The following is a 112,006-nucleotide window of genomic DNA, read 5'->3' as shown; positions in this document are numbered from 1 at the left end:
GCTCGCCCTCGGCCACCGACCGGCTCATCCGGGGCAGCATCGCGGTGATCACCGAGACCGCGATGACCCCGTAGGGGAGCTGGAAGAGCTGGAAGGCGTTGGCGTAGGCGGTGGGCCCACCGCCGGGGGCCTCGTCACCCGCCCCGGAGGCCAGGTTGGTGGTGACCAGGAAGCCGAACTGGGTGATGGCGATGTAGAGGAAGGTCCAGGACGCGGCCCGGCCCATCTCGCCGAGCCTGGCCTCGCGCAGGCCGAAGCGCGGCCGGAAGCGGAACCCCACCCGGTGCAGGGAGATCATCAGTACCAGGCACTGGGCCGCGATGCCCGCGGTGGTGCCCAGGCCGAGCAGGGCCAGGTCGGCGTCGGTCACCCGGTCGACGTCCGCGCCCGCCTCGCCGGCCGTCACGTAGTACAGGACCAGGACGCCGATCATCACGATGTTGTTCAGCACCGGCGCCCACATCGGCGCGGCGAAGCGGTCCCGGGTGTTCAGGATCGCCCCGGCGAGCGCGCCGATGCCGACGAAGGCGACCTGCGGCAGGACGAACTGGGCCAGGATGACCGCGACCTCGATCTTCCTCTCGCTCCAGCCGTCGTCGGTGTAGAGGCCGATCAACGGCCGGGCGAGCAGCACCGCCCCCACGGTGAGCAGCACCAGCGCGATCGTGCCCAGCGTCATCAGCCGCTGCTCGTAGGCCCGGCCGCCGTCGGGGTCCTCCTTCTGCCGCCGGACGATCATCGGGACCACGACGCTGCTGAGGACCCCGCCCAGCAGGAAGTCGAACAGGATGAACGGGATCGCGTTGGCGATGGTGTAGGCGTCGCCCATGTGGGCGCTGCTGAGGGCGGCCACCAGCACCGCCGTGCGGACGAAGCCGGTGACGCGGGAGACCATCGTCCCCGCGGCCATGATGGCGCTGGCCCGCAGGAGCCTGCTCATGCGCGTCCTTCCGTTCTCCGGCCGATTGCTGGTTCCACTGCTTCAGACTCCGGGGTCAGGACTCGTTCCCGGCAGGGACGGCCGTCTGCCGGGCCGGCGCGGCCGCCGCGACGCGGCGCGCCCCCCGGCGGCGCAGGACGCGCATGACCACGGCGGCCAGCATCACCACGAGGGCAGCCCCCACGATGACCAGGGCGAACCCGGTGTAACCCGTGGTGCGCACGACCAGCTTGACCTTCTGGCCGTACTTGCGGCCGTCGTCGGTGGTGAGCTGGACCGTTATCGTGGTCTGGCCGCTGCCCTCGGAGGTCATCGGGATCCTGATGGTCTCGATCTGGTCGCTGAGGATGGTCATCTCGTCCTCGTAGGGCTCGATCTTCAGCAGCTTGGGCGCCTGCGAGGTGACCCTGACTCTGACCTTGACCCCCTTTTCGCTCTTCACCTCGTTGCGGACGCTGATCGGCACCTCGCCGTCGTTACCGGCCAGCGTGCGGAGCTGGGACAGCTCGCTGCCGGTGATCCAGACCTTGGCGATGTGGGCGTCGATCGTCTCCTGGACCCTTTCGACGTACGGCTTGGCGTTCTCGGTCCTGTCCCGCCAGGACGAGGAGGACAACCGCAGCAGCGCCATGTCGAAGGCGTCGAAGTCCTCGTCGACGGTGACGGCCGCGGTCAGGTCCGCGCGGGAGCCGACCCGCCTGACGCTGCCCATGTACTGCTTGCCGAGCTCCTCGCGCCGGTCCTGCTCGGCGTAGGCGAGTTCGCCGCGGGCCGTGGCGGCCTTGGCGGGCCGTACCTCGTCGAGCGGGGTGGGATCCAGCCACGGCAGGCGCGCGGCCGTCTCCAGCAGTCCCGACACGTAGGCCGGATCGGGGGACCAGCGCCGGGGCGGGGCGACGACCACGGTCCTGGGCCCGGTGACCGGCTCGGCGCTGATCATCGCCGTCTCGGCGATGAACCGCTGCCGGTTGAGCTGGGCGGCGCCGGGGGCGGAGGTCGCCGCGCCGAGGGCCTCGCTCAGCACGGCGTCGGCTACCAGCGCCTTGACCGGGCCGCTCACGCTGTGCAGGGTCGCCACGGCGTCGGGGGTCGTCACCGGGACGGCGGCGGTGGCCGTGCCGGCGGAGGTGGTGGCGGTGTCAGGGGACAGCCGGGCGGGCAGGTTCGCCGCGTCCAGCAGCACGGTGTTCACCCCGGCGGAGGCGAGGAGGTCCAGGCCGTCGTAGTCGATCATCCCGCCGACCGGCCAGCCCACGCTGGTCGGGACGTCGCGGCCCAGGATCTCCTTGGCGACCCTTCCGGCGGTGGTCACGCCCGTCCCGGTGACGTCGTCCAGGCCGTTGTGGGCCAGGGCGGCCACGTCGGGGTCGGCGTACGGGGTGGCCACGACGGGCACCTCGGCCAGCGCGGAGCGGAGGTCGTCGAGCCACTGCGCCGTGGCCGGGTCGCCGGGACGGCTGCGGGCCTTGCCCTCGGACTTCGACCAGTGCGTCCGGCCCATGGCCCGCGCGTCGTCGAGCAGGGCGGGGTCGACCATCCAGGTGAGGCCATCGAAGGAGGAGGTGTCCTGGGCGAGCTTGAGCAGGTTGCCCAGGCGCTTGCCGGAGGCCAGGGAGGCGGGCAGGCCCTCGTCGAGGAAGGTGCCGTCGTCGGCCCGGCGCGGCTGGTCGATGAGGGGCAGCACCACCGACAGCCGGGTGCGCGGAACCTTGAGGCCGGGCGGCATGTAGGTGATGAAGGTGCGCTGGACGGCGACCTGCCGGCCCAGGGAGTCGATCACCTCGATCATCAGCGGGTAGACGCCGAACCGGGAGATGCCCAGCGCCCCCGGGGTGAAGGTGTACTCCCAGGGGACCTTGCCCCCGGCCGGGATCGGCTGGGGAAGATAGCGCTCCGTCTGCCAGGCGCCCGGCTGGAAGCCCTGCCCGGTCAGATAGACGGCCATCTGGGCACGCTGGGCGAACGGCTGCGAGGAGTAGTACATCCGGGTGCGCAGGCCGTTCAGCGTCTCGGTGCCGGAGTTGACCACGGACCCGGAGACCTTGATCTCGGCGGCCGGCTCGCGGGCCACCTCCGGGCCGATCGACTCGATCACGACGTGCGTGCTCTGTCTGCTCTGCCGCTCCGCGGTGCCCGTCGCGGCGCCGGCCGCGTTCGTCTGGGCGCTCGCCGAACTCGGAAGAGCCACGGCCGCGGGGAAGAGCAGCGTGGCGGTGAGAACGGCGAGTGCCGCGGCCTTACGGATCACCGGGCGGCCATGGGTCGGAAACGGCGCACGCCCGTAATGCTATGGCCTATCCGGCGAGCTGGACGGTCACTGCCTCATTCCTGGACCGGGGCGGTGAGAGGTCGGCGGCCTTCCCGGAGACGAGTTGCAGCAGGTCGGAGGCGCGGATGAGCAGCGCGGTGTGACGTTCGCCCGTCGGGGTGTGGACGAGTCCGGTGGCCTGGCCGAGCCGTTCGTCCACCAGCACGGTCAGCCCGTCGGGCAGCAGCAGCGGGCAGACCAGTCCGGCGGCGTAGTCGGTGGCGGAGTTGACGGTGAAGGCGGAGGCGGGGCGGACCCGGCGGGCGCCCAGGGCGGCGCCGATCCCCCCGGGCCGGGGCGGGTTGTCGACCGACGAGACGACGGCCACCGGTTCGCGGCCGATCCTCGTGGTCACTTCGAAGACGGAGACGCCCACGCAGGTCGCGGGGTCCGCGGAGAGCACCTCTGGCAGTTCGTCGGCACACGTCAGTGCGCGTGGAAGGCGTACGATCTCATGATGGATCTGGTGCGCGAGGAGCCAGCGGTGGATCGCGAGGGCGTCCTTCATGTATGTCCTCCTTGCCTCGTCGCGCGGCTCCGTCCGGCCCTTGACCGACCGTAGCCTGGTGATCGCTGCATGGCGTATCCCCAGCAGGGAACGTATCCCTAACCGAAGGACCTACCCGGTTTGTCCCTTTCAAATCTGACTGAGAGCCAGCGGCACGGCATGAGCGAGCTGTTCCGGAAGATCGCCCCGGTGGTCGACGAGCTCGGTGAGCTCTTCGCCGGCCGGGGGTACGAGATCGCCCTTGTGGGGGGTTCCGTCCGAGATGTCCTTCTCGGCAGGATCGGCAACGACCTCGACCTGACCACGGACGCGCGTCCCGAGACGGTCCTGGAGCTCATCCGTGACTGGGCCGACTCCATCTGGACGATCGGCATCGACTTCGGCACGGTCGGCGCGCGCAAGGGCAACTGGCTGCTGGAGATCACCACGTATCGGAGCGAGTCCTACGACCCCCGCTCGCGCAAGCCCGAGGTGATCTACGGCGACACGCTGGAGGGCGACCTCGCCCGGCGCGACTTCGCGGTCAACGCGATGGCGCTGCGGCTGCCAGGCCGTGAGTTCGTCGACCCGCACGGCGGCCTGGACGACCTGCACGCCAAGGTGCTGCGCACCCCCGGCCCGCCGGAGCGGTCCTTCGACGACGACCCGCTGCGGATGCTGCGCGCCGCCCGCTTCGCCAGTCAGCTCGGCTTCACCGTGGACCCGGCGACCTTCGCCGCGATGACCTCGATGGCCGACCGGATCGAGATCGTCTCCGCCGAGCGGATCCGCGAGGAGCTGGACAAGCTGATCTGCGGCGCCCATCCCCGCGAGGGCCTGGGGCACCTCGTCCAGTCGGGGCTCGCCGCGCACGTCCTTCCGGAGTTGCCCGGTCTCCGCCTGGAGATCGACGAGCACCACCGGCACAAGGACGTCTACGAGCACACGCTGATCGTGCTGGAGCAGGCCATCGACCTGGAGGAGGGCGGTCCCGACCGCATCCTGCGCTGGGCCGCGCTCATGCACGATGTGGGCAAGCCCAAGACCCGCCGCCACGAGCCCGGGGGCCGGGTCTCCTTCCACCACCACGAGGTGGTCGGCGCGAAGATCACCAAGAAGCGGATGACGGAGCTGCGCTTCCCCAAGGACGTGGTGGCCGACGTCTCCCGCCTGGTCGAGCTGCACCTGCGCTTCCACGGCTACGGCGGCGGCGAGTGGACCGACTCGGCCGTGCGCCGTTACGTGCGCGACGCGGGGCACCTGCTCGACCGCCTGCACAAGCTGACCCGCGCCGACTGCACCACCCGCAACCGGCGCAAGGCCCAGGCCCTGTCGCGCACCTACGACCAGCTGGAGGAGCGCATCGCCCGGCTGGCCGAGGAGGAGGAGCTCGGCAAGATCCGCCCGGAGCTCGACGGCAACGAGATCCAGGAGATCCTCGGCGTCCCTCCGGGCCCGGTGATCGGCCGCGCCTACAAGTTCCTGCTCGACATGCGCATGGACGAGGGCGTCATCGGCAAGGAGGCCGCCACCGAGGCCCTGCGCGCCTGGGCGAGGGAGAGCGGCATCCTCTCCTGACCCCCTTCCCCGCCGGAGCCCGGCGCGTAGGGTGGCGGCGTGGATGTGCTGAGTCTTGATCGCGACCACGTGTGGCATCCCTACGCCGCGGTTCCCCCCGCGGTGCCGGTGCACCGGGTGGTGCGGGCCGAGGGGGTACGGCTGACGCTCGCCGACGGGCGGGAGCTGGTCGACGGGATGTCGTCGTGGTGGGCGGCGATCCACGGCTACAACCACCCGCGCCTCAACCAGGCGGTCAGGGACCAGCTCGGGGACATGGCGCACGTCATGTTCGGCGGCCTGACCCACGAGCCCGCCGTACGGCTGGCGCACCGGCTCGCGGACATGACCGGCCTGCCGAAGGTGTTCCTGGCCGACTCCGGCTCGGTGGCCGTCGAGGTCGCGATCAAGATGGCCTTCCAGTTCACCGGGAGGAGCCGCCTGCTGACGGTCAGGGGCGGCTACCACGGCGACACCTTCGGGGCGATGGCCGTGTGCGACCCGGTCAACGGCATGCACCACCTGTTCTCCGGGGCGCTGCCGCAGCACGTCTTCGCCCCCCGGCCGCCCGCGGAGTACGACGCGGGCTATCTCGCCGGGCTGGCGGAGACGGTCGCCCGGCACGCCCACGAGCTGGCGGCGATCATCGTGGAGCCGGTCGTCCAGGGCGCGGGCGGCATGCACTTCTACCACCCGGCCTATCTGCGCGGGCTCCGGGAGCTGGCCGACGAGCACGGCGTCCTGCTGATCGCCGACGAGATCGCCACCGGCTTCGGCCGTACCGGAGAGCTGTTCGGCTGCGACCACGCCGGGATCCGGCCCGACATCATGTGCCTGGGCAAGGCGCTGACCGGCGGCTATCTCTCCCTGGCCGCGACGCTGTGCACCGAGCGGGTGGCCGAGGGCATCGGGGTGCTGATGCACGGGCCGACGTTCATGGGCAACCCGCTGGCCACGGCGGTCGCGGGGGCCTCGCTCGACCTGCTGGCCGAGCGGCCCTGGCGCGAGGAGGTCGCCTCGATCGGGAAGGGGCTGACCGAGGGCCTGGCCGGGGTCGCGGGCCTCCCCGGAGTGAAGGACGTGCGCGTGCTGGGGGCGATCGGGGTGATCGAGACCGCTGCTCCCGTCGATGTCTCGAAAATTCAGGACATCGTGATGCGGCACGGCGTCTGGCTCCGGCCGTTCGGCCACCTGATCTACACCATGCCGCCCTACGCGATCGGTGACGACCTGGAGCGGATCACCACCGCTATGACGGCTGCGGCGCGGGCACTCGGCGCGGCGTGACGACGCGGTAGAGGATCGCGCCCGCGATGTATCCGGCGGTGATGAGGCCGAGCACGAGCAGCGACCTGCCGTTCGGCGGCAGCAGCAGCGCCGCCAGGGCGGCGGCCAGTACGTAGCTGCCGTTGAAGAGCATGTCGTAGATCGAGAAGGCGCGGCCCAGGTAGGCGTCCTCGACGTCCCGCTGGACCGCCGTGTCCGCGCAGATCTTGATGCTCTGCCCGGCGATGCCGAGGATGAAGCCGCCGACGGCGAAGCCCCACTGCTGGAACGGCGCGCACAGCGCGAACGTCAGGACCCCGGCGGTGACCAGCATGATGGGGACCCACCGCTCGATGCCCAGCCGCTCGGTGGCCCACGGCGTGACGAGCACGGCCAGGAAGTAGCCCACCCCCGACGTGGCGACCACCACGGTCACCGCGTTCAGCGCCTCCTCGGCGTTCTCGGCGAAGTAGTAGCGCGAGAGCATCACCAGCATCGCCGTGCACATGCCGTACATGAACCGGTGGGTCGCCATCGCGCCCATCGCCGCGGCGGCGGCCCGGTGGTGGACGATGTGCCGCGCGCCGTCGGCCAGGCCGCTCAGCACGTGGCGTACGGCCTCGCGGGCCTGGGGCAGGTTCGGGTCGTAGGCCGGGCCGAGCAGCTCACGGCGCATCGTCCTGGCGATCAGCGCGCTGACGCCGAAGATGAGACCGGAGACGACCATCAGCACGGCGATGCCGTGGTCGTCGGCCCCGAAGATCTTCCTGAGCAGGAAGCCGGCGCCCACGCCGACGAAGGTCAGCACGGTGCCCGAGGTGGGGGTGACCGCGTTGGCCACCATCAGCCGGTCGGACGGGACGACGTGCGGGAGGGAGGCGCCGAGCGCGGCGAGGAAGAAGCGGTTCACACCGAGCACGCACAGCGCGGTGACGTAGAAGAGCCATTCGGGCGCGTCGAAGGCGAGCAGGGCGGCGGCGGCCAGCAGGAGCGCGCCCCGGATCAGCGGTGCGACGACCAGGATCTGCCGCCGGGACCAGCGGTCGATGAACACGCCCGCGAACGGCCCGAGGACGGAGTACGGCAGGAGCAGCACCGCCAGGCCCGAGGCGATCTGGGCGGCGCTGGTGCTGCGCTCCGGGCTGAAGAACGCCAGCCCGGCCACCGCGAACTGGAAGATCCCGTCGGAGAACTGCGAGACCAGGCGGGTGCTGTACAGCCGCCGGAAGTCCCGCCCCCGCAGGACCACGCGCAGATCGGATACGAATGACACCCGATCAGCCTACGGTGGCCACCCCCATGGGACATCGGGAACATCCCTGAGTTTTCGCAGGACGCGCAGGCATATCGACGTCATGTGACATATGCACACCTTTCGCCATGTATCGCTGATCAGGTGTAATAACCCTGCATGATCACGTACCCTCGATCGAGTGACATCTGATGAACGCGTTGTGCTTGTCGACCCGACGGGAAACGCGATCGGTACGGCGCCCAAGTCCGAGGTGCACGGCCTCGACACCCCGTTGCACCTGGCCTTCTCCAGCTACGTGTTCGACGAGCACGGAAGGGTGCTGCTCACCAGGCGGGCCCTGCACAAGCTCACCTGGCCCGGAGTGTGGACCAACACCTGCTGCGGCCATCCCCTGCCCGGCGAGCCCCTCCCGGAGGCGGTGACCCGCCGCCTGTCCTACGAGCTGGGTCTGCGGGTCTCCCGGATCGACCTCCTGCTGCCCCGCTTCTCCTACCGGGCGGTCATGGACAACGGCATCGTCGAGCGCGAGCTCTGCCCGGTCTACCGGGCCGTCGTCTCGGGTGAAGCCGCGCCCAACCCCGAAGAGGTCGACGACGTGCGCTGGATGCCGTGGAAGGAGTTCGCCGACGACGTGCTCTGCAACGACATGCCGATCTCCCCGTGGTGCCGCGAGCAGGTGCCCTACCTCGACAACCTGGGTCCCGACCCGCTCGTCTGGCCGGCCGCCGACCCCGCGGACCTCCCCGCCGCCGCCCGCTGACCGGCGGTCCTGTCCCCGCGGGCGAGACCCGCGGAAAACGGGAGAGCCCCCCGCCCCGGGCAGGGGCGGAGGGCTCGGTGCGGAAAGGGCGGGCGTCAGCGCTCGACCTCGCCGCGGATGAACTTCTCCACGTACTCGCGGGCCTCCTCGTCGGAGTACTGCTCCGGCGGGGACTTCATGAAGTAGGAGGAGGCCGACAGGATCGGGCCGGCGATGCCGCGGTCAAGGGCGATCTTGGCGGCGCGGACGGCGTCGATGATGATGCCGGCGGAGTTGGGGGAGTCCCAAACCTCCAGCTTGTACTCCAGGTTCAGCGGGGTGTCGCCGAAGGAGCGGCCCTCCAGGCGGACGTAGGCCCACTTGCGGTCGTCCAGCCACGGCACGTGGTCCGACGGGCCGATGTGCACGTCGGCCTTGCCCATCTCGTGCGGGATCTGCGAGGTGACCGACTGGGTCTTGGAGATCTTCTTGGACTGCAGGCGCTTGCGCTCCAGCATGTTCATGAAGTCCATGTTCCCGCCGAAGTTGAGCTGGTAGGTGCGCAGCAGCTCCACCCCGCGGTCCTCGAACAGCTTGGCCATCACGCGGTGGGTGATGGTCGCGCCGACCTGGGACTTGATGTCGTCACCGACGATCGGCACCCCGGCCTCGGTGAACTTCTCCGCCCAGACCGGGTCGGAGGCGATGAACACCGGCAGCGCGTTGACGAAGGCGACCTTGGCGTCGATGGCGCACTGGGCGTAGAAGCGGTCGGCCTCCTCCGAACCCACCGGCAGGTAGGAGACCAGCACGTCGACCTTGTTGTCCTTGAGGACCTGGACGACGTCGACCGGCGCCTCGTCGGACTCCTCGACCATCTCGCGGTAGTACTCACCGAGACCGTCGAAGGTGTGGCCACGCTGCACGGTGACGCCCAGCGGCGGCACATCGCAGATCTTGATGGTGTTGTTCTCCGAGGCCACGATCGCCTCGGACAGGTCGCGTCCGACCTTCTTGGCGTCGACGTCGAACGCCGCGACGAACTCGACGTCCCCGACGTGGTAGTCGCCGAACTTGACGTGCATCAGGCCCGGCACCCGGGTACCGGGGTCGGCGTCCCTGTAGTAATGCACGCCCTGCACGAGCGACGAGGCACAGTTGCCCACACCGACAATGGCTACGCGCACCGAACCCATGGCACTCGCTCCCCTTGTTCTGATCGGTCAGTTGTCCTCCGGAGCAGTCGATCGCTCCGGAGCATCGGTACCGGACGCGGACGTCCGGGGTGTTTCTTCTCGCGTGGCCTGCTGCCCGCCGCTCTCTCCGGCCTTCTCCTCGGTCCCGCGCTCCTCTGACCCCCGCCGTTCCGTGGCGATCAGCTCGTTGAGCCAGCGCACCTCCCGCTCGACCGACTCCAGGCCGTGGCGCTGGAGTTCGAGCGTGTAGCTGTCCAGACGTTCCCTGGTGCGGGCGAGGGCGGTGCGGACGGCGTCGAGGCGTTCTTCCAGGCGGCTGCGGCGGCCTTCCAGGATGCGCAGGCGGACCTCGGCCTCCGTGTGCCGGAAGAAGGCGAAGTGGATGCCGAAGCTCTCGTCCTCCCAGGCGGAGGGACCCGCCTGGGTGAGGAGCTCCTGCAGTCGTTCCTTCCCTTCGGCGGTCAGCCTGTAGACGATCTTCGACCGGCGGCCGGTGAGGGGAGCGGCGCTCTCGGGAGCGGGCTCCTCCTCGGTGATCAAGCCGTCGGTCAGCAGCTGGCGCAGACAGGGATAGAGCGAGCCGTAGGAGAAGGCCCGGAACATTCCGAGGAGAGCATTGAGTCGTTTGCGCAGCTCATAGCCGTGTAACGGAGTCTCGTGCAGCGACCCGAGCACGGCGAGCTCCAGCACGCCACCACGTCCACCGGCCACTGGAACCACCACCTCTCGTGTCGATGTATCGAGCCGATACATCTGGAGGATACGTCGACTCAACATATCTCGGCAATCAACGACTTTCCCAAGAGGTTGGGAGCAAACGCTAAAAAGCCGTAGTCTGGCGCGTATGTGGTCACATGGAGCGGTAGTGAGCTGTGGTTCACACGCGCCCATGACCCTTGGCGAATACGGGGAATTCCACGTCTGTATGGGAGAGGTCTGCCAAGGTTGCTCCCAGAGCAACCTGACGGTCTCGCTCGTCCGTGGGAATGGAGATCCCCCTGAAGAGGTCGGCTACTAGTGAGCCAAGGCGCTGAGATCTCCCGGGATCGGAAGGTAATCTCACCCGCCTGCACGCCGTTGTAGACACCGATGACCGAACGAGGACGCGTGAGTTACAGCAACAGCTATGACCCGGAGCCGAGCGGACGCCAGCAACGTCCGGACGGATCGGCTCGCCAGGGGCGGCGCCGTCGCTCGAACCCAGGAGCCGCTCCCCGTACCGTCCCCTCCCCCCCGCCGGGCCAAACCGGCGGTGTGGGCAGGAGCGTCCCGCAGCCGCCCCAGGGGCGGCCGGTCCAGGGGTCCGACCCGCGTCACGGCGGTCCCGTCCCTCCGCAGGGCGGCCCGGCGGGCATGGCTCACCCGCCCCGGCCGGGGCAGGTTCCGGCGCCCAGGCAGGGTACGGCCCCCGGCCGGCAGGTCCCGGGGCGGCCCGATCAGAGGCAGCCGGATCAGGGGCAGCCCGGTCACGGTCAGCAGGGCCCGGCACAGCCCGGCCGGCAGCAGGGTCCCGGTAGACAGGGCCCGGATGGCACGCGTCAGCGGGACACCGGTCCGAGCGGCCGCCGTCAGGAGGCCGCCTTCGAGAGCACCCAGGCCATGCTCGCCGCGGGCGCGGGAGACGGCCGTCCCCCGTCCGGCGCAGGTGACGCCGGAGGCAGGGGCGGACGCGGCGGCCGGGGTGGCCGGGGTGGCCGCGGCGGAGGCGGAGGCGGGCGCGGCGGCGAGGGCGACGGTCCCAAGAGCCCGGACCGCGGTCCCGGGCGTCAGGGCTGGAAGCGCTTCGTCCCCAGCTGGAAGATCGTCATGGCGAGCCTCGTGGTCCTCGCCGCGGGCGTCTTCGGCATGGTCGCGGTGGCCTACGCCAACACCCCCGTCCCCCAGGACACCCAGGACACGGTGAACGACCGGGGAAGCATCATCTACTACGGCGACGGCAAGACCGTGCTCGCACGGCTGGGCGTCAAGCGCACCCCGGTGACCATCGACAAGATCCCCAAGCACGTCCAGGACGCGGTGATCGCGGCGGAGAACCGCAGCTTCCGCGAGGACGGCGGCGTCGACTTCTCCGGCATGGTCCGCTCGGTGTGGAGCACCGTCAGCGGCGCCCAGGTGCAGGGCGCCTCGACCATCACCCAGCAGTACGTCCGCAACTACTACAAGGGCATCACCAAGGAGGTCTCGATCCAGCGGAAGATCAAGGAGATCTTCGTCGCGGTCAAGGTCAGCCGCGAGCTGGACAAGAGCGAGATCCTCACCCGCTACCTCAACACCATCTACTTCGGCCGGGGCGCCTACGGCATCCAGGCCGCGGCCAGGACCTTCTTCGGCAAGGACGTCTGGGAGCTGTCCGCTCCCGAGGCCGCCTACCTCGCCGGCCGCATCCAGAACCCGAGCAGGTTCGACGTCCTGGAGAAGGAGAAGAACTTCGCGGCCACCAAGGAGCGCTACGGGTACGTGCTCGGCGGCATGGCGCTGATGGACCCGGGCGCCTACGGCAAGTACAAGGACACCCCGTTCGAGAAGCTGAAGTTCGCGCCGGTCAAGGTCCCCGAGATCAACCAGGGCCTGCGGGGCTACATGCTCAACATCGTCCTGCGCGAGCTCGAGAGGTACGGCATCACGGAGGAGGCCCTGGAGACCGACGGGCTCCGGGTCGTCACCACCTTCGACAAGAAGATGATGGAGACCGCCAGGGACGTGGTGAACGCCAAGACCGCGGGCCTGGACCCGACCATCCACGCCACGATGGCCACGGTGGACCCCAAGAACGGCCGGGTGCTCGCCTTCTACAGCGGTGACGACTTCACCAAGGACTTCAACAACCGCGCCTTCGACGCCACCAAGCAGGCGGCGTCGGCGTTCAAGCCGTACGTCCTGGCGGCCTGGCTGGAGGCCGGTCACTCCCTGGAGAGCTACGTCGACGGCAAGAGCCCCATCAAGATGCCGGGCACCACGGAGATCAGGAACTCGGGCAACCAGAGCTTCGGCGCCATCAACATGGTCAAGGCCATGGCCAGCTCGGTGAACACGGCCTTCGTCCAGATGGGCGACGCCGTCGGCCTCGAGGAGGTGGCCAGGATCGCCAAGGAGGCCGGGGTCGGCGAGCAGGCCAAGGGCAACCCCAGCTACGGCGGCAAGAACGGCGTGGACTACGCCGTCGACGAGCAGAAGTACCAGGTCACCATCGGCAGCGCCTCGGTCACCGCGGTCGAGCAGGCCGCCGGTTACTCGATCTTCGCCAACGAGGGCAAGCACGTGCCCTGGCACACCGTCAAGGAAGTGAAGAAGGTCGGCGAGGGCGTCTTCATCGAGGAGCAGCGCCCGCAGAGGCAGGTCATCAGCCCCGAGTCCGCGGCCGACGCGACCTACGCCATGCAGGCCGTGGTCAAGAGCGGCACCGGTGGCGCGGCGAACCTGGGGTCGCGCCCGGTGGCCGGCAAGACCGGTACCAACAACGGCTACAAGGACGCCTGGTTCGTCGGTTACACCCCGCAGCTCGTCACCGCGGTCGGCATGTCCAAGGACGTGCCGTACACCATGGACGGCAAGCGCAGGCTCAAGGTGGACAAGTACGGCCTGCCGAACCGGAAGATCAAGACTGTCCTCTGGAAGGAGGAGGAGATGCCCTCCTTCATCGGAGGAGGCGGCACCCCCACCCAGATCTGGCACGACTACATGGCCGCGGTGACCGCGAAGTACGAGATCGAGCAGTTCCCGCCGAAGGCCGGCGTCGGCAGCCCGAACAACCTGGCCACCCCCAAGCCGACGCCCAAGCCCACACCCACCGACCCGTTCGGCAACGACAACGGCGGCGACTTCGACTGGCCGCCGGACGGCAACGACAACGGCAACGGGAACGGCAACGGCAACGAGTGGGACACCCCCGAGGGCCGCGAGTGCGTGCCGTGGGACGGCTCGTGCGACACGCAGGGCAACAATGTGGGCACCGGGCAGGATGACGGCTCCGGTACCGCTCCGGGAGCGGCGGTCATGCCGAGCCCCGCACCGAGTGGCCGCCGGCCCTGATGAAGAGCATCGACTCGGTCCGGGACCCGCTGCCCGGGTTCGGCGCCCGCGCGATCCCCTACGTGCCCCTGGCCCTGTTCGCAGGGCTGGGGGCGGTCCTCGCCTACCTGTGGAAGTGGCCCTGCCGCTTCAACGCCGCCTGGAACGACGGCACGCTGCAGTTCACGAACTTCTGCTACACGGACATCTACCCGCTGTGGTGGAACGAGCGGCTCAACGAGGGGCAGGTCCCCTACTTCGACTATCCGGTCGAGTATCCCGTCGGCATCGGCGGGATCATGGAGTTCTTCCGGCGCATCATCCCGGGTGACCCGGGCAGCACGCAGGCCGGGACCACGTTCTACGACCTGACCGTCATCCTCATGGCGATCTGCCTGGTCGTCGGCGTGCTCATGATGGCCGCGCTGGCCGGTCCGGCCCGCCGCTGGGACGCGCTGTGGTACGCCCTGGCCCCGGCCCTGATCCTCACCGCCTACATCAACTGGGACCTGGCCGCCAACGCGCTCGCGCTGGGCGCGCTGCTCGCCTGGTCCAAACGGCGGCAGTGGCTGGCCGGCGTGCTGCTGGGCCTGGCGATCGCCACGAAGTTCTATCCGCTGATGTTCCTGGGCCCGCTGTTCCTGCTGACCTGGCGGACGGGCCGGTGGAAGCCGTTCCTGCAGACCCTCGGCGGGGTGGTGGGCGCCTGGCTGGCCGTCAACCTCCCGATCATGATCCTCGCCTTCGACGGCTGGAAGCGGTTCTACGTCTTCAGCCAGGAGCGCCCGGCCGACTGGGGCTCGCTCTGGTACTTCTTCAACCAGAAGGGCTGGCCGCTGCTGGGCGACCCCGACCGGCTCGACACGCTGGGCGTGCTGTCGCTGGGCGCGTTCTGCCTGGCGATAGCCGTGCTGACGCTGACGGTGAGGGAGCGGCCGCGCCTGGCGCAGCTGTGCTTCCTGACGCTGGCCGCCTTCATGCTGACCAACAAGGTCTGGTCGCCGCAGTACGTCCTGTGGCTGATCCCCTTCGCGGTGCTGGCCCGCCCCAACTGGAAGCCGATCGCGCTGTGGATGGTGGCCGAGTGCTGGTACTTCTTCGCGATCTGGCTCTATCTGGTGGGCCTGCAGGAGGGTAAGGCCCACCTGGGGATCGCGGGCGACACGTACTTCACGGCGGTGTGGGGCCGCGCGATCACCATCCTGATCATGATGGCGTTCGTGGTCCGGGACATCCTGAAACCGGAGCACGACGTCATCAGGAAGGACGGGAGCGACGACACGGCCGGCGGCGTCTTCGACGGCGCCCCCGACCGGTTCCGGATCGCGCTCGGCTGATCCCGGGTACGCGCACAGCATGACCGCCCCCGCCGTGCCGCCACGCGCCGCCGTACCCGGACCCGAGCGGGAACGCGCCGCCGCGGCCGGGGCGCTGGTGCTGTGGGCGACGTCCCGGCTGGGGATCCTCGTCGCCGCCGTGCTGGTGGGGATGAGAGCGACGTTGCATGGAGTGAACGTTGATCCTTTCCTGGAGCGCTGGACGCACTGGGACGCCGAGCTGCTCGGCGTCATCGCCGAGCACGGGTACGACGGCGTCCCGGGCGGCGACCCGGATCCGGGGCTGCCGGCGTTCTTCCCCGGCATGCCGCTGGTGCTGCGCGCGGTGAACCTGATCACAGGAGACTGGACGATCGCGGGTCTGGTCATCTCCTTCGTGGCGGGCGCGGTCGCGGTGGTCGCGCTGGCGCGGCTGGCCGAGTTCGAGGGACCGCCCGGGGCCGGGTGGCGGGCGGTGCTGGCCCTGCTCCTGTGGCCGATGGCGGTGTTCCTGTTCGCCGGGTACAGCGAGTCGCTGTTCCTGGCCTTCGCCATCCCGGCCTGGCTGGCCGCCCGCAAGGGGAACTGGACACTGGCCGCGGCGCTGGCCGCAGGCGCCTCCTGCGTGCGCATCACCGGCCTGTTCCTGGCGCTCGCGCTGATCGTGGAGTTCGTCGCCCAGCACCGGCCGGTACGGCAGGCGCCCTGGCTGGCGCTGCCGTTCCTGCCGCTGCTGGCCTACTCGGCCTACCAGTACGGCAGGACGGGCGACTGGCTGGCGTGGAAGCACGCGCAGGAGGCCGGGTGGGGCCGGACGATGGTCTGGCCGTGGGAGTCGTTCGTCACGACCTGGGACGCGGCGATGGGGACGGGGCAGTACGCCTGGGCGTTCCGGCTGGAGATCGCCGGGGCGGTCGTCGGGGTGACGCTCGTGCTGGTCCTGCTCTGTCTGCGGCGGTGGAGCGAGTTCGTCTATGTCGGGCTTCAGGTGGGGGCGCTGATCTGCTCGGCCTACTATCTGTCGATCCCGCGCTCGGCCCTGCTGTGGTGGCCGCTCTTCCTGCTCATGGCCCGCCTGAGCACCCCGGGACCGCGCTGGAGGACGGCCGTCATCGCCGGATACGCGATGGTGCTGGGCCCGCTGATGGCGCTCAACATCGTGGTCTTCACCGAGGGCGCCTGGGTGGGCTGAGCCGGGCGCCCGGTACGGCCGAGCTCCTTACCCCGTTCGGGATGGAAATAATCCAGGGAAGTTATCCACAGGCTGGGGATTGTCCACCGGGTCTGTGGATCAGGGCCTGTGGATCACAGGCTCTTCCTGAGGAAGGCGATGTCGTCGGCCTGCCCGGCCGACGGGGTCTCCACCACGATCGGCGCCCCCGCCTTGCGGCACACCTCGAGGATGAGGGCGGTGTCGATCTGGCCCGAGCCGAGGTTCGCGTGCCGGTCGGCGCCGGAGTCGAACGCGTCGCGCGAGTCGTTGCAGTGGATCAGGTCGATCCGCCCGGTGATCGCCATGACCCGCTCGACCACGTCGGCCAGTTCCTCCCCGCCCGCGTGGGCGTGGCAGGTGTCCAGGCAGAAGCCCACGTCGAAGCCGTCGAGCGCGTCCCACAGCCGGGCGATGCGCTCCAGCTTCCTGGCCATCGCGTTGCCGCCGCCCGCGGTGTTCTCGATGAGCACCGGGACCTCGTGCTCCTCCATGCGCTCGAACACCTTGCGCCAGTTGTCGAAGCCCTTCTGGGGGTCGTCGCCGGCGTTGACGTGGCCGCCGTGGACGATCAGCCCCCTGGCGCCCAGCTCGGCCGCCGCGGCCAGGTGCGCGCCCAGCAGCTTGCGGCTGGGGATGCGGATTCGGTTGTTGGAGGTGGCCACGTTGATCACGTAGGGCGCGTGGACGTAGACCTCCACGTCGGAGTCCTTGATGTCCCGGGTCCGCTCGCCGATGACCGGGCCCTTCCATCCCTGGGGATCGCCGAGGAAGAACTGCACCACTTCGGCGTCGCGCGCCCGGGCGTGGGCCAGCGGATCGTCCTGGTCGACATGGGCTCCGATGCGTGGCATGTGTCCGAGCGTAGTCGTTTTCCCGCTCACGCTCGGGGTCGTTTCCCGTCCGCGCCCGGGACCGCTTTCCCGCTCACGCTCGAGGTCGTTTCGCGGCACCGTCTCAGGGCAGTCGCAGGACGCGCCCCACCGCCCGCCCCCGCGGGCCGTTCCCCCAAGGAGTCGTTCGATGGCTTACTACCGCAGAGGGATCAGTCTGCTCGGTCTCATCTACATTCTGGTCGGCCTCTACGTGGCCTGGGTGCATGACTACATCACCCCGGCGCTCCTCAAGGACATCGCCGAGGCTCTCCTCGCGGTCCTGCTGTGGTTCCTCGTCCTGCTCGGTGTGGATCTGCACCTGGGCTGAGACCGTCGTCCGGCCCTGTCGATCACGGCCGATCGCGGTCGATCCCGTGGGCCGGTCCCGTGGCCCGTCGGCGTCTGCTACGGCATGAACCCGCCGTGGTAGACGCCGAAGGCCGCGCCCACGAACGAGGCCACGATGCCCACGACGTTGAGCGACCGCTCCGGCGTGGTCGCCGAGATGTACTGGGAGTAGAGGCCGCCGAAGAAACCGATCGCTCCCGCCCACGACGCGATGACGTGCGCGGCGGGGGAGAGCCCGGCGACGAAGGCGACCAGCCCGAGGCCGAGTGTGGCGACGCTCAGGATGTTCTGCACGGTGTGCCGCTCGCCGTCGGTGTTCAGGGTGAGTTTCGAGCCCGACGGGCCGGCGGGACGGATGACGTGCGACATGGATCACACCCCCTATTCCTCGATAGTGGGGTTCCCCCGGGGCGTCCGCCCAACCATTGACAGGCTGGTAGGCTGGCGTGGCTGCGTCGCATGGGCGTGTTATAAGCCGCCCTCCACCCGAGCGCCGAAATGGGCGTCGGAGGTGAAGACGTCAGCGTCCTCCTGTCACGGCACGGTGTCGTGACCGCAACAGTCCAGAGGAGGTTGGAAGCCAGCATGCGTCGTTACGAAGTGATGGTCATCCTCGACCCTTCGCTCGATGAGCGCACGGTGGCCCCTTCCCTCGACCAGTTCCTCACGGTCGTCCGCAATGACGGCGGCACCGTGGAGAAGGTCGACGTGTGGGGTCGTCGCCGGCTGTCCTACGACATCGCCAAGAAGCCCGAGGGCATCTACGCCGTCATCGACCTGACCGCGGAGCCCGCCACGGTCAAGGAGCTCGACCGGCAGATGAACCTCAACGAGGGCATCCTGCGCACCAAGGTCCTGCGTCCGGACGCTCACTAAACACCCGGCATTTTGTCGGGCGTCAGCCGTACTCTGAGCCGAGAACCAGCGAAGGCCGCAGGAAGGGCAACGCAGCCATGGCAGCAGGCGACACCACGATCACCATCGTCGGCAACCTCGTCGACGATCCGGAGCTGCGCTTCACCCCCGCGGGTCAAGCGGTGGCCCGGTTCCGCATCGCATCCACTCCGAGGTTCCTGGACAAGCAGACCAACGAGTGGAAGGACGGCGAAGGCCTGTTCCTGACCTGCAACGTGTGGCGGCAGGCGGCGGAGAACGTCGCCGAGAGCCTGCAGCGCGGCATGCGGGTCATCGTTCAGGGACGGCTGCGCCAGCGGTCCTACGAGACCAAGGAAGGCGAGAAGCGCACGGTCTACGAGGTCGAGGTCGACGAGGTCGGCCCGTCTCTGCGCAACGCCACCGCCAAGGTCAACAAGACCGCCCGTCAGGGTGGCGGCGGCGGTGGCGGCTTCGGCGGCCCGGCCAACGACCCCTGGGCCTCCGCCAGCCCCGCCCCCCAGGGCGGCGGTTACAGCGGTGGTGGCGGCGGCGGTGGCTACGGCGGCTCGCAGCAGGGCGGCGGCTACGGCGGCCCCCAGCAGGGCGGCGGCGGTGGCGGCTTCGGCGGCGGCGACTTCAGCGACGAACCGCCTTTCTGATCGTCTGAGCGGTCCTGCGGGACCGCCCGGGATCGCACCCAATCCAGTCCAGTATCCGAGCGACCATTCCCGCCGTACGGCGGGGCTCTGAAAGGAGCACCACGATGGCCAAGCCGGCACTGCGCAAGCCTAAGAAGAAGGTTTGCCTGTTCTGCCACGACAAGATCTCCTACGTCGACTACAAGGACACCGCGCTGCTGCGGAAGTTCATCTCCGACCGCGGCAAGATCCGCGCGCGCCGGGTGACGGGCAACTGCACCCAGCACCAGCGCGATGTGGCGACCGCTATCAAGAACGCTCGTGAGATGGCGCTCCTGCCGTACATGAGCACCGCGCGCTAAGGAGGTCCGGACAGATGAAGCTCATTCTCACCAGTGAGGTCACCGGCCTCGGCGCCCCCGGCGACATCGTCGAGGTCAAGAACGGCTACGGCCGCAACTACCTGCTCCCCCGCGGGTTCGCGATCCTGTGGACGCGCGGCGGCGAGAAGCAGATCGCCTCGATCAAGAAGGCGCGCGACGCCCGCGAGATCCGCGACCTGGGCACCGCCCAGGAGGTCGCCGGCCAGCTCAAGTCCCTGAAGGTGATCCTGAAGACGAAGGCCGGCGAGTCCGGCCGCCTCTTCGGCTCCGTCACCACGGGCGACGTCGCCGAGGCCGTCAAGGCCGCCGGCGGCCCGCAGCTGGACCGCCGTCGCATCGAGATCGCCTCCGCGATCAAGAGCCTCGGCTCCCACCGGGTCACCGTGAAGCTGCACCCGGAGGTCTCCGCCGCCCTCGACATCGAGGTCGTCGCGGCCTGACCGCCGACACGGCGAGGGTCCTTCCCGGTTCCGGGAGGGACCCTCGTTGCTTTTTCCGCATCATGCCCGGCTTCTCCGGGGGTGTACCCGGTCCCGCGGAGGTTACGGCGCGGCCGGGGAGTAGGCGGTGGATGGTCATATCCCTAAACGTGACCGTAAATACATAGAATTCAGGAGCACGTGCTCTTCCTGGAGGTCTGTCATGGCTCGTCACTCACTGCTGCTCGCGCTCGGCGCCCTCGCCACGGCCGCGGTCGCCTGCGCGCCGGCGTCGGAGCCGGCGACCCAGGCGAGCCCTTCCACGCCGGCGGGCTCCTCGGCCCCCGCCGCCTGCGCCAAGGACACGCTCGCGCTGAAGACCGCGGGCAAGCTGACCATCGGCACCGACAAGCCCGCCTACGAGCCCTGGTTCAAGAACGACGACCCCGCCAACGGTGAGGGCTTCGAGAGCGCCGTCGCCTACGCCGTCGCCACCGAGCTGGGCTTCACCAAGGACGAGGTGGTCTGGCAGACGGTCCCGTTCGACGCCGCGTTCGCCCCGGGCGCCAAGAAGTTCGACTTCGACGTCAACCAGGTCTCCATCACCGGCGACCGGGCCAAGGTCGTCGACTTCAGCCAGGGCTACTACACGGTCAAGCAGGCCGTCGTCGCGGTCGAGGGCTCGGAGTTCGCCTCGGCGAAGGACCTGGCCGGGCTGAAGGAGGCCAGGATCGGCGTGCAGGTCGGCACCACCAGCCTGGACGCGGTCAAGGAGGTCATCCAGCCCACCGCCGAGCCCAAGGTCTACAGCCAGCAGGTCGACGCGGTGAACGCGCTGAAGAACAAGCAGGTGGACGCCATCGTGGTGGACCTGCCGACCGCCTTCTACGTCACCGCGGCGCAGGTCGAGAACTCCAAGATCGTCGGCCAGTTCAACGCCTCCGGCGGCACGCCGGAGGAGTTCGGCATGGTCTTCGAGAAGGGCAGCCGGCTGGTCTCCTGCGTCGACGAGGCCCTCGGCAAGCTGAAGTCCTCCGGGAAGCTCGCCGAGATCGAGAGCCAGTGGCTCGGCTCGGCCGCCGGCGCGCCGGAGCTGAAGTGACCCACGGCACTCCCGCTCACCGGCGTGCCGGAGCCGAGGCGACCCGCCCCGGGCGCCTCGGGCGCGGGGCGGGCACGGATGGCTGAGCCGTCGTCCGGACCGGCCGCCGGGGCGGAGAACGCGCGGGAGACCGGGGCCGCCGGGGCGGAGAACGCGCGGGAGACCGGGGCCTCCGGGGCGGAGAACGCGCCGGCGACCTGGGTCAAGAGCGAGCGGCAGCTTCAGCGTGAGCGGTCGCGGCGGATCCGGGCCGTGCGGTCGAGCACGATCGCCACGGTCTCCACGATCGTCTTCCTCGGCGTGGTGGCCGCGGTGGTCACCCGTTCACCCGGCTGGCCCCGGGTCCGCGAGACCTTCTTCAGCGCCGAGGCCTTCGCCCGATCGTGGCCCGACGTGGTCGACGGGTTCTGGACGAACGTGCAGATCTTCCTGATCGCCGAGCCGCTCATCCTGATCGTCGGCCTGCTCGTCGCCCTCGCCCGCAACCTCCGCGCGCCGGTCTTCTTCCCGCTGCGGGCCCTGGCGGTGGCCTACACCGACGTGTTCCGCGGGGTGCCCACGCTCCTGGTGATCCTGCTGGTCGGCTTCGGCGTCCCCGCGCTCAACCTGCAGGGCACGCCGACGAACGAGATCACGCTGGGCGTCATCGCCCTCACCCTCGCCTACGGCGCGTACGTCGCCGAGGTGTTCCGCGCGGGCATCGACTCGGTGCACCCCAGCCAGTGGGCCGCGGCCCGCTCCCTCGGGCTGAACCACGGCAGGACCATGCGCTACGTGGTGCTGCCGCAGGCCTGGCGCCGGGTCGTCCCGCCGCTGCTCAACGACTTCGTCTCCCTGCAGAAGGACACCGCGCTGGTCTCGACGATCGGGGTGATCGAGTCGCTGCGCCAGGCGCAGATCTACGCGGCGAGCAAGTTCAACTACACGCCCTATCTGGTGTCGGCGCTGCTGTTCATCGCGCTCACCATCCCGATGGCCCGCTTCACCGACTATCTGGCGGCCCGTTCCCAGCGGCGGCGCGGCCAGTGAGCGGGGGCGACCGTTGAAAGAGGGTCCGAGTGAGAGCGACCGCACGGAGAAGCCGGGAGAGCCCGTGAGCCTGCTGCGCATCGAAGGCCTCTGGAAGACCTACCACGACCACGCCGTGCTGCGCGGGATCGACCTGGAGGTCGCGCCCCACGAGGTGGTCTGCCTGATCGGGGCCTCCGGCTCGGGCAAGTCCACCCTGCTGCGCTGCGTGAACCTGCTGGAGACCGTCGACGACGGCACGATCCACCTGGACGGCGTGGAGATCACCGACGTCCGCGCCGACCCCGACGACGTGCGCAGGCGCATGGGCATCGTGTTCCAGGCCTTCAACCTGTTCCCGCACATGACCGTGCTGGACAACATCACGCTGGCCCCCCGCAAGGTGCACGGGGTCGGCCGGGCCGAGGCCGAGGAGCGGGCCCGCGAGCTGCTGGGCCGGTTCGGCCTGGCGGACAAGGCCGGCGCCTACCCCGACCGGCTCTCCGGCGGCCAGCAGCAGCGGGTGGCCATCATCCGGGCCATGGCCACCCGCCCGCGCCTGATGCTGCTGGACGAGGTCACCTCGGCGCTGGACCCGGAGCTGGTCGCGGAGGTGCTCGGCGTCATCAGGGAGCTCAAGGAGAGCGGGATGACGATGATCCTGACCACTCACGAGATGGGCTTCTGCCGGGAGATCGCCGACACCGTCTGCTTCCTCGACGAAGGCGTGCTCCTGGAGCGCGGGACCCCCGGGCAGATCTTCACCGATCCCCGGGAGTCCCGGACCCGCGAGTTCCTCAAGAGCGTGCTCGACGCCCGGAGGGCCTGACCCGGTGACCCGTGTTCAGCGGCTCACCGGGACGCCACCCAGGTGAAGGCCGCGGCCCTGCCGACGGCGCTGACGCCGCCCGGGGCGGTCACCTGCACGTACGCCGTTCCGGCGGTGCGCGCGGGGAGGACCGCCTTCAGCCGCGTGTCCGACACGCGGGTGAACGAGGCCGGCAGGCCGCCGGCGGTCACCCGGGAGGCGGCGGTGAAGCCGCTCCCGTCGATCAGGACCGTGGTTCGGCTCCTGGCTGGCCCGCGGCTGACCGACAGGCGGGTCACGACCGGCCGCGGCGCGGTGTAGGTGAACACGCCGCTCTGGGTGATCGGGCTGGTGCCCGCCGGGGTGGTGACCTGCACGCCGACCTTGCCCTGGAAGGCCCTGGCGGGGAAGGTGGCGCTCAGCCGGGTGTCGGAGACGACGGTGAACGGCGCCGGCACGCCGCCGACGGTCACCTGTGTCGCCCAGGTGAAGCCCTGTCCGCTGACGAGCACGGTGTGCGGGATGTGGGCCTGGCCTTCGGTGACGGACAGGCCGGTCACGGCGGGAACCTGCGCGGCGATGTAGCGGAAGTCGGTCTCCGCGTGCGCGTCGCTGTGGCCGCCGGGCGTGAAGACGTGCACGTTCACCCAGGTGTTGTGGGGCTGGGCGGGGAAGACCGCGCGGATCTGGGAGTCCGACAGGACGGTGAACGCCGCCTCCTGGACACCGATGGTGACCCTCGTGGTGCCGCGGAAGTGGGAGCCGTTGATCAGCACCGTCGTGGGCGCCTGGGCCGGTCCGCTGGAGGCTGACAGATCGGCGACCACGGGCTTGGGCGGGTTGACGTAGGTCAGCCGGCCGGCGGGCACCACCGCGCTGGTGCCGTACGGGGTGGTGACCGTGACGTCGACCCCTCCGGTCTGGGTCCGGGCGGGGACGGTGAACTCCATCGATGTCGCCGACAGCACCCGCGCGGGGACGGTGACCGCGCCGATCCGCACCGTTTCGGCGCCGGTCAGCGCCGTGCCGGTGAGGGTGACGGTGGTGCCGCCGACGGTCAGGGCGGTCGCGGGGGAGAGCGAGGTCACGGCCGGCGGCGGGTGGTAGGTGAACCGGGACGCCGGCGTCGCCGGGCTGACACCCGCCGGGTTGGTCACCGTCACGTCGACGGCGCCGCCCTGGTCGAACCGGGGAGTGGTGACGACGAGGTGGGTGACGCCGTCGGCCTGGACGGTGTGGAACGGCGCGTTGACCTGGCCGAAGCGGACCGTGCTCGCGCTGGCCAGGTTGGCGCCCCTGACGGTGAGGGTGGAGCCGCCGGCGGCCAGGTCCGACCGGAGCGACAGGGAGGTGACGGCCGGCGCGGACACCCGCACCGGCACCTGGCGCAGCGCCTGGAGGAACTCGTCGGCCGCCAGGGCCTTGGGGGCGTCGGCCAGGGGCTGGCTCAGGCGCTCCCGCAGGCCCCACGACCCCCACTTGGACATGTGCTCGGTGGTGAGGAACAGCGCGATGGCGCCCCCGCCGAGCTCGCGCCACTGGTCCAGGTACCGGGCGTACAGGTCGCGCATGCGCCGGTGCCGGTTGGCGGCGCCGAACAGCGCGGTCAGGGCGTCGTCGTTCTCCGCGCCCAGGATGCCGGCCAGGTGCTGACCGGCCTCGTAGGCCACCAGGGACAGGCCGTACTGGTCGGCCAGCGCCTTGTGACGGAGGATCTGGTCGCGCGCTCCCACGTCGATCGAGCGCTGGCAGGCCTGGAGCAGGCGGTCGACGCCGCCCTCCTTGACGTACGGGGCGACGGTGGGGTGCCCGGGGAAATAGGAACGGGAATCGCCGGGGATCCACTGGTCGCCGCAGTCGAAGTACGGTGCGACGGCGATCGCGTCCACGTGCTCGTGGGCGTTCCGGTAGGAGAGGACGTCGTGGGCCACGCCGACGTTGCCGGACTGGACTCCCGCCACGCGCACCAGGCGGGTACCGGCCTCGGCGCCGAACTCCTCGTTCCAGATCTGGAAGATCTCAACTGATCGCAGTGCCTGGTAGCGCTGGCCGGCCACCCACGGCTCCGTGGCCAGGCCGAGCTCCTGGCCCTTGCCGCGGACCCAGGGAGTCTGCTGGAAGGCGTAGGCGCTGTTCCACAGCTCGTTGGAGTACTCGATGTAGGCCTTGCGCCCCGGCGCCAGCTTGTCCCGCACGGCCCGGGCGAAGGACCGGACGAACTCGTCGTCCGCCTGGTGCGGCATGTTGAACCACGGGTCCGCGCCGATGCGGTTGGCCAGATCGATCATGAGATCGACCGCCACGCCGCGCGTCTGCGTCGACGACTCGGGGGTGGGGTAACTCTCCCAGGTGGTGTACGGCGAGGCGTTGGTGCCCATCCAGTCCATGAAGCGCAGCGTCTTCATGCCCTTCAGGCTGTCGAGGAACTGCGGGTGGAACACCTGCGCCTCGCCGGTCGCCTCGAACCCCGGCATCCAGACGCGGATGTTGCGGACATAGTCGTCCGGGTCGGTCCGGGTGACGCGCAGGAAGCGCCCGCCGGCGCCGGGGGTGTAGTCCGTGCGCCCGGCGGTCTGCGGGTTGTACTCGAAGCGGTTGGCGGTGCGGTTGGTGATCGTGCCGCCGCCGAAGAACGTCACGTCGCCATCGCCCTCCCAGGTGACGACGTACGTGCCGATCGGGTAGTCACCGCTGGTGAAGATGGCGGCGTCGACGTACTGGCCCGGTTCCATGCTGCGCACCCAGCCGTGCTCGTCCAGTTGCAGCGCCGGTCCCTGACCCCAGCCTGCGCCCGTCCGCTGGCTGATCCACGGGCGGGAGGTCCGGAAGGCGTCGACGAAGGGCCACTCGGGGGTCCAGTCGCGCACCGGCGCGATGTTCACGCCCAGCGCGGTCTCGGCCGCGGCCTCCGCCGCCGGGGTGGCGGCGGCTGCCGGTCCCGCCTGGATGTGCAGTGACGCGGTGCTCCCCAGCACCAGGGAGATCACCAGAGCCGTCACGCGGCTCCGGCGGGTGCCGGCTCTCACAGGCCGTGCCGACCTCACGGCCATGACTCATCATGCATGTTCTGCATCTCCTGCCGAAGGTGAGCTTCCGAGTTCGGAGCGTGAGAGGAACTTCGGTGGGAGACGGCGGGATTTGAGATGAATCACATCGCTTTTGGGTAACGGACGGCCGGGCTCACCCGGGTGGGCCCACCGGCCGGGCCGGATCCCGTCAGCGGCGGTGCCGCCCCCGCAGGCCCGCCGGGGGTTCGAGCGGCGGCTGGCCGCCCGCCAGGACGCTGTTGCGCCTGCCGTACAGCAGATAGACCAGCACGCCGAAGGCCATCCAGGCGATGAAGTACAGCCAGGTGATGACCTGGAGGTTCACCATGAGCCACAGGCTCGCCAGGATCGAGGCGATCGGCACGAAGGGGGACAGCGGGGTCCGGAAGCCCCGCGGCAGGTCGGGCATCGTCCGGCGCATCCGGATCACTCCGGCGGCCACCGCGACGAAGGCGAACAGGGTGCCGATGACGACCAGCGACTCCAGCGTGAGCACCGGCACGAACTCGGCCAGCAGGATCGCCGTGCCGCCGATCACCAGGGTGGCCCTGGTCGGGCTGTGGTAGCTGCGGTTGATCTTCGCCAGCGGGCGGGGGAACAGCCCGTCGCGGGCCATGGAGAAGATCACTCGGGTCAGGCCGACGAGCAGCACCAGGACGACCGTGGTGAGGCCGAGGACCGCGCCGATGTTGATGATGTGCACCATGAAGCCCTCGCCCGCCTGGCGGAAGGCGCTGGCGAGCGGGGCGTCGGCGTTGATCTCGTCGTAGGGGGTCATGCCGACCATCACCACCGCGACCGCGATGTAGATGACCGTGGTGGCCACCAGGCTGCGGATGATGCCCCGCGGCATCGACCGGGGCGCGTCCTCGGCCTCCTCGGCGGCGGTGGCCACGACGTCGAAGCCGATGTAGGCGAAGGTGATCGTGGCGGCGGCGGCGAAGATGCCGAACCAGCCGAACGCCGTGCTCTGGCCGAAGACCAGGCCGAGCAGCGGGGAGTCCAGGGTGCCTCCGGACGTCTTGAGCGGAGCGGACGGGGCCGGGATGGCCGCGAGGTTGGCCTGGTCGAAGTGGGCGGCGCCGACGACGATGACCGCGCCGATGGCCAGCAGCTTCGCGATCACGATGATCCACAGGGTCCGGAGGCCGACCCGGGCGCCGAGCGCCACCACTCCCGTCAGCAGGACGAGGATGAGCAGGGTGAAAAGGTCGAAGCCCTCCGTCTGGCCGACGATCCCGGAGAGCGGTTCGGGGAGCCGTACGCCGAAGTCGCCCAGCATCTGGGCCGCGTAGAGGGACCACACCCGGGCGACCACCGCGGCGGCCAGGAGCAGCTCCATCACCAGCGCCCAGCCGACGATCCAGGCCCAGACCTCGCCGAAGATGACGTAGGTGAAGGTGTAGGCGCTGCCCGAGGCCGGCATCGCGGAGGACAGCTCCGCGATGCAGAAGGCCACGAGCAGGCTCGTGATCCCGGCGATCATGAAGGAGAGGATCACGCCCGGCCCGGCCATGGTGGCCGCCTGCCGGCCGGCGAGGCTGAAGATGCCCGCCCCGATCATGACACCGATGCCGAGGACGACGAGGTCGGCCTGGCCGTAGGCCTTGGGCAGCCCGTGGCGCGCGCCGGTCCAGCGCCCGGTCGCCTCACTGGGATGCAGACGGCGCGTGATGGACGGAGAGTGACCCTCGGGCACGATGCGGCCAATCGTGAATAGGCAACACCTTCGTTGCCGGACCCGACTCACAGTGCCTCAGGGGGTCACGATGGAACAAGAGGTAAGCGATTACGTGGTGGACACCACCAGGTCACGCGCCGATCACCAACCACTTGCCGCCGTTCGCGCGCAGCCCCAGAGTGACCATGCGCGCCGCCATCCAAACGCCGAGCGCCACCCAGAGCATGACCAGGCCTCCACCGAGGGTGACCACAAGTAACACCGCGGGCAGGAACGCCAGCGTCGTCCACACCCCGGCCCAGGCGAGATACACCTGGTCCCCGGCTCCGATCAGCACTCCGTCGAGGACGAACACCACTCCCGCGATCGGTTGCAGGAGCGCCACCACCCACAACGTGGCCGACAGCTCCCCGGCGACGGTCGCGTCCGCGTCGAACAGGGCGGGCAGGAACGGCCCGGTCACGACCACCAGGAGACCCAGGACCACACCCGAGCCGACGCCCCACACGACCATCCTGCGGGTCGCGGCCCGCGCGCCCGCCGCGTCGCCGGCGCCCAGGGCGTGACCGGTGATGGCCTGCCCGGCGATGGCGATCGCGTCCAGCGCGAAGGCCAGCAGCGTCCAGATCCGCGAGACGATCGTGTGGGCCTCGATCTGCTGGTTCCCCATCCGGGTGGCCACGGCCGTCGCGATGATCAGTACGGCCTGCAGGCACGCCGTGCGGACGACCAGGGCGACCCCCGCCGACCCCGCGGCCCTGATCCCGGTCAGGTCCGGCCGGAACGGGGCCCGGTGGCGGGCGAACATCATCGTCAGATAGACCCCGGCGGCGAGGGTCTGGGCCATGACGGTGCCCCAGGCCGAACCGGCGATCCCCCAGCCCAGCCAGAGTACGAACGCCACGTTGAGCACGGCGTTGACCACGAACGCCCCCACGGAGACCAGCAGCGGCGTCACGGTGTCCTGCATGCCGCGCAGCACCCCCGTGCCGGCCAGCACCAGCAACATCGACGGCACGCCCAGCAGACTGATCCGCAGGTAGGTCACCGCCTGCCGGGCCAGCTCGCCCTCGGCGCCGACGAGCTGGACGAGGTACGGCGCCAGCGGCCACACCACCACGATGACCGCCAGCCCGACGCCGGCCGCCAGCCAGAGGCCGTCCATCCCCTGGCGGACCGCGCGCCGTGCGTCTCCCGCGCCGATCTGCCGGGCCACGGCCGCGGTGGTCCCGTAGGCGAGGAACACGCACAGGCCCACCAGGGCGCTCAGCACCGTGCTCGCCACCCCCAGCGCGCCCAGCGCGGGCGCGGGCAGATGACTGACGATGACGGTGTCCGTCAGCAGGAACAGCGGTTCGGCGATCAGGGCTCCGAAGGCCGGTACGGCCAGCCGGAGGATCTGCCGGTCGCGAGCACGGGGAGTAAGAGGCACACGTTAATTCTGCTTCTTACCGTTTCGGAAGCTCTCTTCGGGAGTGCGGACGACCGGGAACGAGGACGCAGGGCCGGGGACGAGGGCCGGGAGGGCGCAAGGTACCGGACCGGGGAGACGCGCTCCCGCGCTATGCCGAACCGGTCTCGGCGTGTCGCCCGACTTTCTTTCCTCCACAGGCGGTGGATGAAGTTTCCCCTGCTGAGAAGGGTGTCCCGTCCTGTGGATAACTATTATCCACAGGACTGTCCACAACGTGTCCACCCCTCCTGCGGGGAACTCCACACGTTATCCACAGGATTGTCGACAGGCTGCGTTGCTGCCGCTCCGAAGAGCGGCGAAACTGTCATACCGGTCGGCTACAAATGGGGGTGGCAGGACCGCGAAGGAAGGGGGTGCGCGGTGAGCATTGCGGAGCCACCGGTCTTCGAGTCGGGATTCGAGCGCACGCCGCCGAACAACATCGAGGCCGAGCAGTCCGTGCTCGGCGGCATGCTGCTGTCCAAGGACGCCATCGCCGACGTCGTCGAGATCGTGCGCTCCGACGACTTCTACCGCCCCGCCCACCAGCTGGTCTTCGAGATCATCACCGAGCTCTACGGCCGCGGCGACCCCGCCGACGCCGTCACCGTCTTCAGCGAGCTGCAAAAGCGCGGCGAGGTCGCCAGGGTCGGCGGCGCCGCCTACCTCCACACGCTGACCGCCGTCGTGCCCACCGCCGCCAACGCGGGCTACTACGCGCGCATCGTCCGCGAGCAGGCCATCCTGCGCCGCCTCATCGAGGCCGGCACCCGCATCGTCTCCTACGGCTACGGCGGGCAGGACGAGGAGGTCGACGACCTCGTCGACCGGGCCCAGGCCGAGATCTACAAGGTCACCGAGCGCCGCACCTCCGAGGACTACGTCCCGCTGTCCGAGATCATGCCGGGCGCCCTCGACGAGCTGGAGGCCATCGGCGGCCGGAGCGGCCAGATGGTCGGCGTCCCCACCGGCTTCCAGGACCTCGACGCCCTCACCAACGGCCTCCACCCCGGCCAGATGATCGTCGTCGCCGCCCGTCCGGCGATTGGTAAATCGACCCTTGGACTGGATTTCGCCAGGTCTGCGGCGATCAAGCACGGTATGACCACTGTTGTGTTCTCGCTGGAGATGTCCAGGAACGAGATCACGATGCGTCTGCTGTCGGCCGAGGCCAGGGTGGCGCTGCACGCCATGCGGTCGGGTTCGATGACCGACGACGACTGGGCCAAGCTCGCCCGGCGGATGGGCGAGGTGGCCGAGGCGCCGCTCTACATCGACGACTCGCCGAACATGTCGATGATGGAGATCCGGGCCAAGTGCCGGCGTCTGAAGCAACGGCACGACCTGCGCTTCGTCATCATCGACTACCTCCAGCTGATGTCGTCGCCCAAGAAGACCGAGAGCCGCCAGAACGAGGTCTCCGAGATCTCCCGTGCGATCAAGCTGCTCGCCAAGGAGCTGGAGGTCCCGGTCATCGCGATCTCCCAGCTGAACCGTGGTCCCGAGCAGCGGACGGACAAGAGACCCATGGTCAGCGACCTTCGCGAATCCGGCTGTCTCACCGCCGACACACGGGTCCTCCGCGCCGACACGGGGGCGGAGGTCTCCCTGGGGGAACTGCTGGAGAGCGGAGAGCGAGATGTGCCCGTGTGGTCTCTCGATGAGAGACTGCGCCTCATCCCCCGGACCATGACGCATGTGTTCCCGAGCGGCATCAAAGAAGTCTTCCGGCTGAAGTTGAAGTCCGGCCGTGAGATCAGCGCGACGGCCAATCACCCGTTCATGACCTATGACGGCTGGCGTCCGCTGGGCGAGCTTCACGAAGGGGCCCGGCTGGCGGTTCCGCGTCACGTTCCGGCGCCGGAACGGCTGGAGGATCTGCCCGAGGACGAGGTCGTCCTGCTGGCACACATGATCGGTGACGGTTCCTGCCTGGAGAGGCAGCCGATCCGCTATGCGAGCAAGGACGAAGCCTGCCTTGAGGCGATGACGGAGGCGGCCGGGCACTTCGGCGTCACGGCGGTTCGCGACGAATACGAGGCCGCGAGGGTGACGACCCTGCGGCCGCCTGCGCCGTACCGCCTGGCCCATGGCAAGCGGAACCCCGTCGCGGCGTGGATGGACTCCCTGGGGCCCTTCGGCATGCGGAGCCATGAGAAGTCCGTCCCCGAGAGGATCTTCTCGCTGCCGAAGATCCGGATCGGCCTGTTCCTGAAGCACCTCTGGGCCACGGACGGCTGCGTCTGGTGGGATGAGGAACACGGCCGGGCGCGGATCCACTACGCGTCGACCAGTCGGCGGCTGATCGACGATGTGGCCCGGCTCCTGCTGCGCTTCAACGTGATGACCCGGATCAAGGAGGTTCGCAAGGGAGACCACCGTCCGGGCTACCAACTGCTCATCTACGGTGCGGAGAACCAGCTCCGGTTCCTCGACGAGATCGGGGTACACGGTGAGCGGTCGGTCCAGGCGGAGCGCTGCGCGTCGGAACTGCGCCTGCTCAAGGGAAACACCAACGTGGACACCGTTCCGCGCGAGGTGTGGGAGAGGGTGCGCACGACCCTCTCGGAGAAGGGCATGGCCCACCGGGGGTTCTCGGCGGAGCCGGGCACTCAGTTCTGCGGGAGCACGCTGTGGCAGCGCCCTCCCGGCCGTGAGCGGCTGGGACGGGTCGCGGCGATCCTGGATGACGCTGAGCTGGAGATGCTGGCTACCAACGATGTCTTCTGGGACGAGGTCGTCTCCATCGAGAGCCGGGGAGAACAGCCCGTCTACGACGCCACCGTTCTCGGCACCCACAACTTCGTGGCCAACGGGATAAGCGTCCACAACTCGATCGAGCAGGACGCGGACATGGTCATCCTGCTCCACCGGGAGGACGCCTACGAGCGTGAGTCTCCCCGGGCCGGAGAGGCCGACCTGATCGTGGCCAAGCACCGTAACGGGCCCACCGCCACGGTGACCGTGGCCTTCCAGGGTCACTACAGCCGCTTCGTCGACATGGCCACCCACTGAGCCGCCGGGCCGGTGGGCCGTGACAAGGGCGCCCGCCGTACGGGATGAGATCCCCGTACGGCGGGCGCCGTCGTTTCAGGGAGTCTGCGTGGCCCTCGCGCGCGGACGCCATGAAGCGTTCAGGGGGTGCGGTCGACCGCGGGGGACGCCGGTCGTGCCCGCCGTCCGGTTGTACGGGGAGGCGGCCGCGGGGGGTTCAACCGGTGAATCCGTATGTTTACTCACTCGGAAGACACGGCGTCCCCGACGTGGCCCGGCCCGTCCGGACATGGAGATCCCGGGGTCAGACCTCGAAGGTGATGAGGGTCCGGCCGTCGTTCGCGATGACCTCGAAGCGGTCGATGTCGGCGGCCGGGAGCGCGGTCCCGCCGTGTATGTAGAGCGGTTCGGGATAGGTGGGCACCCCGTAGCCCTTGTCCGGCACGGACCAGCCGGCGATGACCTTCCGCTCGCCCGTCCCGGAGACGGCGATCAGCTCGCACTCCAGCGGGCCCTTGATGCCCTTGAGCTCCATCGCGGCGTGGGTGCCCCACTCCTTGGTCTCCAGCACCAGGCCGCCGGAGACGCCGGGGGCGCCCCGGCCCGCGACGGGCGTGCCCCGGTGATAGAACTCCTCGGCGGGGCCCTGCTCGGAGTCGTGGCCGGGGTGCGTGATCGGGGCGGTCACCCGGTCGCCGCCGATCGCGGCGCCCGCCACGATCCCGCCGGAGACCAGGGCCACGGCGGCGGCCGCGGCCATCACGAGCGTGCCCCGGCGGGTGCGGCGGTCGGCGATCCTCTCCCGCCGGACCATGTCGATGACCGTGGCGGGGACCGCGTCGGCGCGGGTGTCGCGGTCGTCGCCGACGGGCTCGACCCCGTCGAGCATCGCGGCCATCCCGGACAGTTCGGCCAGCTCCGCCGTACAGGAGGGGCAGCCGGCGAGGTGCGCGGCGAAGGCGCGCCTGTCGGGTTCCTCCAGCAGTCCCAGGGCGTAGGCGCCCACGTCGGTGTGCTCGACCTGCGGGCTCACGGCGTCACGCCCCTCTCCTCCATCGCGACGCGCAAGGCGCGCAGAGCGTAGTAGACGCGGGACTTGACGGTGCCCACGGGGATGCCGAGGACCTCGGCGGCCTCGTTCACCGACCGGTCCTTCAGGATCGTCTCGCTCAGGATCTCGCGGTGCGCGGGGGACAGGGAGCTGAGGGCGTCCGACACGACCACCTGGCGCAGGAGGTTCTCCATCTGGTCCGGCATCGGCACACTCTCCAGGACCCCCTCGTCGGCTTCGTGGGGGCGTGCGTCCTTGCGGCGTCGGTCGTCGATCACGATACGTCGCGCGACGGTCGCCAGCCAGGGCATCAGGGAGGGAGCGCCGGGATCGAGCCGGTCCGCGCCGCGCCAGGCCCGGATCATGGTCTCCTGGACCACGTCCTCGGCCCACTGCAGGTCCCCCCACGTGAGCCGGGAGACGAAGGCGAGCAGCGGCCGGTGGTACTCGCGGTACAGCGCGGAGACGATCCGTTCGCCGTCCGGTTCGTCGGCCGGCCACAGGCGGCGCAGCCAGTTCTGCCGCCCCCTGGAACCGTGGTGGGAAGCGCTCGACATGGGTTCCGCTCCGAGGGGGTCGGACGGAGGAGGGGGACAGGTGCTCTGCCGCATCATGGCCTGCGTCCTTCGATCCGCGACAACGCCCGGTGGCCCCGGGCCGGTGACCGGAGGGGTCGCCGGTGTGGGGGGCCGCCGGGCGATTCCGCCGTCGGCAGGCAGTACGGAGCCGGACCCGCGCGCGGTTCAATCGGACGGGAAATCCACAGGTCCCCGGCCGGTCCGTGAGGCGTCCGGGGACGGCCGTTCACGGGGTCCGGCGAGGTCTCTCAGATGATCGGCCGCGCGGCGGTCACAGGACCGGCCGCGTGTGGGTGGCGAGACGGCCGCCGTCGAGGACGTGCAGGGAGAACTGGGGCGGCATGTCGAGGTCGACCGGGATCCGCCGGGCCGTCTCCATGGGGGTGAGCGCGGTGTTGACGACGCCGGGGGCGACCAGCAGAGGGCGTCCGGCGAACCAGGTGCTCGCCGGGGTGTGGGCGTGCCCGGCCAGTACGGCGACGACCTGGGGATGGCGCTCCAGCACCGCCTCCAGCCGCTCGGGTTCGCGCAGGCCGATCCCGTCGACGTAGGGGATGCCCAGGGCGGCGGCGGGGTGGTGCATGCCGACGAGGGCGGGGACGCCGGGCGCGGCGGAGAGCACCGTGTCGAGCCAGGCGAGCGTCTCGTCCTCCAGGAGGCCCTCGGGCCGGCCGGGGATGCTGGAGTCGCACAGCGCGATGGTGAGCCCGTCGAGGTGCAGGACCTGGTTGATCGGGCCGTCGCCCTCGGTCCCGAGCATGATCTTGCGGAAGGCGGCGCGGTCGTCGTGGTTGCCGGGGCACACGATCGTCGGACGGCCGCAGTCCAGCAGTTCCCTGGCGATCTCGTACTCCTCGGCCGCGCCGTGGTCGGCGATGTCCCCGGTGACGATGACGGCGTCCAGCGGGCCGGGCATCCGGTCCAGGTGCCGCATGACGGCGCGGGTCCGCTCGGCGCTGCGGGGGGCGTCGTCGATGTGGATGTCGCTCACGTGCGCCAGTGTCAGCATGCCCTCAGGGTGCCACGGCGCCCCGCGCGGCGTCATGGGCTGGTAGGGATTGCCCCAGGTCACCGCATAAAGTCTGCAAGTCATTCTTAAGTCGCGTATGGCACATTTGTCGCACCTGTACGGCGTAACTGCGGGGGGAAGATGTTCGGGATCGTTCGGCCGTGCCGCCACGGCATGTGCGGCAGCCATTTCGCGGCGTGGATGGCCCACCTGTGCGGCCTCTGCCTGGCGCTGCGCGACGAGCACGGCCACGCGGCCCGCCTGGTGACCAACTACGACGGGCTGCTGGTCTCGGTGCTGACCGAGGCGCAGTCCCCCGCGCGCTCCTCCCGCCGCAAGGCCGCCCCGTGCGCGCTGCGCGGGTTCTCCGGCGCGGAGGTGGTCGGCGCCCGGGCCGAGGGGGTACGGCTGGCGGCGGCGACCTCGCTGATCCTGGCCTCGGGCAAGGTCCGCGACCACATCGCCGACGGCGACGGGATCTACGCGCGGCGGCCGGTCGCCGCGGTCGCGGGCCGGGTGGCCGCCCGCTGGGAGTCGGCCGGAGCCCGTACGGCCGCCGCCGTCGGGTTCGACCCCGCCGCGCTGACGGACGCGGTGGAGCGGCAGACCCGCCTGGAGACCGAGCGGGGCCTGACCCTCCTGGAGCTGACCGGGCCGACCGAGGACGCCGTCGCCGCGGCGTTCGCGCACACCGCGATCCTCGCGGGCAAGCCGCACAACGCCGAGCTCCTGGCCGAGGCCGGGCGCTGCTTCGGCCGGATCGCCCACCTGGTGGACGCGGTGGAGGACCTCGCCGAGGACCGCGCCACCGGCGCCTACAACCCGCTGCTCGCCACCGGGACGGACCTGGCCGAGGCCCGCCGTCTCTGCGACGACGCGCTGCTCGGCCTGCGCCTGGCCGTGGCCGACCTCGACCTGGAGGAGCGCGGCCTGGTGAAGGCGCTGGTGGTCAAGGAGGTCCGCCGCTCGGTGGACCGGGTCTTCGGCCAGGGGGCTTCCGCGGACCGGTGCCGTTCCCGGGAGGGCGCGGGTCCGGTCGCCCAGGGGATTCCCACCAGGAGCCCGCACGACCCCGGCCCGGTCGTCCCCCGCGACCCCCGTCTGCAGCCGGAGCCCGGCTGCGGGCCCCGGCTCTGCTTCGCCCTCAGCTTCATGGCCTGCACCTGCGGGCTCTACCGGCCGCCGTGGGACGAGGACCGCTACAAGTCCTGCGGGGAGCGCCTGGACTGCGGCGGCTGCGACATCTGCGGGCAGTGCTGCGACGCCTGCCGGGGCTGTTGCGAGGCGTGCTCGTGCTGCGGTGACGGCTGCGGCTGCGACTGCAACTGCTGACCCGGCCCGTCCATCGGCCCGGAGCCCCAGAGCCCCAGAGCCCCGTGGCCGGGCCCCGGGCCGCGTCCCCCGTCAGGGCTGCAGGACCAGACGCCCGCGCAGGCCGCCCGCGGCCAGCCGCTCGTGGGCGGCCGCGGCCTCGGCGAGGGGCAGGGTGGCGGCCACCCGGGGGGTGAGCCGGCCCTCCTCGACCAGCCGGGACAGCTCGGCGAGCCGCGTCCCGTCCGCGCGGACCCAGACGTTGACCACCCGGATGCCCCGCAGGGGGAGGGGCGCCGCGCCGCCGATCACGGCCACGAACGAGCCGCCGCCGCGCACCGCGGCCAGCGTCGGCAGACCGAGGACGGCCGCGTCGATCGCCCCGTCCACCCCGCCGGGCACGAGCGCCCGCACGGCCTCGGCCGGCTCGGCCCCGCGGGGGACGAAGAACTCGGCGCCCAGCTTCCTGACCAGCTCCTCGTCCTGCGGGCCCGCCACGGCGACCACCCGCAGTCCCCTGGCCGCGGCCAGTTCGACGGCGTAGCCGCCCACGCCGCCCGCGGCGCCGGTCACCAGCAGCGTCTGCCCCTCCCGCAGATCGGCCAGGTCCAGGGCCTGGGCGGCGGTCAGGCCGTTCAGCGGGATCGTCGCGGCCTCGGCCGGGGTGGCGCTGGAGGGAGCGGGGGCGACCGCGTCGGCGTCGAGGACGATCTGCTCGGCGTAGCCGGCCAGTGAGACGTCGAGCCGGTCGCTGATCCCGATCACCCGGTCGCCCGGCGCGAAGGCGTCCACCCCCGGTCCCGTCTCCTCCACCACCCCGGCCACGTCCCAGCCGATGCCCTGGACCTCGCGGGCGGTCATCAGCCCGAACTGGACCAGCGCGCCCGCACGCGTGGCGAGGTCCACCGGGTTGACGCCCGCGGCCTCGACCCGGATCCGGACCCGGCCGGGACCGGCCTGGGGGACCGGGACGTCGATGATCTCCAGAGTCTCGGGGCCGCCGAACGAACGGACCACTACGGCGCGCATCTCTACCTCCTGATAACGGTGCAAACAGTGCGGTGGGATGCAACGAACTTACGAAGAGCTACTCTCTGAGGGGAAGTACGCACTCCAAGGTGCGTACCGTACGCCGAGGAGCGTTATGACCACGCAGACGGCGGCGCAGCGGCGGCAGGAGGCCCGCGCCGAATACGACGCCTTCCTGGCGGCCTGCCCGGCCAGGAACCTGCTCGTCACCATCAGCGACAAGTGGGTCAGCCTGCTGCTGACCGCCCTCGCCGACGGGCCCAGGCGCTACAGCGACCTGTCCCGGGTCGTCGCCGGGGTCAGCCAGAAGATGCTCACGCAGACCCTGCGCTCGATGGAGCGCGACGGTCTGGTCTCCCGCACGGTGACCGCGTCCGTCCCCGTCCGCGTCGACTACGCGCTCACCGACCTGGGCGGGGATCTGCTCCCGCTGATGCGCGCCATCAAGGACTGGGCCGAGTCGCACATCGAACAGGTCGAGGCCGCCCGTGCGGCCTACGACGCACGGGCGGCGGAGTCCTGACGGGCGGCCCGGCGCGGGAGCGGATCCCCGCCCCGCGCCGGCTCTCCCCCGTCATCGGCGCCGTCACTGCCAGCGGAACAGCCGGGCGGCCAGAGCGCCGGTGACGGCCAGGGTCGCCGCCATCACCACCAGGTTCAGCGTCTGCGGCGCCTGCCCCGCCCAGGTGTCGCGCAGGGCCTGGCCGAAGGGCGCCATCGGCAGGAAGTCGCCGATCTGCCGGACCAGGTCGGGCATCAGCTCCCGGGGGATCCACATGCCCGCCATGAACATCAGCGGGAACATCAGGATCGAGCCGATACCCGGCGCGGACTTGGCGGTGGGGGCCAGCGCGGCGATCAGCAGGCCCACCCCGAACAGCGAGGCGGTGCCGAGCAGGAACACGGCGGCGAAGGCCGGCGGGTTCCCGGGGAAGGGGGTGCCGTGGACGAGGTGGCCCAGCCCGATCAGCAGGGCCGTGGCGACCACCGCGACCACGAGGTTGTTGACCAGCTGGGCGGCCAGCAGCCGGAGCGGGCTGACCGGGGTGGTGGACATCCGGCGCAGCACGCCGGTCTCGCGGTAGGCCGCCAGCGTGCCGGGCAGCACGGTGAACGCCATCGTCACCACCGCCAGGATCGTCATCATCGCGGGGAGATGGTTGTCGATCACTCGCTGACCGCCCATCTCCGGGCTGACCTCCCGCATGTCCGGGATCATGCCCAGGACGAGCAGGAGCCCGAGCGGGAGCATGATCGCGAAGATCAGTGAGCCGGGCTCGCGGAGGAACAGCTTGGCCTCGACCAGGATCATCTTGTTCATCGGGCGTCTCCGTTAGTGATCTTCTTGCCGGTGAGGGCGAGGAACGCGTCGTCGAGGGTGGCCTGCTCGACCCGGAGGTCGGCGGGGACGACTCCGGCCGAGGCCAGGGCGGCGGTGACCGCGAGCAGCAGGTTGCCGTCGCCGGTGACCGTGACCCGGTCGCCGTCGCGGTGCACCCCGGTCACCTCGGGCAGGGCCTTCAGCACGGCGTCGTCGAGCGGGCCGGAGGGCCGGAACCTGACGGTCTGCTGGTGCTCGATCCGGGAGATCAGCCCGGCCGGGCTGTCGATGGCGACCACCCTCCCGGAGTCGATCAACGCGATCCGGTCGCAGAGCCGTTCGGCCTCCTCCATGAAGTGGGTGACCAGCACGATCGTCACGCCGTCCGCCCTGATCTGCTCGATGAGCTCCCAGGTGTCCCGGCGGGCCTGCGGGTCCAGTCCGGTGGTCAGCTCGTCGAGGATGGCCACGCGGGGGTTGCCGACCAGGGCCAGCGCGATGGACAGCCGCTGCTGCTGGCCGCCGGAGAGCTTGCCGTACCGGGTGTCGCGCTTGTCGGCGAGCCCGACCCGCTCGATCAGCGCCGTCGGGTCGACGGACACCTCGTAGAAGGAGGCGTACAGGTCCAGGGCCTCCCAGACCTTGAGCCGCTCGGGCAGCGCGGAGCTCTGCAGCTGCACGCCGAGCTTCTCCTTGAGCGCGTCCCCGGTCAGGCCGCCGAGCACCTTCACGCTGCCGGAGTCGGGGGTGCGCAGGCCGGCGACGCACTCGACGGTGGTCGTCTTGCCGGCGCCGTTGGGGCCGAGAACGCCGAAGATCTCGCCCTCTTCGACGGTGAACGACACGCCGTCCACCACGAACCGGTCGTTGTACCGCTTGCGGAGGTTGTCTACCTCGATCACCTTCATGGCAACGACGTTAGAAATCACGGGGATCGGGCGGAATCGGGCTGGCTACCGAGGGGGGTCGGCCTGGGCGCCGGGCGGGGGTGGGGATAACTCCACCCCCGTACGGCGCGCGGCCCCACTGGGCAACACCCCGGTTGATCGCCGAGACTCATGGCATGAGGCGATACGCGGCAGCCACCGGCCGGTCCCTGGCTCTGGGGCTGCTGGCCCTGACGGACGCGGTCCTGACGGTTACGGTCGCACTGATGATCATGCTCTCGTTCACGCTGGGGCTCGTCGTCCTCTTCCCGCCGGGGGCCAGGATGCTCCGGCGGCGCACGGCGCTGGCCAGGAGGCTGAGCGGCAGGTGGCTCGGGCGCGAGATCGGGCCGTCCTACCTGCCGCCCCCGCCCCCGGTCCGGCGCCAGCCCGACGGCTGGTACCGCCATGAACGCCAGCTCTACAAGACGCCCCGCGTGCCCGAGTGGAACAACCGCTGGAAGTGGATGTTCAGCGATCCGGCCACCTGGCGGGACCTGCTCTGGGCCACGCTCAACCCGCTGCTGGGCGCCGCCCTGCTGCTGCCCGTGATCATCGGCTGGTACGCCGCGGACACGGCGCGGCAGGGGCATCCGGTGGCGCTGCTCCTGGGGGTGGCGGCCGTCGCCGCGATCGCCGCGACCCCCTGGCTGCTGCGCTTCTACGGCTGGTGGACCGAGTTCCTGCTCGGCCCCACGGCCAAGTCGATGCTGGCGAGCCGGATCCACAAGCTCGACCAGGCCCGCCTGGAGACGGCCGACTCGCAGGCGGCCGAGCTGCGCCGGATCGAGCGCGACCTGCACGACGGGGCCCAGGCGCGGCTGGTCGCCATCGGCATGACGCTCGGCGCCGTCGAGGCGCTGGTGCACACCGACCCCGCGGCGGCCAAGGCGCTGCTGGCCAAGGCCCGCGAGGCCTCCTCCACGGCGCTTACCGAGCTGCGCGACCTGGTCCGGGGCATCCACCCGCCGGTGCTGTCCGAGCGCGGCCTGGGCGACGCCGTACGGGCCCTGGCACTGGACAGCCCGCTGAAGGTCAAGGTCACCGTGGACCTGAAGACGCGGCCGGAGTCGCCCGTCGAGTCGGCGGCCTACTTCTCGATCAGCGAGCTGCTGACCAACGCGGCCCGGCACGGAGGCGCGGACCGCGTCTGGATCGACATCAGCAGCCATCGGAAGAACCTGCGGATCACCGTCACCGACGACGGCTCCGGCGGGGCGGACCCGGAGCGGGGCAGCGGGCTGCGCGGCATCGAGCGGCGGCTGGCCGCCTTCGACGGGGTGCTGGCGATCAGCAGTCCGCCGGGCGGTCCGACGATCGTCACCATCGACCTGCCGCACGCGCTGGTCTGGGAGGAGAGCTCCGGCACGAAGGCGCAGATGCCCAAGTGGAAATGGGCGATCGTCGGGCTCGGCTGGGGCTTCGCCTGGCTCCCGCTCTTCCCGCAGGGAATCGTCACGGCGATCATGAAGATCATCGAGCACGATGAAAAGAGCTGGTTCTACGCCCTCTACCTGCCCGAGCCGCTGCAGTGGCCAGTGATCATTTTCAACATCGCCCTCGGCGCCGCCATGTACGGCGCGGCCGTACTGATCCCGATCCAGCACTCCCGCCAGCGGTGGATGGCCGAGGCCACCCCGCATCGCCTATGGTTGCACCGGTGATCCCCCGCACCGTCCAGCCGGGCCGATGAGCGCCCGCGTCGTCATCGCCGAAGACCTCCACCTGCTCAGGGAGGGCCTGGTCCATCTGCTCCGGGCCCACGGTTTCGAGGTCGTGGCCGCCGTCGAGTCCGGGCCCGAGCTGCTGAAGGCGCTGACCGGGGAGCGGCCCGACGTGGCCGTGGTGGACGTCCGGCTCCCGCCCACCTTCACCGACGAGGGCCTGCAGGCCGCGCTGGCCGCCCGCCGGGCGATCCCGGGACTGCCCGTCCTGGTGCTCTCCCAGCACGTCGAGCAGCTCTACGCCCGCGAGCTGCTCGCCGACGGGTCCGGCGCGATCGGCTATCTCCTCAAGGACCGGGTGTTCAACGCCGAGCAGTTCGTCGACGCCGTGCGCCGGGTCGCCGCCGGAGGGACCGCGATGGACCCCGAGGTGATCGCCAAGCTGCTGGTCAGCACCGCCCGGCACGAGCCTCTGGCCGCGCTGACGCCGCGCGAGCGGGAGGTCCTGGAGCTGATGGCGGAGGGCCGCTCCAACGCGGCCATCTCCCAGCGGCTCTTCCTCAGCGAGAGCGCGGTCGGCAAGCACACCGCCAGCATCTTCGGCAAGCTCGGCCTGGCCCCCTCCGACGACGACAACCGCCGCGTCCTGGCGGTCCTGGCCTACCTCAACGCCGCCCGGTCCTGAACCGTCACGTCCTGAACCGGCCGGTGATCTCGCGGAGCCGGTCGGCGGTGTCCGTCAGCTGCCGGACGGACGCGGTGACGGCGTCGGTGGCGGTGGCCATGCGCTCGGTGGAGGCCATGTTGGCCCCGGCGAAGGAGCCGACCTCGTCGAGCGCCGCCCGCAGCGTCGTGGTGCCGCCGGCGATCCGCTCGAACGCCCCGCGCGCGTGCTCGTCGACGACCTGCACGGCCTCGGCGCTGGTCTGCTGGATCTCGCTCAGCACCTCCGCGATCGACTGGGCGGCCTTGCTGCTCTCCTCGGCGAGCGTGCGGACCTCCCCGGCGACCACGGCGAAGCCGGAGCCGTGGACCCCGGCGCGGGCGGCCTCGATGGAGGCGTTGAGGGCCAGCAGGTTCGTCTGCCCGGCGATGCGGGAGATGGTCGCGACGATGTCGCCGATCCTGGCCGACTTCCCGTCGAGGTCGCGCATCACGCCCGCGAGCTGCTGCACGGTGCCGATGCCCTCGTCGACGAGGCCTGAGGTCTGCCGCGCGGCCCGCTGGGCCTCGTCGACGAGGTCGACCTGGCGCTGGGCGTTGCCGACGACCTCTCCCGCCGCGGCGCGCACGCCGTCGGAGACGCCGGACAGCTCGCGCGAGGCGGTGTCGAGAGCGCCGGCCGAGGAGCGCACCTGCCCGATCGAGTCGTTGAGGGTGGTCACCATGGCGGAGAAGGCCTGGCCGAGCCGGTCGTCCTGCGACTTCGGCGCGGCGTCTACGGCCAGGTCGCCCTCGGCCATGCGCTGCGACACGCCCGCCATGGTGTGCAGATAGGCCACCATGCGCTCGAACGAGGCCGCGACCTCGGCGATCTCGTCGTCGGAGGTCGTCTCGACACGCTGGTCCAGATCACCGCGGGCGATGCCGTCGGCGGCGACCGACAGGCTCCGCAGCCCGGTGGAGATGCGCCGGGCCAGGATCCTCCGTACGGCCAGGGCGACCGCGACGGCCAGGGACAGCAGCACACCCAGGACGGAGAAGCCGATGACGACGTCGAGCCGGGCCTCGTCACGGCTCTCGGCGGAGTCCTGCGCGTCCAGGGCCCGCAGCGTCTTCAGGCCCTCCTTGAGGCCGTCCCACAGCTCGTCGCCGGCGCCGGTGTCGAACGTGGCCCGGGCGGCGCCGATGTCACCCGCGTCGGCCAGCTCGACCAGGGGGCCGGTGACGCGGACGTAATCGTTCCAGTCCTGCTCGTAGCCGGCCAGCGCGGCGAGGTGCTCCCCGTCCAGCGCCAGCTTCCTGAGATCGGCGAACAGGGACTTCATCTCGGCGTCCTCTTCGGCCATGGCCTCGACCGTCGGGACGCGCTCCTCGTCGTCCGCGGGGAGCGCGAGGTACTCCCACTGCTCCTTGCGGTACTTGTTCATCAGCCCGTCGATCTCGCCGGTCAGCTCCGAGGCGGGCATGCCGGTCTCGGCGAAGTGGCTCACCACATCCGACGACCGCCACAGGTACCACGCCGAGGTGACCGCGGGCAGCAGCAACAGGACCGTGACGACGGCGAAGCCGAAGTGCAGGGCCTTTCCGATGGTCATCCGCGTCAGTTTCCGGCGCATGGTGTTCATCCCTGGGTTCACCGTCGAAACATCGGCGGGATCGCCGCGGAGTTGAGGGATGCGGAGAGGTGATATTTTCCCGGCGGCCGGGCGATCTGTCCGTGAGGGGCGCGCACGAGCCTTATGTCGGTGCCACCGGTTACGGTTCTGGTGGAATGCGGCTTCCTCCTCCAGAAGGGATCTCAGGTGAAGTTCCGGGTCAACCGCGATGTCCTGGCCGAGGCCGTGGCCTGGTCCGCTCGTGTGCTGCCGAGCCGTCCGACCGTCCCGGTGCTCTCCGGCCTGCTCCTGGAAGCGGGCGAGGATCTCGTGCTGTCGGCCTTCGACTACGACGTCTCCGCCCGCGCGTCCGTGGAGGCCGACGTGGAGGAGCCCGGACGGGTGCTGATCCCGGGCCGGATCCTCGCGGAGATCACGCGGAGCCTGCCCGACGAGCCGGTGGAGGTCGTCACGACCGGAGCCGAGGCGGTTCTGACCTGCGGAAGCGCCGAGTTCGGCCTGCTGACCATGCCGGTCGAGGACTTCCCGACGCTGCCCGAGATGCCGCCCGTGATCGGCGCGGTCGGCGGCGGGGTCTTCGCCGCGGCGGTCGGCCAGGTCGCCCCGGCGGCCAGCCGCGACGAGGCGCTGCCCATGCTGACCGCCGTCAGGATGGACGTCTCCGGCGACCGCGTGACCATGGCGGCGACCGACCGTTACCGCATCGCCTCCCGCGACTTCGAGTGGCGTCCCGCGCAGCCCGACGTCACGGCCGCGGCCATGGTCCCGGCCCGGGTGCTGGTCGAGGTGGCCCGGTCGCTGCGCGGCGGCGAGGTGTCGATGGCGCTGGGCGAGGGCATCGCCGGTTTCGAGAGCGTCGGCAGGAGCACCACGGTCCGCCTGCTCGACGAGCAGTTCATCGACTACCGCTCGCGGCTGTCCGGCGACTGGTCCATCCGGGCCGACCTGCAGACGGCCCCGTTCATCGAGGCGATCAAGCGGGTGGCGCTGGTCGCCGGGAGCAACACCGCGATCCGCCTGTCGTTCACCCAGGGCAGGGTGGTCCTCCAGGCGGGCGGGGGCGACATCGGCCGCGGCACCGAGACCGTCGCCGCCCATCTGACCGGCGACGACATCGAGATCGCCTTCCAGGCCCAGTTCCTGCTGGACGGCCTGGCGGGGGTGCAGACCGAGCTGGTCCGCCTCAACATGGAGTCCTCCACCCGCCCGGCCCTCATCGCCGAGGTCCCCGGCGACGCCGACCCCGCCTTCCGCTATCTCGTGATGTCGCTGCGCCTGACCTGAGGCGGGCGGGACGCGGGGAGGGGCCGGCGCGCGGCGTCAGGAGGGCAGGTCCTGCGCGTCGGTCAGGGCGATCAGGATGTGCTCCATGCACGCGTGGCCGGCGCGCTCGGCGGCGCTCGCGTCACCGGCGGCGATGGCGCGGGCGATCGCGTCGTGCGGGATGTAGCTGCTGTTGAGCGAGGTGCCGGCGGCGGTGATGCTGGCGCGCAGGGCGGTCGAGAAGTCCTCGTAGAGATCGATCAGGACCCGGTTGTGGGTCGCGTGCACGACCGCCATGTGGAAGGCGAGGTCGGCCTCGACGAAGGTGCCGGGCTCGCCGAGCTCCCAGGCCTGCTCTCGGGCGGCCAGGGCGCCCTCGATGCGGGCGATGTCGTCGTCGGTGCGCCGGGTGGCGGCCAGCCGCGCGGCCTCGACCTCCAGCGCCCGCCGTACCTCCAGGATCTCCAGCTGCTCGGCGGTGCGCAGCCGCCGCTGCATGGCCCCCGACAGCTCGCTCGTGGCGCGGACATAGGTCCCGTCGCCCTGGCGGCACTCCAGCAGACCCGCGTGGGTGAGGGCCCGTACGGCCTCGCGGACGGTGTTGCGTCCGACCCCCAGCTGCTCGGCAAGCACCGTCTCGGTGGGGATCTTGGCGTTCATCTTCCAGGAGTTCGAAGTGATCTGCTCTTTGAGCTGATCGATCACCTGGTCGACGAGGGACGCTCGCTGCGCCGTACGCAGACTCACAGTCCGCCTCCTCTGGGGGAACCAATCATCCTATGAGTCAATGACTGATAGACCCTAATTATTCCAGAGGCATAAAACCAAATCCGCAGCTCCAGGAGCAAGGAAGGTCTAACCGTGCCGGTCCTATCGGGCCAGCGCGGGATCGACCGTCATGCCCACGAGGGCGTCGCGCACTCCGACGGTTTCCAACGCCTTACGATACGCGCTCATCTGCTCTTCGGTGGCCCGGGCCCTGCCGTAGAGGTCTCCGAGGCGGCGCCACACCCGCGCGGCGTCGCGGTTGAAGCCGGGGAAGGTGGGCTGCGGGTCGGCCAGCAGCTCCCGGGCGCCGTTCAGGAGGGACAGGACGTTCTTCTCGCCGCGCGCCAGCGCGACCTCGGCGAGCATCAGCCGCGCGGTGGCGCCGGTGGCGCCGGAGCGGCTGCCCAGCAGGTCGAGGACCGTGGAGGCCAGGCGCTCGGAGGCGTCCAGGTCGCCGCTCTTCAGCTCCACGGTCGCGAGCACGATCAGGCTCTTGGCGTGGTCGTGGACGTGGCGCGAGAAGGAGGCGAAGACCTCGCCGGCGGTGGTCGCCAGCCGCCGGGCCTCCTCGATCGGCTCGTCGTCGAAGGAGCAGGCCAGACGCGCCCACTCCGTCGCGATGTGGGCCAGCTTGACGGCCATCCGGGCCTGGTGGCCGGTGGCGATCGCGTCGTCGGCCAGGCGGACGGCCAACGCCGAGTCCTCGCCGTCGGCGGCGGTGATGCTCGCCTGCCACAGGGCGTGGACCTGCTCGTCCTGGTCGGCCACCGAGGGCACGCCGTTGGCCAGGATGACCTGCCGGACGTAGGCCAGGCCCGGGGAGCGCCGGCCGTGCGGGGCCTCGGTCTCCAGCAGGCAGGCGGCCAGGTCGACGGCGATGCCGCCCTGCACCAGAGAGAGCCGGTCGACCTGGGCCAGGGCCTCCAGCGCCAGGTCGCGGGCGCGCAGGATGTCTCCGCCGTAGCGGTAGCAGCGGCTCAGGGCGACCGTCAGGGGCAGGTCGGCCAGGCGCTCCGGATGGGCGGCGGCCTCCCGGCGGAGCCTCTCGAAGGACTCGACCGCGGCGGCGATCCTGCCCTGGGCCTCCAGCGCGCGGGCCCGTCCGAGCCGGGCGTGGGCGGCGAGGATGGCGTTCTCCTCGCCCGCCACCTTGACGATCTCGTTGAAGCGCTCGGCCGCCACGGCGGGGTCGCCGTGGTGCAGCTCCAGCTCCGCGTGACGCAGGCCGAGCTCGGTGTCGATGCGCTGCCGCGGCTCGATGCCGTGCAGAAGGAACTCGGTGGTGCAGCCCAGGCGCTCGGCGAGGAGGCGCGCGACCACGGGGGTGGGCGTGCGCTTGCCCGACTCGATGAGCGAGACATAACTGTCGGAAAGGTCTGGCCCGGCGAGCTGCGCCTGTGACATGCGCCTGCTCAGCCGCAACCCGCGGACACGGTCACCGATGGTTCCCTGACTCGGCATCTGATCTCTCAGGGCGGGGGATGGTCAATGTCTCCGCCATGATTGCATGAAGAAGTCGAATAGGGTAACCCCGAGAGAAGAATCCCAGGCCGGACTCTCTCCCTTCCCTATGCCATAGCGGTCATGGGGACATTAATCATCCGACGGGTCAGTGCTGGGGAATAGCATCTGGCAGACCTCGAGGTAGAGCGTCTCGGGATACGGGATGTAGGGGACGGTCGACAATGCCTGATCCTGACCGGCCGATTCCAGGATGAACTCTCCGTATCCCAGCATTCGGCCCAGCAGGGACCGCTGGAAGCTCATGTCGGTGACCTTGGTGAGCGGCATCATCGCGACCTTGCGCGTGATGAGGCCCGTGGTGAGCAGCATGCGCTTGGAGGTCACCACGAAATAGTCGACCGACCACTCCGCCACCTTCCACACGAAGCGGATGAGCAGCAGGAGCCAGGCCCACCAGACGATGACGATGCCGCCGTCGACGCTCTGCTTGCTGAGCCAGGTGCTGAGCAGGCCGGCGATGATGAGGCCGCCGAAGACCTCGGCGACGGGACGGAGCAGTACGGCCGGGTGACGCCGCACCATGATGACCTGGTGTTCGTGGGGGAGCAGGTAGCGGTTGACCGACGAGGGGGCTGAATCCCCGTGGGTCACTAGTCTCATGACAGATGGGAGACGAACTGGGCCAGGGAGTCGGCCGCGTCGAACACGGAGTCGAGAGCGCCCTTCACCGCTCCTGCCGCGTCATCCGGTCTTTTGAACAGGAAGAACGCGGCGAAACCTATGGCGCTGTACTTCATAATCGTTTTGACCTGCACTGCGGCCTCCTGCCACCACTCACCCACTGCACCCGACGTATACATTACCCACGCCCCCGGCGGGGTAAAGCGTGTCGACCCATCCGGTCTTCGTCCGTGCGAAGCCCGCGGGGCCGGCGGTTCCGGTCACTCGTGTCCGCTGACGACCAGCGCGAGGACCTCGAGGTGTTTGCGGGCGATGCGTTCGACGAGCCCGGGATGGGCGTACCCGGTGATCTCCAGGGCGCCGTAGTGCGCCGCGTCGATGCAGCGGGTCACCGTGGCGGCCGGGTGGATCGCGGAGAACTCCTCCCGCAGCGTGGCACTGACCTCCGCGTAGGGATCCGGCTCCGGCACCGGGTTGTTTCGCTCGCTCACTGTTCCCCCGACGTGCGCCCACGGCCGTTCGGCACGATGGAGCGCAAGAGATGCTTCGGCACTCTTCGTACCCATACAACGACAGATTGTAACGATAGAGGGGAGGAAACGCCCCAACGACGGGCGGAAAGCGGCGAGGCGGGACGCCGCCGGGGTTTCCGGCGGCCCGGCCGCGCTGTCAGGGGCGGCGCCGCGGAGGCTGTCCGGGCGCCGCAGAGGTTGTCCGGACGTGTCGGCTGTGCGGGCTCAGACGACGCCGTAGAGACGGTCTCCGGCGTCCCCGAGGCCCGGGACGATGTAGCCGTGCTCGTTGAGCCGCTCGTCCAGGGCGGCCGTCACCAGGCGGATCGGCCTCCCGCTGCCGGCGAACGCCTTGTCCAGGTAGGCGATGCCCTCGGGCGCGGCCAGCAGGCACAGCGCGGTCACGTCGTCGGCGCCGCGCTGGAAGAGGAACTCGATGGCCGCGGCCAGCGTGCCGCCGGTGGCCAGCATCGGGTCGACCACGTATACCTGGCGCCCGGACAGGTCGTCGGGGAGCCGGGTGGCGTAGGTCTCGGCCTGGAGGGTCGACTCGTTGCGGATCATCCCGAGGAAGCCGACCTCCGCGGTCGGCAGCAGCCGGGTCATCCCGTCGAGCATGCCGAGGCCGGCGCGCAGGATCGGGACGACCAGGGGATGCGGGTGCGCCAGCCGTACGCCCCGGGCCGGGGCGACGGGGGTCTGCACCGTCACCTCGCTGACCCGGACCTGCCGGGTGGCCTCGTAGGCGAGCAGCGTCACGAGCTCGTCGGCCAGCCGCCGGAAGGTCGGCGAGTCGGTGTTCGCGTCCCGCAGGACGGTCAGCTTGTGGGCTACAAGCGGGTGGTCAACGACCAGGGTCTCCATGGCCGTCAACGGTATCCCGGACCGCGCGTGACCAGGACAGCGGATCGGGCCCGACACGCGCGAGGGCGGATTTGATCACAATTTGGCCGGAGAGGCATACGGGTATGCCGCGCGTCTGAAAGCATTGACCTCCATACAGGCCGCTCGGTGGGGATGACGATGACAGACGAAGATGCACTCGACTTCGCCATCGTGGTCTATCGCGAAGACGACAGCTGGGAAGCGGAGATGCTTCCGGTCGCGCTCACGACCGATCTCCACGGCCTGATCCACGCCCTGCGCCAGCAACCCAGCATGAGCGGCGCGATTGGGCTGGTCGCCGTGGGGGATGAGTTCTTCGTGGCGCTACGGGTGTTCGGCGAGACGGTGGAGGTCTTCCTCTCAGACATCGCCGCGTCCTGGGACTTCCCGCTCGCCCGGCAGGTGCTCGAATACCTCGACGTGCCGGTGCCGGACGAGGACGAACTCGAGGCGATCCTGCAGGACGAGGAGACGGCGCTCCCCGCGGGAGACCTGTCGATCTTCGCCGACCTGGGGCTCGACGAGATGGAGCTGGGCGTCCTGTCCGGAGACATCGACCTTCTTCCCGAGGATGTGCTGTCCAGCATCGCCGCGCGGCTCGGATTCTCCGAGCCGTTCGAACGCGCCATCGACTCCGTGTTCGGTTGATCTCGGGGAGATCGGTCATGCCCTCCAGACGCTCCGGCAACAGTGTTTTCTCGGCTGCTTTCGTCCGCACCGCCAAGGGTTGGAACGGTGCGGAGGTCGATCTCGGCGACGTCGAGCTGGTCGACGACCTCGGAGACGCGGTGCAGGAGCACCTCGCTCTCGACGGTGACGAACTGACCCTGCTGTGCGTCGAGGTGGAGGACGAGTGGTTCGCGATCGTCCGCTACCAGGACGAGGAGGAGCCGCGCGCGTTCCTGTCCGACGCCCAGGCGGGGCACACCGACGATCTGGGCGCGCTCTTCAGCGAGCTGGCGGGGGTCGCGCCCGACACCGACACACCCGAGATGGGCGTACGGCCCGCAGGCGACTTCGAGCTCCTGAACGATCTGGGTGTGACCCCCGAGGAGCTCATCGAGCTCAGCATGGAGGAGGGCGCGCTCCCCGCGGACACGCTCTCCGTCATCGCCGAGCGGCTGGGCTTCGCCGACGAGCTCGACCGGCTGCGCTGACGGGCGCGCCGGCGACGGCACCACCGGGAGCTGACGGACGTTGACCGACCAGGGGTCCCCGGCCTCCTACGTCCCCGCGATGCGGCTCGCCCTGGCGCAGGCCGTACAGGCCGGCGAGCGGGGGGAGGTGCCGGTCGGCGCGGTCGTTTTGGGGCCCGGCGGGGCGGTGCTCTCCCAGGCGGGCAACGACCGCGAGTCCCTGCACGACCCGACCGCCCACGCCGAGGTGCTGGCCCTGCGTACGGCGGCGCGCGAGCGGGGCGGGTGGCGGCTGGGCGGCTGCACCCTGGTGGTCACGCTGGAGCCCTGCACCATGTGCGCCGGGGCGGCGGTGCTGGCCCGGGTCGACAGGATCGTCTACGGCGCCGTGGACGCCAAGGGCGGCGCCGCGGGCTCGCTCTGGGACGTCGTCAGGGACCGCAGGCTCAACCACCGTCCCGAGGTCGTCATGGGCGTGCTGGCGGACGAGTGCGCCGAGGCGCTGACGGACTTCTTCGCGCTCCGCCGATCGCGCGAGCAATAGCGGTTATCCGGTAAGCTGCTCGGCGGTGGTGTCGCCTAGTGGCCGAGGGCGCACGCCTCGAAAGCGTGTGATGGGGCAACTCATCCGTGGGTTCAAATCCCACCACCACCGCCATGGGAGGGCCTCCGATCCGGGAAACCGGGCCGGAGGCCCTTCGCTCTGTCTGCGGTGCCCGCCTGTCTCCGGCTTCTTCGCCGTGATCGTGACGGGTTCCTACCGCTCCGCCACCGCGGGGGGCGCGTCCGTGCGCAGCCAGCGGGGCAGCAGGGACTGGACGGCGGGGATCGCCATCACGCGGGCGAAGGCCCCGGCCACGGCCAGGGCGGTCGCCACGCCGGGCAGCGCGTCGGGGATGCCCGTCGCGTCCACGATCAGCGGGAGCGCCACGCAGACGCCCACGGCGGTCTGCAGGGCGGTGCGGATTGCGCGTTTGGTGTCGTCGGTCATGGTTCTCCTCGGGGGATGACCATGCCCCGGGCGGCGCCACACGGGGCGGGGGATGGAGCGGGCGCACGGCTCTCACCGGCCGGTGCCGTGTCCCGGGAGGACGGGCGATCGCGTCTTACGTTTGTGGGATACCCGCCGCTGAGCTGCGATAATCACTCAAAGCTATGTTCATTTAACAGAATGTGACGAATGTTGGAGGTTGGGGGGGAATGAGCCTCCGCCGGGTCGTTCCGGCCGGCGGCATGCCGGGCGCTTCTCTGGGCAGAGGGGGTGCCCAAGCGGAGTGAAGGGACGTCGGCGATGGATTTCAAGGACGATGTCCAGCTGGACAGCTCGCAGGTCGAGAGCGGCGGCCGGGGAAGGCTCCCCGGCGGCGGGCTCGCGGTCGGCGGCGGCGCGGCGGGGATCATCGCGCTCATCGTGGCGCTGATATTCGGGATCAATCCCGGCAACATCACCGGCGGGAACCCCGAGCCGGTGAGCCCCGGCTCGAACCTGGGGGCGCAGTGCAAGACGGGAGAGGACGCCGACCAGAACGAGGAGTGCCGGGTGGTCGGCGTGGTCAACAGCATCCAGGAGTACTGGCCCACGGTCGTCGACGGGTACCAGCCGGCCAAGACCGTGCTGTTCTCCGGCGCGACGAACACCGGCTGCGGCGCCGCCGACTCCTCGGTGGGGCCGTTCTACTGCCCGAACGACCAGCGGGTCTATCTCGACCTGAGCTTCTTCGACCAGCTGCAGAGCAGGTTCGGGGCCGAGGGCGGGCCGTTCGCGCAGGCCTACGTGATCGGTCACGAGTACGGCCACCACATCCAGAACCTGACCGGCGCCCTCAGCCGGTCGCAGAACGACCGGCAGGGCCCGGAGAGCGGGGCGGTCCGGGTGGAGCTGCAGGCGGACTGCTACGCGGGCGCGTGGGCCAAGAACGCCTACGAGACCGGATTGTTCGAGAAGCCGTTCACCCAGGCCGACATCCAGGAGGCGCTGAGCGCGGCCGCCGCCGTGGGTGACGACAACATCCAGGAACGCGCGCAGGGCCGGGTCGATCCCGAGGGGTTCACGCACGGCACGTCGGAGCAGCGGGTCAAGTGGTTCACCACCGGCTACGAGACCGGCGATCCCAACCGGTGCGACACCTTCTCCGGAGGGATCTGAAAAGGCTTCGCCGACCCGGCTGGAAGGTCCGAGCAGGTAAGAAGGGGATGCCGCAGCAGGCAAAGAGGCGGAATCTCTCCTAAAATACATGGGTGATCTTCAAGCTGGTCGGCGATGGACGGCCTTACCCCGAACACGGCCTCTCCAACCGCGAGTGGGCGCAGATCCCGCCGCGGCAGGTCCGGCTCGACACCCTGATCACCACGAAAGCGGTGCTGGATCTGCACTCCCTGCTCGCCAAGGACTCCACGTTCTACGGCGACCTCTTCCCGCACGTGGTCCAGTGGCGTGGCGAGCTGTACCTGGAGGACGGCCTGCACCGCGCTCTGCGCTCGGCCCTGCACCAGCGCTCGGTGCTGCACGCCAGGGTCCTGGAGCTGCCCTCGGACGCCTGAGCGTTCCGGTTTCGTCGAGGTTCCAGGGCCGGAGCGGGCCGGAGGGCGTCCCTGGACGCCGGAAGGGGCCGGACCACATAGTGGTCCGGCCCCTTCGGGATGGCGGAGGATAGGAGATTTGAACTCCTGAGGGGTTGCCCCCAACACGATTTCCAATCGTGCGCCCTAGGCCAACTAGGCGAATCCTCCGCCGCAAAGCTTAGCGGACTTTCGAGAGTGCGTCGCACACCATTCCGAGGGCGGCATTCCGGGAGTGTCGGGCGGGGGAACCGAGGGGACCTCCGAAGGGCGCGGCCCGTACCTCCGGAGGACGCGGTCCGCGGGATTCATGGACCCGAGCACTGCGGCGGGAGGATAGACTGTGTCCGGACCCCTCGCGCGGCGTCATCCTGTGAACCTCCCCAGGGCCGGAAGGCAGCAAGGATAAGCGGGCTCTGGCGGGTGTGCGAGGGGTTCCTTCGTTGCAGGACCCCTCGAAGGCGGGAGCTCCCTGGATGAGTCTGGCGCTCTACCGCAAATACCGGCCCGGAACCTTCGCCGAGGTCAAGGGTCAGGAGCACGTCACCGAGCCGCTGCGGCAGGCGCTGCGGAGCGGCCGGATCAACCACGCCTATCTGTTCAGCGGTCCTCGCGGGTGCGGCAAGACCTCCAGCGCGCGGATCCTGGCCCGCTCGCTCAACTGTGAGAAGGGCCCGACCCCCGACCCGTGCGGCGAGTGCGAGTCCTGTGTCGCGCTGGCCCCCACCGGTCCCGGCCACCTCGACGTCATCGAGATCGACGCGGCCTCGCACGGCGGCGTCGACGACGCCCGCGACCTGCGTGAGCGCGCCTTCTTCGCGCCCGTGTCGGCGCGCTACAAGATCTACATCATCGACGAGGCGCACATGGTGACCCGCGAGGGGTTCAACGCGCTGCTCAAGCTCGTCGAGGAGCCCCCGCCCCACCTGAAGTTCGTCTTCGCGACCACCGAGCCGGAGAAGGTCATCGGGACGATCAAGTCCCGCACCCACCACTACCCCTTCCGGCTGATCCCCCCGGCGGCCCTGCGCACGCTCATGGAGGAGATCCTCACCTCCGAGGACGTCCCCTTCGAGCCCGCCGCGCTGCCGCTGGTCGTGCGCGCCGGAGCGGGCTCCGCGCGTGACTCGCTGTCGATCCTCGACCAGCTGTACGCCGGCTCCGACGAGAACGGCATCACCTACGCCCGCGCGGTCTCCCTGCTCGGCTACACCGACGGCGGCCTGCTCGACGACGTGGTCGCGGCCTTCGCGGCCCGGGACGGCGCCGCGGTCTTCCAGGCCGTGAACCGGGTGATCGAGGGCGGTCACGACCCCCGCCGCTTCGCAATGGACCTGCTGGAGCGCTTCCGCGACCTGGTGATCCTGGCCAACGTGCCCGGCGCGGCCGGCAGCGGCCTGCTCGACCGCCCGGCCGACGAGCTGGAGCGGCTCCAGGCGCAGGCCGCCTCGATGGGCGCCGCCGACCTGACCCGGGCCGCGGAGGTCTTCAACGCCGGCCTGATCGAGATGCGCGGGGCGGTCTCGCCCCGGCTGCTGCTGGAGCTGATGTGCGCCCGGGTGCTGCTGCCCGCGGCCACGCAGGACGAGGCGGCCCTGCTCGCCCGCCTGGAACGGCTGGAGCACGGCGGCGCGGCGGTTCCCGCGGGATACGCGTCCTCCGCGTCCTCCGCCCCCGCGGCGTACGCGTCTTCTGCCGGGCCCTCCGCCCCGGCCGCGTACGCCTCTCCTTCCGCGCCCTCCGCTCCCGCGGCGTACGTGCCTCCCACAGCGGTCACCGGCGCGCCCTCCGCCCCCGCGGCGTACGCGCACGGGTCGCCGGCCCAGCCGGGTCCGGCCTCCGGCGCCTCGGGTGTCTCCGTGCCCGCCGTGACCGCGCCGCCCGTCCAGGCGCCCGCCCCGCAGCCCGCCGCGGTCTCCGCCGCACCGGCCCCGGCCGGGCAGGACGACGACTGGCCCGCCGCTGCCAGGCCCGGCGCCCCCTCGGCCGAGCCGCGGGCCCAGGACCAGCCCCAGAGCCGGCCGCAGCAGGCGCCGTCCGCGCCCCCGTCCGGGTCCGAGGCGATGGCCGTCCAGCAGGCCTGGCCGCAGGTGCTCGAGGGCGTCAAGCAGCGCAGCAAGTTCACCTGGGCCCAGCTGAACGGCCACGCGCAGGTCGTCGGGGTCGAGGGCAAGGTCGTTACCCTCGGCTTCCTCCAGGTCGGCGCGATGAGGAGCTTCGTCGGCGGCGGCAAGGACGCGGTCGTCGCGGCGGCCCTGCAGGACGTCCTGGGCGGCAGCTGGAAGGTCGAGGCCGTCGTGGGCGGCTCCGGAGGCGGGGCTCCGGCCTCGGGCGGACGTCCCCCGGCGCCGCCCACCCCCGCGCAGCCCCCGGCCGCTCCGTCGTCTCCGGCCCCCGCTCCGGCTCCGCGGCCCGAGACGGCGACGGCCCGTGCCTCCGTTCCCGCCCCGGCCGCGCCGCCCGAGCAGGAGAACGGACCGGCTCCGCAGAACACGGCCCGCCCGGCTCCCGAGAGCCCGAGGGCCGGGACCGCCGTCGACGTCGCCCCGGCCCGGACCACCACGGACGAGTCCTGGCCGGACGCGCCGATGCCGGAGGACCCCGGCTCGCCTCCCCCGCCGAACCCCGGCCTGGCCGCCGCCCGCTCGGCCGCCCGGGCCGCCGCCCAGACGGGCCCCAGAGCCGCAGGCAACAAGACCGCCTGGCCCGACGCCGTCCCGGGCCGCGCACCCGCCCCCGAGGCCGACGAGGTCGACCCCCTGAACGACGCGGACGCCGACGTCGACGAGCTCACCGGCATGGCCCTCATCCAGCGCGAACTCGGCGGCCGGATCATCGAGGAGATCGACCACAGCTGACCCGCCGGCTCGCCGTACGACGGCGCCGACGCTCGCCGTACCACGCCCCGCCGTACCGGCGCCGGGAGATGGATGCCCGGCGAAGCGGGGCCGCGGTGTCGCCTCCCGGACGGAGTGGGCAGATCCGCTTGAAGACACCATGGTCAGTCAGACGGTGGGCCAGACTCCACCGGGAGGCGCTCACCCACATCCTCACGGTCAGTCGAGGGTGTTCAGGCGGATGCGGGCGGTGGCTGCCCGGGGGTCGTCGGGGGGGAGGGTGGCGGTCAGGCGTTCGAGGATCTGGACGTCGTCTCTGCCGCCTTCGGTCTCGGCGTAGGCCCACAGGTCCTCCGGGGTGCCGCGGCGCAGCACCCGGGCGCGCACCTGGCCCTCCAGTTCGTCGCGTTCGCGGCGGATGGCGGGGGACTCCGAGCGGGGCAGCAGCGGGCCGCCGTAGGCGCCGGTGAACGGGGTCGCGGCGCCGCCGGTGAGTGAGCGCCTGACGGCGACGAAGTCGGCCTCGACGGTGCAGGCCAGGCGGTACGGCTTGGCGGAGATGACCGGGCCGAGCTGGGCGCGCAGGCGGTGGATCTCGGCCCGGATCGTCACCGGGTTGCCCTCGTCGCCGTACAGGTGGAAGGAGAGCTGGTCGGCCGTCAGGCCCCGGGGGTGCAGCGCGAGAAGGGCGAGGATCTCGGCGTGGCGCAGGGACAGGGGCACCGTCGCCCCGTCGATGCGCGCCACGGGGTGCTCGGCGCCCAGGAACGACAGGACCAGCACGGGCGTGTGCGCCCGGTTGGGGAGACGCAGCAGGAAGCCGCCCTTCAGCGGCTCCAGCACGCCGGTGCGGCCGTCCGGCAGGACCACTGCGTTCCCGGAGCGGGGCAGGTCGATCCGCTTCCACGAGTCGGCGGGCTCACCGGCGACGATCCGGCCGGTCGTGGTCACCAGGGCGCCCGCCTCGCCGCGCAGCGCCCGCAGGCGGCCCTCGTAGCGGGTGCGGAACCGGTCGTCGCGCTCGCGCATGAACAGGGCCAGGTGGCTCTCGGCCAGCCGCGCCGCGGTCTCGACGAGGGCGACGGTCGCCGGATGCAGAGCGCGCGTGATCCCGCTGATGTCGACGCAGCCGATCACCTTGCCGCTGTCGGGGTCGGTGATCGGGGCCGAGGAGCACGACCACGGGTGGAGCACGCTGAGCAGGTGCTCGGCCGAGCGGACGTGGACCGGCCGGCCGGTCGCCAGGGCGGTGCCGATGCCGTTGGTCCCGACCACGCCCTCACCCCAGTGGAAGCCGTCGGCCAGGCACACCTCGTCCGCGCGGTTCAGCACCTGGTGGTTGCCGTCGCGCCAGAGCACGCGCCCCTCCGCGTCGGTGATGACGAGGATGTGGGCGGTCTCGTCGGCCGTGCGCAGGAGGCTCTCGGTGAGGAGCGGCAGCAGCCTGCTCATCGGGTGCGCGGACCACACCTCGGGGACGTCGTCCCTGTCGAGGGCGAGCGGGGCCGCGGTGATGCCGGGGTCGACGCCGGCGTCGAGGGAGCGCCTCCAGGAGTCGAAGATCACACCGCGCGGGGCGTCGTCCGCCTCGCCCCCCGTCAACGGCCCGCCGGTCAGCGCGGCCTCGTGCAGGCGGCGTAATCGCGTCGGATGGGCGTCCTGCCGATGGACCGGGACGGACCTCGGGTGGCCGCTGGTCATACATCACCCCTCGATGCCCCTCGGTCTGCGGCCCACGGCCGGATGAACCCGGCGGTAGGGCCTTCTTCCCGTCCGCTCATTGAAGCAAACCAGGCGTCGCAGGGTGAGCGAACGGGTGCAACGTGTATGCAACTCACTCCCGGTTACCTTTCAACCGCACACCGCCGTGCGCGGCCGCTCCGGTGGTTGTGCCGCCGGGTCCCGGATGTCTGGAGGGGGGTCCGGGGCCCGGCGGGAGCCGGGTCCGCCAGAGAGAACGGGCGGGGTACGTCCGCGTCCTCGGGGAAGCCGTCGGGAGTCACAGCGGAAGTCATCGCGGAAGCCGTCGGGAACACGTACCCGGGCCGGTGCACGATGCGGCCCCGACCCCGTAGGCTCGGTTGCGACTGACGTCACGGACGAGGAGCGCACGACGGTGAACCCAGGGGATGTCAACCTCCAGCAGCTGCTGGAGCAGGCACAGCTCATGCAGCAGCAGCTCGTGAGCGCCCAGCAGGAGCTGAACGATGCGGAGATCGAGGGCTCGGCGGGCGGCGGTCTGGTCGTGGCCACGGTCAACGGCGGAGGCGAACTGCTCGAACTGAAGATCAGCGCGGAGGCCGTCGACCCCGGCGACCCGCAGGAGACGGCCGACACCATCGCCGACCTGGTCATCGCGGCGATCAGGGACGCCGTGCGGGCCGCGGCCGACCTGCAGCAGGAGAAGCTCGGCCCGCTGGCCCAGGGTCTGGGCGGCGGAGGCGGACTCGGCCAGCTTCCCGGGCTCTGAGCCATGTACGAAGGGGTCGTCCAGAACCTGATCGACGAGTTGGGCATGCTGCCCGGCGTCGGTCCCAAGAGCGCGCAGCGAATCGCGTTCCACCTGCTGGCCGCGGAGCCGACCGACGTCAAACGGCTCGCGCACGCGCTCCTGGAGGTCAAGGAGAAGGTCCGCTTCTGCCGGATCTGCGGGAACGTGGCGGCCGAGGAGGAGTGCCGGATCTGCCGTGACACCCGGCGCGACCTCCATGTGATCTGCGTCGTCGAGGAGCCCAAGGACGTCGTGGCGATCGAGAAGACGCGGGAGTTCCGCGGCCGCTACCACGTCCTGGGCGGGGCGATCAGCCCCATCGACGGCGTGGGCCCCGACGATCTGCGCATCCGGGAGCTGATGACGCGCCTGGCCGACGGCCAGGTGACGGAGCTGATCCTCGCCACCGATCCCAACCTGGAGGGCGAGGCGACGGCGACCTATCTCGCCCGTCTGGTGAAACCGATGGGTTTGAAAGTCACACGACTGGCCAGCGGTCTGCCGGTAGGCGGTGATCTCGAGTACGCCGACGAGGTCACCTTGGGCCGCGCGTTCGAAGGACGGAGGCTGCTGGATGTCTGATGAATGGGGCGCGTTCGCGGACCGGATCGCGGTGCACGCGCAGAACTACCTCGACGGCCTGACCCGGCTGGCCGGTGGCGAGGGTGGCGACGCCATCCTGCCGCTGCTGCTGGTGGAGGTCGCCCAGGTCAGCTCGGCCGGTGCGCAGCTCGGCGCCAGTCAGGACGTGATCCTGTCCGGCAACTGGGAGCCGCACCTGAGCGAGGACCCCGACGTCGACCCGCTGCGCACGGCCCTGGCCGAGCGGCTGGGCCCGGTCGACGACTACGCCGAGGTGTTCGATCCCTACAAGGACACCTCGGTCACGCCGTACCGCCTGTCGGACGACCTCAGCGCGGTGGCCGCCGACCTCAACCACGGGCTGCGGCACTATCGGGCGGGCCGCCCGCTGGAGGCCCTGTGGTGGTGGCAGTACTCCTACTTCAACACCTGGGGCAACCACGCCGGAGCGGCGATGCGGGCGTTGCAGGCGCTCGTCGCCCACACCCGCCTGGACGTGGCCGAAGAGCGCACGACGGTGTGATCGTCCACATAGTGGTCTACACCAGAGGGACCATATCGGTCCCCCAGTAGACTGATGACTCCACAGCCCTAGATTGCTTCGGAGACATCTCGTGGCGCTCGTTGTTCAGAAGTACGGTGGTTCGTCCGTCGCCGACGCGTCCTGCATCAAGCGGGTCGCGCAGCGGATCGTCGCGACGAAAAAAGCCGGCAACGACGTCGTGGTGGTCGTCTCCGCGATGGGTGACACCACCGACGAGCTGCTGGACCTGGCCCAGCAGGTGTCGCCGCTGCCCCCGGGCCGTGAGCTCGACATGCTGCTGACCGCCGGCGAGCGCATCTCCATGGCGCTGCTGGCGATGGCGATCGCGAACCTGGGCCACGAGGCCCGTTCGTTCACCGGTTCCCAGGCCGGCGTCATCACCGACTCCACCCACGGCAAGGCGCGGATCATCGACGTCACGCCCGGGCGGCTCCGCGAGGCCGTCGACCTCGGGCACATCGCGATCGTGGCCGGGTTCCAGGGGGTCTCGCAGAACACCAAGGACATCACCACGCTGGGCCGGGGCGGCTCGGACACCACCGCGGTCGCGCTGGCGGCCGCACTGGAAGCCGACGTGTGTGAGATCTACACCGACGTGGACGGCGTCTTCACCGCCGACCCGCGCGTCGTGCCGGCCGCCCGCAAGATCGACAGAATCTCCTACGAGGAGATGATGGAGATGGCGGCCTGCGGATCGAAGATCCTGCACCTGCGCTGCGTCGAGTACGCCCGCAGGTTCGACCTTCCGATCCACGTCAGAAGCTCGTTCAGCACCAAGGAAGGCACGTGGGTCGTCTCCGACCCCGACAGTGAGGGAACAGAGATGGAGCAGCCGATCATCTCCGGCGTCGCGCACGACCGGAGCGAGGCCAAGATCACCGTTGTCGGGGTTCCCGACAAGGTCGGCGAGGCTGCCACGATCTTCAAAACGCTGGCGGACGCCGAGATCAACATCGACATGATCGTTCAGAACGTGTCGGCGGCGGCGACCGGCCGGACGGACATCTCCTTCACCCTTCCGACGAGCGACGGCCCCACGGCCCTGTCCGCGCTGAAGAAGGTCCAGGACCGCATCGGCTTCGAATCGCTGCAGTTCGACGACCAGATCGGGAAGGTGTCCCTGATCGGTGCGGGCATGCGCTCGCACCCCGGTGTCACCGCCACCTTCTTCGCCGCCCTCGCCGACGCGGGGGTGAACATCGAGATGATCTCCACCTCGGAGATCCGCATCTCGGTGATCGTCGGGCAGGACGAGGTCGACGCGGCCGTCAGCGCCGCGCACCGCGCGTTCGATCTCGACGCAGACCAGGTTGAGGCCGTTGTCTACGGAGGTACCGGGCGATGAGCGCTCGCAAGCCCACCCTTGCCCTTATCGGCGCGACCGGTGCCGTGGGCACCGTCATGCGCGACATCATCTCCAGCCGTGAGGACGTCTACGGCGAGATCAAGCTCGTCGCCTCCGCCCGTTCCGCGGGCAAGGTCCTGCAGGTCCGCGGCGAGGACGTGGTCGTCCAGGAGCTGACCCCCGAGGTCTTCGACGGCGTCGACATCGCGATCTTCGACGTGCCCGACGAGGTCTCCGCGACCTGGGTGCCGATCGCCGCCGAGCGGGGCGCGGTCGTCATCGACAAGTCCGGCACCTTCCGGATGGACCCGGACGTGCCGCTGGTCGTGCCGGAGGTCAACCCCGAGGCCGCGCGCAACCGGCCGCGGAACATCATCTCCACCCCCAACTGCACCACGCTGTCGATGATGGCGGCGATGGGCGCGCTGCACGAGGAGTACGGCCTGCGCGAGCTGGTCGTCGCCTCCTACCAGGCGGCCTCCGGCGCGGGCGTGGCCGGTTCGGCCCGCCTCTACGACGAGGTCGAGGCGCTGGCGGGCGACCGTACGGTCGGGCAGACCGCCGGTGACGTGCGCAAGGCGATCCAGAACAAGCTGGGCGAGGACGAGTCGCCGTTCCCGGCGCCGCTGGCCTTCAACGTCGTGCCGTGGGCGGGCTCGCTCAAGGACGGCGGCTGGGCCTCCGAGGAGATCAAGCTCCGCAACGAGTCCCGCAAGATCCTCGGGATCGACGACCTGAAGGTCTCGGCGACCTGCGTCCGCGTCCCGGTGATCACCACGCACTCGCTGGCCGTGCACGCGACCTTCGAGCGCGAGATCACCGTCGCCGACGCCCACCGGATCCTGGAGGCCGCCCCGACCGTCGTCGTCATGGACGACCCGGCCAACGGCGTCTTCCCGACCCCGGCGGACGTCGTGGGCACCGACCCGACCTACGTGGGCCGGATCCGCCAGGCGCTCGACTTCCCGAACACGCTCGACCTGTTCGTCTGCGGCGACAACCTCCGCAAGGGCGCCGCCCTCAACGCCGCGGAGATCGCCGAGCTGGTCGCGGCGGAGTTCGCGGGCTAGACCCCGCGGGATCACGTCATCACGGCCGTGCGGCGCCCGGCGCCGCACGGCCCCGGTCGCGCCCCGGTGCCGCCCGTACGGCGCGCCGGGGCGCGGTCGTGTCCCGGAGCCTCAGGACGGCTCCGGGACGGCCTCAGCGCAGCAGGATGTCCCAGTGGTCCGACGTGCGGGCGTACAGCGCGCCCGGGGCGCGGTAGAGCCGTGCGCCGTCGTCGCGCAGGCCGTGGAAGGGATACCTCCGGGTGATGTGGCGGTCGACGCATCCGTTGAGCGCGATGTCCAGCTTGTAGCCGGTGTAGTGGCTGTAGCGGCCGTGCTCGTGACCCGTCTCGGTGCCGCCGGTCAGGGTGATCGGGCAGCCGCTGCGGCGTTTGAGTTTGATCACCTTTCTCAGGCTGACGACCCGTAACGCGTCGAAGGAGGTGCACCGCGGGTTCCGGCGGTCGGCGCACCCCCCGGACGACGTCCAGCTCAGGCCGGCCCGTTTCAGCCGTTTGACGGCCTGGTCGTGGTCGAGGCGTGCGGGGCGGTCGGCCGCGGTCGCGGGCCCCGGCAGGAGCGTGACGAAGGAGGCCTGCAGGACCAGCAGGGCCCCGGCGGCGACGGCCGCCCGTGCGCAGGCGCCGCGTCCCGGCGTGCGGGTCCCGGCATCCGGCCGGCCCGTCCGGTGTGTACGAGGGAGTGTTCTCATTTCCTCATCCCTGTCGCGGTTCGCCCTTCCGCCGACAGGAGCAATCCCCACGGTCCAAACCGGCCGACTCCTCTCACGGCATGATTTTTGTGCTGTGATGCCGATCACGATGAGCCGCGATGACCTAACCCGGCCATCCGCCGTACAGTGACGAACGTGGCCGCGCCGATTCAGAAGAACCGGGGATCTGAAAGGACCCGAGAGATCATCGTGGAGACCGCCCTGCGGCTGTTCCGCGAGCGGGGGTACGAGGCGACCACGATGCGGGCCATCGCGGCCGAGGCGGGCGTCTCGGTGGGCAACGCCTACTACTACTTCGCCTCCAAGGAGGCGCTGATCCAGGCCTACTACGACCGGGCGCAGGCCGAGCACGAGGCGGCGTGCGAGGGTCTGCTGGCCACCGAGCGCTCCTTCGCCGGACGCCTGGGCGGGGTCCTGCGCGAGTGGGTGCGGGTCTCCGAGCCGTACCACGAGTTCGCGGTGAAGTTCTTCAAGCACGCGGCCGAGCCGACCAACCCGCTCAGCCCGTTCAGCGTCGAGTCGTCGCCCGCGCGGGAGTCGTCCATCGCGATCTACCGCCGGGTCGTGGAGGGTTGCACCGACCGGATGGACGCCGAGCTGCGGGCGGAGCTGCCCGAGTTGCTCTGGCTGCTGTCGATGGGCGTGGTCCTGTTCTGGGTGCACGACACCTCCGAGGGGTGCCGCAAGACCTACCGGCTCATCGAGCTGACCGTGCCGCTGGTCGACCGGCTGGTCGGGCTCTCCCACCTGCCGGGCCTGCGGGGCATCGCACGGGACTTCATCGCCGGGGTGCACGAGCTCCGCTCCTGAGCGCGGGCCGCCGGGGTCTCCGATCGCCACGGGGCGGGGAGACCGTCTCCCGCAACATACCGTCCGGTTGGTATGGTCGGTGTGTTGACGCCTCCCCGGGTGGGTGCGGCAAGCTACACCAGAATCTCGTTCTGGAAATCTGGAGTCCCGGGCGAGGGACCGACGAGGGACCATGGGAGGCAGCACGATGGCGACGGGTGCACGCTGGGGGATGACGGTCCCCTTCTACGACCGCTCACTGGCCCGCTCGAAGGAGCTGGTGGCCGAGCTGCCCGGGCTCGGCTACACCGACGTCTGGTCGGCCGAGGTCAACGGCGTCGACGGCTTCACGCCCCTCGCGCTGGCCTCCGAGTGGGCGCCGGGCCTGCGCCTGGGCAGCGCGATCGTCCCGGTCTCCACCCGGGGTCCCGCCCTGCTCGCCATGTCGGCCGCCACCCTCGCCGACCTGGCCCCCGACCGCTTCGTCCTGGGCATCGGGTCCTCCTCCCCGGCCATCGTCGAGCGCTGGAACGCCGGGGAGTTCGTCAAGCCCTTCTCCCGGACCCGCGACACGCTGCGCTTCCTGAAGAAGGCCCTGGCCGGCGAGAAGGTCACCGAGAAGTACGAGACGTTCGAGGTCAAGGGCTTCAAGCTGGAGCACGCCCCCAAGGTCCAGCCGAAGATCGTCCTCGCCGCCCTGCGGCCCCGGATGCTCCACCTGGCCGCCGAGGAGGCCGACGGCGCGATCACCAACTGGCTCTCCCCGCAGGACGTCCGGAAGGTCCGCGCCGAGATCGGCCCGGACACCGAGCTGATCGCCCGGCTGTTCGTGTGCGTCAGCGAGGACGCCGACAAGGTCCGGGAGCTGGGCCGGTGGATGCTCGCCAGCTATCTGACCGTGCCGGTGTACGCGGCCTTCCACGACTGGCTGGGACGCGGCGAGGTGCTGCGTCCGATGCACGAGGCCTGGGCGGCCGGAGACCGTCAGGCGGCCCTGAAGGCCATCCCCGACGAGGTGGTCGACTCCCTCATCGTGCACGGCGACGCGGCCACCTGCCGGGCCAGGATCCGGGAGTACGTCGACAACGGCCTCGACACCCCGGTGCTCGCCCCCATCCCCGGCGGCGAGGTGCCGATCACGCAGGCCGTACGCGACCTGGCCCCCGACGCGGGCTGAGCGCCGCCCGAAGGCGCCGGGCGGCCCCGCCGTACCGGCGCCCTCTCCATGCCCGCGGTCCCGCGGAAGGGTACTGGGTACGGATGGAACTCGGCGGGGGAGGCACGCGTTATATCGTGTTGAGGCCGGGTAGGGGACACGGCCGGACGAGCGTGCTCCCGAGGAGGGGTTCCATGGCGAAGGCGGCACGGGCGGCTCAGGCCTGGCGGGCGTACAGGGAAGTGGCGAGGCCGGGGTCGCCGGGCATCGGCGCCAGGCTGCGGGCGATCCCCCGGCTGCTGAGCGGGGTGATGAACGGGACGTATCCCGGCATGGGCAAGGGCAGGCTGGCCATGATGGGCCTCGGCGTGCTCTACATGCTCTCGCCGGTGGACGTGATCCCGGAGTTCCTGCTCCTGGCCGGGGTGGTCGACGACTTCGGGGTCTTCCTGTGGCTGATGACCTCGCTGCTCGGTGAGAGCGGGCGCTACGTCGACTGGGAGCGCAGGCGCATCCCGGCCACCCTCTCCTGAGGCGGGCGCGGGCCGGAGCCGTCGCGCCGCCGGAGGGTCCCGCCGGGAGTCACAGCTCCTCCATCCTGAGCCAGGCGCGCGAGGGCAGCGGGTGGCCGAACAGGCGGGCGGCGTTGCCGTAGGCCACCCGGGCGATGTCGGCGGGCGGCAGGTTGCCCATGTTCCGGGTGATGGACTCCTGGGTGTCGGGCCAGGTGGAGTCGGAGTGGGGGTAACCGCTCTCCAGCAGGACGTGCTCCAGGCCGACGGCCAGGCGAACGCCCGACAGGGCGTGGTCGTTGAGCGTCCCGAAGAAGAAGTTGCGGCGCAGGACCTCGCTGGGCTTCAGGCCGCCCTCCCAGGGCGCCTCCCCGGCGACGGGGTGGTCCAGCGCGTAGTCGGCGCGCTCGGCCAGCATCGGCAGCCAGCCCACGCCGCCCTCCACGATCAGGATCCGGAGCGCGGGGAAGCGCAGCGGCACGCCCGACCAGAGCCAGTCGGCGCAGGCGAACATGGCGCTGGCCGGCATGAGCGTGGTGATCGCCTCGACCGGGGTGTCCTTGGACGGCACGGGGACCCAGGACCCGCTCCCGGCGTGCAGGCACACGACCGTGCCGGTCTCCTCGCAGGCCCGGAAGAACGGGTCCCAGTGGTCGCTGTGGATCGAGGGCAGGCGCAGGCGGGAGGGGAACTCGGGGAAGAGCACGGCCTTGAAGCCCCGCGAGGCGTTGTCGCGGATCTCCTTGGCGGCGATCTCCGGGTCGGTCAGCCACGGCAGCTGCAGGGCGATGATCCGCTCGGGGTAGGTGCCCGCCCAGACCTCGACGTGCCAGTCGTTCCACGCCCGCAGCACGGCCAGGCCGAGGTCCTGGTCGCGGGTCCTGGCGAAGACCATGCCGGCCTCCCCGGCCAGCATCCCGGGGAAGCACAGCGCCGCCCAGACGCCGCCCCGGTCCATGTCCTGGATCCGGGCCTCGATGTCGTGGCAGCCGGGGCGCATGTGCTCGAACCGGACCGGGTCGAGCGTCCACTGCTCGCGGGGGAGCCCGGCGCCGACGTCGAGCCCGGCGCACGGGTAGGTCGCTCCGCCGTACCGCCAGACCTGATGGCCGGACTCGGTCTCGACCACCTTGGGAGCGAGGTCGGCGTATTTCTCGGGGAGCCGTCCCTCGAACATGTCGGGCGGCTCGATCAGGTGATCGTCGGCAGAGATGATCACATAGTCCCGCCGCCTTGGCTCGGGGTCGGGGAGCAGCGGCGTCGTCACGCGATTAACGGTACGGGGCTGGCATAACACTGGACAAGCCGCTTGGTCTCGTGTTGATGCCGGATGCGCCCCGGAGACACCGGAGGGGGGATAGGGAGGCGACCCCGGGGCGCGGACCCGCGGTGAGGGTGCCGCCCGCTGCGGGTCCTGGGGACGCTCCCTACCCCGATAAAACCGGAATATCAGTCTTGCCCAGGAGATGTCGTTCCGGCGGGGCCGATCTCTTTACGGCGGCCGAACCGCCGCCCTGGTTCTATGGGCGCGTTCTACAGGGCGCGCCACGCGCCGTAGCCTGGCGGAAGCCGGCGTCACGGGGGAGCGGGAGTACAGGTGCAAGCGGTTGTTCCGGTGCGGGGAGCGGTGCCGTACGGCGCGCGTCTCGCGCTGCTGTTCGTTCTGGCGCTGTCGACCGTGATCGTGCACCTGAACCAGAACCCGGCCCTGCGGGACGCCGAGGAGCTCATCGGCGACCTGCGGGCCGGGACCGTGACCAGGGTGGTCTACGACGGCAACTGGCCCGCCTACGGCTCCCTGACGTGGTCGAGCGGCCCGCTCTCCTGGAGCCAGGCGAAGTTCGACCAGCCCGGCGACGTCTGGGACCCCGTCACCACCCGGCTGATCCCCGAGGCCCTCGAACGGCGCCAGGAGGCCTTCATGGCCCGCGTCCGGGCCGCGGCCGGGCCTTCGGTCGAGATCGTGCGGACCGACGGCGGCAGGGGTTTCCGGGGGCCTGCGGTGTTCACGGGCTCGCCGGCCTACGGGCGGTGGTGGCAGCCGTTCGCGCCGGTGGCGGTGGCGGCCGAGGTGCTGGCCTGGCTGCTCATGCTCACCCGCCGCGACCACCGCTACGCCAGCCGTCCCGCCTGGACGTGGATGTTCCTGACCGGCGGGTCGTTCCTGTACGTCCTGCTGGAGCCGTACCCGCTGTGGCGCGGGCGGCCGTACGAGGTGCTGCCGGCGCGGGCCAGGATCGACGGGACGGGCGGGTTCGTGCTCGCCGTGGCGGTCATGCTCGGCCTGGGGCTGGCGACGACCTGACGCCCCGGGGCCGGCGGGGTCAGGCCTCCACGGGCTCCTTCGGCTCCTCGGGCTTCTTGGGTTCTCCGGCTTCCCCGGGCTCCCGGCGGGGCTCCTCACGGGGCTCCGCGCGCTTCTTGGCGGCCTCGGCCCGCAGGTCGGCGGCCTCCCGGCGGATCAGCAGCGCCCACCCGCCGATCGCGACCCCGATGAACAGCCACCACTGCACGCCGTACGCCAGGTTCAGCCCGCCGCCCTCGGAGACGTCCGGGGCGGGCACCGGCGCGGGCGCGGCGGCGGCGGCCGGGGACTGCTCGACCAGGTCGACGTACCCGCCCAGCAGCCGGTACGGCAGGCCCTTCCCGATCGACTCCGTGTTGATCAGCAGCACCTGCCCGGCGGGCAGCCCGGGGCGGTCGCGGATGCCCGAGGACTCCTCGGTCTCGGAGGGACGTAGCCTCCCGGTGACAGTTACCTCACCCGTGCTCGGCGCCGGCACCTCGGGCATGGCGTCGGCGGTGGCGCCGGCCTTCACCCAGCCCCGGTTCACCAGCACGGCCTCGCCGGAGCCGGTGGTCAGCGGGGTGAGCACGTAGAAGCCGACGGCCTTGTCCTGCACGCGGCGCCGTACGAGCAGCTGGTGGGCCGGGTCGAAGACGCCGGTGGCCGTCACCGTCCGGTACTTGTCCTGCGTGCGCACGGTGCCGCCGGCCGTGGTGAGCCGGTTCACCGGCACCGCCGGCGCCTCCAGGTTGGCGGTGATCTGCTCGCTGCTGGCCGAGCGCTCCTCGAAGCGCCCGAATTGCCACTGGCCCAGGAACACGAAGGCGGGGATGACCAGCAGGACCACGACGTGGAGCGCGATCCATCGAGGAGTCAGCAGGAACCGGTACACGCTCCCAAGGGTAGGCACCGCACCGACCGCCCCGTCCTCCGGCCACGGGCGGAGCCCGTCCCCGGTCTCGGCGCCGTCCGGTGACGGCTGTCCCGTGGCCGTCCCGATCACCGAAATTCGGGAAACGCCGCCGGACACTTCGGGCATCCCGTACGGTCGCTGAGACCCGTCCCCGACCCGCGGAGCCGCCACCCCATGACCCTGCTCCACTCGCCCCCCATGGCTCCGGCACTTCCCCCCGTCCGTTCGGCCCTGGCGCCGATCTCGCTGAAAGCGGTGCTCAGGCACGCGGCACCCCGGGTGCTGGAGGGGATGATCCTCCCGGTCGTGGTCTGCTACGTCGCGATGGTGTTCACCGGCCTGTACGGCGGGCTCGCGGCGGCCACGGCATGGGTCTACGGCCGGGTGGCGTGGCGGCTGGTGCGGCGCGAGGCGGTCTCCGGGATGATGCTGCTGGCGGCCGGGGCCATCACGGTCCGCGCCGTGGTGGCCGCCCTGAACGGCAACGCGGTGCTGTTCTTCCTGCCCGAGTGCCTGGGCGTGTTCTGCGCGAGCATGGGCTTCCTGCTCACCGCGCCGCTCCGGCGGCCCCTGATCCAGCGGGTGGCGGCCGACCTGGTGCCGCTCCCCGGCCACCTGCACGAGCACCCGCTCATGCGCCGCTTCTACGTCCGGCTGTCGGTGCTGTGGGGCGGCGCCCAGCTCCTCAACGCCGGGCTGACCCTCTGGCTGCTGCTCAGCCAGTCCACGGAGACGTACCTGATCGTGCGGACCTCGGCGGTCGCGGTCCTGCTCGGCGGCGCGGGGCTGGTCTCGGTGCTCAGCTTCCGCCGATGCCTGCGCGCGCTTCCGGGGTGACCGACGCGCCGGGGCCCGGCAGCGGGGTGACCTCCAGGGGGCCGGCGACCTCGTGGCCGTCCGCGCACCGGAATCGCTGCTCGATGAGGGCGCCGCAGCCGCGATGGGTCAGCAGCACCGGCGGGCCGTCGGGCTCGGACAGGTACCGGTCGCCCCAGTGCATCAGCGCCACCATGATCGGATAGAGGTCCCTGCCCATCTCCGTCAGCCGGTACTCGTCGCGCTGGCGCTGGCCGGGCTCGCGGTAGGGGACCTTGCGCAGCAGGCCCTCCTCCACCAACCGGGTGAGCCGGGCGCTCAGCACCTGCCTGGGCGCGCCCGTGGCGGCCTGCATGTCGGCGAAGCGGCGTACTCCGCTGAAGGCCTCGCGCAGCACCAGGAACGTCCATTTCTCGCCCACGACGCCCAGCGTGCGCTCGATCGAGCAGTTGTCCACCCGGAAGGGCACGTTGCCGAGGCTCGCCTTACTCATGCCCGCATCGTAAGTGGCCATGGCGTCACCTCCAACGCGGCTAAGTCTACTTGACATACTCAGCCCTTTCCGAGACTCTGAGTCCATGATACGAACCCAGCTGGCACCACCCCGCCGTGATCCGGTGCGGGTCCTGCCGGGCGACGGCGTCGAGATCCGCCCGGCGCGCATGGATGACGGGGAGCGGCTGCGCCGCTTCCTCGGCGGGCTGTCGCTGCACACGCAGACGTTGCGGTTCTTCACCGGGGTCGGCCGACCGGCCGAGAGCCTGGTGCGCACCATGCTCGCGGTGGACGAGCGGCGCGACGTCCTGCTGGCGGTGTACGGGGACACCGTGGTCGGGCACGCGATGAGCTTCCGGGGCGGGGAGTCCGACGTCGAGATCGCGGTCGTGGTGACCGACGACTGGCAGGGTCGCGGGCTCGGGTCGCGGCTGGTGCGCAGGCTGCTGCGGCGCGCGGCGGCGGGCGGGGCGCGGAGCGTGGGGATGGACGTGCTCGGCGGCAACCGCAAGGTGCTGGCGATGATCCGCAGGGAGTGGCCGGAGGCCGCGATGAGGGCCGCTTCCGGCACCGTCGAGGTCTCCGCTATGATCAACCCCGCCTGAGGTGTGTCGGCTCATTTGCGGAACAAGGTTCTGTTGCTCCACCATTGACCTCGTGAAGAGTGCCAAGAACGGACGCGACGGCCGGACCCGGATCGTCGAGGGAGCCCTGCGCCGATTCAGTCAGGACGGTGTCTCGGCGACCACTCTGGCCAGCCTCCGGGAGGAGAGCGGGGTCAGCGTCGGCAGCTTCTACCACCACTTCGCCAGCAAGGAACACGTCTTCGGCGTGCTCTACGCCGACACGCTGAACATGTACCAGGACGCCTTCATCACCGAGCTGCGCCGCCACGAGGGCGCGCGCGAGGGCATCGAGGCGATCGTGGCCCTGCACATGAACTGGTGCGGCGAGCACCGCGAGCGGGCCCACCTGCTGATCAGCGAGCGCCCGCCCAAGCGGGACGAGCCGGGGGGCGTGGAAGTCTCGGAGTCGCGCCGGGCCTTCTTCCGCCAGGTCTCCGACTGGTGGCGGCCGCACATGAAGGCCGGCCTGCTCCAGCCCGTCCACCCCACGATGTGCTACGTGCTCTGGCTCGGCCCGGCCATGGAGATGTGCCGCCTGTGGTTCGCCGGGGCGCACCAGCCCACGCCGGAGGAGATCTCCGGCCTGTGCGAAGCCGCCTGGCAGAGCCTGCGCCGCCACGAGGACTAGTCACGGGACTAGTCGCGGGACTGGCCGCGAGGACTGGCGCCGGGTCCACGACCCGGCGCCGGGACCGGTCTCAGCGTGCTCCCGCGAGCTGGCGCAACCGGGTGGGGACGCGCCAGACATTCTGGTCGAGGGAGATGTCCAGCCTCATGTCCTGACGCCGCCGCTGCAGGCCGGGCACGCGCACCCGGTCGCTGACGTCGAACCGGCCGTGCCGGGGATAGCCGAACCCGAGCTCTCCGGGCAGGACCCGCAACTCGTCACGGTTCCCGCAGCGAGGGCAGGTCCAGGAGACCAGATCCATGCCCCGGTGATAGTCGTGGCAGGCACGAAAGTACTCATCGGGGCGGAAACGGGACTCACAGGCCAAGCAGGGGATCAACATGACGTGTCCTTAGGGGACGGATATGGCGGCTACCCGAAGAAGTACACCTTGACACTTGAGAGCCGCTTGCAGGTGCCTTACGCCGATCTGTGTCAGGTTTGTCGCCATGAGTGTCGAGAGACTGGTGGGACGACGATGACGGCGACGAAGGACACGCTGAACCGGCTCCGTGAGCTTCTGCTCGCCTCCGGCTACACCATCGACGGTGTGCGCGCCCGGCTCGGCGACACGGCCGCCACCGCCCTGGCCCGGGAGGAGCTCGTCCCCGCCCTGCGCGCCACCCGCGCCGGCGATCCGCTCGCCGCGCTGATCCGGCTGTGGTGGCTCGGCGTCCCGGTGGAGGCGCCCGAGGGGCTCCCCGCGGCCGAGCTGGCCGCCGCGGGCCTGGTGGCCGCCGACGGGGACCGGATCGTCGCGACGGTCCACCTGCAGCCGTGGGACGGCGGCGGCTACGTCGTCTCCGACCGGAAGGTCCGGCCCGGCGACCCGGCGCTGCGCGCCGACCACGTGGTCGGCGCGGGCGGCGCGTCGGCGAACCTGGCCCAGCTCGCGTCCCGCCGGCCGGTCGAGCGCGCCCTCGACCTGGGCACCGGCTGCGGCGTGCAGGTGCTGCCCCTGGCCGGCCGGGCACGGGAGATCGTCGCCACCGACGTCAACCCCCGGGCGCTGGAGCTGGCCCGGCTGAGCTGGGCGCTGTCCGGGATCGAGGACGTGGACGCCCGCGAGGGCTCGCTGTTCGATCCGGTCGAGGGGGAGCGCTTCGACCTGGTCGTCTCCAACCCGCCCTTCGTGATCTCCCCCGGCGGCCGGTTCACCTACCGCGAGTCCGGGTTCCAGGCGGACGGCTTCTGCCGGGACCTGGTACGGCTGGCGCCCCGCCACCTCAACCCCGGCGGCACCTGCCAGCTGCTGGCTAACTGGCTGCACGTCGAGGGGGAGGACTGGCGCGACCGGGTCGGCGGCTGGCTGACCGGGACCGGCTGCGACGGCTGGGCGGTGCAGCGGGACGTCCAGGACCCGGCCGAGTACGTCGAGCTGTGGCTGCGCGACGCCGCCGAGCAGGGCACCCCCCGCTACCACGAGCTGTACGACGAGTGGCTCGGCTGGTTCGAGGAGGCGGGCGTCACGGGGATCGGCTTCGGCTGGATCACCCTGCACGACTCCGGCAGCCTGGATCCGGTGGTGCGGGTGGAGGAGTACGCCGGGCGGGTCGAACTCCCGGTGGGCGCCTACGTGGACGGGGTGCTCGGCTCGGTCGCCGCCGCGCACCGGCTGACCGACGCCGAACTGCTCGCGGCGCGCCTGGTGGTGGCCGAGGGGGTGGTGGAGGAGCGGACCGGCCCGCCCGGCGCCGAGGACCCCTCCACGATCGTGCTCCGGCAGACGTCGGGGCTGTGCAGAAGCACCCAGGTGGGCACGGTCGAAGCGGCCCTCGCGAGCGTCTGCGACGGGGACTATCCACTGGCTCCCCTGCTCGCCGCCATCGCCGACCTGACCGGTGAGAACCCCGATGACCTGCTGGAAAAGGCCCCCGAGAGCCTCCGTCCACTGATCGCCGAGGGGTTTTTCCACATATCCACAACCTGATCCTCCACAGCCTGTGGATAACCCGGCGATCGGTTGTTGATTCGACGTTTAACGCGGTGGGTCACTCTCTTGTCATGGGCACGGACCCGGGGGGTGAAGGGCCCGTGTTCGTGAGGTTCGGCCGGTCGTCGACATGAGGCGGCTAGCCATCGCAAGGCGCACCGGTTGATACCCGGGCCCCCTACGCACCGAGCGGTGGCCGAGACGACCGGTCGAACCTCGTCCACGTCCCCCGCGAGGGGGCGCCGGTGAACCAACGGAGGAGCGCCCGCAGCGAAGCGAGGACGCGACGACGGCGGGAGCCGGATCGAGGAGCCCCTGAGCCGCGACGCGTCGGCGTCGCAAATAGACACAGAGGATTTACCCATATGTGGATGGCGCGTCTCGACGACGAGTTATACGACGGGCTCGGAACCGTTTCCGACCTCGCCGCGGTCGAGGAGGGCGCGCAGGTCATCGGCCTCCGGGGCGCCGAGGCGGGCGAAGAGGTCGTGGGCGCGCCCCAGGCAGTGACGGCTGCGCTCGACGTCGCCCTGCCCGGCGAGGGCCCGGCCTAGCACCCACAGCGCCTGCGCCTCGCCGTAGGGGTGGCCGATCTCGCGGCTCACGGTCAGCGCCTGCTCGGCGTGCCGTACGGCGTCGCCGAACCGGCCCGCGGTGATGAACGTCTCGGCCAGCCGGGAGCAGACCCGCTGCTCCCACACCCGCTGGTTGCCCGCCCGGAAGAAGGCCAGGCACTCGGCGTGGTGGTGGACCGCCTCGTTCAGGCGCCCGACCCGGGACAGCACCATGCCCAGGTGATAGCGGGCCCGCGCGGTGCCGGCGGCCGAGCCGATCTCGCTGAACAGCACCAGGCCCTGCTCGGCGGCGGCGATGGCCTCCTCGGGCTGGCCGAGGAACAGGTGGTCGCGGGCGGAGTAGCTGAGCGTCAGGGCCTCGCCGCCCTGCCCGCCGATCTCCCTGAAGGCCTTGCGGGCCGAGTCGAACCAGGCCAGCGCCTCCACGTGGCGGCGCTGACGCCCGACCACGACGGCCAGCGCGTTCATCGCCTCGCCCGCGACGATCCGGTCGCCCCCGGCCGCCAGGTCCAGCGAGGCCCGGAACTCGGTCTCCGCCTCGGTCAGCCGGTTCGCCCCGAACAGCAGCCGCCCGAGCATGTAGCGGCAGCGCAGCTCGCACGAGGTCGCCTCCAGCCGCCGGGCGGTGGCGAGCATCTCCCGGATGCGCAGGTCGAACTCGCGGACGTGGCTGCCGGCCTCCATCAGCGGTTCCATGCCCAGCAGCAGGTCGGCCGCGGGCAGCAGCGACTCGGCGGTGGTGGCGCTCCCTGCGGCCTGGGCGATCGCCGCGAAGATGGCGTCGGCCTCGACCGTCAGCCAGGTGACGGCCTCGTCGGCGGAGGAGAAGGTGTGCCCGGGGCCGGTGACGGTGAACTGGTCGGCGACCACGCTGCCCTCGTAGGCCAGCCGGTGCGCCGAGCTGGCGGAGGCGAGATAGAAGCAGAGCAGCCGGCGCAGCGCCTCGGGACCCTCGTGCGCGTCGGGACCGCGCTCGGCCGCGCGCCGGGCGAAGAGCCTGAGCAGGTCGTGGAAGCGGTAGCGGCCCGCGGCGGGGGCCTCCAGCAGGCTGGCGTCCACCAGGGACTCCAGGATGTCCTCGGTGTCCGTCGCCTCCAGGTCGAGGACGGCGGCGGCGGCCGAGACCGAGATGTCCGGTCCTCCAGGCAGGGACAGCAGCCGGAAGGCCCGCGCCTGCGCCTGCTCCAGCTGGCCGTATCCCAGGGCGAAGGTCGCCTCCACCGCCAGGTTGCCCACCCGCATCTCGTCCAGCCGGCGGCGCTCGTCGGCCAGCCGGGGGACCAGCGATGCAACGGTCCAGGTGGGTCTGGCCGCCAGCCGGGCCGCCACGATCCGTACGGCCAGCGGCAGGAATCCGCAGGAGGCGACCACGTCCATGGCGACGGCGCGTTCGGCCGAGACCCGCTCGGCCCCGGCGACCGCGCCGAACAGGGTCAGCGCCTCCTCGGGCTCCATCACGTCCAGGTCGAACAGCTTCGCCGCGGCCAGGTCGGCCAGCTTGTGGCGGCTGGTCACGATCGCGGCGCAGCCCGCCGAGCCGGGCAGCAGGTGGGCGACCTGCCCGGCGTCGCGGGCGTTGTCGAGCAGCACCAGCATGCGCCGGTCGGCCAGCAGCGAGCGGAACAGCGCCGAGCGCTCGGCCAGGCCGTCCGGGATGACGTCGGGCGGCAGGCCGAGCGCCCGCAGGAACGCCGCCAGCACCGACTCGGGCGGGGTGGGCTCCTGGCCGTAGCCGCGCAGGTCGGCGTAGAGCTGCCCGTCCGGGAACAGGTCCTGCATGATGTGCGCGACGTGCACCGCCAGGGTCGTCTTGCCGACGCCGCCGATGCCGGAGATCGCGGCCACCGGGACGCCCTCGGCGGGCTGCGCGGACAGCAGGGTGCGCAACCGGGTGACGATCTGCCCGCGGCCGGTGAAGTCGTTGACCGCGGCCGGCAGCTGGGCCGGGCGCGGCAGGTCGGGCACCTTGGGCGTCTCGGCCGGGGCGCTCTCCTCCTCGGCCGTCTTGTCGGCGGCCGGCCCGGCGGGGGGCGCGGGCCGTACCGGTTCGGCGGGGGCGAGGTCGGGGTCGGCGGCCAGGACGCGCCGATGCAGGGCGGTCAGCTCGGGGCCGGGGTCGACGCCCAGCTCGTCGGCCAGCACCCGGCGGGTGTCGGCGAAGACCGCCAGCGCGTCCCCCTGCCGCCCGCACCGGTAGTAGGCCAGCATGAGCTGGGCGCGCAGCCGCTCGCGCAGCGGATGGTCGGCGGTGAGCGCGACGAGCTCGGAGACGACGTCGGCGTGCCGGCCCAGTTCGAGGTCGAGTTCCACGAGGGCCTCGATCACGCTCATCCGGCGTTCGGCGAGCCGGCCGCGCTGGTGCTCGGCGTAGGGGCCGACGGCTCCGGCCAGGGGCTCGCCGGTCCACAGCGCCAGTCCCGAGCGCAGGGACTCGGCCGCCGCGGCGAGGTCGCCGGCGCGCCGGGCCGCCTCGGCCTCCTGCGTCTTCTTCTCGAAGAGGGCCAGGTCGACGGCGGCGTCGTCCACGCGGAGCGCGTAGCCCCGTCCCACGGAGGTCAGCAGCTCGGGCCGGGTGCGGGGCGACCGCCCGGGTTCGAGTACGGCGCGCAGCCGGGAGACGTAGGTCCGCAGCGCGCCCAGCGCCCGGGGCGGGGCCTCCTCCCCCCAGACCGCGTCGATCATCTCGGTCGGAGTCACCGCCCGGCCCTCGCGCAGGAGCAGCATCGCCAGAATGGAGCGTTGCAGCGGGGTGCCCAGGTCGAGTTCGGCACCGTCACGCCAGGCCTGGACAGGGCCGAGTACCGCGAAGCGCAAACCGCCTCCGCTGCCCTGAGCAGCCATTTCCTAAATCTCCGCCCTAACGGGAAGGTTTATGACGGAATGATAGATCCTTCAATGCTCACGTAGTAAACGCGGCCGAGCTCGTTAACCGGTGCGTTGATTGCCCGTTAATCGGGTGTTGAGCCCGGATCGAGATGCTGATGAGCGCCGGGCATGACCCCGTACGGGGGCGGTCATGCCGGGCCGGGTGATCTCGGAGAGGCAGATGAGCACTCATCCGATAGATGAACAAAGGCCCACCCGAAAATATCGGGTGGGCCTTATGCTCCATGAAGCTCGAAGTGACGTGAACGGTCTACGCGGCCTCGACCAGTCCCAGCCGCGCGTGCAGGCGTTCTCGCACGAGCGGCCATTCGGAACTCAGGATCGAGTAGAACGCGGTATCTCGGACCGTGTCGTCGGCGCCTCGGCTCTCCGCCCGCCGCACACCGTCCAGGTGCGCGCCGAGGGCCTCGATGGCGGCCCGGGATCGTACGTTCCGTACGTCAGCCTTCAGGGTGATGCGGTGGACCTGCCACGTCTCGAAGGCGAGGGAGAGCATCAGGTACTTGCTCTCCCGGTTGACACCCGTGCCCTGGGCCGATGCGGCCAGCCAGGTGTAACCGATGTCCGCCACGGACGGGACCTCGCCCACCGCGCCACGCGCGCCCGGAGGCCAGGGCAGGGGACCCTGCCAGTACTCCAGGTTCATGAGACGGGTGGCACCGACGACGCGGTCGGTGTGCAGCCACCGGATGGCGAAGGGCATCGCGCGGCCCTCCGCCTGCTCAGCCAGAGCGGCCTCCACGTAGGAGACCATCTCCTCCCTGCCGTGGGGAACCCGGGTGAAGGCGTAGGTCGTACGGTCTTCACCCGCCGCGGCGACGAGCTCGTCGACGGCCGCGAGGCTGAGCGGCTCCAGGCGCACGGAGCGCCCAGATAGGGTGACAAAAGCGGGCATGAGCACATGATGAGGGCTCACCAGCATGACTAATACCAAATGCCACACGACATCTCGGTGAGCATCGGGGAAAGCCGCCAGCCCCCGCCGATCGGGAGGGTAAAAGCCCAGGTCAGAGCGGTCATCGCCGTCCCCGCCCCAGCGGGTTCCGCGGGGACGTTATGCAACCGATGCGCGCCGGGAGACCACCCGGCCGCGGGGCCGGGGACGGGGGCGCGCCGCGGCGTCCTCCGCGCCGGTTCCGAGCGCGTCCAGAGCCTCCTCCAGGTGGTCGAGGGAGGCCGCGATCCAGGGCAGGCCGAGCGGGTCGGGGGCCTCCAGCGCGGCCAGCCGCTGCTCGGTCGTCTCGCCGTACAGCAGGCTGGTGGCCACCCGCACCCGCAGCGCCGCGGGGTCGTCGCCGAAGGCGTGGCCGGGGAGCACCCCGACGCCGTGCCGGTCGAGCAGACGGGCGGCCAGCTCGTCGGAGGTCGCGATGTCCAGGCCGGTGAAGTCCGGATAGAGATAGAAGCCGCCGTGGGGCGCGTGCGCCCTCACACCCGCCCGGACGAACCGGGCGTGCGCCGCCCGCGCCACCGCGCCGTGCAGCCGCCTGCTCCGCTCGACCCGCTCCTGGAGCTCGGCGGGCTCGGTGTAGGCGTAGGCCGCCGCGTGCTGCACGGGGGCGGCCGGGCTGGACCAGATCTCGCTGGCCACCGCCAGCATCCGGGTGCGCAGTTCGGCCGAGGGCAGCCGGGCCACGCCGATCCGCCAGCCGCCCAGGGCCAGGCTCTTGCTGAGCCCGCTGGTGACGACGGTGCGCTCCGGGGCCAGATCGGCCGGGCTGAGGAAGGGGGTGCCCGGGTCGTGGACGAGGTCGCGGTAGATCTCGTCGGAGATGATCACCAGATCGAGCGCGCGGGCGACCTCGGTGATCTTCTTGACCGCGTCGGTCGCGGCGAGCGTCCCGGTGGGGTTGTCGGGGAGGGTGACCAGCAGGGAGCGGACGTCGCGTCCCCGGGCGCGCGCGTGCAGGACCGCCGAGACGACCCGCTCGGGATCCGGCACCCCTCCCTCGCCGGGGGGCGCCGGGACGGGCAGGGGGCGCGCCCCGACCAGTTCGGCCTGGGCGGCGTAGCTGACCCAGCTCGGCATCGGCAGCACGACGTCCCCGCCGATCGCGAGCAGCAGGCCGTACAGCAGGGGCTTGCTCCCGGGGCCGCAGACCACCGTCTCGGGGTCGGTGGGCAGCCCCCGGCGTTCCCAGTATCCGGCGGCGGCCTCCCGCAGGGCGGGCAGCCCGGCCACCGGGCCGTACCCGTTCTGCCCGGACGCGACCGTCAGCCGTTCCTGAAGGGACGGGTGCACGGGCAGGCCGGCCTCGCCGAAGGCAAGGTTCAGGACGCGCTGTCCTGACCGGCGTCTTCGGTTGATCTCCTCGTTTGCCGCCAAAGTGGCAGAAAGTGTGACGTTCATGGATGTTTCTCCTTCTCTTAGGAACGTTCCCAGAATCAGGGGTAGAAGGCATCAGTACAAGCTTCGGTTCGTGTGGGTGGGCGTAAGGAAATCCGATGCTCGATCTGCGTCGTCTTGCCTTGATCTGCGAGTTCGCCCGCAGGGGCAGCATCGCGGCGACCGCCGCTTCGCTCGGCTACAGCCCTTCGGCGGTCTCCCAGCAACTGGCCGCCCTGGAACGCGAGGCGGGCGCCGTCCTGATCGACCGCACCGCCCGCAGCGCGGAGCTGACCGACGCCGGGCACCGCCTCGTCGAGCACGCCGAGCGCATCCTGGCCATGGTGGAGAACGCCGAGTCCGACCTGTCGGCCCACGCGGGGACCCCCTCGGGCCGCGTCGCCGTCACCGCCTTCCCCACCGCCGCCGTGGCCTTCGCGCCCGCGCTGGTCAGGTCGCTGCGGCGGTACACCGCCCTGGCCCTGCGGATGGCGCAGAGCAGGCCGGAGGGCGGGATCGACGAGGTGCGGTCGGGCGAGGCGGACATCGCGCTGGTGGACGACTGGCGCGGCCGGATGCGCGGGTCGGAGACCGTGACGCTCTTCCCGCTGCTGCACGACCCGCTGGTGCTGGTGGTGCCGCGCAAGCACCGCCTGGCCTTCCCCGGGGAGCCGGTGGACCTGAGGGAACTGCGCGAGGAGCCCTGGATGGCCACCCCCGACGGGGAGCCCTCCCGGCTGGCCGTCGACCGCATGCTCGCCGCGGTCGGCGGGGCGCAGCCGGTGCCGTGGGAGTTCGAGGGGCTCAGCACGATCCTGAGCCTGGTCGCCAAGGGCGTCGGCATCGCCGCGGTCCCGGCCCTGGCCCTGGCCGCCGGGGTGCGCGGCATCGCGGTCAGGGAGATCCCCGGCGCCCCGGCCGGCCGCGACGTCCACGCCGTCGCCCGCACCTCCAGCCTCAACCGCCCCGCCGTGGCCGTCACCCTGCGCGCCGTCCACGCCGCCGCCCGCTATCTGGCCGCCGACCTCACCGCCCTCGAACCGGCCACCGGTGAACCCGCGAGGGGGCGCCGGTGAACCAACCGAGGAACGCCCGCAGCCCCGGTGAGGAGGGCGGGAGCCGGACCAAGCCGCCTCCGAACCAGCGACGCGCCAGCGTCGCCGTCAACACGGCGAGGACGTGACGAGGACGGGAGCCGGGTCAAGGAGCCCCCGAGCCGCCGTGCGCAGCACGGCCATCAACACAGGCCCCTACACTTCCCCTCATGCCTCCCTCGTATGAGCTCGAACGCCTGCTGTCCGGCGGCGGGTCGAAGCTGGTCGCCGGGATCGACGAGGTCGGCCGGGGGGCCTGGGCCGGGCCGGTGGCGGTCTGCGCCGTGGTCACGGACCTGTCGGAGCCGCCCGCCGGGCTGACCGACTCCAAGATGCTCACCCCCGCCCGGCGCGCCGCCATGGTCCCGGAGATCACCGCGTGGGCGACCGGCATCGGGTACGGCGAGGCCTCGCACGAGGAGATCGACGCGCTCGGCATGACCGAGGCGCTGCGCCGGGCCGCCCGCCGGGCGCTGGCGGAGCTGCCGGTACGGCCCGACGCGGTGATCCTGGACGGCAAGCACGACTACCTGGGCCCGCCCTGGCAGGTCCGGTGCGAGATCAAGGGCGACCTGTCCTGCGTCTCGGTGGCCGCGGCCTCGGTGGTGGCCAAGGTCCGCCGCGACGCCCACATGGCCTCCCTCGGCTTCGAGGAGTACGGCTTCGCCAGCAACGCCGGCTACCCCTCCCCGGTCCACCAGCGGGCCCTGGCCGAGCACGGCCCAACCGAGCACCACCGCCTGTCGTGGTCCTATCTCGACAAGCTGCCCCGCTGGCGCCACCTCAGGAAGCACCGCGACACCGCGGCCGGAGCGGGCCAGCTCGGGCTGTTCGGATAGCGCCGGTGAGGATCGGCGTCTTCCTCGTCGCGGCGGGATTCCCCGGCCGCTCCCCGGGCGAGGTGCTGCGGGACACGGTGGAGGCGGTGACCGTCGCCGAGGAGGCCGGGTTCGACGACGCCTGGATCGCCGAGCACCACTTCATGTCGTACGGCGTGTGCCCGTCGGCGGTGACGCTGGCCGGGGTGGCGCTGGGCCGTACGGACCGGATCGGGGTGGGCACGGCGGTGAGCGTGCTGTCCACCCGGCACCCGGTGGACCTGGCCGAGCAGGCGGCGATCTTGGACCGGGTCTCCGGCGGCCGGTTCACCCTCGGCGTGGGCCGGGGCGGGCCGTGGGTGGACCTGGAGGTGTTCGGGACGGGGCTGGAGCGGTTCGAGCGGGGCTTCGCCGAGTCGCTCGACCTGCTCTGCGCGGCCCTGGGCGGGGACAGCGTCGCGGCGGACGGGGAGTTCTTCCGGTTCCGGGAGGTGCCGGTGGTCCCGGCGGTCAGGATGCGGCCGGTGGTGGCCTGCACCTCGCCGGGGACGGCGGCGCTGGCGGCCGGGAGAGGGCTGCCGATGCTGCTGGGCATGCACGTGGGGGACGAGGAGAAGGCCGCCATGATCGGCGCCTACCGCGACCGGTCCCCGGTGGATGAGGATCCCGGCCACATCGCCGCCGCGGTGGGGTACGTGGCCGACTCGACGGCGCAGGCCGTACGGGAGCTGAGGGCGAGCATGCCGCGCTGGCTGGGCCCCGGGCTCGCGGGATACGTGCCGGTGGACGGGCGGCCTCGACCACAACGCGATATTGCCGGATATGTCGACTTCCTCTGCACGACCCACCCGGTCGGCTCGGCCGACCACTGCGTCGCCTCGATCGAGCGCACCGCCGCCGCCACGGGCCTGCGCCACCTGATCCTCATGGTCGAGGGCGCCGGCGACCACACCCGGACCCTGGAGAACATCAGAAGACTCGGCGCCGAGGTCCTGCCCCGCCTGCGGTGACGGCCTTCCGGGCGGGGGAGCGCCCGTCGCGCGGGCCGGGTTTCCCCCAGCGCGCGGCGAGTCCTGAAGGCCGTCCGACTCCGGAGTGATCAGCTCGATGGTCGGGAAGCGGGTCCGGTGGCGAGCCACGTCCCGGGTGATCAGGCGATACTTTCACGCGGCCGCATGAGCACCGATGTAGAAGTCCGGCCGGCGGGAGACGGGGTGGAGATGGGTTCTACTCGCCACGGAGTAGCTCCATGAGCTCGTCGGTGCTCATCCTTCGGAGATCCCGTACTTCTCGCGAAGATGGGCGGGGACCGTCACCTGCCCTTTGCTGTTGGCCCGCATTTCTTATTCACCTGTTCGAGTGGTCATGTATTGCTCCTACTACCCGATACTGAGCTCGTCCCCGGTTCCGGAAGATCGAAGGGCGCGGGTTCACGGCCCGCGCCCTGAAGGAAATGCGAGGTCGGCTAGCAGTCGACGAGTTCGGGTGACTGGTTGAGGATCTGGGACCTGGCGGTGACGAACTCGGCGTGAGCCGCGGTGGCGGCCGGGTCGAAGACCGCGACCCGGTGGCAGTTCTGGAAGGCCAGCTTCACTCCGAAGTGGCGCTCCAGGGCGCCGCGCATGGAGTCGCTGGCCAGGCAGCGCAGGAGCTGGCCGCGGGCGGTCTCGTCCGGCGGGGGGACGGTGTTGTCGGCGAACTCGGCGCCGGTGAGCGTCCTCTGCCTGACCAGCTCGCTGATCACCGACCAGGCGTAGGGCAGCGAGTCGCGGACGCAGGCGACGAACGCCGCGTCGTCCACCTCACCGGCCTTCGCCTGGTCGAGAAGATCGTTCGAAACGGTCAGCGACATGCTGCGTTCTCCTCTCAGAAGGGGTCGTTCAGACACTAGAGCGGGGATTTCGATCTTCCAGCTAGCGCTGGGGGGACACTCGTGTGGGCCCGAAGACGAAGTCCGGATCCACCTGGGCGGCGAGGTCCTCGCCGGTGGCCCGGTTCGCCCAGGCCCGCGCGTTGCGCAGGTGGAACTCCACGGCCTGGCGGCCGAACCGCTCCCAGTCCTTCTCCCGGCCGTCGAGGTGCTTCAGCAGGACGGCCAGGGCCTCGGCGTTGGCCGGCTCCAGGTCGTCCAGGGTGAACGGGCGGCCCTGCTCCATGGCCCGCACGGCGGCCGAGTGCTCCAGACAGACCAGCAGGTCGTCGCCGACGTGCTCGCGCAGGAAGGCGACGTCGCCCGGGCCGTGGACCTTGTTGCCGACGACCGCGAGGGGTACGTCGTAGTCGGCGGCGTACTCGCGGTACTGCCGGTAGACGCCGACGCCCTGCCGGGTCGGCTCGGCCACCAGGAAGGTCATGTCGAAGCGGGTGAACAGGCCGGAGGCGAAGGAGTCGGCCCCGGCGGTCATGTCCACCACGACGTATTCGCCGTGGCCGTCCACGAGGTGGTTGAGGTAGAGCTCCACCGCGCCGACCTTGGAGTGGTAGCACGCCACACCGAGGTCGTCCTCGCTGAACGGGCCGGTGACCATCAGCCGCAGGCCCTCGGGGGTGGTGGCGGAGAACCGGGACTGGATCGGGTCGTCGGCCGGGTCGAGGCTCAGCAGCCGGGAGCCGCGGCCGGGCGGGGTGGTCTTGACCATGGCGGCGGCCGAGCCGATCCGGGGGTTGTCGCCGCGCAGGAACTCCTTGATCTCGGTCAGGTGGGAGCCCAGCGGAGGGGGCAGTTCGCCCTCCTCCAGGCCCAGCGCCATGCCGAGGTGCTGGTTGATGTCGGCGTCGACGGCGACGACCGGCCCGTCCTGGCGTGCCGCCGTGTGCCTGGCGAACAGCGCCGACAGGGTCGTCTTGCCGCTGCCGCCCTTCCCGACGAATGCCACTCTCACGACGCGATCCAATCTGATTATGAAAATCATTGCAACTTCTGCGCGTGACCATGATGCCACGGGGCGGGGCGGAGGGACGGCCGTACGGGAAAAAGCGAGGGCGCGTGTCGCGGGCCGTACGGCCAAAGACTCGCTGTCTCCCGGTTCACCTGCGGAAACGCGCGTCCGGGGAGGGCGGTGGCGGAACATACCAAACCGTATGGCATGGTTCTCTCATGGCCACCAAGCAGGACTGGCTGGACGAAGGGCTCGTGATCCTGGCGAGTCTGGGAGCGCCGGCGCTGACGATCGAGCTGCTCTGCGAACGCCTCGGGCTGACCAAGGGCTCCTTCTACCACCACTTCCGGGGCATGCCGGGCTACCGGACCGCGCTGCTCGACCACTTCGAGGCCAGGTTCACCACGAGCCTCATCGACGTCGTCGAGTCGGAGCCGCACCTGCCGGCCGCGGTACGGCTGGAGCGGCTGATCGACCTGGTCGGCCGCACCGGTGACTCCGCGGACCTGGAGGTCGCGGTGCGGGCCTGGGCCCAGCAGGACGAGCAGGCACGGGAGGTCCAGGAGCGGGTGGACCGGCGCAGGACGGAGTACCTGCGCGTGTTGTGGGAGCAGCGCGGCGGCGAGGAGCCGGACACGATGGCGCGGCTGCTCTATCTGATCCTCGTCGGCGCCGGCCACATGGTGCCGCCGCTGACGTTCAAGGAAATCCGCGAGGTCTACGACCTGGCCTTGCGTCCCTACGCCTCCGACAAGGAGTGATCATGGTGATCCCCCGGCTCCGCGCGCTGACCGAGGACGCGGACCACGTCGACGTCAAGACCGTCGAGGGCGACGTCTCACTCAGGGAGTTCCTGGCCGGCTTCATCTCCTACGAACCCGGCTGGATGCGCCTGCTCTACCGGATCCGCGCGGGGTTCGTGCGCCTGCTGGGCATGCGCCAGGGCGAACTGCCGTCGGCGCGGGGGACCCGGCCCGAGGAGATCCCGTTCACGCCCGGCGGCAAGCTGGCCTTCTTCACCGTGACCGAGGCGGAGGAGGACCGGTACTTCGTGGCGGGGGCCACCGAGTCGCACCTCACCGCGTGGCTCGCGGTGGTCGCCGAGCCGGGCCGCTTCCGGGTCGTCACCATCGTGAAGTACCACCGCTGGACCGGGCCGGTCTACTTCAACGTGATCCGCCCCTTCCACCACCTGGTGGTCACGCGCATGGCCAGGGCCGGGGCCAGGGGAGTGCCCGCCTGAGGGGTCGTCAGGCGCAGGCGTCGTCGAGGGTGACGGTCTCCTGCGGTGAGGCCGCCGGGCTGCCCGAGAGGGCCGGATCCGTCTCCGGTGACCCCTCTGAAGGTGATCCCTCTGAAGATGATCCCTCTGAAGGGGACTCCTGTGAGGGGGACTCACCCGAAGGGGACCCGCTCGGAGGCGACTCTCCCGAAGGGGACTGCTCCGAAGGGGACTCCTCTGAAGGGGACTGCTCCGAAGGTGAACCCGGCGACCCCGCCGAAGGCGAGTCCGCGGCCATGTTCCCGCGCGGGGCGGTCCCCGGCCCGGCGGGCTCGTCCGTCAGGGCCGCGGTCACCTTCCGCCGGATCAGGCGGTAGTCGGGATCGGCGGTGCTGATCAGCGGCGGGACGAACTGGAGGCTCTCGATCTTCGCGGTCTTCACCTTGCCGGCCAGGGTGATCAGATCGGGCAGCAGCTCGCGGGGGACGTCGGTGGAGACCGCGCTCGCGGCGGCCTCGGCCAGCCGCTCGAAGCTCCTGATCACCGTCACCGGGTCGGCCTGCTTGGCGACGGCGTTCATCAGGCACTTCTGGCGGCCCATGCGGACGTAGTCGTCGCTGTAGGTGCGGGACCTGCCGTACCAGAGCGCCTCCTCGCCCGAGAGCCTGCGCGTGCCCGCCTCGATCAGGCCCTCGTTGTGCCTGCCGTACACGATCGGGTCGCGTACGGTGACCCGCACCCCGCCCATCGCGTCGATGATCCTGGCGAAGCCCCGCATGTCGACCATCGCGTAGTAGACGACCTCGATCCCGAGGATGTCCCCGACCGTCCGCTTCAGCAGTGCGGGACCCCGTCTGCCGTCGGCCGTGCCGGGGACCATCTCGGGGTGGTCCTCGGCGTACTGCCAGACCTCGTTGAGCAGGCCCGGCGTGCCGGGCGGCTCGCCGCCGAAGCCGTAGGGGAAGCGGTCGCGCGCCGGGCCGGCCGGCAGCGGGACGTGCTCCAGGTTGCGCGGCACGCCGAACAGCACGGTGGCGCCGGTGCGGGTGTCGACGCTCGCCACGGTCATGCTGTCGGTGCGCACGCCGAACCGGCCGGGCGCCGAGTCCGCGCCGACCAGCAGGATGCCGAGCCGGTCGCGCCCGCCCCACGGGTCGGCGGTGACGGGGGTGGAGCTGGTGGTGAACATCGAGTTCACCACCTTCTGGGAGACGTAGGCGAGCCGGGTGGCGTAGGCCACCGGGACGACCAGCAGCACGCACAGCAGCGCGACCGCGACGGCCGACAGACGGCGCGCGGCCCCGGTCAGCGGCCTGGGCCGGACGAGCTGGTAGGAGCGGATGACCACGAGCACGGTGGCGAGGGCGAAGGACGTCCCCAGCGATCCGAAGAACCACAACCATCCGGGCTGCACGGCCAGGGCGGCCAGGAACGGGCCCGCCGTGAGCAGCATGGTGATCCCCACGGCCATGAGCGTCAGGTGGAGGGCCATCAGGAACGCGCCCGTCCGGTGACGTCCAGCCCGCAGGTGCGCCAATCCCCACAGCACGGCCGAACCGAACGTGAACGCCAAACTCACCCCGACGCCGCCGCGGGCCCCCTTACCCGTCATCTGTGCTACATCCCCCGGTGCGCCGACCCCTATGTCACACGCCAGTGACGACCTGGGAAAATTCCGACCGGCCGACCGGCCGACCGACCGGCCGACCATACGACGCGCGGGGGACGGGACCGTCACCAGCCGGCGGCGCCCGCGAACGACGTCGCCTCGGGCCGGTAGCCGAGGACCTCCCTGGCGGCGGTGATGTCCAGCGTGCGCTCCACGGCCAGATGTCCGGCGGCGTAGCGGGTCAGCCGGGGAGGATCGGCCCGCCCGAGCAGCCTGAAGGCCGTCTCGGTCACGGCGGCGGCGGGTTCCACGAGCCGCAGCGGCAGATAGTACGGCGTGGCGGCGATGTCCCTCTCCTTCAGGATCGCGCGCAGGGCGTCGTCCAGGACGACCGGCTCGGCGTCGGTCACGTTGAAGACGCCGCGCAGCGGGGCGCCGGTCGCGGGCGCCGCGGCGGCCAGCAGGCAGGCCCGGACCAGGTTGCCGACCGAGGTCAGGCTGATCCGCTGCCGTCCGTCGCCCACGGCCAGGAGCCTGCCGCCCCTGACCGCGCCCAGCACCCGGGGCAGCAGCGTGGTGTCCCCCCTGCCGTAGACGGCGTGCGGGCGCAGGACGACCGCCCCGCCCGGCGCCCGCGCCGCGGCCCCCTCCGCCGCCGCCTTGGAGGCGCCGTAGGCGTTGACGTAACGCGTGACGGGCGCCTGGTCCTCCGTCGCCATCACGGTCGGCCGGAAGGGGTCGTAGACGCTGGCCGTGCTGACGTGCACGAACCGCGCCCCGGTGAACGCCCGCACCGCGTTGCGGGTCCCGGCCACGTTGGCCGCCCAGATCTCCGCCGGCCGCCCCCAGTCCGTGACGCTGCCCGCGCAGTGGACCACCGCGTCCACCTCCGGCCGCTCGGGCCACCGTCCGAGGAGGTCCCACGACCGGTACGGCGCGCCGCCGACGTGCCCCGGATCCACCTGAGCCCGCCTGCCGAAGGCGTGCACCTCCCACCCCCGGACCCGGGCCTCCCGGCACACGGCCCCGCCCACGAAGCCCGACGCCCCCGTCACCGCGATCCTCATCGGCGGGCCACCAGGTCGCGCAGGGCGGCGCGGTCGAGCTTGTCGGCGCGGCCCGAACGCGGCAGGGCGTCCAGGCGGACGACGCGGTCGGGCAGGGCCCCGGCGTCGACGATCTCGGGCAGGGCCTTGGACAGGAGGGTCTCGTCGTAGCCGGAGTCGGGCACGACGGCCAGGACGACCTCCTCGTCCCCGGTGTCCGGGTCGGCCAGGCCGACGATCGCGGCCTCGGCGACGCCGGGCAGCGCGGTGATCGCGGGCTCGTAGAGGCCCGGATAGATGTTGAACCCGTCGCGCAGGATCATGTCCTTCTTGCGGCCGAGCAGGATCAGCCGCCCGTCCTCGATGCGGACCAGGTCACCGGTGGCGACCTCCCGCAGCGGCTCCTCGCCGAGATAGCGCGGGGCGACGTGCGGCCCGGAGACGAACAGCTCCCCGTCGTCGGCGACCCGGACGCCCACTCCGGGCAGCGGCGCCCCGAGCAGGTCTCCCCCGGCGCAGTCCAGTTTCTCCCGCGCCGAGGCGATCGAGATCGGCAGGGCCTCGGTCATCGCGTAGACCGACAGCACCTCGGGACCGGCCTCGATCGCCCGGCGCAGCACCCCGGCGGGCGCGGGCGCCGACCCCAGCAGCAGGTACCTCAACGTCTCCGGCAACCGCGGAGTCTCGCGGAGCAGGCGGTCCAGCCGTACCGGGACGGCGAACGCGTGGGTCGCCCTGCGCTTCGCCAGCTCCTCGGCCGTCGGCCCGCCGCCCGGGAGCGACCAGGTGGCCCCGGCCATCAGCGCGGGCAGCCCGAGCATCAGCTGGTCGGTGTGGACGACGTCCCCGGGGCCCAGCGGGAACGCGTCCCGGAACAGCTCCAGCCCCGCCGCCAGCGACCCCCGGGTGTGCACCACACCTCTCGGGTGGGCGGTGGTCCCCGAGGTGAAGATCACCGCCGCGGGCTGGTCCGCCGAGCTCTCGGGGAGCCCGGCCGGCCGTACGGCTCCGCGCAGGAGGCGGGACAGGCGTACGGCGCCGCTGGGGACGCCGGGGAGCCACGGGCCCGTGTACAGGTGGCGGACGGAGTGGCCGGGTAACGGCCGGCGCAGGTGGGCCAGGAACAGGCCGCGGCGGTGGGCCAGGCCCTGCAGCGGGCCGCTCAGGGAGTACAGGAGCGACTCGGCGACCACCCACGCCGGCCGGGTGGCGGACATCCGGGCGGCCAGCACGCCGGGGGCCAGCCCGGGGTCGGCCAGGACGAGCATCCCGCCCGCGGCCACCGATCCCAGCGCCGTCACGACCGCGTTCACGCCGGGCCGTACGGCGAACAGCACCCCGTCGCCCGGCTTCAGGTCGTCCATGGCGGCGCGGACGGCCTCCACCCGGCGGGCCAGCTCGCCGTAGGCGATCTCGCGGCCCCGGCCGTCGATGATCGCGGTCCGGTCCGGCTCCCGCCCGGCGGTCGCCATGATCCCGGTGATGATGTCGTTCATGCGGGAGGTCCAATCCGCGAGGGCAGGCCGGTCAGGAGGCGGTGATCCACAGGTGCTCGTAGGTGGGGATCAGTACCCCTCTGGCCGCGCGCCGCCGTACGACCCGCACGCGGTGGGACAGCACCACGGACGCCACCGCGCGGATCTCGGCCAGAGCGAGAGGGTAACCGATGCAGAAGTGCGGACCGGCGCCGAACCACAGGTGGCGCAGCTCCGGAGGGTGCGGGCGGGAGGGGTCGAAGGGGCCGTGGGCGCGGGCGCAGTTGTGGGTGACGATCAGCACCCGGTCACCGGGCCGCGCCACCGCACCGCCGGTCCTCCCCGCCCCGCCGGTCGCCGCGCCGATCGCGCCGTCGGGGTGGATCCGCACCGGGGCGGCCACCGAGCGCAGCATCATCGGGGTCGGGGTGGTGACCCGCATCGCCTCGTCGATCACCCGGTCGAGGTCTTCCACGGTGACGCCGTGGTCGTGGACGAGCGCGACCAGGCGGGGCACGAAGGTGGCGACCGTCTCGGTCCCGGTGAGGAAGAACGCCCCGGCCGCGCCCCTGGCCTCGGCCGCCGACAGGCCCAGGGAGCGCATCCGGCCCATGACCGTGGACTCGTCCCCGGCCTCGTAGGCGGCCTGCGCGATGTCCCCGATCCGGTCGAGCACCCGCCGGGCGACCGCCACCTGCCGCTCCGACAGCCGCCGCGAGCGCAGTGAGACCATCGAGACGACCCGCTCCCCCTCGGCGAACAGCTCCCTGGCCCGCTCCTCGGACACCCCGCCCGACTCCAGGCCCAGCCCGATCGTCCGGCAGATCACCGCACCGGCCATCAGCCGCATGGTGTCCACCAGATCGACGGTCTCGCCGCGCGCCAGCCGCGCGTCCAGCGCCTCCAGCGGCTCCTTCAGCACCTGCGCCACCATCGCGGAGACGTAGCCGGGGGTGAACAGCGGCGTCAGCTTCCTGCGCAGCGCCAGGTGCCCGGGTCCCTCCATGTTCAGCAGCACCGACGGCCCCAGCACCGGCGTCCACAGATCGCCCGGCGAGCCGGGCCCGTCCTTGCGGAAGCGCTCGTCGGTCAGTACGGCCCGCGCCACGGCGGTGTCGTTGACCACCACGCCCAGTCCGGGCACCCGCACCACCGGGCCGAACCGGGCCAGCAGGCGCATCAGCGGATAGGCGAAGGGATGCGCGGCGAGATAGAGCCGGGCCTCGTGGTCCGGCCGGCTCCGCCGGGCGCCGGACCGCGGACGGGCGGCGGAGATCATCGCACGTCGACCACGTCGGGACGGTAGCGGTGGTCGGCGTACCAGGCCAGGGTGCCCGCCAGGCCGTAGGCCCGCAGCCGGCGCACGGATCCGAAGACCACCACGTCGCGGCGGGAGCCGTACGCCGAGGTGATCTTCCGGACCCGGTTGACCAGGGCGCGGTCCTCGTGGACCTCCTCGATCGCGGTCCTGGGGAAGCCGTCCGCGCGCCGGTAGAGGTCGGCGGTGATGGCGAGGTTGCAGCCGGGCATCATCACGTACGGGCCCTTGTACAGCGGGTCCCGGTTGCCCGGCCGGAAGCGGCCGAAGGTCGCGGCGACCTGGACCACGAGCGGGATGAACCGCCGCTCCCAGAACTTCAGCGGGAACTCGTCGGTACGCGGCCGGAGCCTGCCGCCGACCATCTCCAGCCCGTCACCGAACGCGCGGCGGATGTTGCGCACCCAGTCGGGACGGGGCAGGCAGTCGGCGTCGGTCCTGGCGATGTGGGTGGCGCCGTTGGCGATGGCGTGGCGCACGCCGGTGTCGGAGGCGGCCCCGGTGCCCTTGCGCGGCTCGGAGATCACCTCCACGCCGTGCCGCCTGACGACCTCGGCGGTGCCGTCGGTGCTCGCGTTGTCCACCACGACCAGGGTGAAGTCCCGGTCGGCCTGCGCCTCCAGCGCCCGCAGCGTGGCCTCGATGCCCGCCGCCTCGTTGTACGCCGGAACGATCACCCAGAGGTTCATCCCATCGAGGTTCATCACATCTCCGCCAACATCACGCCCATGCTGACCCCGCCGCCCAGACCGAGCAGCGCCACCCGGTCCCCGGGCCGCCAGCCGCCCAGCGCGAGCTGGAGCGGGAGCGTCGCCGAGGCGCAGTTGCCGTGCTCGGGCAGGCTGACCACCAGTTTCTCCCTGGGGATGTCCAGCACCTGCGCCAGGAAGTGCAGGTACGGCAGCGCCACCTGGTGCACCGCCACCACGGCGAAGTCGTCCCAGGACAGGCCGGTGCGCTTGAGGGCGGTGAGGAAGATGTCGGGGCCGATCCGCTCGAAGGCCTCCTTCAGCCGCCGGCCGTCGCCGCGGAAGTAGGAGTACTCCGGATCGCGCGGGTGCGCCGAGCCGCCGCCCGGCAGGGTGCCGATCGCCCAGGCCGTGGAGTCGGCCGAGAAGTCGCGGTAGAAGATGCCGCGCTCCTCGTCGGCGGTGACCAGCACGGCCGCCCCGCTGTCCGACAGCGTGTACCCGGCGAAGGAGTCGACGAACTGCGCCCTGTCCCTGACCTGCCAGCGGATCGCCCGCGAGGGGGTCTCGCCGGAGCAGACGAGCACCCGGCGGTGCGCGCCGGACAGGATCAGCGCCTCGGCCACCTGGATGCCGTTGAGCATGCTGTTGCAGGCGTTCTTGACGTCGAAGACCGGGCACGACAGACCGAGCTTGGCCGCCACGATGTGCGCGGTGGCCGGCTCGACCATGTCCTGCGACGCCGAGGCGAAGATCAGCAGGTCGGGGTCGCCGTGGCCGGTCGCGCCGTCCGGGCCGCTCCCGCCGGGAAGGCCGAGCCTGCGCACCGCCTCGACCGCCAGGTCCGACGCCTGCTGGTCGTCGCGCGCCACGTGCCGCAGACGGATGCCCGTCATCCGTTCGACGATCCCCCGGTGGGGAACGTACCCCTCGATCCGGCGCTCGACGTCCGTGCTGGTCAGCGTCCGTTCGGGCAGATACGTCGCGACGCCCGTGATACGGGCTTTCATCGCGCCCCCTCAATCCGGCCAAGTCTCCCGATGCCTGCGCAATGTATAGCCATAAGTGGTGTTTGTCCTAGTCAGCGGGAGCGGAGGGACCGATGGTGAGGAAGTTCTCATCGGTCCGGGAGGGGCATACCCGCGTACCGCGAGTGCGCCACGGCCGGGGATTCCGGGAGGGGCCGCCCTTTTCCCGGGCATGACCAGCTCTTTACCGGGTAGCCGGTGCCGTCATGAGCGAGATCGGGATCGGCACCGTGACGACGAAGGTGCCCGCGCGGCTGGACCGGCTGCCATGGTCACGATGGCACTGGATGATCGTGATCGGTCTCGGAACCGTCTGGATCCTGGACGGCCTCGAAGTCACCATCGTCGGCAACCTCTCGGCCCAGCTGGCCAAGGAGGGCAGCGGCCTGGAGATCACCCAGACCCAGGTCGCCGGTACGGCCGCCGCCCTCTACGTGGCGGGCGCCTGCCTGGGGGCGTTGTTCTTCGGATGGCTGACCGACCGCTTCGGGCGCAAGAAGCTGTTCATCATCACGATGATCGTCTACCTGGTGGCCACGGCGATGACCGCGCTGTCGTTCTCGGCGTGGTGGTTCTTCCTCTTCCGGTTCCTGACCGGGTTCGGCATCGGCGGTGAGTACGCCGCGATCAACTCGGCCATCGACGAGCTCATCCCGAGCCGCTACCGCGGGCGGATCGACATCATCATCAACGGCAGCTACTGGCTCGGCGCGGCCGGCGGCGCGCTGCTGACGGTGCCGCTGCTGAACAACTTCGCGGTGAACATCGGCTGGCGCATCGCCTTCGGCCTGGGCGTGGTGCTCGGCCTGGCGATCCTGCTGGTCCGCAGGCACGTGCCGGAGAGCCCGCGCTGGCTGTTCATCCACGGGCGGGACCGGGAGGCGGAACAGCTGGTCGACGAGATCGAGGAGCGGGTGGAGCAGGAGAAGAACGTCCGCCTGGAGGAGCCCGCCCAGTCGATGACCATCCACCAGCGCAAGTCGATCGGGTTCGGTCAGATCGCGCACACCATGGTCGCCCGCTATCCCCGGCGCACGATCCTCGGCTTCTCCCTCTTCGTCGGGCAGGCGTTCCTCTACAACGCCATCACCTTCGGGTACGCGCAGATCCTGTCGACCTTCTACGGGATCGACACGAACACCGGTTACTTCTTCGCGGTCATCGCGGTCGGGAACTTCCTCGGCCCGCTCCTGCTGGGCCACCTGTTCGACACGGTCGGCCGGGTCCCGATGATCGCCGGAACCTACATCGGATCGGGGGTGCTCCTGCTCGGCACCGCCTGGCTGTTCGCCCAGGGCGCGCTGACCTCGGTCACGCTGACCGCCTGCTGGTGCGTCGTGCTCTTCTTCGCCTCGGCCGGGGCGAGTTCGGCCTACCTCACCGTCAGCGAGATCTTCCCGATGGAGACCCGCGCCATGGCGATCGCGTTCTTCTACGCCATCGGCACCTTCGTCGGCGGCGTCGCCGGTCCGCTCGTCTTCGCCGGCCTGGTCGAGAGCGGGGTGCCCGGGGACACCGCGCTGGCCTTCTCCATCGGCGCGATCCTGATGATCGCGGCGGGGCTGGTGGAGGTGTTCCTCGGGGTCAAGGCCGAGGGCAAGGGCCTGGAGGACATCGCCGAGCCGCTCAGCACCGCCCCCGCCGACGCCTCCCGCTGACCGGCTCCGCCTCTTCGGCCGGCGGCCGCCTCCGCTGACGGGCCCCGCCTCCCCCCGCGGCGGCGCCCGTCAGGCGTTCGCGCAGGAGTCCTGCGTGGCGTCGAAGCCGTTCAGACCGGCGGCGTCGTCCGGGGACAGCTCCCTGAGCCCCTGCCAGTCGTCGCCGATCGTCAGGACCAGCCGCCCGGTCCGGGCGGCCTCGACGAGCCGGCCCCGGGAGGCCAGCAGGTCGCGGGAGAGGGTCGGCGCCTTGGTGGCGCCGTTCGGGGAGTAGGCGATCGTGGTCCTCGCCTGCGGCTTGCGCGGCGCGTCGCCGATCTTGGCGATGTGGTAGCCCCGCTCCTCCAGCTTGGCCGCGACCACCGTGGCCAGGCCGGAGCGCCAGGTCCCGTTGCGCACCTCGATGTGGATCTTCGAGCGCGCCACCTTGGTCTGCCCGCCCCTGACCCCGGCGTCGGCGATCGACTTGTCCCGGGCCACGATGGAGAACAGCCTGCGGCTCTGCGGCTCGACCCACTCCACCTTGCCGGGGTGGACCAGGGAATAGCGCCACGGGGTCGTGATGAAGTGGATCTGCCCGGCGGCCAGGCCCTCGGCGCTGACCGCGAGGTCCTTCATGACGCCCACGGTGAGGCCGGGGTCCGTGGTGACCGACTTGGTGGCCGCGTTGAGGAAGCCGAACAGCCTGGTGGGGTCGGTGAGCGTCTCGCCGCTCATGACCTTCTTGACCATGGAGGCGATGAACATCTGCTGGCGCTGGATGCGCCCGATGTCGGACCCGTCGCCCAGGCTGTAGCGGGCGCGGACGTAGCCGAGTGCCTGCTCGCCCATGAGCGTCTGCCGCCCGGCGGGCAGGTTCAGCAGGGCCTTGGTGTCGTGGATCGGCTCGGGCACGCAGACCTCGACCCCGCCGACCGCGTTGACCATGTCCTTGAAGCCGGTGAAGTCGACCTTCACGAAGTGGTCGATGTGGATGCCGGTCAGCGTCTCGATGGTCTTCCAGGTGCAGGCGATGCCGCCGGAGTTGAACGACTCGTTGATCATGCCGATGTGGGCCTGCTGGCCGGGCAGCCCCTGCCGGGCGCGGCAGGCGGGCAGCTGCACCATCGAGTCGCGGGGGAAGCTGATGACCATCGCGTTGTCCCGCCTGGGGGAGATGTGCGCGAGCATGATCGTGTCGGTCCGCTCCCCGGCGAACCTGCCGTACCTGGCGTTCTTGCCGTCGCGCTGGTCGGAGCCGACGACGAGGACGTTCATCGCCTTGGTGGCGACCTTGACGGGCCGGGTCCCCAGGTCCTCCGAGGTCACCTCGACGTGTTTGACGTTCCCGGTCAGCTTGACGAACGCGCCGACCGCCGTGGCGCTGACCGCCAGGACGACGACCGTGACGACCGCCACCAGCCACCACACCCACCGGCGCCGCCACCGCGGAGCATGCTCCGCCGCCGCGTCGATCGAACCGCTGCTCACGTGACTCCAGAGATGGACGGGCCAGGGTGCTCCCGTTTCTGGGGAGTCGGTTACAGCCGTGGCCGAGTGTACTAATCCCTGATAAGGGTCGGATAAGAACTCCGGCAGGCATATAACGCGTGTCGCACGGCACTGGGGTGACCCTGTTACGATCCGCCGGTGATTACCCGTAATGGTGATGTCGGCGATGTTCAGGCTGTTCTGAGGATGTTTGACAGCGCAGTGGCCTGGCTCACCGAGCAGGGCCGTACCGGTCAGTGGGGAAGCGAGCCGTTCTCCGCCGATCCCGCCCGCGTCGAGCGGATCACCGGGTGGGCGGCCTCCGGGGGGATGCGCATCGCCGAGATCGACGGGGAGCCCGCGGGCTGCGTCGTCCTAGGCGGGCCGATGCCGTACATCGCCCCCGCTCCCGAGCCCGAGCTCTACGTGCAGGCCCTGGTCATCGACCGGCGCTTCCACGGCCGCGGGGTCGGCTCGACCCTTCTGGAGCTGGCCTCGGCCGAGGCCGCCGACCGGGGGATCTCCCTGGTCAGGGTCGACTGCTACGCCGGGGACGACGGCCGGCTGGTGAGGTACTACGAGAGCCAGGGCTTCACCAGGACCGAGCCCTTCACGGTCGGCGAGTGGCCGGGGCAGATCCTGGAGAGGCGTCTCTGAGGCCTCTCCGGGGGCGTCCCGCGCCGAGTCATCCCGTGCTGCCGGAGTCCGTGCCGCCGGAGGACATCGGGTAGATGCGCAGCCAGTCCACCTCCATCCAGGCCTCTCCCGCGCTGCCCCGGCCGGGGAACCAGTCCAGCTGCAGGCAGGCCGACATCGGGCTGTGCGTGGCGTTGGCCGAGCGGAACCACTCCCGCCCGTCGATGTAGCCGACGACGCCCCGCGGGCTGTTCTCCACGGCGTAGGTGTGCCAGGTGGTCATGTCCACCTGGGCGTGGGCCTGTTCCTGTCCCTGCGGGGTGTGCAGGAAGAAGTTCGGCCGCTGCCTCTCCGGGTCGTCGATGACCTCCAGGTAGTCGATCTCCTCGCCGGTGGCGCTGCGCACGTTCCCCCCGCCCTCCTGCGGCCAGAGCAGGGCGACCGGGTGATAGGAGCCGGCGCCCGGATACAGGCGGATGCGGGCCTCCCAGCGTCCGTAGGTCTGCACGTGCCGGCTGGCGAGGCCCGCCGTGGTGCCGTCCGCCATGCCGTACAGGTAGAGCGTCCCCTCGCCCAGGTAGAGCTGCCCGGAGGAGCGGCGGCCGTTGCCCGCGTGACCGGGCGAGTCGTAGAACACCCAGTCCGAGGCCTGCAGGTAGTCGTCGAACTCGGCGCACCAGTCCGGCGCGCCCCAGCCGTGGATCGCGGCGGCGCTGGCGGCGTCGGGCGAGGCGGGGCAGGCCAGGGTGGCCGCGCCGGTGCCCGGGGCCGCGGACGCGGCCGGAGTGATCAGGGCCAGTGCCGCCGCCAGCGCCGCCGCCGGGGCGATGCGCCGCAGGGAGCCGTGTGGGGACATGGGGTCTTCCTCGATCCATGAGCGGGGGGTGGTCTACGGGGGAGTGCCGGTGACGGCCTTCCATCCGGCGGCGGCGAACTCGCGGGTGCCGGGTTCCGCGATCGGGGGCGCGGCCGCGGGCGGGGGGTCGAGCGCGCGGACCCAGTCGCCGTTCCCGCCGCGGACGCCGGGGCGCCAGATCATCTGCATGTTCACGGCGAGCGGGGCGGAGTAGGCCGGGCCGGGCTCGTCGGTCCCCCTGGTCGCGTTCACCCGGACCAGGAGGGAGACGAGCACCTCGTCCCCGGCGCTGTCGTTCCACCGGACGCCGATCGGCTCGGTCCGCAGGGCCGCCCCCGCGGGGGGATCGCCGTCGAGCGGGAGGTCGAGGGTCTCCCGCCAGCCGCGGACGACGGCGCCCGCGTCGTCGCGGGCGGTCGCGCGCCGTTCCGCGGGGGCGTACAGTTCCGCGGCCTGCTCCGCCCGCCAGGCGTCCAGGGTCCAGGAGGCCTCCAGCGCGGCGGCCGCCGCCGAGACCGCCCCGAGCGTGGTCCGCGGGAAGCCGACGGGGTATCCGGCATCGCCGTGGTAGCCGGAGGGCCGGGCGAGTACGACCCAGGAAGGCCCGGAGGACCCGGACGACCCGGCCCCGGACACCGGCGGCGCGCCGGACCCGCGGTCCGGGAGCAGCCACACGCAGAGCGCCGCCGTGAGCGCCCCGGCGACCGCCAGGGCCACGAGGGCGCGCCGCCGGAACGCGCGACCCGGCGGGCCCAGGTCGACGTCCAGGACGGGTCCCTCGACGGCCGGCGGCATCAGCGGCTCCGGGCCGGACGCAGTCCGAAGGCCTGACCGGCCGCGGCGGCCAGGCGCAGGTAGGCGCCCCGGGTGGCGGGCCGCATGCGGGTCAGGTCCACCTCCGCCCCCTCCCTGAGGTGGGGGTCGTACGGCACGCGGACCACCGCGCGGCAGCGGGAGGTGAAGTGCTGCTCCAGCACCTCCAGGTTCACGTCGGACTTCGGCTCCACCGCGTTCAGCACGACGATGGCGTTGTCCGCCAGCGCGGAGTAACCGTGGGCGTTGAGCCAGTCCAGGGTTGCCGCGGCGGAGTTCGCCCCGTCCACGGCGACCAGGGTGACCAGCACGATCTGGTCGGCCAGCTCCAGGGTCGCGCCCATGGCCCCGTGCAGCAGGCCGGTCCCGCAGTCGGTGATGCAGATCGAGTAGTAGCGCTCGATCAGCCCGGCGATCGTGCGGTAGTCGTCCGCGTCGAAGGCCTCGCTGATGGCGGGATCGGTGTCGGAGGCCAGGATCTCCAGCCGGGCAGGGGACTGCGAGGTGAACGCCCGGGCGTCGGAGTAGCGCATGATGCGGGGCGCCTCGGCGAGCATGGTGCGGATGGTCGCGGCGGTCTCGGGCACGACCTTCAGGCCGAGGGTTCCCCGGTCCGGGTTGGCGTCGATGGCGATCACCCGGTCCCCTCGCAGGGAGGCCAGCGTGTTGCCCAGGGCGGCGGTCGTCGTCGTCTTGCCCACCCCGCCCTTGAGGCTCATCACCGCGATCCGGTGGTGCCCGCCGGCGACCGGCGTCTGGGCGTGCGCGATGAGGGTGCGCCGCTCGATCTCCGCCGCCGACTCAGTGGGGGTGATCTTCCCGCCGGAGAGCCGCCAGACCATCCGCCGCCATCCGCCCGAGGGTTCGGGCCGGCGGTTGGTGAGGAGGTTCTCCGCGGTGAGCGGGACCGCCGCGGGCCGTGTCGCGAGTCCGGGTCCGGGTCCGGGATCGGGTCGCGCCGCGGGTCCGGAATCCGGCTGTGCCGCCGGTCCCGGGTCCCGCCGGGGGCCGGGCCCGTCCTGTGGCCCCGGCCCGGGATTCGGCCGGGGGCCGGGCCCGTCCTGCGGCGGGGCGGGTGACGCGGGGGTCCGGGGAGAGGTGTCTGTCACGACCGGGGTCCTTTCGCGGGGCGGGAGGCTGGTCAGCAGGTGCGCCAGCGCACCACCGTGGAGATCGAGTCGTCGGGGCCGTGGAGGGTCATCGGGGCGGTGACGGGGGCGGCGGCGCCGCACCAGTGGCGGACCCGGAGGGCGCGCACGGTGATCACGGCCGTGTCCCCCCGTTTCAGGGTTCCGTCGGCGGGGCTCACGGCCAGGCCGGGGGCGGACAGGCGCCACCGCACCTCGTCTCCCGACACGGAGCTGATGATCATGCTGCCCCTGCCGTACTCGTCCAGGACGACTTCGGCGGGCATGCGCAACCGGGTCGCGAGACCGCCCTCCCCGGCCGCGACACCGGGCGCCGCGACGACGCTCCGCCCGGTGAGGGCGGTGGGCGTGACGCTGCTCGTGGCGGCCCGGGGCAGGGACGAGGGCAGGACCCCGGCTCCGGGCCCGTTCCCCAGCGCGGGCCCCAGGACGTTCATCCCGGTCAGGGTCCCGGCCACTCCCGCGACGGCGACGATGACGACCCGCATGGCGGTGGCCCGGGCCCTGACCCCGGCCAGCGCGAGCGCGTCGGCGAGCCGGGACCCGGAGACCCCGTCACGACGCCGTTCCCGGCCCGGTGTCTCCCAGGAGAGGGGCCGTGTGTCGGGGGTGGGGATCAGACCGGGGATGTCGAGGTTCGCCCGGGCGGGGGTCGCGGGGACCGGGGGATCGGCGGGGACGCTCAGGTCCGCTCCGTCCGCGGGGATGTCGGGCTCCGTCCGGGCCGCCCGAACGGCGGGGATGGCCGGGAGGGTGTCGTCCTCCCGGACAGCGATTTTGCCGACCAGGGCCCGGGGGATGGACGGCAGCGTCTCCTCGTCCCGCCGGGAGACGGAGACCGGGAAGGATCGCACGGGAGGCTCCGGAGGCGCCGCCCTCCCCGGCCCGGGGCCACCCATCGCGTACGGCGCCACCCTGCCCGCGCCGGAACCGCCCATCCCGTGCGGCGCAGCCTTGCCCGCATCGGGGGTGTCCGTGGTGTGCGGTGCCGTTCTGTCGGGGGCGGGACTGTCTATTTCGTACGGCGCCACGCTGCCCTGGCTGGCACCGCCCATTCCGTACGGCCCAGCCTTGCCCGGACCGGGGGTGTCCACCGAGCGTGGCCCGGCCGGGTCGAGGCCGTTCGTCGAGTACGGAGCCGTGCCCCGTCGTGGCCCGGGTGCTCCGGCGGCCGCGGACGTCCGCCTGTCTCCCCGTGCCCCGGGGTCCCCGGGCGGCGGGGAGTCCTCATGGGGCTCCGGGTCCTCGGAGGGTCCGGCCTCTGCGGGTGGACGGGAGTCGCCGGACGGGGGCGTCTCCGCTGCCAGGCGAGGATCGCCGAGCGGCCCGGGGTCCGTGGGCGAACGGGTGCCCGCGGAGAGGAGGGAGGCTGTCAGCCGCCGGACGGTCTCCGGGCTCAGGGAGTGGATCGGCGGGTTGGCGATCATCTGGGGGACCGTGTAGCGGATGTTGATGGGCCGCGTGCACGCCGGACACCGGGTGATGTGAGCCAGCAGGCCGGTGGCGGCGTCGTCGGAGGCGGGCAGCGGGTCCGCCCGCCCGCCGGGGAACGCCGACTCCGCCAGCGGGCGCAGCTCCGGGCAGGGCGCGCGGTCGTGGGCCAGCCCGTCCAGCGCGCTGACCAGCATCTCGATGACGTCCTGGGTCCTGGTCGCGAGCTTGTCGACCTCCTCCACGGACAGGGCGAGGATGTGGGAGAGATCCTCCGGGCTCAGCTCGTGCCGGAACATCAGCCGCAGGGCCTCGGTGCCGAGCGGATCGGCGAGCCGCCATGCCCGCTCGATCAGCACGGCGCCCGGCAGGCCCGGCCCGGTGCCCGGGGCGTACCCATCCCGATGGCCGGGCGCGGTGGAGCAGTCACGCCGGAGTACGGCCAGCAGCCACGCCCGGGCCGAGACGCTCCCGGGGACGGTCCGGACGCCGCACGCCGCGATGACGGAGGCGACCGCCGCGGGCGCCCGGTCCTCGCCGAGGTGGTATCCGGCGTAGTCCAGCAGATGCGCGCCGTGCTCGCTCACCCAGGCCGCCCACTGGCCGGGGCCGGGTGCGGTGCCCCGAGAGGGGACGGGCGGGTTCACGGGCCCGTGTACCCGCCGGTGTCCGGCCGGCCCTCATCCGGCCCCGGCGGCCCCTCTCCCGGTCCCGGCCACTGCCCGTCCGGGGTCGTGGGGACCTCGTCCTGCGCCGGCGGGCTCTCCGCGGTGTCCGGCCGGTCCGTCTCCCGCACCGGCGGCTCGCCGACGGTGTCCGTACGGTCGTCCTGCACGGGCGGGTTCTCGATGGTGTCCGGCCGGTCGGCGTCCAGCTTCGGGCGGTTGTCCCGCACGCGCGGGCGGTCCGTGCCCGGTCTCGGCGGATCCGTCACCACGAGCTCCAGCTCTCGCTCGGGGAGACCGGTGAACTTGGTCCAGTTGCTGATCTCGCCGGGGGCCGGCTCCGCGAGGAGCCAGCGGATGAAGGCGGGCCACTGGCACGAGTCGCGGGGGATGCCGCCCTCGGACGAGGCCGCGCCGCCGCGGGACGAGCGGAACTGGCGGAGTTCGGCGGTGGTGTAGTCACGGCACGCGGGGGTGCCGGGCGGGGCGATGTCGAGGTCCCACACGCCCTCGGCGTCGGTGTAGCGCATGTTCCTGTCCAGCCCCAGGGCCTCGCGGGCGCGCTTGAGCAGCTCGGGGTTCCGGAAGACGGGCAGGGAGGGGTCGTCGTGGACGGAGCCGTCATCGGACGGGGCCGGGGCGGTGGGAGAGTCCTCTCCCGGGTCCGGAGCCTCGGTCTGCTCCGGCTCGGAGCTCTCCGCGGGCGGCGCGGGGGACTCGGCCGAGGTCTCCTCGGGGCCCGGGGCGGGCGGCGCGGAGCTCTCACCGGGGCGCTGGTCGGGCGGCGCGGGGTCGTCGTCGGGGTGCCGGTCGCGCGGCGGAGCCGAGGACTCCCCGGGGCCGGGGGTCGGCGTGACCCGCATCTCCGGCGGGTTCTGGCCGTCTCTGGGCGGCACCGCCGGGCGCAGCGTCCCCACCGAGGGCGGGCCGGGCCGGCCGGTGTCGGCCGGGGGCGGCGAGGCCGTACCGGTGCTCGTCGACGGCGTGGGGACGCCGGAGCTCGCCGAGGCCGTGGGGGTACCGGTGCTCACCGAGGGGGCCGGGTCGCTGACGCTCGCCGACGGTGTCGGAGTGCCGGTGCTCGCCGAGGGCGTCGGAGTCCCCGTGCTCGCCGAGGCCGTCGGGGAGCCGGTGGCGGTGGCGGTGGGCGGCGGGGCTGTGCTGACGCTCACCGTCGGTGTGGGCTTGCCAGGTGGTGGCGGGATCGTACCGGTGACCGTGGGTGTGGGTCTGCCGGGCGGCGGGATCGTACCGGTGACCGTGGGTGTGGGTCTGCCGGGCGGCGGGGACGGGGGCCGGTTGCTCATGGAGGGGCCCGGTACTCCGGCGCTCCGGGACGCGGTCGGGCGGGCGGAGGGGAGAACGGGCTCGTCGGTGATGTCCCCGATGGTGATCTTCGGGGCCGAGGGCTCCACGGGCTTGTTCTCCGGCTTCGCGGACTCCTTCTTCGTCTTCTCCGGAGCGGCCTTCGTCTTCTCCGGGGCGGGCTTGGTCGCCGTCGTGCGCCGCGCGGGCGGAGGCGCGGGGTTCGTCGTCTTCTTCGGCGGCTCGGGAACGGCCTGCTTGGGCGGGCCCGCCGTCTTCTTGGGCGGGGCGGACGACTGCTTCGGCGGGGCGGCCGTCTTCTTGGTCGGTGCGGGCTTTCCGCTGGGGTTGCCCGGGACGAAGGCGGTCAGGACGCCGCCGACCGCGGGCAGGGCGGTGCAGCCGGAGTCGCCCGGGTCGACCGCGCGGCCGTCCGTGGTGACGGTGAGGCAGACCCGGCCGGTCCCACCCGGGGCGGCGGCCGTGTCGCTCTCGTCCCCGGTCCCGGCGGCCTTCTCCTCACCCGAGGCGGTGACCGTCTCGTCCTCATCCGAAGCCGGATCGTCCTCGCCCGGCATCGTGATCGTGCTGCCTTCGTCCGAGCCCGTAAGGGAGAGCGGCGCGTCGGTTTTCTGCGAGGACTGGGAGGTCCGTGCTCCCGCTCCGGCGTTCAGGACGTAGGTGCCCGCGGCGAGCCGTACCGTCTCCGCCTGGTCCGGTTGGGACCGCCCGGATATGACGATTCCCAGCCCGGCGCCGGCTCCGAACACCCCTACCGCGACGGTCGCGGTGACCACGGTCGCCCGCGATGGCCTGCGTGATGGTGCCGTCATGTGAACCTTCCGCTCCTTTCCGGGGACGTCAGGTGCCGTGGCTCTCCAGGACTTCGGACCACTCGCCGAGCACGCGGACCCGTTCACTGGAACCCGCTGGTGGTACATGGGCCACATAGATGCGGCCGTAGGTCGCGCTCGCCGTACGGGCGAACGCCTCGCCGTCGGTGCGGACGGCGGCCGATCCCTTCAACGCGACCTTCGCGCCCGCCCTGCGGGCCTGGCGCAGATCGGTGGACCGGGCGCCGTACCAGATCAGGGCGCCTCCGTCGTCGGTCATCAGCGAGCGCACCGGGCCCTCCGGCCGGAAGGAGAGCGTGAGCCTCCATCCGGCCCGCTCCAGCCGGGCCCGCTCCTGCTGCCAGAACCGTACGGCCCGGTCGGTCCAGGGACCGTCGGCGAAGCGGGGGTCGGGGGTGGCGCTCTCCAGGCTCGCCAGATGGGCCCGGGCGACCTGGCGCGGTGTCGCCAGCAGGCCGGAGGCGTTCTCCGGCAGGCTCGTGGCGTAGCCGCCGGAGTCGGTCGCGACGCCGGGCAACGGTTCCGGCGGCGTGCGGGTGTCGGTGGTGAACGCCGTCGCCCGCCATCCGTCCGGGGTGGCGGTCAGCACCTCGCTGATGCGGGCCACTCCCTTCTGGTGGGAGACGGCCGCGAACCAGCCGGTGGTCCCGCCCGCATCCCGGGGGACCAGCAGCTCCGGCTCGGGCCAGAGACCGGAGACCGGTTTCTCGCCCCGCATGCGGGCGGTCTCGAAGCTCGCCCGCGACATCTCCAGGGCCAGGCCCTGCTCCAGCTCGCCCATGGCGCGGGCGTCCCTCTTGGCCTGGGCGATCGAGAGGTCACGGGCGTAGCGGTCGTGGATGCGCCGTGCCTCCTCGACGGTGATGCGGGAGGGCTGGGACTCCGCCGACGGAGGGACGACCGTCTGCCAGGGCGTCCCGGCGGGGGCGGCGGAGGGGGCGGAGCGGGCGGGTGCGGTCACCGGTTCGGACGAACCGGATACGGCGGCCCATGTCCCCACGCCGCCCGCGACCGCCAGTGCCGCTCCGGACAGGACGACCTTCCGCCATCCGGAGGTGGGCAGACGTTCGGGTTCCCACCTCTCGTCGTCCCGGAAGCCGTCGTGGAAGTCGTCCTGAAAGCCGCGCCCGGCACGGGTGCCGGTGTGCTCAGAGAGCCGGACTGCCTTGTCCGGTGGATCTGATGCATTCTGCGGCATAGATCCAGATATTAGACTGACAGGGATTCTGGTGGAAGGTAAATAAGGGGAGTTATTGACATTTAGGACTTACTCCATCTAAATGGCATGAATAGGGAAATGTGGCCCGGCCGAAAAGCGATATAGGGAACTCCGTTGCGATGGTGAGTCCGTTGTCGGGACTTCTCTGGAGAGCTTTCGGATGCGAGGGTCCGTAGATCATCCGAAGGTGATTTATTCACTTCCGGGTGCGAATGAACGGCCGCTGTCCGGCTTATTGACATGAAATCCAATCACATTTGCATACCGTTCACCCGGACCGAGGGGATGTGACGGCGAATGCCCTCTGGATCACGTACACCGCGCCGTCTGCTGGTACGGCAGGCCGTCTCCGTGGTGGCGGCGACGCTCCTGGTCGTCTATCTCATCCTGGTGCCGCTCGGGTTCGTCGAGCAGGACCACCGGCTGTCGACACCGGAGATCGTGCTCGCGGTGGCGATCATCGTGCTGTCGCAGTACTCGATCGAGGACCTGACGGTCGACGCGAGCGGGGCGAGCAGGATCCGTTTGCGCCGCATCGAGAGCCGCCAGCGGGCCATCGAGTCCGACATCAAGGTCATGCAGGTGGCGCTGTCGGGCATCGTGACCAAGCACGAGCTCCGGCACCTGCGGGGACTGGACTCCGACGGACCCTTCGACGTGCAGTACTCCAACCACATGGTCAGGGAACTGGAGCGGCTGGACGCCATGCGGTTCGTGGTCCCGGTGCAGAAGGCGGGGATCAACGCCATCCGCAGGGACCACGAGGCGCCCGACGACAGGTTCAACCTCCAGGACTACGTCCGGATCACCAACCGCGGCCGGGAGTATCTGAAGCTCCTCGACGCGGTCGCCGCCCAGGGCGACCAGACCTGGCTGGACGACATCGCGCCCCAGGAGGGCGAACCCTCCCGGCCGGCCGTATGACGGAGACGACCCCGGTCCGCGACCGGGATCGTCCCCGCCTCGGGCTGAGGCCCGCATGTCATCCGTGGTGTTCGGCGCCGCCGGATCTCATCCCGCCGGTATCGCCCCTCTGCCGGAGGGCAGCAGGGTGAAGACCTGGTCAACGCAGGCAGCGCGCAGCAGGAGCTGGATCGGCCTGCTGGGAGCGATGATGGCCAGATCGCCCCCGCGGAAGCGGGTGGCGGTCCGGACATGGAGGAGAGCCGCTATACCGGTGAAATCCATGAATGTCACCTGCGACAGCTTCACTACCAGCCTCGGTCCGCGTTGTTCGACCACGGTGAGGAGGAAGTCCTGGAGATCGAGCGCCGTCTCGGTGTCGATCTCACCTGCGACGTCCACTACGACACGATCGGTACGCGCACGCACGTTGAAGCGCAAATTCACAACGGTTTCCGTCTGTAAAGCAGAGTCGTCAGCGCGCTTTTGTGCTGCGCGGGGTTGTCTACCCCGTCTCCTCGGGCCGAACCCTCTCCTCCGTTTTCTGCCCGAGATCCCGGTTGATGAGCATACGGGCGACCTCCCGGAGCTTGAGATGGGAGTTCTGGGACGTCCTGCGCAGCTCGGCGAACGCCTCGTCGGCGTCGCAGGCCAGCGCCTGCATGATCATCCCTTTGGCCTGCTCGATCGGCCAGCGGGAGGCGAGGATCTTGCGCAGTTCCTCGACGGTCCGCTGTCCCCGGTCCCTGACGTCGAAACCGATGCTCAGCAGCGCCGCCTGGCGGGCGAAGGCCGTCGCCAGGGCGCCGTGGGCCGGGCCGGGCACGCCGGGGCGCAGGCCGTACAGGGTGACCGCGGTGGTCGTCCCCTGAAGGGAGGCGACGGCGGCCACGCAGGAGCGCACCCCGCGCCGCGTCATCGCCTCGCAGAAGCCGGGCCAGCGGCTCTCGCGCAGGGCGTCGGCCACGTGGAGGGGCGCGTCATGGGCCAGGGCGTCCCAGGTGGGGCCCTCGTGAAGCTCCAGTTCGAGTTCGGCGATCTCTCCCAGCTCCGGGTACGAGGCGACCAGCAGGGGGTCGTTCCCGGCGTGCAGCACCGTGGCCGACGCGCCGCACACTCCAGCCACCGAGGCGGCCTGCAGCGTGAGAGCGCTCAACGCTCCGGCCGGAGTGTCGTCCGGAGTCTCAAGACCTGACGTTTCCATGACGCGACCTTCGGAATTTTCCGCCACTACGGCTGATATGAGTGGTGCTCTAGGCCTGATCGTCCGGTGTACGGGCTCCGTGCGAGGCCTCATGACGCCGGGTTGTTCACGATAGGGAAAGTCGGGGGAGAAGTCAGTGTTCGCCTCTCAGGAGTCGCGGGCTTTCGAGCAGGAGATCCTCCGTTTCCAGCAGCGGCTTTCCCAGCTGCGGGAGTCGCGTTCCCTCGTGGACGGTTCCGAGGAGGTCATGGGCCTCATGGACGCGGCCCTGCTGGAGCTCGACGTCGCCTTCGAGGAACTGCGGGTCCGCCAGGAGGAGATCAACGAGTCCACCGAGCAGCTGCTGGCGGCGCAGAGCACCGTGGACGAGGAGAAACGGCTCCTGCACTCGGCGTTCGTGAACGCGCCGGTCCCGATCCTCCTGCTGGAGGGTGAGGGGGCGGTCATCAGGCGGGCCAGCCTCCGCGCCCTGCAGTTGCTCGACGTCTCGCACGCCTACGCGGTGGGACGGCCGTTCCCCGTCTTCGTCGATCTGAAGTTCAGGGCGGCCCTGCGTTCCGCCCTGGCCGCCGTGTGCCGTACGGACGCCGTCCGGACGGTGCGCAGCCGGGTGATCCGGCGCCGTCTCCACCCGGTCGACCTCACCCTCGCCATGACCCGGCTGGACGTCCAGGGCGCCGCCCGGACCATGACCCTGGTCGTGATCCCGCTCGCCGAGGGGATCGAAGGGACCGGTGGCTCCGCGTCCGAGCGTGAGGCGACGGTGGAGGAGTACCGGGACCAGGCCGAGCGCGGCGACCTCATCAGCGCGTTCACCCGGCAGCTGCTGTCGGAGGACATGACGCTGCGCCAGGTGGGCCAGACGCTGCTCGACCACTTCGCCGACTGGATCTTCATCGACCTGGCCGGGGAGGGGGAGCAGTGGCGGCGGGAGGTCGTCCTGCACCGCGACCGGGCCTCCGGCGAGCTGCTGCGCTCGGTGTCGGGCCCGGCCGAGCTGTCCAGGCGGGTCCGCGGGTCGGGGCAGCCCTTTCTCGGCGCCCATCTCGACGACCCCTCCATCCTCGGGCGGGACGACGACGGGATCTGCCTGGCGACGAGGCTGGGGGCGGGTTCGCTGATATGCGTCCCGCTGGCCGCCGGCAACGAGTCGTTCGGCGCCGTCACCGCCGTGCGCAGGACGGGCGTCGCAGGAGCGTTCAGCCTGGCCGAGGCCGGCCTGTTCGAGGAGCTCTGCGGACACCTGGCGTTATGGATGAAGCGGTTCGGCTGAGGCCGCGCAGGATGGGGCCGCGCAGGATGGGGCGGTGCAGGGTGGGGCGGTGCCGGGTGGGGCGGTGCCGGGTGGGGCGGGCCGCCTCCCGGCCGCCGGTGGACATCCGTTCCTTCACGAGCTCGGGTGCGCGGGGTATACGGTGGCAGCCCGCCGTACCGCCGTATGCGAACGAGGGAGGGCGCCGTGGGGAGACCCCGGACGACCAGCGACGAGGCGATCCTGGCCGCCGCCGGCCGGGCGATCGGGCGCCACGGTCTCGCCGGGGTGACGCTGGCGGTGGTGGCCGAGCAGGTGGGTCTTTCCGCCGCCGCGCTCGTGCAGCGCTTCGGCTCGAAACGCGGTCTGCTGCTGGCGGTCGCAGAGCAGGCGGCGCGCGTCGCCGGCGCCCCGTTCGGCGTCGCGCGCCGGGAGCACGACTCGCCTCTGGCCGCCCTGTACGCGGCCCTGGCCGGCCTGGCCGCGGATGTGCGGACACCCGAGGAGATGGCCAACAACCTCGCTTTCCTGCAGCTCGACCTGACCGACCCCGACTTCCGCGCCCACGCGCTCACGCACACGCGCGAGACGCGCCGCGAGATCGCCGGGCTTCTGGCCGACGCCGTGGCGGCGGGCGAACTGGCTCCCGGAGAGAACGTGGAGGAACTGGCCCGGGCGGTGCACGTCACCTACAACGGCACGCTGATCCTGTGGGCCATGGCGGCGGACGGCCCGCTCGGCGACGCCCTGCGCTCCGATCTCGACCGGCTGCTGCGGCCCTACCGCGCCTGACCCGCCGGACGACGGCTCGGGGGGCATCCTGGGGACAGTTATTAAATGAATGTTCGTTTACAAATCGAGAGTCGCCGGATAGGGTTACCGAACAGCCATTCACAAACTGTGGACCTGCGGCGGGCCCGACCCGGGACCCACCGCAGGATGAGAGCGGGGCACACGTGATCTCCCACCGGCCGTTCACTTCGTCGGTGTTCATCGGAACCAGCCTGGACGGGTTCATCGCCCGCGCCGACGGTGACATCGGCTGGCTCACCAGCAGGGGGGAGGCCGCCGGCGACACCGGTTACCAGGAGTTCATGGACGGCATCGACACCGTGGTGATGGGCCGCGCCACCTACGAGAAGGTCCTGACCTTCGGTGTCGGCAGCTGGCCGTACGACGGCAGGCACGTGGCCGTGCTCAGCACCCGCCTGGAGGCCGGCGCCGACCCGCGCATCACCGTCTACCGCGATCTGGGCGAACTCGTGCGCGGGCTGGCGGCGAGAGGGACGAAGCAGGTGTACGCGGACGGCGGCCAGGTGATCCAGAGCTTCCTGCGCGCGGGCCTGCTGGACCGGCTCACGATCACCACGGTCCCGGTCCTGCTGGGAACGGGGCTTCCCCTCTTCGGTCCCCTCGACGGCGACGTCGCCCTGACCCACCGTTCGACCAGGGACCTGGGCGCCGGTCTCGTCCAGTCCACCTACACGATCGACCGCTGAGCCCGTCCGGGACGGGCAGTCACCCTTTTCGGGTGGTCTGGGGCCGAGGTCCGCGAGTGGACGGTGTGCTCATCGGCGATCGCACCGTACCGGCCGCGGCGCGGCCCCCGGCCGGGCGGGCGACGTGACGGGGGAGAGAGCCGGCACGAGGCACACCATGACGACGGGACCGCTCCAGGAACGATCCGGCCGGTCCCGGCCCGGGAGTCGAGATGAGACCCGATGGCGATACGGCCGATCCGGCGGTCCGGGGGCCGCTGAACGATGGACAGGCGCCCCGGAGGCTGTCGAATGATCAACCGGTGCTCCTGGAGCTGCCGGGTGATGGGTCGGTGGCTCGGGGACCGTTGAGCGACGGACCGGTGATCCGGGAGCCGTCGAGTGATGGATCGGCACCCCGGGAGCCGTCGAGTGATGGACCGGCATCCCCGGGGCCGCTGAGCGATGGACCGGTGGCTCAGGGGTCGCTGAGCGATGGATCGGCACCCCGGGAGTCGTCGAGTGATCTCCCGCGGACGGCCGGGCTCGCGGTGGGTGTCGCGCACGTCGCCGCGACGGCACTGCGCGCCGCGCTCGGGAAGGCGCCCGGCGGTCCGGATCGGGCCTTCGACATCGTGGTCGGGACGGGCAGCCTCGTCGGTGAGGGACTCGGCAGGGTGGGGCGGCTGGTCATGACCGTGACGCGCCCGGTCGCCCGGATGGTCCTCCACCCGCCGGTGCTGGCGCCGCGTTACCATCCGGCGCGCTGGGTGGAGGAGGCCGCCGACCGCGGGCGCCGGGTACGGCTGCGCGGCGAACGCGACCTCGAGAGAGTGGTCGACGCCCTGGTCCCCGTCGTCGTGGAACAGGCGCTGCGCCGCCTGGACCTGACGGCCGTGGTGGCCGAGAACGTCGATCTGGACGCGCTGGTCGCCGGGGTGGACCTGGACGCGGCCGCCGCCCACATCGATCTGGGCGCTGCCGCCGCCAGGATCGACCTGGACGAGGCCGCCGCGCGGATCGACGTGGACGCGATCGCCGCGCGGATCGATTTGGACGCGATCATCGCGCGGATCGATCTCGCCGGCCTCGCCGAGCAGGTCATCGACGCCATCGACCTGCCGGAGATCATCCGGGACTCCACCGGGTCGATGACCTCCGGCGTGGTGCGCGGCGTGCGGATGCAGAGCATCGGCGCGGACGAGAAGGTGGCGAGCGTCTTCGGCCGGATCCTTCGACGCCGCCGTTCCCCCGCGTCCCCGGACGAACTCCCGCCCGTCCCTGGCTCCCCGGACGGGACTCCCGCGGCCGTGATATCCCCGGAGGGGACCCTCGCGGCCGTGGTGTCCCCGGACGGGACTCCCGCGGCCGCGGCGTCCTCGGGCGGAACTCCTGCGGCCGTGATATCCCCGGACGGGATCCCCGCAGTCGTGGTGTCCCCGGACGGGACTCCGATAGTCACTACGCCTCCGAACGGAGCTTCCACGGCCGCGGTGTCTCCGGCGGTCGCGATGCCTCCGGGTGGGACTCCTGCGGTGACGATGCCTCCGGACGGATCCTCCGGCGTCCCGGGGCCGTCCGCCGACCGGCGGGACCTTCCCTGGCCGCCGCCCGGGCCGGCGTCCGGTCAGGTGCGGGAATGACCCCGCACGGCGTCTCGCCCGTGCCACGGGAGGCGAGGCCGTACCAGGGGCGCCGGGCCGGAGTGGTGAGCCGCTTCGTCGCCGCCGCCGTCGACATGGTCGTCGTGGTCGGCGCCGTGGTGGGGGTGTACGCCGTCTGGGCGACGCTGCTGTTCCTTCTCGACCCGCTCGGATTCAGCTTTCCGCAGGCGCCGGTGCGCCTCGCCGTCGTGACGGGATTCGTCATACTCGTCCTCTACCTCGCGGGCTGCTGGGCCACGACGGGGCGCACCTTCGGCAACCACCTCATGGGGCTGCGCGCGGTGAACTTCCGCGGTGAACGGATGCGGCTGGCGGGCGCGCTGGTGCGGGCGCTCGCCTACGCCGTCTTCCCGATCGGGCTGTTCTGGGTCGCGGTGAGCCGCGAGAACCGGTCCCTGGCGGACCTGGTGCTGCGGACGTCGGTCATCTACGACTGGCTGCCGTCCCATCCTCCGTCGCAGGGGTGAGGGCTCCGCGTGGTCCGGCGCGGACGTCATCACCCGTCGTGGGGGAGCCGCCCGGCCGTACGGCGGCGGCACCATCGGATGCCCCGTGGTCGAGGAACCCTAGGAGGCCGTAATGATCGGAGCCCTGCTGCTCGGTTTCGTGGCGGGTGTCGTCGCGCGCATGCTGATGCCGGGAGACGCGTTCCGCCACATGAGCGGGCCGATGTCCTGGCTGGTGTCGCTCGTGATCGGACTCGTCGGCGCCCTGGTCGGCTATCTCCTCTTCACCGTCCTGCTGGGCATCGGCGACACGGACATCTTCGACTGGGGCGGCATCCTCGGAGCCATCATCGGCACGCTGATAGTGCTGCCCATCACGGGATGGTTCCTGCGCCGCCGGCAGAACTTCCCGCCCACCCGCTGAGGGGGGCCGGGAACGTGCTGATCGGTCGGCCGGGCGGGTCTCGGGTGACGATCCGATCTTGAGCACGGCGGTGGATGTCATTACCATTCACCTAAAACGTTCCTTACATCTTCTGGAGCGGCCCGTGTCCACCTCGTTCACCCGACCCGCTCCCCCGTACTACGCGGTCATCATCCGCAGCCGGCTGAGCGGTGAGGACCACGAGAACTACGAGGCGATGAACACCCGCATGGCCGAGCTCGGCCGCGGCTGGCCCGGCTATCTGGGGCGGGAGTCCCTCACCGGAGCCGACGGCGGCGAGCTCACCGTCCTCTACTACGCCGACGAGGAGTCCATCGCCTCCTGGAAGGCGGACCCCGAGCACCTGGAGGCGCAGCGGCTCGGCCGCGACCGCTGGTATGACTTCTACGACATCGAGATCGCCCGCGTGGAGCGCGCGTACGGCTTCCGCCGCGAGAACGGCCGGCCCGGCCATGGAGACGGCGAGGCCGGTCACGAAAACGGCCGATCGTAAAACCGCAACCCCGGGCCGTACCTGCCGATGAAGCCGGTATGCCCACCACCTCTCCCTCTTCCCGCGCATCCGGGCTCAACCGGGTGTGGAGGCTCTTCCCGAGTCTGCGTTCACTGCTGATGACCCTGGCCATCAGCCTGAGCGCGCTCGTCGTCACCATCCAGACCGTGGCGGCCGTGCGCTTCGCCCGCGACCACCTGGCTCCGGCCGAGTTCGACGAGTTCGTGAGCTCCCAGCTCACCGTCGGCGTGGTCAGCGTGCTGGTGGTGTCCGCGGTGGTGTTCTGGGTCTCGCTCAGCGTGACCCGCCCCTTGCGGGAGACGCTGGCCTTCCTGAACCGCCTCGTCAGCCGTGACCTGACCGCGCGCATCGCGGTGGACGGACGCGACGAGGTCGGGCAGATCGGCCACGGCCTCAACGCGATGGTCGACATCATGGCCGAGGCCATCGGCAGCATGAACTCCGGCGCGGCCGAGCTGGGCCGCTCGGCCGAGCGCCTCACCCAGGTGAGCGAGGAGCTCGACGCCAACGCCAACCGCGCCTCCTCCCAGGCCGGGGCCGTCTCGGCCGCGGCGGACCAGGTGAGCGGGAACGTCCAGACGGTGGCGGGCGGTGTGGAGGAGATGACCTCCAGCATCGCCGAGATCTCCAAGAGCGCCTCGGAGGCCGCGCGGGTCGCCGCCTCGGGCGTGGACACCGCGACGAGCACCAACGCCACGGTCCGGCGGCTGGGCGAGAGCTCGAACGCGATCCAGGACGTGGTCCGCTCGATCACCGCCATCGCCGAGCAGACCAACCTGCTGGCGCTCAACGCCACGATCGAGGCGGCCCGGGCGGGCGAGGCCGGCAAGGGGTTCGCGGTGGTCGCGGGCGAGGTGAAGGACCTGGCCCAGCAGGCCGCCGACGCCACGGAGAACATCAGCAACCGCATCACCGCGATCCAGGCGGAGAGCCAGGACGCGGTCAGCGCGATCGG

Annotated in this window: 107 protein-coding genes, 2 tRNA genes and 1 other RNA gene (2 of these 110 running past the window's edge); 57 read left to right on the top strand and 53 right to left on the bottom strand. The window is 71.3% G+C overall.

Translation table 11 applies throughout. From position 1 onward, the window contains the following. The 3 genes in view from murJ to Psi01_RS18795 are tightly spaced (at most 55 nt apart) and all read right to left on the bottom strand, a layout consistent with a single transcriptional unit that may run on beyond the window. On the bottom strand, nt 1–940 hold the 5' portion of the coding sequence (gene murJ / locus Psi01_RS18805) for a murein biosynthesis integral membrane protein MurJ (protein ID WP_204065319.1). 668 nt of this gene lie to the left of the window's left edge; 940 of the gene's 1,608 nt are visible here — the first part of the coding sequence; its start codon is at nt 938–940; its stop codon lies off the left edge, out of view. Nucleotides 941–995: 55 nt separating this feature from the next. Beyond that, nucleotides 996–3,188 (bottom strand): DUF6049 family protein, encoded by a 2,193-nt coding sequence (locus Psi01_RS18800; RefSeq protein ID WP_204065318.1) that lies wholly within the window; start codon nt 3,186–3,188, stop codon nt 996–998. Nucleotides 3,189–3,234: 46 nt separating this feature from the next. Further along, nucleotides 3,235–3,756 carry an aminoacyl-tRNA deacylase gene (locus Psi01_RS18795; RefSeq protein ID WP_204065317.1) on the bottom strand — a complete coding sequence of 174 codons (522 nt, stop codon included), beginning with the start codon at nt 3,754–3,756 and terminating at the stop codon, nt 3,235–3,237. 159 nt (nt 3,757–3,915) lie between these two features. Here Psi01_RS18795 and Psi01_RS18790 point away from each other — a divergent pair, with 159 nt between their 5' ends. Next, a complete protein-coding gene (locus tag Psi01_RS18790; protein ID WP_204065316.1) occupies nt 3,916–5,313 on the top strand; it encodes a CCA tRNA nucleotidyltransferase in 1,398 nt (465 codons plus the stop codon). Nucleotides 5,314–5,358: 45 nt separating this feature from the next. After that, entirely contained in the window at nt 5,359–6,579 is a 1,221-nt protein-coding gene (locus tag Psi01_RS18785) for an adenosylmethionine--8-amino-7-oxononanoate transaminase (protein WP_204065345.1), read from the top strand. On the opposite strand, the gene Psi01_RS18780 is transcribed toward Psi01_RS18785, so the two are convergent. After that, complete coding sequence (locus Psi01_RS18780) at nt 6,542–7,831, bottom strand: MFS transporter (protein WP_204065315.1); 1,290 nt, start codon at nt 7,829–7,831, stop codon at nt 6,542–6,544. The two genes, Psi01_RS18785 and Psi01_RS18780, sit on opposite strands and share 38 nt — an antisense overlap. Nucleotides 7,832–7,991: 160 nt before the next feature. On the opposite strand from Psi01_RS18780, the gene idi reads away from it, so the two are divergent. Beyond that, nucleotides 7,992–8,573: an isopentenyl-diphosphate Delta-isomerase gene (gene idi, locus Psi01_RS18775; protein ID WP_204065314.1), complete on the top strand. Its 582-nt coding sequence runs from the start codon at nt 7,992–7,994 to the stop codon at nt 8,571–8,573. A gap of 95 nt (nt 8,574–8,668) precedes the next feature. On the opposite strand, the gene Psi01_RS18770 is transcribed toward idi, so the two are convergent. Both Psi01_RS18770 and Psi01_RS18765 read right to left on the bottom strand, forming a co-directional pair. Continuing rightward, entirely contained in the window at nt 8,669–9,748 is a 1,080-nt protein-coding gene (locus tag Psi01_RS18770; protein ID WP_204065313.1) for an inositol-3-phosphate synthase, read from the bottom strand. A gap of 27 nt (nt 9,749–9,775) precedes the next feature. Beyond that, nucleotides 9,776–10,459, bottom strand: a complete 684-nt coding sequence (locus Psi01_RS18765) for a PadR family transcriptional regulator (protein ID WP_239127823.1) — start codon at nt 10,457–10,459, stop codon at nt 9,776–9,778. A 1,095-nt stretch (nt 10,460–11,554) separates the two neighbouring features. Here Psi01_RS18765 and Psi01_RS18760 point away from each other — a divergent pair. The 3 genes from Psi01_RS18760 to Psi01_RS18750 are packed head-to-tail and all read left to right on the top strand — an operon-like array spanning nt 11,555 to nt 16,264. Then, nucleotides 11,555–13,777, top strand: a complete 2,223-nt coding sequence (locus tag Psi01_RS18760) for a transglycosylase domain-containing protein (protein WP_204065312.1) — start codon at nt 11,555–11,557, stop codon at nt 13,775–13,777. Further along, nucleotides 13,777–15,093, top strand: coding sequence for a glycosyltransferase family 87 protein (locus Psi01_RS18755; protein ID WP_204065311.1), 1,317 nt, complete (start codon nt 13,777–13,779; stop codon nt 15,091–15,093). Before Psi01_RS18760 ends, Psi01_RS18755 begins: the two co-directional genes overlap by 1 nt. A 19-nt stretch (nt 15,094–15,112) precedes the next feature. Then, entirely contained in the window at nt 15,113–16,264 is a 1,152-nt protein-coding gene (locus Psi01_RS18750) for a putative hexosyltransferase (RefSeq protein ID WP_204065310.1), read from the top strand. 113 nt (nt 16,265–16,377) lie between these two features. On the opposite strand, the gene Psi01_RS18745 is transcribed toward Psi01_RS18750, so the two are convergent. After that, nucleotides 16,378–17,136 (bottom strand): deoxyribonuclease IV, encoded by a 759-nt coding sequence (locus tag Psi01_RS18745; RefSeq protein ID WP_204065309.1) that lies wholly within the window; start codon nt 17,134–17,136, stop codon nt 16,378–16,380. A gap of 169 nt (nt 17,137–17,305) precedes the next feature. Between Psi01_RS18745 and Psi01_RS18740 the strand changes: the two genes are divergently transcribed. Beyond that, complete coding sequence (locus Psi01_RS18740; RefSeq protein WP_204065308.1) at nt 17,306–17,485, top strand: hypothetical protein; 180 nt, start codon at nt 17,306–17,308, stop codon at nt 17,483–17,485. 77 nt (nt 17,486–17,562) lie between these two features. Here the strand turns inward: Psi01_RS18740 and Psi01_RS18735 are convergent, their stop codons facing one another. After that, the gene (locus Psi01_RS18735; RefSeq protein ID WP_204065307.1) at nt 17,563–17,874 is read right to left on the bottom strand and encodes a hypothetical protein; all 312 of its coding nucleotides are present in this window, start codon (nt 17,872–17,874) and stop codon (nt 17,563–17,565) included. 216 nt (nt 17,875–18,090) lie between these two features. Here Psi01_RS18735 and rpsF point away from each other — a divergent pair, with 216 nt between their 5' ends. The 7 genes from rpsF (at nt 18,091) to Psi01_RS18700 (ending at nt 22,760) form a co-directional block, all read left to right on the top strand. Next, nucleotides 18,091–18,381 (top strand): 30S ribosomal protein S6, encoded by a 291-nt coding sequence (gene rpsF, locus Psi01_RS18730; RefSeq protein WP_203872549.1) that lies wholly within the window; start codon nt 18,091–18,093, stop codon nt 18,379–18,381. A 77-nt stretch (nt 18,382–18,458) separates the two neighbouring features. Then, on the top strand, nt 18,459–19,040 hold the full coding sequence (locus Psi01_RS18725) for a single-stranded DNA-binding protein (RefSeq protein ID WP_204065306.1): 582 nt from the start codon (nt 18,459–18,461) through the stop codon (nt 19,038–19,040). Between the two features lie 104 nt (nt 19,041–19,144). Then, nucleotides 19,145–19,381: a 30S ribosomal protein S18 gene (rpsR, locus tag Psi01_RS18720; RefSeq protein ID WP_012895699.1), complete on the top strand. Its 237-nt coding sequence runs from the start codon at nt 19,145–19,147 to the stop codon at nt 19,379–19,381. Between the two features lie 14 nt (nt 19,382–19,395). Continuing rightward, the gene (gene rplI / locus Psi01_RS18715; protein ID WP_204065305.1) at nt 19,396–19,842 is read left to right on the top strand and encodes a 50S ribosomal protein L9; all 447 of its coding nucleotides are present in this window, start codon (nt 19,396–19,398) and stop codon (nt 19,840–19,842) included. 202 nt (nt 19,843–20,044) lie between these two features. Beyond that, nucleotides 20,045–20,923 carry an ABC transporter substrate-binding protein gene (locus Psi01_RS18710; RefSeq protein WP_204065304.1) on the top strand — a complete coding sequence of 293 codons (879 nt, stop codon included), beginning with the start codon at nt 20,045–20,047 and terminating at the stop codon, nt 20,921–20,923. A gap of 78 nt (nt 20,924–21,001) precedes the next feature. Then, nucleotides 21,002–21,952: an amino acid ABC transporter permease gene (locus Psi01_RS18705; protein WP_204065303.1), complete on the top strand. Its 951-nt coding sequence runs from the start codon at nt 21,002–21,004 to the stop codon at nt 21,950–21,952. A gap of 64 nt (nt 21,953–22,016) precedes the next feature. Next, nucleotides 22,017–22,760: an amino acid ABC transporter ATP-binding protein gene (locus tag Psi01_RS18700; RefSeq protein ID WP_275424556.1), complete on the top strand. Its 744-nt coding sequence runs from the start codon at nt 22,017–22,019 to the stop codon at nt 22,758–22,760. Between the two features lie 23 nt (nt 22,761–22,783). Here the strand turns inward: Psi01_RS18700 and Psi01_RS18695 are convergent, their stop codons facing one another. The 3 genes from Psi01_RS18695 to Psi01_RS18685 all read right to left on the bottom strand — a co-directional run bounded on the left by Psi01_RS18695 (nt 22,784) and on the right by Psi01_RS18685 (nt 28,899). Further along, on the bottom strand, nt 22,784–25,738 hold the full coding sequence (locus Psi01_RS18695; RefSeq protein WP_204065302.1) for an IPT/TIG domain-containing protein: 2,955 nt from the start codon (nt 25,736–25,738) through the stop codon (nt 22,784–22,786). A 217-nt stretch (nt 25,739–25,955) separates the two neighbouring features. After that, nucleotides 25,956–27,485, bottom strand: coding sequence for an APC family permease (locus tag Psi01_RS18690; RefSeq protein ID WP_204065301.1), 1,530 nt, complete (start codon nt 27,483–27,485; stop codon nt 25,956–25,958). 112 nt (nt 27,486–27,597) lie between these two features. After that, nucleotides 27,598–28,899: an MATE family efflux transporter gene (locus Psi01_RS18685; RefSeq protein WP_204065300.1), complete on the bottom strand. Its 1,302-nt coding sequence runs from the start codon at nt 28,897–28,899 to the stop codon at nt 27,598–27,600. A gap of 402 nt (nt 28,900–29,301) precedes the next feature. Between Psi01_RS18685 and Psi01_RS18680 the strand changes: the two genes are divergently transcribed. Further along, nucleotides 29,302–31,935 carry a replicative DNA helicase gene (locus Psi01_RS18680; RefSeq protein ID WP_204065299.1) on the top strand — a complete coding sequence of 878 codons (2,634 nt, stop codon included), beginning with the start codon at nt 29,302–29,304 and terminating at the stop codon, nt 31,933–31,935. Nucleotides 31,936–32,218: 283 nt separating this feature from the next. On the opposite strand, the gene Psi01_RS18675 is transcribed toward Psi01_RS18680, so the two are convergent. The 3 genes from Psi01_RS18675 to Psi01_RS18665 all read right to left on the bottom strand — a co-directional run bounded on the left by Psi01_RS18675 (nt 32,219) and on the right by Psi01_RS18665 (nt 34,552). After that, the gene (locus Psi01_RS18675) at nt 32,219–32,947 is read right to left on the bottom strand and encodes an anti-sigma factor family protein (protein ID WP_204065298.1); all 729 of its coding nucleotides are present in this window, start codon (nt 32,945–32,947) and stop codon (nt 32,219–32,221) included. After that, on the bottom strand, nt 32,944–33,522 hold the full coding sequence (locus tag Psi01_RS18670) for a sigma-70 family RNA polymerase sigma factor (RefSeq protein ID WP_239127822.1): 579 nt from the start codon (nt 33,520–33,522) through the stop codon (nt 32,944–32,946). Before Psi01_RS18670 ends, Psi01_RS18675 begins: the two co-directional genes overlap by 4 nt. A 292-nt stretch (nt 33,523–33,814) precedes the next feature. Then, nucleotides 33,815–34,552: a phosphodiesterase gene (locus tag Psi01_RS18665; RefSeq protein ID WP_204065297.1), complete on the bottom strand. Its 738-nt coding sequence runs from the start codon at nt 34,550–34,552 to the stop codon at nt 33,815–33,817. Between the two features lie 141 nt (nt 34,553–34,693). Between Psi01_RS18665 and Psi01_RS18660 the strand changes: the two genes are divergently transcribed. Next, nucleotides 34,694–35,884, top strand: a complete 1,191-nt coding sequence (locus tag Psi01_RS18660; protein WP_204065296.1) for a DUF5685 family protein — start codon at nt 34,694–34,696, stop codon at nt 35,882–35,884. A gap of 72 nt (nt 35,885–35,956) precedes the next feature. On the opposite strand, the gene Psi01_RS18655 is transcribed toward Psi01_RS18660, so the two are convergent. Next, nucleotides 35,957–36,892 (bottom strand): NADP-dependent oxidoreductase, encoded by a 936-nt coding sequence (locus Psi01_RS18655; RefSeq protein ID WP_204065295.1) that lies wholly within the window; start codon nt 36,890–36,892, stop codon nt 35,957–35,959. 115 nt (nt 36,893–37,007) lie between these two features. Here Psi01_RS18655 and Psi01_RS18650 point away from each other — a divergent pair, with 115 nt between their 5' ends. Further along, nucleotides 37,008–37,415, top strand: coding sequence for a winged helix-turn-helix transcriptional regulator (locus Psi01_RS18650; protein WP_204065294.1), 408 nt, complete (start codon nt 37,008–37,010; stop codon nt 37,413–37,415). Nucleotides 37,416–37,478: 63 nt separating this feature from the next. Here the strand turns inward: Psi01_RS18650 and Psi01_RS18645 are convergent, their stop codons facing one another. After that, a complete protein-coding gene (locus tag Psi01_RS18645; RefSeq protein WP_204065293.1) occupies nt 37,479–38,213 on the bottom strand; it encodes an ABC transporter permease in 735 nt (244 codons plus the stop codon). Then, nucleotides 38,210–39,121, bottom strand: coding sequence for an ABC transporter ATP-binding protein (locus Psi01_RS18640; protein ID WP_204065292.1), 912 nt, complete (start codon nt 39,119–39,121; stop codon nt 38,210–38,212). The genes Psi01_RS18645 and Psi01_RS18640 overlap by 4 nt, the downstream gene beginning before the upstream one ends. A gap of 155 nt (nt 39,122–39,276) precedes the next feature. Between Psi01_RS18640 and Psi01_RS18635 the strand changes: the two genes are divergently transcribed. Beyond that, a complete protein-coding gene (locus tag Psi01_RS18635; protein ID WP_204065291.1) occupies nt 39,277–40,803 on the top strand; it encodes a sensor histidine kinase in 1,527 nt (508 codons plus the stop codon). Nucleotides 40,804–40,828: 25 nt separating this feature from the next. Beyond that, a complete protein-coding gene (locus Psi01_RS18630) occupies nt 40,829–41,488 on the top strand; it encodes a response regulator transcription factor (RefSeq protein ID WP_204065290.1) in 660 nt (219 codons plus the stop codon). 4 nt (nt 41,489–41,492) lie between these two features. Here the strand turns inward: Psi01_RS18630 and Psi01_RS18625 are convergent, their stop codons facing one another. After that, complete coding sequence (locus Psi01_RS18625) at nt 41,493–43,061, bottom strand: methyl-accepting chemotaxis protein (RefSeq protein WP_204065289.1); 1,569 nt, start codon at nt 43,059–43,061, stop codon at nt 41,493–41,495. 207 nt (nt 43,062–43,268) lie between these two features. Here Psi01_RS18625 and dnaN point away from each other — a divergent pair, with 207 nt between their 5' ends. After that, nucleotides 43,269–44,366, top strand: a complete 1,098-nt coding sequence (gene dnaN / locus Psi01_RS18620) for a DNA polymerase III subunit beta (RefSeq protein WP_204065288.1) — start codon at nt 43,269–43,271, stop codon at nt 44,364–44,366. A 36-nt stretch (nt 44,367–44,402) separates the two neighbouring features. Here the strand turns inward: dnaN and Psi01_RS18615 are convergent, their stop codons facing one another. From Psi01_RS18615 to upp, 6 genes are all read right to left on the bottom strand, one after another. Beyond that, nucleotides 44,403–45,092: a FadR/GntR family transcriptional regulator gene (locus Psi01_RS18615; RefSeq protein ID WP_204065287.1), complete on the bottom strand. Its 690-nt coding sequence runs from the start codon at nt 45,090–45,092 to the stop codon at nt 44,403–44,405. A gap of 123 nt (nt 45,093–45,215) precedes the next feature. Continuing rightward, the gene (locus tag Psi01_RS18610; RefSeq protein WP_204065286.1) at nt 45,216–46,574 is read right to left on the bottom strand and encodes a helix-turn-helix domain-containing protein; all 1,359 of its coding nucleotides are present in this window, start codon (nt 46,572–46,574) and stop codon (nt 45,216–45,218) included. Between the two features lie 132 nt (nt 46,575–46,706). Further along, a complete protein-coding gene (locus Psi01_RS18605) occupies nt 46,707–47,237 on the bottom strand; it encodes a PH domain-containing protein (RefSeq protein ID WP_204065285.1) in 531 nt (176 codons plus the stop codon). After that, nucleotides 47,234–47,392, bottom strand: coding sequence for a hypothetical protein (locus tag Psi01_RS18600; RefSeq protein ID WP_204065284.1), 159 nt, complete (start codon nt 47,390–47,392; stop codon nt 47,234–47,236). The genes Psi01_RS18605 and Psi01_RS18600 overlap by 4 nt, the downstream gene beginning before the upstream one ends. Before the next feature lie 126 nt (nt 47,393–47,518). After that, a complete protein-coding gene (locus tag Psi01_RS18595; RefSeq protein WP_204065283.1) occupies nt 47,519–47,749 on the bottom strand; it encodes a hypothetical protein in 231 nt (76 codons plus the stop codon). A 246-nt stretch (nt 47,750–47,995) separates the two neighbouring features. After that, complete coding sequence (gene upp / locus Psi01_RS18590; RefSeq protein WP_204065282.1) at nt 47,996–48,634, bottom strand: uracil phosphoribosyltransferase; 639 nt, start codon at nt 48,632–48,634, stop codon at nt 47,996–47,998. Between the two features lie 159 nt (nt 48,635–48,793). Between upp and Psi01_RS18585 the strand changes: the two genes are divergently transcribed. The 4 genes from Psi01_RS18585 (at nt 48,794) to Psi01_RS18570 (ending at nt 50,449) form a co-directional block, all read left to right on the top strand. Then, entirely contained in the window at nt 48,794–49,303 is a 510-nt protein-coding gene (locus Psi01_RS18585; protein ID WP_373872501.1) for a tRNA adenosine deaminase-associated protein, read from the top strand. A 17-nt stretch (nt 49,304–49,320) separates the two neighbouring features. Further along, a complete protein-coding gene (locus Psi01_RS18580; protein ID WP_204065281.1) occupies nt 49,321–49,812 on the top strand; it encodes a tRNA adenosine deaminase-associated protein in 492 nt (163 codons plus the stop codon). Between the two features lie 79 nt (nt 49,813–49,891). Then, nucleotides 49,892–50,335 (top strand): tRNA adenosine(34) deaminase TadA, encoded by a 444-nt coding sequence (tadA, locus tag Psi01_RS18575; protein WP_204065341.1) that lies wholly within the window; start codon nt 49,892–49,894, stop codon nt 50,333–50,335. Between the two features lie 24 nt (nt 50,336–50,359). Next, nucleotides 50,360–50,449, top strand: a tRNA-Ser gene (locus Psi01_RS18570). Nucleotides 50,450–50,548: 99 nt separating this feature from the next. Here the strand turns inward: Psi01_RS18570 and Psi01_RS18565 are convergent. Further along, nucleotides 50,549–50,782 carry a hypothetical protein gene (locus Psi01_RS18565; protein ID WP_204065280.1) on the bottom strand — a complete coding sequence of 78 codons (234 nt, stop codon included), beginning with the start codon at nt 50,780–50,782 and terminating at the stop codon, nt 50,549–50,551. Between the two features lie 300 nt (nt 50,783–51,082). On the opposite strand from Psi01_RS18565, the gene ypfJ reads away from it, so the two are divergent. Both ypfJ and Psi01_RS18555 read left to right on the top strand, forming a co-directional pair. Beyond that, entirely contained in the window at nt 51,083–51,937 is an 855-nt protein-coding gene (gene ypfJ, locus Psi01_RS18560) for a KPN_02809 family neutral zinc metallopeptidase (RefSeq protein WP_204065279.1), read from the top strand. A 92-nt stretch (nt 51,938–52,029) separates the two neighbouring features. Next, nucleotides 52,030–52,332 carry a type II toxin-antitoxin system VapB family antitoxin gene (locus Psi01_RS18555; RefSeq protein ID WP_204065278.1) on the top strand — a complete coding sequence of 101 codons (303 nt, stop codon included), beginning with the start codon at nt 52,030–52,032 and terminating at the stop codon, nt 52,330–52,332. A gap of 100 nt (nt 52,333–52,432) precedes the next feature. Here the strand turns inward: Psi01_RS18555 and Psi01_RS18550 are convergent. Continuing rightward, nucleotides 52,433–52,521: transfer RNA gene (locus Psi01_RS18550), tRNA-Ser, on the bottom strand. A 175-nt stretch (nt 52,522–52,696) separates the two neighbouring features. On the opposite strand from Psi01_RS18550, the gene ffs reads away from it, so the two are divergent. Both ffs and Psi01_RS18540 read left to right on the top strand, forming a co-directional pair. Further along, an RNA gene (gene ffs, locus Psi01_RS18545) (signal recognition particle sRNA small type) lies at nt 52,697–52,795 on the top strand. A 31-nt stretch (nt 52,796–52,826) separates the two neighbouring features. Beyond that, complete coding sequence (locus Psi01_RS18540; RefSeq protein ID WP_204065277.1) at nt 52,827–55,208, top strand: DNA polymerase III subunit gamma and tau; 2,382 nt, start codon at nt 52,827–52,829, stop codon at nt 55,206–55,208. A 198-nt stretch (nt 55,209–55,406) separates the two neighbouring features. Here the strand turns inward: Psi01_RS18540 and Psi01_RS18535 are convergent, their stop codons facing one another. Then, a complete protein-coding gene (locus Psi01_RS18535) occupies nt 55,407–56,888 on the bottom strand; it encodes a GAF domain-containing protein (RefSeq protein WP_204065276.1) in 1,482 nt (493 codons plus the stop codon). A gap of 415 nt (nt 56,889–57,303) precedes the next feature. On the opposite strand from Psi01_RS18535, the gene Psi01_RS18530 reads away from it, so the two are divergent. The 5 genes from Psi01_RS18530 to Psi01_RS18510 all read left to right on the top strand — a co-directional run bounded on the left by Psi01_RS18530 (nt 57,304) and on the right by Psi01_RS18510 (nt 61,219). Then, nucleotides 57,304–57,657, top strand: a complete 354-nt coding sequence (locus Psi01_RS18530) for a YbaB/EbfC family nucleoid-associated protein (RefSeq protein WP_203872621.1) — start codon at nt 57,304–57,306, stop codon at nt 57,655–57,657. Between the two features lie 3 nt (nt 57,658–57,660). Then, nucleotides 57,661–58,260, top strand: a complete 600-nt coding sequence (recR, locus tag Psi01_RS18525) for a recombination mediator RecR (protein WP_203872622.1) — start codon at nt 57,661–57,663, stop codon at nt 58,258–58,260. Next, on the top strand, nt 58,253–58,783 hold the full coding sequence (locus tag Psi01_RS18520) for a DUF5063 domain-containing protein (protein ID WP_203872623.1): 531 nt from the start codon (nt 58,253–58,255) through the stop codon (nt 58,781–58,783). The genes recR and Psi01_RS18520 overlap by 8 nt, the downstream gene beginning before the upstream one ends. Before the next feature lie 91 nt (nt 58,784–58,874). Then, nucleotides 58,875–60,149, top strand: a complete 1,275-nt coding sequence (locus tag Psi01_RS18515) for an aspartate kinase (protein ID WP_204065275.1) — start codon at nt 58,875–58,877, stop codon at nt 60,147–60,149. Next, nucleotides 60,146–61,219, top strand: coding sequence for an aspartate-semialdehyde dehydrogenase (locus Psi01_RS18510; RefSeq protein WP_204065274.1), 1,074 nt, complete (start codon nt 60,146–60,148; stop codon nt 61,217–61,219). The genes Psi01_RS18515 and Psi01_RS18510 overlap by 4 nt, the downstream gene beginning before the upstream one ends. 133 nt (nt 61,220–61,352) lie before the next feature. Here the strand turns inward: Psi01_RS18510 and Psi01_RS18505 are convergent, their stop codons facing one another. Further along, a complete protein-coding gene (locus tag Psi01_RS18505) occupies nt 61,353–61,910 on the bottom strand; it encodes a hypothetical protein (protein ID WP_204065273.1) in 558 nt (185 codons plus the stop codon). Nucleotides 61,911–62,066: 156 nt separating this feature from the next. Here Psi01_RS18505 and Psi01_RS18500 point away from each other — a divergent pair, with 156 nt between their 5' ends. From Psi01_RS18500 to Psi01_RS18490, 3 genes are all read left to right on the top strand, one after another. After that, complete coding sequence (locus Psi01_RS18500) at nt 62,067–62,741, top strand: TetR/AcrR family transcriptional regulator (protein WP_239127820.1); 675 nt, start codon at nt 62,067–62,069, stop codon at nt 62,739–62,741. Between the two features lie 187 nt (nt 62,742–62,928). Beyond that, entirely contained in the window at nt 62,929–63,897 is a 969-nt protein-coding gene (locus Psi01_RS18495) for an LLM class F420-dependent oxidoreductase (RefSeq protein WP_204065272.1), read from the top strand. A gap of 173 nt (nt 63,898–64,070) precedes the next feature. After that, a complete protein-coding gene (locus Psi01_RS18490) occupies nt 64,071–64,409 on the top strand; it encodes a YkvA family protein (RefSeq protein WP_204065271.1) in 339 nt (112 codons plus the stop codon). Nucleotides 64,410–64,458: 49 nt separating this feature from the next. On the opposite strand, the gene Psi01_RS18485 is transcribed toward Psi01_RS18490, so the two are convergent. Continuing rightward, nucleotides 64,459–65,655 carry an amidohydrolase family protein gene (locus tag Psi01_RS18485; RefSeq protein ID WP_239127819.1) on the bottom strand — a complete coding sequence of 399 codons (1,197 nt, stop codon included), beginning with the start codon at nt 65,653–65,655 and terminating at the stop codon, nt 64,459–64,461. 330 nt (nt 65,656–65,985) lie between these two features. Between Psi01_RS18485 and Psi01_RS18480 the strand changes: the two genes are divergently transcribed. Then, nucleotides 65,986–66,693 carry a hypothetical protein gene (locus tag Psi01_RS18480; RefSeq protein ID WP_204065270.1) on the top strand — a complete coding sequence of 236 codons (708 nt, stop codon included), beginning with the start codon at nt 65,986–65,988 and terminating at the stop codon, nt 66,691–66,693. 19 nt (nt 66,694–66,712) lie between these two features. Here the strand turns inward: Psi01_RS18480 and Psi01_RS18475 are convergent, their stop codons facing one another. After that, nucleotides 66,713–67,567 (bottom strand): SURF1 family cytochrome oxidase biogenesis protein, encoded by an 855-nt coding sequence (locus Psi01_RS18475; protein ID WP_239127818.1) that lies wholly within the window; start codon nt 67,565–67,567, stop codon nt 66,713–66,715. Nucleotides 67,568–67,786: 219 nt separating this feature from the next. Here Psi01_RS18475 and Psi01_RS18470 point away from each other — a divergent pair, with 219 nt between their 5' ends. Further along, nucleotides 67,787–68,425, top strand: coding sequence for a VC0807 family protein (locus tag Psi01_RS18470; protein WP_239127817.1), 639 nt, complete (start codon nt 67,787–67,789; stop codon nt 68,423–68,425). On the opposite strand, the gene Psi01_RS18465 is transcribed toward Psi01_RS18470, so the two are convergent. Next, entirely contained in the window at nt 68,388–68,897 is a 510-nt protein-coding gene (locus Psi01_RS18465; RefSeq protein WP_239127816.1) for a winged helix-turn-helix transcriptional regulator, read from the bottom strand. The genes Psi01_RS18470 and Psi01_RS18465 overlap by 38 nt on opposite strands. Before the next feature lie 85 nt (nt 68,898–68,982). Between Psi01_RS18465 and Psi01_RS18460 the strand changes: the two genes are divergently transcribed. Then, entirely contained in the window at nt 68,983–69,504 is a 522-nt protein-coding gene (locus Psi01_RS18460) for a GNAT family N-acetyltransferase (RefSeq protein WP_204065266.1), read from the top strand. A gap of 52 nt (nt 69,505–69,556) precedes the next feature. Then, nucleotides 69,557–70,153, top strand: coding sequence for a TetR/AcrR family transcriptional regulator (locus Psi01_RS18455; RefSeq protein WP_204065265.1), 597 nt, complete (start codon nt 69,557–69,559; stop codon nt 70,151–70,153). Between the two features lie 70 nt (nt 70,154–70,223). On the opposite strand, the gene Psi01_RS18450 is transcribed toward Psi01_RS18455, so the two are convergent. Further along, entirely contained in the window at nt 70,224–70,454 is a 231-nt protein-coding gene (locus Psi01_RS18450) for a hypothetical protein (protein ID WP_239127815.1), read from the bottom strand. A 216-nt stretch (nt 70,455–70,670) separates the two neighbouring features. On the opposite strand from Psi01_RS18450, the gene Psi01_RS18445 reads away from it, so the two are divergent. Further along, complete coding sequence (locus Psi01_RS18445) at nt 70,671–72,122, top strand: DUF7059 domain-containing protein (RefSeq protein WP_204065263.1); 1,452 nt, start codon at nt 70,671–70,673, stop codon at nt 72,120–72,122. A 395-nt stretch (nt 72,123–72,517) separates the two neighbouring features. Here Psi01_RS18445 and Psi01_RS18440 read toward each other — a convergent pair whose 3' ends face one another. The 3 genes from Psi01_RS18440 to Psi01_RS18430 form a co-directional block, all read right to left on the bottom strand. Next, nucleotides 72,518–75,514: an AfsR/SARP family transcriptional regulator gene (locus Psi01_RS18440; RefSeq protein ID WP_239127814.1), complete on the bottom strand. Its 2,997-nt coding sequence runs from the start codon at nt 75,512–75,514 to the stop codon at nt 72,518–72,520. 322 nt (nt 75,515–75,836) lie between these two features. Next, entirely contained in the window at nt 75,837–76,481 is a 645-nt protein-coding gene (locus Psi01_RS18435; RefSeq protein ID WP_204065261.1) for a GNAT family N-acetyltransferase, read from the bottom strand. Nucleotides 76,482–76,640: 159 nt separating this feature from the next. Next, nucleotides 76,641–77,936: a pyridoxal phosphate-dependent aminotransferase gene (locus Psi01_RS18430; RefSeq protein ID WP_204065260.1), complete on the bottom strand. Its 1,296-nt coding sequence runs from the start codon at nt 77,934–77,936 to the stop codon at nt 76,641–76,643. A 95-nt stretch (nt 77,937–78,031) separates the two neighbouring features. On the opposite strand from Psi01_RS18430, the gene Psi01_RS18425 reads away from it, so the two are divergent. The 3 genes from Psi01_RS18425 (at nt 78,032) to Psi01_RS18415 (ending at nt 80,834) form a co-directional block, all read left to right on the top strand. After that, nucleotides 78,032–78,988 (top strand): LysR family transcriptional regulator, encoded by a 957-nt coding sequence (locus tag Psi01_RS18425; protein ID WP_204065259.1) that lies wholly within the window; start codon nt 78,032–78,034, stop codon nt 78,986–78,988. Between the two features lie 188 nt (nt 78,989–79,176). Continuing rightward, complete coding sequence (gene rnhB, locus Psi01_RS18420) at nt 79,177–79,845, top strand: ribonuclease HII (protein WP_204065258.1); 669 nt, start codon at nt 79,177–79,179, stop codon at nt 79,843–79,845. 5 nt (nt 79,846–79,850) lie between these two features. Next, nucleotides 79,851–80,834 (top strand): LLM class flavin-dependent oxidoreductase, encoded by a 984-nt coding sequence (locus Psi01_RS18415; RefSeq protein ID WP_204065257.1) that lies wholly within the window; start codon nt 79,851–79,853, stop codon nt 80,832–80,834. A 255-nt stretch (nt 80,835–81,089) separates the two neighbouring features. Here Psi01_RS18415 and Psi01_RS44575 read toward each other — a convergent pair whose 3' ends face one another. From Psi01_RS44575 to Psi01_RS18405, 3 genes are all read right to left on the bottom strand, one after another. Next, entirely contained in the window at nt 81,090–81,164 is a 75-nt protein-coding gene (locus Psi01_RS44575; RefSeq protein ID WP_373872504.1) for an AbrB/MazE/SpoVT family DNA-binding domain-containing protein, read from the bottom strand. A gap of 125 nt (nt 81,165–81,289) precedes the next feature. Next, complete coding sequence (locus tag Psi01_RS18410; RefSeq protein WP_204065256.1) at nt 81,290–81,676, bottom strand: SCO5389 family protein; 387 nt, start codon at nt 81,674–81,676, stop codon at nt 81,290–81,292. 61 nt (nt 81,677–81,737) lie between these two features. Continuing rightward, nucleotides 81,738–82,706, bottom strand: a complete 969-nt coding sequence (locus Psi01_RS18405; RefSeq protein ID WP_204065255.1) for an ATP-binding protein — start codon at nt 82,704–82,706, stop codon at nt 81,738–81,740. A gap of 215 nt (nt 82,707–82,921) precedes the next feature. Between Psi01_RS18405 and Psi01_RS18400 the strand changes: the two genes are divergently transcribed. Both Psi01_RS18400 and Psi01_RS18395 read left to right on the top strand, forming a co-directional pair. Further along, nucleotides 82,922–83,464 carry a TetR/AcrR family transcriptional regulator gene (locus tag Psi01_RS18400; protein WP_204065254.1) on the top strand — a complete coding sequence of 181 codons (543 nt, stop codon included), beginning with the start codon at nt 82,922–82,924 and terminating at the stop codon, nt 83,462–83,464. A 2-nt stretch (nt 83,465–83,466) separates the two neighbouring features. Then, nucleotides 83,467–83,946: a DUF2867 domain-containing protein gene (locus Psi01_RS18395; RefSeq protein ID WP_204065253.1), complete on the top strand. Its 480-nt coding sequence runs from the start codon at nt 83,467–83,469 to the stop codon at nt 83,944–83,946. 7 nt (nt 83,947–83,953) lie between these two features. On the opposite strand, the gene Psi01_RS18390 is transcribed toward Psi01_RS18395, so the two are convergent. The 6 genes from Psi01_RS18390 to Psi01_RS18365 all read right to left on the bottom strand — a co-directional run bounded on the left by Psi01_RS18390 (nt 83,954) and on the right by Psi01_RS18365 (nt 91,072). Next, complete coding sequence (locus Psi01_RS18390; protein WP_204065252.1) at nt 83,954–85,537, bottom strand: LCP family glycopolymer transferase; 1,584 nt, start codon at nt 85,535–85,537, stop codon at nt 83,954–83,956. Between the two features lie 122 nt (nt 85,538–85,659). Beyond that, entirely contained in the window at nt 85,660–86,601 is a 942-nt protein-coding gene (locus Psi01_RS18385) for an NAD-dependent epimerase/dehydratase family protein (protein ID WP_204065251.1), read from the bottom strand. Continuing rightward, the gene (locus tag Psi01_RS18380) at nt 86,598–88,076 is read right to left on the bottom strand and encodes a class I adenylate-forming enzyme family protein (protein ID WP_204065250.1); all 1,479 of its coding nucleotides are present in this window, start codon (nt 88,074–88,076) and stop codon (nt 86,598–86,600) included. Before Psi01_RS18380 ends, Psi01_RS18385 begins: the two co-directional genes overlap by 4 nt. A gap of 31 nt (nt 88,077–88,107) precedes the next feature. Beyond that, nucleotides 88,108–89,334, bottom strand: coding sequence for a cytochrome P450 (locus Psi01_RS18375; protein WP_204065249.1), 1,227 nt, complete (start codon nt 89,332–89,334; stop codon nt 88,108–88,110). Beyond that, entirely contained in the window at nt 89,331–90,077 is a 747-nt protein-coding gene (locus Psi01_RS18370; RefSeq protein ID WP_239127813.1) for a glycosyltransferase family 2 protein, read from the bottom strand. Before Psi01_RS18370 ends, Psi01_RS18375 begins: the two co-directional genes overlap by 4 nt. Next, nucleotides 90,077–91,072, bottom strand: coding sequence for a 3-oxoacyl-ACP synthase III family protein (locus Psi01_RS18365; protein ID WP_204065248.1), 996 nt, complete (start codon nt 91,070–91,072; stop codon nt 90,077–90,079). The genes Psi01_RS18370 and Psi01_RS18365 overlap by 1 nt, the downstream gene beginning before the upstream one ends. Before the next feature lie 224 nt (nt 91,073–91,296). Between Psi01_RS18365 and Psi01_RS18360 the strand changes: the two genes are divergently transcribed. Then, nucleotides 91,297–92,748 (top strand): MFS transporter, encoded by a 1,452-nt coding sequence (locus Psi01_RS18360; RefSeq protein ID WP_204065247.1) that lies wholly within the window; start codon nt 91,297–91,299, stop codon nt 92,746–92,748. Nucleotides 92,749–92,817: 69 nt separating this feature from the next. On the opposite strand, the gene Psi01_RS18355 is transcribed toward Psi01_RS18360, so the two are convergent. Then, a complete protein-coding gene (locus Psi01_RS18355) occupies nt 92,818–94,218 on the bottom strand; it encodes an LCP family protein (protein WP_204065246.1) in 1,401 nt (466 codons plus the stop codon). Between the two features lie 207 nt (nt 94,219–94,425). On the opposite strand from Psi01_RS18355, the gene Psi01_RS18350 reads away from it, so the two are divergent. Beyond that, complete coding sequence (locus Psi01_RS18350) at nt 94,426–94,875, top strand: GNAT family N-acetyltransferase (protein WP_204065245.1); 450 nt, start codon at nt 94,426–94,428, stop codon at nt 94,873–94,875. Nucleotides 94,876–94,903: 28 nt separating this feature from the next. On the opposite strand, the gene Psi01_RS18345 is transcribed toward Psi01_RS18350, so the two are convergent. From Psi01_RS18345 to Psi01_RS18320, 6 genes are all read right to left on the bottom strand, one after another. Beyond that, complete coding sequence (locus Psi01_RS18345) at nt 94,904–95,710, bottom strand: glycoside hydrolase family 16 protein (RefSeq protein WP_204065244.1); 807 nt, start codon at nt 95,708–95,710, stop codon at nt 94,904–94,906. Between the two features lie 33 nt (nt 95,711–95,743). Beyond that, nucleotides 95,744–96,505: a hypothetical protein gene (locus Psi01_RS18340; protein ID WP_204065243.1), complete on the bottom strand. Its 762-nt coding sequence runs from the start codon at nt 96,503–96,505 to the stop codon at nt 95,744–95,746. Further along, on the bottom strand, nt 96,505–97,365 hold the full coding sequence (locus tag Psi01_RS18335) for a MinD/ParA family ATP-binding protein (protein WP_239127812.1): 861 nt from the start codon (nt 97,363–97,365) through the stop codon (nt 96,505–96,507). The genes Psi01_RS18340 and Psi01_RS18335 overlap by 1 nt, the downstream gene beginning before the upstream one ends. Before the next feature lie 299 nt (nt 97,366–97,664). After that, the gene (locus tag Psi01_RS18330; protein ID WP_204065242.1) at nt 97,665–99,689 is read right to left on the bottom strand and encodes a hypothetical protein; all 2,025 of its coding nucleotides are present in this window, start codon (nt 99,687–99,689) and stop codon (nt 97,665–97,667) included. Between the two features lie 56 nt (nt 99,690–99,745). Continuing rightward, nucleotides 99,746–101,905 (bottom strand): hypothetical protein, encoded by a 2,160-nt coding sequence (locus Psi01_RS18325; protein ID WP_204065241.1) that lies wholly within the window; start codon nt 101,903–101,905, stop codon nt 99,746–99,748. Between the two features lie 28 nt (nt 101,906–101,933). Then, nucleotides 101,934–103,124 carry a DUF8094 domain-containing protein gene (locus tag Psi01_RS18320; protein ID WP_204065240.1) on the bottom strand — a complete coding sequence of 397 codons (1,191 nt, stop codon included), beginning with the start codon at nt 103,122–103,124 and terminating at the stop codon, nt 101,934–101,936. Nucleotides 103,125–103,442: 318 nt separating this feature from the next. Between Psi01_RS18320 and Psi01_RS18315 the strand changes: the two genes are divergently transcribed. After that, nucleotides 103,443–104,069, top strand: a complete 627-nt coding sequence (locus tag Psi01_RS18315) for a hypothetical protein (RefSeq protein WP_204065239.1) — start codon at nt 103,443–103,445, stop codon at nt 104,067–104,069. An 87-nt stretch (nt 104,070–104,156) separates the two neighbouring features. On the opposite strand, the gene Psi01_RS18310 is transcribed toward Psi01_RS18315, so the two are convergent. After that, complete coding sequence (locus Psi01_RS18310) at nt 104,157–104,495, bottom strand: STAS domain-containing protein (RefSeq protein WP_204065238.1); 339 nt, start codon at nt 104,493–104,495, stop codon at nt 104,157–104,159. A 58-nt stretch (nt 104,496–104,553) separates the two neighbouring features. Next, complete coding sequence (locus Psi01_RS18305) at nt 104,554–105,204, bottom strand: GAF and ANTAR domain-containing protein (protein WP_204065237.1); 651 nt, start codon at nt 105,202–105,204, stop codon at nt 104,554–104,556. A 184-nt stretch (nt 105,205–105,388) separates the two neighbouring features. Here Psi01_RS18305 and Psi01_RS18300 point away from each other — a divergent pair, with 184 nt between their 5' ends. The 8 genes from Psi01_RS18300 to Psi01_RS18265 all read left to right on the top strand — a co-directional run. Continuing rightward, nucleotides 105,389–106,525 (top strand): hypothetical protein, encoded by a 1,137-nt coding sequence (locus tag Psi01_RS18300; RefSeq protein WP_204065236.1) that lies wholly within the window; start codon nt 105,389–105,391, stop codon nt 106,523–106,525. A 186-nt stretch (nt 106,526–106,711) separates the two neighbouring features. Further along, nucleotides 106,712–107,296, top strand: coding sequence for a TetR family transcriptional regulator (locus tag Psi01_RS18295; RefSeq protein WP_204065235.1), 585 nt, complete (start codon nt 106,712–106,714; stop codon nt 107,294–107,296). Between the two features lie 194 nt (nt 107,297–107,490). Continuing rightward, the gene (locus tag Psi01_RS18290) at nt 107,491–108,003 is read left to right on the top strand and encodes a dihydrofolate reductase family protein (protein WP_239127811.1); all 513 of its coding nucleotides are present in this window, start codon (nt 107,491–107,493) and stop codon (nt 108,001–108,003) included. 530 nt (nt 108,004–108,533) lie between these two features. Beyond that, complete coding sequence (locus Psi01_RS18285; protein WP_204065233.1) at nt 108,534–109,625, top strand: WD40 repeat domain-containing protein; 1,092 nt, start codon at nt 108,534–108,536, stop codon at nt 109,623–109,625. Then, complete coding sequence (locus Psi01_RS18280; RefSeq protein ID WP_204065232.1) at nt 109,622–110,113, top strand: RDD family protein; 492 nt, start codon at nt 109,622–109,624, stop codon at nt 110,111–110,113. The genes Psi01_RS18285 and Psi01_RS18280 overlap by 4 nt, the downstream gene beginning before the upstream one ends. Before the next feature lie 112 nt (nt 110,114–110,225). Beyond that, on the top strand, nt 110,226–110,516 hold the full coding sequence (locus Psi01_RS18275) for a GlsB/YeaQ/YmgE family stress response membrane protein (RefSeq protein ID WP_204065231.1): 291 nt from the start codon (nt 110,226–110,228) through the stop codon (nt 110,514–110,516). Between the two features lie 124 nt (nt 110,517–110,640). Next, the gene (locus Psi01_RS18270) at nt 110,641–111,030 is read left to right on the top strand and encodes an antibiotic biosynthesis monooxygenase family protein (protein ID WP_204065230.1); all 390 of its coding nucleotides are present in this window, start codon (nt 110,641–110,643) and stop codon (nt 111,028–111,030) included. Nucleotides 111,031–111,149: 119 nt separating this feature from the next. After that, nucleotides 111,150–112,006: the 5' portion of a methyl-accepting chemotaxis protein gene (locus Psi01_RS18265; RefSeq protein WP_204065229.1), read on the top strand. Its footprint extends 268 nt past the window's final position; only the first 857 of its 1,125 coding nucleotides appear in the window; its start codon is at nt 111,150–111,152; its stop codon lies off the right edge, out of view.

It is taken from the genome of Paraplanobispora siamensis (assembly GCF_016863175.1).
GTDB classification, from domain to species: domain Bacteria; phylum Actinomycetota; class Actinomycetes; order Streptosporangiales; family Streptosporangiaceae; genus Planobispora; species Planobispora siamensis.
This window is presented reverse-complemented; position numbering and strand designations above follow the sequence as displayed.

What these genes read in the sequence shown, in the direction of transcription:
- Psi01_RS18795 (WP_204065317.1), bottom strand. Translation starts at nt 3,756, where the DNA reads ATGAAGGACGCCCTCGCGATCCACCGCTGGCTCCTCGCGCACCAGATC.
- Psi01_RS18790 (WP_204065316.1), top strand. Translation starts at nt 3,916, where the DNA reads ATGAGCGAGCTGTTCCGGAAGATCGCCCCGGTGGTCGACGAGCTCGGT.
- Psi01_RS18770 (WP_204065313.1), bottom strand. Translation starts at nt 9,748, where the DNA reads ATGGGTTCGGTGCGCGTAGCCATTGTCGGTGTGGGCAACTGTGCCTCG.
- Psi01_RS18760 (WP_204065312.1), top strand. Translation starts at nt 11,555, where the DNA reads ATGGCGAGCCTCGTGGTCCTCGCCGCGGGCGTCTTCGGCATGGTCGCG.
- Psi01_RS18755 (WP_204065311.1), top strand. Translation starts at nt 13,777, where the DNA reads ATGAAGAGCATCGACTCGGTCCGGGACCCGCTGCCCGGGTTCGGCGCC.
- Psi01_RS18750 (WP_204065310.1), top strand. Translation starts at nt 15,113, where the DNA reads ATGACCGCCCCCGCCGTGCCGCCACGCGCCGCCGTACCCGGACCCGAG.
- Psi01_RS18745 (WP_204065309.1), bottom strand. Translation starts at nt 17,136, where the DNA reads ATGCCACGCATCGGAGCCCATGTCGACCAGGACGATCCGCTGGCCCAC.
- Psi01_RS18740 (WP_204065308.1), top strand. Translation starts at nt 17,306, where the DNA reads ATGGCTTACTACCGCAGAGGGATCAGTCTGCTCGGTCTCATCTACATT.
- Psi01_RS18735 (WP_204065307.1), bottom strand. Translation starts at nt 17,874, where the DNA reads ATGTCGCACGTCATCCGTCCCGCCGGCCCGTCGGGCTCGAAACTCACC.
- rpsF (WP_203872549.1), top strand. Translation starts at nt 18,091, where the DNA reads ATGCGTCGTTACGAAGTGATGGTCATCCTCGACCCTTCGCTCGATGAG.
- Psi01_RS18725 (WP_204065306.1), top strand. Translation starts at nt 18,459, where the DNA reads ATGGCAGCAGGCGACACCACGATCACCATCGTCGGCAACCTCGTCGAC.
- rpsR (WP_012895699.1), top strand. Translation starts at nt 19,145, where the DNA reads ATGGCCAAGCCGGCACTGCGCAAGCCTAAGAAGAAGGTTTGCCTGTTC.
- rplI (WP_204065305.1), top strand. Translation starts at nt 19,396, where the DNA reads ATGAAGCTCATTCTCACCAGTGAGGTCACCGGCCTCGGCGCCCCCGGC.
- Psi01_RS18710 (WP_204065304.1), top strand. Translation starts at nt 20,045, where the DNA reads ATGGCTCGTCACTCACTGCTGCTCGCGCTCGGCGCCCTCGCCACGGCC.
- Psi01_RS18705 (WP_204065303.1), top strand. Translation starts at nt 21,002, where the DNA reads ATGGCTGAGCCGTCGTCCGGACCGGCCGCCGGGGCGGAGAACGCGCGG.
- Psi01_RS18670 (WP_239127822.1), bottom strand. Translation starts at nt 33,522, where the DNA reads ATGTCGAGCGCTTCCCACCACGGTTCCAGGGGGCGGCAGAACTGGCTG.
- Psi01_RS18665 (WP_204065297.1), bottom strand. Translation starts at nt 34,552, where the DNA reads ATGCTGACACTGGCGCACGTGAGCGACATCCACATCGACGACGCCCCC.
- Psi01_RS18660 (WP_204065296.1), top strand. Translation starts at nt 34,694, where the DNA reads ATGTTCGGGATCGTTCGGCCGTGCCGCCACGGCATGTGCGGCAGCCAT.
- Psi01_RS18655 (WP_204065295.1), bottom strand. Translation starts at nt 36,892, where the DNA reads ATGCGCGCCGTAGTGGTCCGTTCGTTCGGCGGCCCCGAGACTCTGGAG.
- Psi01_RS18650 (WP_204065294.1), top strand. Translation starts at nt 37,008, where the DNA reads ATGACCACGCAGACGGCGGCGCAGCGGCGGCAGGAGGCCCGCGCCGAA.
- Psi01_RS18645 (WP_204065293.1), bottom strand. Translation starts at nt 38,213, where the DNA reads ATGAACAAGATGATCCTGGTCGAGGCCAAGCTGTTCCTCCGCGAGCCC.
- Psi01_RS18640 (WP_204065292.1), bottom strand. Translation starts at nt 39,121, where the DNA reads ATGAAGGTGATCGAGGTAGACAACCTCCGCAAGCGGTACAACGACCGG.
- Psi01_RS18635 (WP_204065291.1), top strand. Translation starts at nt 39,277, where the DNA reads ATGAGGCGATACGCGGCAGCCACCGGCCGGTCCCTGGCTCTGGGGCTG.
- Psi01_RS18630 (WP_204065290.1), top strand. Translation starts at nt 40,829, where the DNA reads ATGAGCGCCCGCGTCGTCATCGCCGAAGACCTCCACCTGCTCAGGGAG.
- Psi01_RS18625 (WP_204065289.1), bottom strand. Translation starts at nt 43,061, where the DNA reads ATGACCATCGGAAAGGCCCTGCACTTCGGCTTCGCCGTCGTCACGGTC.
- Psi01_RS18610 (WP_204065286.1), bottom strand. Translation starts at nt 46,574, where the DNA reads ATGCCGAGTCAGGGAACCATCGGTGACCGTGTCCGCGGGTTGCGGCTG.
- Psi01_RS18605 (WP_204065285.1), bottom strand. Translation starts at nt 47,237, where the DNA reads ATGAGACTAGTGACCCACGGGGATTCAGCCCCCTCGTCGGTCAACCGC.
- upp (WP_204065282.1), bottom strand. Translation starts at nt 48,634, where the DNA reads ATGGAGACCCTGGTCGTTGACCACCCGCTTGTAGCCCACAAGCTGACC.
- Psi01_RS18585 (WP_373872501.1), top strand. Translation starts at nt 48,794, where the DNA reads ATGACAGACGAAGATGCACTCGACTTCGCCATCGTGGTCTATCGCGAA.
- Psi01_RS18580 (WP_204065281.1), top strand. Translation starts at nt 49,321, where the DNA reads ATGCCCTCCAGACGCTCCGGCAACAGTGTTTTCTCGGCTGCTTTCGTC.
- tadA (WP_204065341.1), top strand. Translation starts at nt 49,892, where the DNA reads ATGCGGCTCGCCCTGGCGCAGGCCGTACAGGCCGGCGAGCGGGGGGAG.
- Psi01_RS18565 (WP_204065280.1), bottom strand. Translation starts at nt 50,782, where the DNA reads ATGACCGACGACACCAAACGCGCAATCCGCACCGCCCTGCAGACCGCC.
- ypfJ (WP_204065279.1), top strand. Translation starts at nt 51,083, where the DNA reads ATGGATTTCAAGGACGATGTCCAGCTGGACAGCTCGCAGGTCGAGAGC.
- Psi01_RS18540 (WP_204065277.1), top strand. Translation starts at nt 52,827, where the DNA reads ATGAGTCTGGCGCTCTACCGCAAATACCGGCCCGGAACCTTCGCCGAG.
- Psi01_RS18535 (WP_204065276.1), bottom strand. Translation starts at nt 56,888, where the DNA reads ATGACCAGCGGCCACCCGAGGTCCGTCCCGGTCCATCGGCAGGACGCC.
- recR (WP_203872622.1), top strand. Translation starts at nt 57,661, where the DNA reads ATGTACGAAGGGGTCGTCCAGAACCTGATCGACGAGTTGGGCATGCTG.
- Psi01_RS18520 (WP_203872623.1), top strand. Translation starts at nt 58,253, where the DNA reads ATGTCTGATGAATGGGGCGCGTTCGCGGACCGGATCGCGGTGCACGCG.
- Psi01_RS18510 (WP_204065274.1), top strand. Translation starts at nt 60,146, where the DNA reads ATGAGCGCTCGCAAGCCCACCCTTGCCCTTATCGGCGCGACCGGTGCC.
- Psi01_RS18505 (WP_204065273.1), bottom strand. Translation starts at nt 61,910, where the DNA reads ATGAGAACACTCCCTCGTACACACCGGACGGGCCGGCCGGATGCCGGG.
- Psi01_RS18495 (WP_204065272.1), top strand. Translation starts at nt 62,929, where the DNA reads ATGGCGACGGGTGCACGCTGGGGGATGACGGTCCCCTTCTACGACCGC.
- Psi01_RS18490 (WP_204065271.1), top strand. Translation starts at nt 64,071, where the DNA reads ATGGCGAAGGCGGCACGGGCGGCTCAGGCCTGGCGGGCGTACAGGGAA.
- Psi01_RS18470 (WP_239127817.1), top strand. Translation starts at nt 67,787, where the DNA reads ATGGCTCCGGCACTTCCCCCCGTCCGTTCGGCCCTGGCGCCGATCTCG.
- Psi01_RS18465 (WP_239127816.1), bottom strand. Translation starts at nt 68,897, where the DNA reads ATGAGTAAGGCGAGCCTCGGCAACGTGCCCTTCCGGGTGGACAACTGC.
- Psi01_RS18460 (WP_204065266.1), top strand. Translation starts at nt 68,983, where the DNA reads ATGATACGAACCCAGCTGGCACCACCCCGCCGTGATCCGGTGCGGGTC.
- Psi01_RS18450 (WP_239127815.1), bottom strand. Translation starts at nt 70,454, where the DNA reads ATGGATCTGGTCTCCTGGACCTGCCCTCGCTGCGGGAACCGTGACGAG.
- Psi01_RS18445 (WP_204065263.1), top strand. Translation starts at nt 70,671, where the DNA reads ATGACGGCGACGAAGGACACGCTGAACCGGCTCCGTGAGCTTCTGCTC.
- Psi01_RS18435 (WP_204065261.1), bottom strand. Translation starts at nt 76,481, where the DNA reads ATGCCCGCTTTTGTCACCCTATCTGGGCGCTCCGTGCGCCTGGAGCCG.
- Psi01_RS18430 (WP_204065260.1), bottom strand. Translation starts at nt 77,936, where the DNA reads ATGAACGTCACACTTTCTGCCACTTTGGCGGCAAACGAGGAGATCAAC.
- Psi01_RS18425 (WP_204065259.1), top strand. Translation starts at nt 78,032, where the DNA reads ATGCTCGATCTGCGTCGTCTTGCCTTGATCTGCGAGTTCGCCCGCAGG.
- rnhB (WP_204065258.1), top strand. Translation starts at nt 79,177, where the DNA reads ATGCCTCCCTCGTATGAGCTCGAACGCCTGCTGTCCGGCGGCGGGTCG.
- Psi01_RS18410 (WP_204065256.1), bottom strand. Translation starts at nt 81,676, where the DNA reads ATGTCGCTGACCGTTTCGAACGATCTTCTCGACCAGGCGAAGGCCGGT.
- Psi01_RS18400 (WP_204065254.1), top strand. Translation starts at nt 82,922, where the DNA reads ATGGCCACCAAGCAGGACTGGCTGGACGAAGGGCTCGTGATCCTGGCG.
- Psi01_RS18395 (WP_204065253.1), top strand. Translation starts at nt 83,467, where the DNA reads ATGGTGATCCCCCGGCTCCGCGCGCTGACCGAGGACGCGGACCACGTC.
- Psi01_RS18390 (WP_204065252.1), bottom strand. Translation starts at nt 85,537, where the DNA reads ATGACGGGTAAGGGGGCCCGCGGCGGCGTCGGGGTGAGTTTGGCGTTC.
- Psi01_RS18385 (WP_204065251.1), bottom strand. Translation starts at nt 86,601, where the DNA reads ATGAGGATCGCGGTGACGGGGGCGTCGGGCTTCGTGGGCGGGGCCGTG.
- Psi01_RS18380 (WP_204065250.1), bottom strand. Translation starts at nt 88,076, where the DNA reads ATGAACGACATCATCACCGGGATCATGGCGACCGCCGGGCGGGAGCCG.
- Psi01_RS18375 (WP_204065249.1), bottom strand. Translation starts at nt 89,334, where the DNA reads ATGATCTCCGCCGCCCGTCCGCGGTCCGGCGCCCGGCGGAGCCGGCCG.
- Psi01_RS18370 (WP_239127813.1), bottom strand. Translation starts at nt 90,077, where the DNA reads ATGAACCTCGATGGGATGAACCTCTGGGTGATCGTTCCGGCGTACAAC.
- Psi01_RS18365 (WP_204065248.1), bottom strand. Translation starts at nt 91,072, where the DNA reads ATGAAAGCCCGTATCACGGGCGTCGCGACGTATCTGCCCGAACGGACG.
- Psi01_RS18360 (WP_204065247.1), top strand. Translation starts at nt 91,297, where the DNA reads ATGAGCGAGATCGGGATCGGCACCGTGACGACGAAGGTGCCCGCGCGG.
- Psi01_RS18350 (WP_204065245.1), top strand. Translation starts at nt 94,426, where the DNA reads ATGTTTGACAGCGCAGTGGCCTGGCTCACCGAGCAGGGCCGTACCGGT.
- Psi01_RS18345 (WP_204065244.1), bottom strand. Translation starts at nt 95,710, where the DNA reads ATGTCCCCACACGGCTCCCTGCGGCGCATCGCCCCGGCGGCGGCGCTG.
- Psi01_RS18340 (WP_204065243.1), bottom strand. Translation starts at nt 96,505, where the DNA reads ATGCCGCCGGCCGTCGAGGGACCCGTCCTGGACGTCGACCTGGGCCCG.
- Psi01_RS18335 (WP_239127812.1), bottom strand. Translation starts at nt 97,365, where the DNA reads ATGGTCTGGCGGCTCTCCGGCGGGAAGATCACCCCCACTGAGTCGGCG.
- Psi01_RS18325 (WP_204065241.1), bottom strand. Translation starts at nt 101,905, where the DNA reads ATGACGGCACCATCACGCAGGCCATCGCGGGCGACCGTGGTCACCGCG.
- Psi01_RS18320 (WP_204065240.1), bottom strand. Translation starts at nt 103,124, where the DNA reads ATGCCGCAGAATGCATCAGATCCACCGGACAAGGCAGTCCGGCTCTCT.
- Psi01_RS18315 (WP_204065239.1), top strand. Translation starts at nt 103,443, where the DNA reads ATGCCCTCTGGATCACGTACACCGCGCCGTCTGCTGGTACGGCAGGCC.
- Psi01_RS18280 (WP_204065232.1), top strand. Translation starts at nt 109,622, where the DNA reads ATGACCCCGCACGGCGTCTCGCCCGTGCCACGGGAGGCGAGGCCGTAC.
- Psi01_RS18275 (WP_204065231.1), top strand. Translation starts at nt 110,226, where the DNA reads ATGATCGGAGCCCTGCTGCTCGGTTTCGTGGCGGGTGTCGTCGCGCGC.